General features: G+C 71.1%; 91 protein-coding genes, 1 tRNA gene and 2 pseudogenes (1 of these 94 running past the window's edge). 41 read left to right on the top strand and 53 right to left on the bottom strand.

Features of this window, described 5'->3' with window-relative positions:
* From ABT324_RS10840 to ABT324_RS10805, 8 genes and pseudogenes are all read left to right on the top strand, one after another.
* Positions 1–15478 carry the 3' portion of a DnaJ domain-containing protein gene (locus tag ABT324_RS10840; protein WP_351174867.1) on the top strand. It extends 7823 nt beyond the left edge of the window, so only the last 15478 of its 23301 coding nucleotides appear in the window; its start codon lies off the left edge, out of view; it ends in the stop codon at positions 15476–15478.
* Positions 15436–15807, top strand: a pseudogene (locus tag ABT324_RS10835) (hypothetical protein); the annotation flags it as partial. The gene ABT324_RS10840 and the pseudogene ABT324_RS10835, both read left to right, overlap by 43 nt.
* 226 nt (positions 15808–16033) lie before the next feature.
* Positions 16034–16786, top strand: coding sequence for a hypothetical protein (locus tag ABT324_RS10830; RefSeq protein WP_351174865.1), 753 nt, complete (start codon positions 16034–16036; stop codon positions 16784–16786).
* Between the two features lie 29 nt (positions 16787–16815).
* Entirely contained in the window at positions 16816–17184 is a 369-nt protein-coding gene (locus tag ABT324_RS10825) for a toxin-antitoxin system YwqK family antitoxin (protein ID WP_351174895.1), read from the top strand.
* A gap of 288 nt (positions 17185–17472) precedes the next feature.
* Positions 17473–18765: a YrhB domain-containing protein gene (locus tag ABT324_RS10820; RefSeq protein WP_351174863.1), complete on the top strand. Its 1293-nt coding sequence runs from the start codon at positions 17473–17475 to the stop codon at positions 18763–18765.
* Positions 18766–19109: 344 nt separating this feature from the next.
* A complete protein-coding gene (locus ABT324_RS10815) occupies positions 19110–20237 on the top strand; it encodes a sensor histidine kinase (protein ID WP_351174861.1) in 1128 nt (375 codons plus the stop codon).
* A gap of 130 nt (positions 20238–20367) precedes the next feature.
* Entirely contained in the window at positions 20368–21582 is a 1215-nt protein-coding gene (locus ABT324_RS10810) for a PLL family lectin (protein WP_351174859.1), read from the top strand.
* Positions 21583–22324: 742 nt separating this feature from the next.
* Entirely contained in the window at positions 22325–23662 is a 1338-nt protein-coding gene (locus tag ABT324_RS10805; RefSeq protein ID WP_351174893.1) for an amino acid permease, read from the top strand.
* 53 nt (positions 23663–23715) lie between these two features.
* Here ABT324_RS10805 and ABT324_RS10800 read toward each other — a convergent pair whose 3' ends face one another.
* Together ABT324_RS10800 and ABT324_RS10795 are read right to left on the bottom strand one after the other, a co-directional pair.
* Complete coding sequence (locus ABT324_RS10800; RefSeq protein ID WP_351174857.1) at positions 23716–23949, bottom strand: hypothetical protein; 234 nt, start codon at positions 23947–23949, stop codon at positions 23716–23718.
* 89 nt (positions 23950–24038) lie between these two features.
* On the bottom strand, positions 24039–24509 hold the full coding sequence (locus ABT324_RS10795; RefSeq protein ID WP_351174855.1) for a DUF421 domain-containing protein: 471 nt from the start codon (positions 24507–24509) through the stop codon (positions 24039–24041).
* Positions 24510–24673: 164 nt separating this feature from the next.
* On the opposite strand from ABT324_RS10795, the gene ABT324_RS10790 reads away from it, so the two are divergent.
* Together ABT324_RS10790 and ABT324_RS10785 are read left to right on the top strand one after the other, a co-directional pair.
* Positions 24674–25180, top strand: coding sequence for a hypothetical protein (locus ABT324_RS10790; protein WP_351174853.1), 507 nt, complete (start codon positions 24674–24676; stop codon positions 25178–25180).
* A gap of 519 nt (positions 25181–25699) precedes the next feature.
* Positions 25700–27604, top strand: a complete 1905-nt coding sequence (locus tag ABT324_RS10785) for an N-acetylmuramoyl-L-alanine amidase (RefSeq protein WP_351174851.1) — start codon at positions 25700–25702, stop codon at positions 27602–27604.
* A gap of 58 nt (positions 27605–27662) precedes the next feature.
* Here ABT324_RS10785 and ABT324_RS10780 read toward each other — a convergent pair whose 3' ends face one another.
* Positions 27663–28256 carry a TetR/AcrR family transcriptional regulator gene (locus tag ABT324_RS10780; protein WP_351174849.1) on the bottom strand — a complete coding sequence of 198 codons (594 nt, stop codon included), beginning with the start codon at positions 28254–28256 and terminating at the stop codon, positions 27663–27665.
* A 69-nt stretch (positions 28257–28325) separates the two neighbouring features.
* Between ABT324_RS10780 and ABT324_RS10775 the strand changes: the two genes are divergently transcribed.
* A complete protein-coding gene (locus ABT324_RS10775; protein ID WP_351174847.1) occupies positions 28326–29219 on the top strand; it encodes an NADP-dependent oxidoreductase in 894 nt (297 codons plus the stop codon).
* Between the two features lie 78 nt (positions 29220–29297).
* Here the strand turns inward: ABT324_RS10775 and ABT324_RS10770 are convergent, their stop codons facing one another.
* Complete coding sequence (locus ABT324_RS10770; protein WP_351174845.1) at positions 29298–30434, bottom strand: glycosyltransferase 87 family protein; 1137 nt, start codon at positions 30432–30434, stop codon at positions 29298–29300.
* A 792-nt stretch (positions 30435–31226) separates the two neighbouring features.
* Between ABT324_RS10770 and ABT324_RS10765 the strand changes: the two genes are divergently transcribed.
* A complete protein-coding gene (locus ABT324_RS10765; RefSeq protein WP_351174843.1) occupies positions 31227–31433 on the top strand; it encodes a heavy-metal-associated domain-containing protein in 207 nt (68 codons plus the stop codon).
* A gap of 5 nt (positions 31434–31438) precedes the next feature.
* Positions 31439–31681, top strand: coding sequence for a CDGSH iron-sulfur domain-containing protein (locus tag ABT324_RS10760; RefSeq protein WP_351174841.1), 243 nt, complete (start codon positions 31439–31441; stop codon positions 31679–31681).
* A gap of 56 nt (positions 31682–31737) precedes the next feature.
* On the opposite strand, the gene ABT324_RS10755 is transcribed toward ABT324_RS10760, so the two are convergent.
* The 6 genes from ABT324_RS10755 to ABT324_RS10730 all read right to left on the bottom strand — a co-directional run bounded on the left by ABT324_RS10755 (position 31738) and on the right by ABT324_RS10730 (position 37818).
* The gene (locus ABT324_RS10755) at positions 31738–31878 is read right to left on the bottom strand and encodes a hypothetical protein (RefSeq protein ID WP_351174839.1); all 141 of its coding nucleotides are present in this window, start codon (positions 31876–31878) and stop codon (positions 31738–31740) included.
* 156 nt (positions 31879–32034) lie between these two features.
* A complete protein-coding gene (locus ABT324_RS10750) occupies positions 32035–34347 on the bottom strand; it encodes a heavy metal translocating P-type ATPase (protein ID WP_351174837.1) in 2313 nt (770 codons plus the stop codon).
* Entirely contained in the window at positions 34344–34724 is a 381-nt protein-coding gene (locus ABT324_RS10745; RefSeq protein WP_351174835.1) for a hypothetical protein, read from the bottom strand. Before ABT324_RS10745 ends, ABT324_RS10750 begins: the two co-directional genes overlap by 4 nt.
* A 48-nt stretch (positions 34725–34772) precedes the next feature.
* Positions 34773–34979, bottom strand: a complete 207-nt coding sequence (locus ABT324_RS10740; protein WP_351174833.1) for a heavy-metal-associated domain-containing protein — start codon at positions 34977–34979, stop codon at positions 34773–34775.
* Between the two features lie 371 nt (positions 34980–35350).
* Positions 35351–36481 carry a hemolysin family protein gene (locus tag ABT324_RS10735; RefSeq protein ID WP_351174831.1) on the bottom strand — a complete coding sequence of 377 codons (1131 nt, stop codon included), beginning with the start codon at positions 36479–36481 and terminating at the stop codon, positions 35351–35353.
* Positions 36478–37818 (bottom strand): hemolysin family protein, encoded by a 1341-nt coding sequence (locus ABT324_RS10730; protein ID WP_351174829.1) that lies wholly within the window; start codon positions 37816–37818, stop codon positions 36478–36480. The genes ABT324_RS10735 and ABT324_RS10730 overlap by 4 nt, the downstream gene beginning before the upstream one ends.
* A gap of 773 nt (positions 37819–38591) precedes the next feature.
* On the opposite strand from ABT324_RS10730, the gene ABT324_RS10725 reads away from it, so the two are divergent.
* On the top strand, positions 38592–39560 hold the full coding sequence (locus ABT324_RS10725; protein ID WP_351174827.1) for a sporulation protein: 969 nt from the start codon (positions 38592–38594) through the stop codon (positions 39558–39560).
* A 441-nt stretch (positions 39561–40001) separates the two neighbouring features.
* Here the strand turns inward: ABT324_RS10725 and ABT324_RS10720 are convergent, their stop codons facing one another.
* The 3 genes from ABT324_RS10720 to ABT324_RS10710 form a co-directional block, all read right to left on the bottom strand.
* The gene (locus ABT324_RS10720; protein ID WP_351174825.1) at positions 40002–40532 is read right to left on the bottom strand and encodes a hypothetical protein; all 531 of its coding nucleotides are present in this window, start codon (positions 40530–40532) and stop codon (positions 40002–40004) included.
* Positions 40533–41171: 639 nt separating this feature from the next.
* Positions 41172–41244, bottom strand: a tRNA-Leu gene (locus tag ABT324_RS10715).
* Positions 41245–41377: 133 nt separating this feature from the next.
* Entirely contained in the window at positions 41378–42601 is a 1224-nt protein-coding gene (locus ABT324_RS10710; RefSeq protein ID WP_351174823.1) for an MFS transporter, read from the bottom strand.
* 86 nt (positions 42602–42687) lie between these two features.
* Here ABT324_RS10710 and ABT324_RS10705 point away from each other — a divergent pair, with 86 nt between their 5' ends.
* Entirely contained in the window at positions 42688–43599 is a 912-nt protein-coding gene (locus tag ABT324_RS10705; protein WP_351174821.1) for a LysR family transcriptional regulator, read from the top strand.
* Positions 43600–43609: 10 nt separating this feature from the next.
* Here the strand turns inward: ABT324_RS10705 and ABT324_RS10700 are convergent, their stop codons facing one another.
* Entirely contained in the window at positions 43610–44068 is a 459-nt protein-coding gene (locus ABT324_RS10700; RefSeq protein ID WP_351174819.1) for a CAP domain-containing protein, read from the bottom strand.
* Between the two features lie 207 nt (positions 44069–44275).
* Between ABT324_RS10700 and ABT324_RS10695 the strand changes: the two genes are divergently transcribed.
* The gene (locus ABT324_RS10695) at positions 44276–45652 is read left to right on the top strand and encodes an amino acid permease (RefSeq protein WP_351174817.1); all 1377 of its coding nucleotides are present in this window, start codon (positions 44276–44278) and stop codon (positions 45650–45652) included.
* 108 nt (positions 45653–45760) lie between these two features.
* Positions 45761–46372, top strand: a complete 612-nt coding sequence (locus tag ABT324_RS10690; RefSeq protein WP_150068983.1) for an ANTAR domain-containing response regulator — start codon at positions 45761–45763, stop codon at positions 46370–46372.
* A 139-nt stretch (positions 46373–46511) separates the two neighbouring features.
* Here ABT324_RS10690 and ABT324_RS10685 read toward each other — a convergent pair whose 3' ends face one another.
* Positions 46512–46904, bottom strand: coding sequence for a hotdog fold thioesterase (locus ABT324_RS10685; protein WP_351174891.1), 393 nt, complete (start codon positions 46902–46904; stop codon positions 46512–46514).
* A gap of 119 nt (positions 46905–47023) precedes the next feature.
* Between ABT324_RS10685 and polA the strand changes: the two genes are divergently transcribed.
* The 4 genes from polA to ABT324_RS10665 all read left to right on the top strand — a co-directional run bounded on the left by polA (position 47024) and on the right by ABT324_RS10665 (position 52157).
* On the top strand, positions 47024–49717 hold the full coding sequence (gene polA / locus ABT324_RS10680) for a DNA polymerase I (protein ID WP_351174815.1): 2694 nt from the start codon (positions 47024–47026) through the stop codon (positions 49715–49717).
* Between the two features lie 206 nt (positions 49718–49923).
* Complete coding sequence (locus ABT324_RS10675; protein WP_351174813.1) at positions 49924–50319, top strand: VOC family protein; 396 nt, start codon at positions 49924–49926, stop codon at positions 50317–50319.
* Between the two features lie 131 nt (positions 50320–50450).
* Entirely contained in the window at positions 50451–50579 is a 129-nt protein-coding gene (locus ABT324_RS10670; protein ID WP_351174811.1) for a hypothetical protein, read from the top strand.
* Positions 50580–50735: 156 nt separating this feature from the next.
* On the top strand, positions 50736–52157 hold the full coding sequence (locus ABT324_RS10665) for a hypothetical protein (RefSeq protein WP_351174809.1): 1422 nt from the start codon (positions 50736–50738) through the stop codon (positions 52155–52157).
* Between the two features lie 9 nt (positions 52158–52166).
* Here ABT324_RS10665 and ABT324_RS10660 read toward each other — a convergent pair whose 3' ends face one another.
* From ABT324_RS10660 to ABT324_RS10645, 4 genes are all read right to left on the bottom strand, one after another.
* On the bottom strand, positions 52167–54188 hold the full coding sequence (locus tag ABT324_RS10660) for a YhgE/Pip family protein (RefSeq protein WP_351174807.1): 2022 nt from the start codon (positions 54186–54188) through the stop codon (positions 52167–52169).
* On the bottom strand, positions 54181–54834 hold the full coding sequence (locus ABT324_RS10655) for a P-loop NTPase family protein (RefSeq protein WP_351174805.1): 654 nt from the start codon (positions 54832–54834) through the stop codon (positions 54181–54183). Before ABT324_RS10655 ends, ABT324_RS10660 begins: the two co-directional genes overlap by 8 nt.
* A 35-nt stretch (positions 54835–54869) precedes the next feature.
* On the bottom strand, positions 54870–55802 hold the full coding sequence (locus ABT324_RS10650; protein WP_351174802.1) for a GNAT family N-acetyltransferase: 933 nt from the start codon (positions 55800–55802) through the stop codon (positions 54870–54872).
* 132 nt (positions 55803–55934) lie between these two features.
* Complete coding sequence (locus ABT324_RS10645) at positions 55935–56795, bottom strand: class I SAM-dependent methyltransferase (RefSeq protein ID WP_351174800.1); 861 nt, start codon at positions 56793–56795, stop codon at positions 55935–55937.
* A 301-nt stretch (positions 56796–57096) separates the two neighbouring features.
* Between ABT324_RS10645 and rpsA the strand changes: the two genes are divergently transcribed.
* On the top strand, positions 57097–58596 hold the full coding sequence (gene rpsA / locus ABT324_RS10640) for a 30S ribosomal protein S1 (RefSeq protein ID WP_351174798.1): 1500 nt from the start codon (positions 57097–57099) through the stop codon (positions 58594–58596).
* Positions 58597–58689: 93 nt separating this feature from the next.
* Positions 58690–59886 carry a dephospho-CoA kinase gene (gene coaE / locus ABT324_RS10635; RefSeq protein WP_351174796.1) on the top strand — a complete coding sequence of 399 codons (1197 nt, stop codon included), beginning with the start codon at positions 58690–58692 and terminating at the stop codon, positions 59884–59886.
* A 44-nt stretch (positions 59887–59930) separates the two neighbouring features.
* Here the strand turns inward: coaE and ABT324_RS10630 are convergent, their stop codons facing one another.
* On the bottom strand, positions 59931–60467 hold the full coding sequence (locus ABT324_RS10630; protein WP_351174794.1) for a GlcG/HbpS family heme-binding protein: 537 nt from the start codon (positions 60465–60467) through the stop codon (positions 59931–59933).
* 178 nt (positions 60468–60645) lie between these two features.
* Between ABT324_RS10630 and ABT324_RS10625 the strand changes: the two genes are divergently transcribed.
* Entirely contained in the window at positions 60646–61785 is a 1140-nt protein-coding gene (locus tag ABT324_RS10625) for a sensor histidine kinase (RefSeq protein WP_351174792.1), read from the top strand.
* Positions 61782–62420, top strand: a complete 639-nt coding sequence (locus ABT324_RS10620) for a response regulator (RefSeq protein ID WP_351174790.1) — start codon at positions 61782–61784, stop codon at positions 62418–62420. Before ABT324_RS10625 ends, ABT324_RS10620 begins: the two co-directional genes overlap by 4 nt.
* Positions 62421–62430: 10 nt before the next feature.
* Here ABT324_RS10620 and ABT324_RS10615 read toward each other — a convergent pair whose 3' ends face one another.
* The 3 genes from ABT324_RS10615 to ABT324_RS10605 form a co-directional block, all read right to left on the bottom strand.
* Positions 62431–62814, bottom strand: coding sequence for a DUF402 domain-containing protein (locus ABT324_RS10615; protein ID WP_351174788.1), 384 nt, complete (start codon positions 62812–62814; stop codon positions 62431–62433).
* Between the two features lie 229 nt (positions 62815–63043).
* Positions 63044–63640: a ribonuclease FAU-1 family protein gene (locus ABT324_RS10610; protein ID WP_351174786.1), complete on the bottom strand. Its 597-nt coding sequence runs from the start codon at positions 63638–63640 to the stop codon at positions 63044–63046.
* A gap of 93 nt (positions 63641–63733) precedes the next feature.
* Positions 63734–64165, bottom strand: coding sequence for an SPW repeat protein (locus ABT324_RS10605; RefSeq protein ID WP_351174784.1), 432 nt, complete (start codon positions 64163–64165; stop codon positions 63734–63736).
* A 110-nt stretch (positions 64166–64275) separates the two neighbouring features.
* Between ABT324_RS10605 and uvrB the strand changes: the two genes are divergently transcribed.
* Positions 64276–66432 (top strand): excinuclease ABC subunit UvrB, encoded by a 2157-nt coding sequence (gene uvrB, locus ABT324_RS10600; RefSeq protein WP_351174782.1) that lies wholly within the window; start codon positions 64276–64278, stop codon positions 66430–66432.
* 57 nt (positions 66433–66489) lie between these two features.
* On the opposite strand, the gene ABT324_RS10595 is transcribed toward uvrB, so the two are convergent.
* The 12 genes from ABT324_RS10595 to ABT324_RS10540 all read right to left on the bottom strand — a co-directional run bounded on the left by ABT324_RS10595 (position 66490) and on the right by ABT324_RS10540 (position 79974).
* Positions 66490–67674, bottom strand: a complete 1185-nt coding sequence (locus ABT324_RS10595) for an acyl-CoA dehydrogenase family protein (protein ID WP_351174780.1) — start codon at positions 67672–67674, stop codon at positions 66490–66492.
* Positions 67675–67772: 98 nt separating this feature from the next.
* Positions 67773–68717, bottom strand: coding sequence for a 3-hydroxyacyl-CoA dehydrogenase NAD-binding domain-containing protein (locus tag ABT324_RS10590; protein ID WP_351174778.1), 945 nt, complete (start codon positions 68715–68717; stop codon positions 67773–67775).
* A 13-nt stretch (positions 68718–68730) separates the two neighbouring features.
* On the bottom strand, positions 68731–69450 hold the full coding sequence (locus tag ABT324_RS10585) for an acetoacetate decarboxylase (RefSeq protein ID WP_351174776.1): 720 nt from the start codon (positions 69448–69450) through the stop codon (positions 68731–68733).
* On the bottom strand, positions 69447–70220 hold the full coding sequence (locus ABT324_RS10580; protein WP_351174774.1) for a crotonase/enoyl-CoA hydratase family protein: 774 nt from the start codon (positions 70218–70220) through the stop codon (positions 69447–69449). Before ABT324_RS10580 ends, ABT324_RS10585 begins: the two co-directional genes overlap by 4 nt.
* On the bottom strand, positions 70217–71389 hold the full coding sequence (locus tag ABT324_RS10575) for a CaiB/BaiF CoA transferase family protein (protein ID WP_351174772.1): 1173 nt from the start codon (positions 71387–71389) through the stop codon (positions 70217–70219). Before ABT324_RS10575 ends, ABT324_RS10580 begins: the two co-directional genes overlap by 4 nt.
* A 124-nt stretch (positions 71390–71513) precedes the next feature.
* On the bottom strand, positions 71514–72422 hold the full coding sequence (locus ABT324_RS10570; protein WP_351174770.1) for a LysR family transcriptional regulator: 909 nt from the start codon (positions 72420–72422) through the stop codon (positions 71514–71516).
* Positions 72423–72593: 171 nt separating this feature from the next.
* Entirely contained in the window at positions 72594–73166 is a 573-nt protein-coding gene (locus ABT324_RS10565) for a GTP-binding protein (protein WP_351174768.1), read from the bottom strand.
* Positions 73147–73506, bottom strand: coding sequence for a DUF742 domain-containing protein (locus ABT324_RS10560; RefSeq protein ID WP_351174889.1), 360 nt, complete (start codon positions 73504–73506; stop codon positions 73147–73149). Before ABT324_RS10560 ends, ABT324_RS10565 begins: the two co-directional genes overlap by 20 nt.
* A gap of 2 nt (positions 73507–73508) precedes the next feature.
* Positions 73509–73946, bottom strand: coding sequence for a roadblock/LC7 domain-containing protein (locus ABT324_RS10555; protein WP_351174766.1), 438 nt, complete (start codon positions 73944–73946; stop codon positions 73509–73511).
* A 44-nt stretch (positions 73947–73990) separates the two neighbouring features.
* A complete protein-coding gene (locus ABT324_RS10550; RefSeq protein WP_351174764.1) occupies positions 73991–75850 on the bottom strand; it encodes a sensor histidine kinase in 1860 nt (619 codons plus the stop codon).
* Between the two features lie 381 nt (positions 75851–76231).
* Complete coding sequence (locus tag ABT324_RS10545) at positions 76232–77122, bottom strand: ABC transporter permease (RefSeq protein WP_351174887.1); 891 nt, start codon at positions 77120–77122, stop codon at positions 76232–76234.
* 41 nt (positions 77123–77163) lie between these two features.
* Positions 77164–79974 (bottom strand): alpha/beta fold hydrolase, encoded by a 2811-nt coding sequence (locus ABT324_RS10540; RefSeq protein ID WP_502949723.1) that lies wholly within the window; start codon positions 79972–79974, stop codon positions 77164–77166.
* A 515-nt stretch (positions 79975–80489) separates the two neighbouring features.
* Here ABT324_RS10540 and ABT324_RS10535 point away from each other — a divergent pair.
* Positions 80490–81524 carry a TerC family protein gene (locus tag ABT324_RS10535; protein WP_351174762.1) on the top strand — a complete coding sequence of 345 codons (1035 nt, stop codon included), beginning with the start codon at positions 80490–80492 and terminating at the stop codon, positions 81522–81524.
* A gap of 190 nt (positions 81525–81714) precedes the next feature.
* On the opposite strand, the gene ABT324_RS10530 is transcribed toward ABT324_RS10535, so the two are convergent.
* From ABT324_RS10530 to ABT324_RS10520, 3 genes are all read right to left on the bottom strand, one after another.
* A complete protein-coding gene (locus tag ABT324_RS10530) occupies positions 81715–82371 on the bottom strand; it encodes an RES family NAD+ phosphorylase (RefSeq protein ID WP_195141481.1) in 657 nt (218 codons plus the stop codon).
* A 40-nt stretch (positions 82372–82411) separates the two neighbouring features.
* Entirely contained in the window at positions 82412–82996 is a 585-nt protein-coding gene (locus ABT324_RS10525) for a DNA-binding protein (protein ID WP_351174760.1), read from the bottom strand.
* Between the two features lie 169 nt (positions 82997–83165).
* Positions 83166–84143, bottom strand: coding sequence for a chitinase (locus tag ABT324_RS10520; protein WP_351174758.1), 978 nt, complete (start codon positions 84141–84143; stop codon positions 83166–83168).
* A 169-nt stretch (positions 84144–84312) separates the two neighbouring features.
* On the opposite strand from ABT324_RS10520, the gene ABT324_RS10515 reads away from it, so the two are divergent.
* The 5 genes from ABT324_RS10515 (at position 84313) to ABT324_RS10495 (ending at position 90028) form a co-directional block, all read left to right on the top strand.
* Positions 84313–85983 carry a class I adenylate-forming enzyme family protein gene (locus ABT324_RS10515; protein ID WP_502949724.1) on the top strand — a complete coding sequence of 557 codons (1671 nt, stop codon included), beginning with the start codon at positions 84313–84315 and terminating at the stop codon, positions 85981–85983.
* A gap of 69 nt (positions 85984–86052) precedes the next feature.
* Positions 86053–86808 carry an SDR family oxidoreductase gene (locus tag ABT324_RS10510; RefSeq protein ID WP_351174754.1) on the top strand — a complete coding sequence of 252 codons (756 nt, stop codon included), beginning with the start codon at positions 86053–86055 and terminating at the stop codon, positions 86806–86808.
* Positions 86801–87574, top strand: coding sequence for an SDR family oxidoreductase (locus tag ABT324_RS10505; protein WP_351174752.1), 774 nt, complete (start codon positions 86801–86803; stop codon positions 87572–87574). The genes ABT324_RS10510 and ABT324_RS10505 overlap by 8 nt, the downstream gene beginning before the upstream one ends.
* 78 nt (positions 87575–87652) lie before the next feature.
* The gene (locus tag ABT324_RS10500) at positions 87653–88273 is read left to right on the top strand and encodes a TetR/AcrR family transcriptional regulator (RefSeq protein WP_351174750.1); all 621 of its coding nucleotides are present in this window, start codon (positions 87653–87655) and stop codon (positions 88271–88273) included.
* Between the two features lie 108 nt (positions 88274–88381).
* Positions 88382–90028 carry an AMP-binding protein gene (locus tag ABT324_RS10495; RefSeq protein ID WP_351174748.1) on the top strand — a complete coding sequence of 549 codons (1647 nt, stop codon included), beginning with the start codon at positions 88382–88384 and terminating at the stop codon, positions 90026–90028.
* 54 nt (positions 90029–90082) lie between these two features.
* Here ABT324_RS10495 and ABT324_RS10490 read toward each other — a convergent pair whose 3' ends face one another.
* Positions 90083–90487 (bottom strand): SSI family serine proteinase inhibitor, encoded by a 405-nt coding sequence (locus tag ABT324_RS10490; protein WP_351174746.1) that lies wholly within the window; start codon positions 90485–90487, stop codon positions 90083–90085.
* A 519-nt stretch (positions 90488–91006) separates the two neighbouring features.
* Between ABT324_RS10490 and ABT324_RS10485 the strand changes: the two genes are divergently transcribed.
* The gene (locus tag ABT324_RS10485) at positions 91007–92557 is read left to right on the top strand and encodes an AbgT family transporter (protein ID WP_351174744.1); all 1551 of its coding nucleotides are present in this window, start codon (positions 91007–91009) and stop codon (positions 92555–92557) included.
* Positions 92558–92598: 41 nt separating this feature from the next.
* Here ABT324_RS10485 and ABT324_RS10480 read toward each other — a convergent pair whose 3' ends face one another.
* The 8 genes from ABT324_RS10480 to ABT324_RS10445 all read right to left on the bottom strand — a co-directional run bounded on the left by ABT324_RS10480 (position 92599) and on the right by ABT324_RS10445 (position 100228).
* Positions 92599–93051 carry a MaoC family dehydratase gene (locus ABT324_RS10480; protein WP_351174742.1) on the bottom strand — a complete coding sequence of 151 codons (453 nt, stop codon included), beginning with the start codon at positions 93049–93051 and terminating at the stop codon, positions 92599–92601.
* A gap of 132 nt (positions 93052–93183) precedes the next feature.
* A complete protein-coding gene (locus ABT324_RS10475; protein ID WP_351174740.1) occupies positions 93184–94287 on the bottom strand; it encodes an acyl-CoA dehydrogenase family protein in 1104 nt (367 codons plus the stop codon).
* Positions 94284–95468, bottom strand: coding sequence for an acyl-CoA dehydrogenase family protein (locus ABT324_RS10470; RefSeq protein WP_351174737.1), 1185 nt, complete (start codon positions 95466–95468; stop codon positions 94284–94286). The genes ABT324_RS10475 and ABT324_RS10470 overlap by 4 nt, the downstream gene beginning before the upstream one ends.
* Positions 95465–96220 (bottom strand): 3-oxoacyl-ACP reductase FabG, encoded by a 756-nt coding sequence (gene fabG / locus ABT324_RS10465; protein ID WP_351174735.1) that lies wholly within the window; start codon positions 96218–96220, stop codon positions 95465–95467. Before fabG ends, ABT324_RS10470 begins: the two co-directional genes overlap by 4 nt.
* A gap of 52 nt (positions 96221–96272) precedes the next feature.
* On the bottom strand, positions 96273–97484 hold the full coding sequence (locus tag ABT324_RS10460; protein WP_351174733.1) for an acyl-CoA dehydrogenase family protein: 1212 nt from the start codon (positions 97482–97484) through the stop codon (positions 96273–96275).
* A 41-nt stretch (positions 97485–97525) separates the two neighbouring features.
* Positions 97526–98560, bottom strand: a complete 1035-nt coding sequence (locus tag ABT324_RS10455; protein ID WP_351174731.1) for a phosphotransferase family protein — start codon at positions 98558–98560, stop codon at positions 97526–97528.
* Positions 98560–99231 carry an HAD family hydrolase gene (locus tag ABT324_RS10450; protein WP_351174729.1) on the bottom strand — a complete coding sequence of 224 codons (672 nt, stop codon included), beginning with the start codon at positions 99229–99231 and terminating at the stop codon, positions 98560–98562. The genes ABT324_RS10455 and ABT324_RS10450 overlap by 1 nt, the downstream gene beginning before the upstream one ends.
* 106 nt (positions 99232–99337) lie before the next feature.
* A complete protein-coding gene (locus ABT324_RS10445) occupies positions 99338–100228 on the bottom strand; it encodes a TIGR03619 family F420-dependent LLM class oxidoreductase (RefSeq protein ID WP_351174727.1) in 891 nt (296 codons plus the stop codon).
* 377 nt (positions 100229–100605) lie between these two features.
* On the opposite strand from ABT324_RS10445, the gene ABT324_RS10440 reads away from it, so the two are divergent.
* Positions 100606–101241, top strand: a complete 636-nt coding sequence (locus ABT324_RS10440) for a cyclase (protein ID WP_351174725.1) — start codon at positions 100606–100608, stop codon at positions 101239–101241.
* Between the two features lie 11 nt (positions 101242–101252).
* Here ABT324_RS10440 and ABT324_RS10435 read toward each other — a convergent pair whose 3' ends face one another.
* The gene (locus ABT324_RS10435) at positions 101253–102458 is read right to left on the bottom strand and encodes a benzoate/H(+) symporter BenE family transporter (RefSeq protein WP_351174723.1); all 1206 of its coding nucleotides are present in this window, start codon (positions 102456–102458) and stop codon (positions 101253–101255) included.
* Positions 102459–102507: 49 nt separating this feature from the next.
* On the opposite strand from ABT324_RS10435, the gene ABT324_RS10430 reads away from it, so the two are divergent.
* From ABT324_RS10430 to ABT324_RS10420, 3 genes are all read left to right on the top strand, one after another.
* On the top strand, positions 102508–103065 hold the full coding sequence (locus ABT324_RS10430) for a helix-turn-helix domain-containing protein (protein WP_351174721.1): 558 nt from the start codon (positions 102508–102510) through the stop codon (positions 103063–103065).
* A gap of 115 nt (positions 103066–103180) precedes the next feature.
* A complete protein-coding gene (locus ABT324_RS10425; RefSeq protein WP_351174720.1) occupies positions 103181–103795 on the top strand; it encodes a TetR/AcrR family transcriptional regulator in 615 nt (204 codons plus the stop codon).
* Positions 103792–104166, top strand: a complete 375-nt coding sequence (locus ABT324_RS10420) for a VOC family protein (RefSeq protein WP_351174718.1) — start codon at positions 103792–103794, stop codon at positions 104164–104166. Before ABT324_RS10425 ends, ABT324_RS10420 begins: the two co-directional genes overlap by 4 nt.
* Before the next feature lie 267 nt (positions 104167–104433).
* Here the strand turns inward: ABT324_RS10420 and ABT324_RS10415 are convergent, their stop codons facing one another.
* The 3 genes from ABT324_RS10415 to ABT324_RS10405 all read right to left on the bottom strand — a co-directional run bounded on the left by ABT324_RS10415 (position 104434) and on the right by ABT324_RS10405 (position 109208).
* Complete coding sequence (locus ABT324_RS10415; RefSeq protein WP_351174716.1) at positions 104434–105981, bottom strand: GMC family oxidoreductase; 1548 nt, start codon at positions 105979–105981, stop codon at positions 104434–104436.
* Between the two features lie 44 nt (positions 105982–106025).
* A complete protein-coding gene (locus tag ABT324_RS10410) occupies positions 106026–107558 on the bottom strand; it encodes an APC family permease (protein WP_351174714.1) in 1533 nt (510 codons plus the stop codon).
* 156 nt (positions 107559–107714) lie between these two features.
* Positions 107715–109208: an aldehyde dehydrogenase family protein gene (locus tag ABT324_RS10405; RefSeq protein WP_351174712.1), complete on the bottom strand. Its 1494-nt coding sequence runs from the start codon at positions 109206–109208 to the stop codon at positions 107715–107717.
* Positions 109209–109693: 485 nt separating this feature from the next.
* Between ABT324_RS10405 and ABT324_RS10400 the strand changes: the two genes are divergently transcribed.
* The 3 genes from ABT324_RS10400 to ABT324_RS10390 all read left to right on the top strand — a co-directional run bounded on the left by ABT324_RS10400 (position 109694) and on the right by ABT324_RS10390 (position 113037).
* Positions 109694–110269 (top strand): TetR/AcrR family transcriptional regulator, encoded by a 576-nt coding sequence (locus ABT324_RS10400; protein ID WP_351174710.1) that lies wholly within the window; start codon positions 109694–109696, stop codon positions 110267–110269.
* 352 nt (positions 110270–110621) lie between these two features.
* Positions 110622–111488, top strand: a complete 867-nt coding sequence (locus ABT324_RS10395) for a coiled-coil domain-containing protein (protein ID WP_351174708.1) — start codon at positions 110622–110624, stop codon at positions 111486–111488.
* Between the two features lie 178 nt (positions 111489–111666).
* Complete coding sequence (locus tag ABT324_RS10390; protein WP_351174706.1) at positions 111667–113037, top strand: S28 family serine protease; 1371 nt, start codon at positions 111667–111669, stop codon at positions 113035–113037.
* Positions 113038–113057: 20 nt separating this feature from the next.
* On the opposite strand, the gene ABT324_RS10385 is transcribed toward ABT324_RS10390, so the two are convergent.
* Together ABT324_RS10385 and ABT324_RS10380 are read right to left on the bottom strand one after the other, a co-directional pair.
* Positions 113058–114173 carry an acyltransferase family protein gene (locus tag ABT324_RS10385; protein WP_351174883.1) on the bottom strand — a complete coding sequence of 372 codons (1116 nt, stop codon included), beginning with the start codon at positions 114171–114173 and terminating at the stop codon, positions 113058–113060.
* Positions 114174–114288: 115 nt separating this feature from the next.
* Positions 114289–115086 (bottom strand): SAM-dependent methyltransferase, encoded by a 798-nt coding sequence (locus tag ABT324_RS10380; RefSeq protein ID WP_351174704.1) that lies wholly within the window; start codon positions 115084–115086, stop codon positions 114289–114291.
* Between the two features lie 164 nt (positions 115087–115250).
* Between ABT324_RS10380 and ABT324_RS10375 the strand changes: the two are divergent.
* Positions 115251–115343: pseudogene (locus tag ABT324_RS10375) on the top strand (superoxide dismutase); the annotation flags it as partial.

Here is a 115343-nt window from a genome sequence, read left to right as displayed (position 1 = left end):
GTACGGCCTGCCCCCGCTGCGGAGGGCAAAGCGCGGCTACGTCGACGTGGAGTCGTTCCTGCGCGGGCGTGACGAGGACGGCCCGCGGGCGCTGGTGTACGCCTACTTCGGTGGTGGCAACGGGCACTTCTTCACCGCGCACGAGCAGGGCGGCGCGATCACCTACCCCGACGGCCAGGCGGAGTCGCTCGCGACGCTGGGCGATCCCGAGCAGGTGTGGTTCTCCCCGGTGCCCGCGGGCCAGCTCTTCGCCCGGACACCGGGGGTCGCGCGCGAGCTGACGTCGGATCAGGGCGCGCCCCCTGGCCTGGCTGGCGTGCTGCCACGTTCCCTGTACCGGGGGCGGGACCGCCAGGGGTTCCCGGTCGACTTCTTCGGCGACGAGGTGGTGGCGAGCCGGGTCGTGTTGAACAGCGCCAGCTTCCTCAACAGCGATCTGGTCAACCTGATCGGGGATCGGTACCTCTCCCAGAACGTGGTCCGGAGGCTGACGAATGGCGGCAACGACTTCCGCCTGGTTCGCACGCTCCCCGGCGAGCCGGTGACCGAGTCCTTGGAGAAGGCCCCGTCCAGGGGCTTGAGCCGCTTCCACACCAAGAACACCCGCTTGGTCGCTTTGCAGGGCGAGGGCGGCATGTTCGTGATCCCCGTGGCACTCCCCGGCCAACCCGCCACCGAGCTGCTGGTCTCCAGCGGCACCATGGCCCGGATGATCGAGGAGGTGAACACCTTCTTGGGGGCGAAGGATCGGTTCTTCCTGCTCCCCCTCGGCAACCCGGCTCCGGGGACAGCGGTGCAGGTGGCTGAGGAGATCGTCGTCGAGCAACCCTGGGTGTCCGTGGACACCACCGGCGGCGTTGCGGTGATCGCGCCGAGGCGGTTGGTGATCCCGGGGAACGAGGGATTGCTGAGGGTCAAGTCCGAGCGGGTGCCCAGGTCCAGTCCGCCGCGCTTCGTCCCGGTGCGAGTGGAAACCCGGAGAACCCGTTTCACCGATGACGAGGTGACCCGGATCAGGGAGCGCGAAGCGGGCAGGACTGGTGCCGCCGACCCTGGACCGCGTTCGAAGCCGGATGAGCGGTGGGATCCGCATGCGGTGCTGGGTGTTCCGGAGGGTGCGCCGCGGACGGCGATCGATCGTGCGCGCATGCGTGTGTTGTTGTCTGGTCCGTCGGATGAGTTGCGGGAGCGGGTGGAGCGTGCTTACGCGGAGTTGATGGCGGACTTCTCCGGTGAGCAGGAGGGCAGCGGCTCCAGGTCGGATGAGCGGTGGGATCCGCATGCGGTGCTGGGTGTTCCGGAGGGTGCGCCGCGGACGGCGATCGATCGTGCGCGCATGCGTGTGTTGTTGTCTGGTCCGTCGGATGAGTTGCGGGAGCGGGTGGAGCGTGCTTACGCGGAGTTGATGGCGGACTTCTCCGGTGAGCAGGAGGGCAGCGGCTCCAGGTCGGATGAGCGGTGGGACCCGCATGCGGTGCTGGGTGTTCCGCGGGACGCCACGCCGTCGCAGATCGAGCGGGCGCACATGGCGCGGCTGATGTCGGGCTTGGCGGAGCAGGAACGTGCGGATGTCGAACGCGCCTACGCGGAGTTGACCGGCAAGCCGTCTGCCGAGCCGGAGGCAACCGCGGCTGAGAGCTCGGAGGAACGCGCGACCGAGGAACCGGAGGAGGAGACTGCCGAAGCGCCGGAGTCGGAATCCGAGTCGAGCGCGGACGAGGGCCCGTCCGACAAGCCGAACCACTACCAGGTGTTGGGTGTGGCGGAAGATGCCTCCACCGCCGACGTCACCAAGGCGTTCCGGAAGCTGGCGCTGAAGTTCCACCCGGACAAGGCCAAGCTGAACGGGTTGTCGAGCAAGACGGCCAACCGAAAGTTCCAGGAGATCAGCGCCGCGCACGAAGTCCTGTCCGATGCGAAGAAGCGCGCGACGTACGACAGGATGCGCACCGCACCACCGATGCCGGAGCGACCCGGCCCGGGGGGTTACTGGACGCGGGAGCCGCGTTCGAGTTGGTACCACCCGGACCCCGGTTCGCAGTGGGGGCCGTGGGGATCCGGTCGTCCGCGTGGTTGGGGTGGGGCTGCTCCGTCGGTGTCCTCCAGCGCCGGTGCGCGGTCGGATGTCGTGTCCGCGGAGACCTTCGCCGGTGATCCGGCGGGGATGGCCGAGTTCGTGCGCAGGCGCGCGTCGTTCGTGGCGGGCGTGAACCCGAGCGGGGCCCGGAACAACTGCTACCAGACCACGATTCAGACCCTGAACCGGGCCGCGCACCGGGCGCGGGCGGCGGAGTTCGTGGCCGCCCCGGTTGGCCCGGTGGACCCGGGGCGCGCCTGGGAATCCGGTCTGCCGCCGCTCCAACGGGCGCGGAACGGCTACGACGACGTCGTGTCCTACCTGGGCCGCGAGGACAGGGAGAGCCCGCACGTCGCGGTGTACATCCACCTCGGTGGCGACGATGGCCACTTCTTCAGCTTGCACGACCTCGACGGCCTGACGATCGCGCTCGACGGGCAGCTCGAGTCGCTGGCGTCCCTGGGCAGCCCGGAGCAGGTCTGGTTCGCGCCGATGCCGGAAGGCGCCGTGCTCACACCGCTGCTCTCCGACCCGCCGCCCAGCTTGCTGGACGTCGATGGGCCACCCGGCTCCGCCGGTGTGCGCGAGGAGATAACGCGCACCCGTGAGCTGTTGGAGCAGATCCAGCGCGAGCAGGACGCGCTGCGGAGGCAGCTGGAAGCGAGCCAGCGGCGGGAAGAGGCGGACCGCCTCGAGTGGGAGCGCGCCGAGGCGGCCCGCAGGCAGCGGGATGCCGAGCGCCAGCAGCGCACAGCAGCGCGTCGACAGCAGGACGAAGCGCACCGGCGGTGGCAGCAGGCCGAACGTGAGCGCCTCGCCCGGGAAGCCGAGGAGGACGCGCGCCGCACCCAGGAGGAGTGGGACCAGGCTCAGGAACGGGCCCGTCGCGATTGGGAGGACCAGAACGCGCGGGATCGGGAGCGGGCTCGGGCGCGGCAGCGGGAGTGGGACGACGACCGTGAGCGTCGACCGCGCACCGCGGTCCCGCGTGATCACTACGCGGTGTTGGGGCTGCGCCGGGACGCGCGCCCGGGCGAGATCACGGCGGCGTACCGGCGGCTGGCGCTGCGGCACCACCCGGACCGGGTGGACTCGGCGGGCCGGGCGGCGGCGACCGCGAGGTTCCAGGCGATCAACGAGGCGCACGAGGTCCTGTCCGACCCGCGGCGGCGGCGGATCTACGACGCGACCAGACCCCCTGGTTTCGGTGGGGCCGCTTCGGCGGTGTCTCCCAGCAGCGCACCGCAGCGGTCGGACGTCGTCACCGCGGAGTCCTTCGAGGACGACCAAACGCGGGAGTCGTTCGTGCGGCGCCACTCCTCGCGTCCGCTGGGCGTGAACAACGCCGCCACCGGAGGCCGGACCAACAGCGTCGCGGCCGCCATCCAGGTGCTCAACGACGACGCGCGCCGCACCCTGGCCACCGGTCCGAATGTCGACGGGCAGACCGGGGGCCTGGCGCAGTCCGGCGACCCGGTGCGCACCCCCTCCAGGGAGGTCGCCGAGCTCGCCCGGGACGAGCAGTGGCAGCTCGACGGCCCGATCGACGGTGCCGTGCTGCGGGCGCGGATCAAGGAGCTCGCCGAGGCCGATGAGGCGCTGGCGGAGTCCGTCGACCTCGCCTTCGCCGACGAGAACCTGGCGAACGGCTGGCCGCAGCTGCTGGAGGGCCTGTTCACCAAGAACCTCGGCGAGCGCGCGAATCGCGGGCACGAGGTGACCCTCGCGGTGACCGAGCTGTCCCTCCCGGACGACCCGCGCACCGCCTCGACGGGCACTTCGGTCGACGCGGCGAAGCCCTCGGTGCGGACGGTGACGTCCAGCAGCCGGGCCAGCACGATCGCCACCCCCTTCCAGTTCCGGGTGCCGACGCCCTACGTCGTGGTCCACGGTCGGGTCGATGGACTGTCCGCCCACGCGCGGGGCTCCGGGCTCAGCTCGGCCACCGAGCACCGGGGCACCACGAAGATCACCGAGGTGGTCTCGCCGGGGCGCAGCGGTCGGCACCGGGCGACCATCGAGATCACCGTCCGGAAACCGGCGAACCGGGTGGGCGGCGAGGCCACCACCTCGCGCGGCGAGGTCACGGTCGACGTCCCGCTGAAGTCGGTGCCGACCGAGCCGCGCGCGGCGACGCCGGAGTCCCCCGAGACCGTCGAGCTGGCCAAGTTCTCCGGCACGGGCGGGATCTACCAGGCGGTGCAGGACGAGCTCGGCAACCCCTTCGTGGTGAACGACCCCGAAGCCCGCCGTTTCCGCGAGTGGCTCGCCGGGCTGGACGGCGAGTCCGGCCCGCTGCTGGGCGGCCGACTGGTCCGGGACTCGTTCTCCTTCAAGGGGGTCGGCTCCCCGGTGGAGGTCGCCGTCGGAGTGGGCCGGGTGCGCGAGGTGCACCGGCTGCCCGCGGTCGGCGGAACGGTCGAGCGCACCGACGAGGTGGTCGGCGAGACCACTGTGGACGACTCGCTCACCCGCAAGACCGGTGGCGCGCTGTTCGTGGGGGGTGGCGACATCACCGGGGCCAGCGGTGTCGTACTGGGGCCGGTCCGCGAGCGGGCGAACAGCAGCAAGGTCAGCGGGGCCACCAAGGAGAGCTACGGCAGCAAGCAGACCACGAAGTACACCGGCCCCCTCGACAAGCAGCGCGGACGCCTGGACTACGTGGTGCTCGTGGAACGCCACGACGGCGAGCAGTCCGACGGGCCGGAGGAGGCGCGGGACGGCTCGCGCGGGGCGGTCGAGGTGCCGGGCGCGGTGACGCTGTGGTCCGCACCGCGCGACGCCCGCTGGGTCTCCGGCGTCGTTCCGAGCGGGCGAACGCCCGCCGCCGAGCAGCGGCGGCAGGCCCCGGACCGGGTCGGCGCGCGCTACCACCTGCCGGAGGCCACCGTCGACGTGCTGGTCGGCCCGGCCCTGTCCAAGCTGGCCTCCGACGGGCAGGTCCCGGTGCGCGACCTGCCGGAGATCGCCGCGAAGTTCCGGGCGTTCGTGCGCGACCACGGCCGGGAGATCGTCCGCGGCAGCGGCGCGAGGTTCCCGCTCAGCTCGTTGGTGCGCGGAGCGCCCGACGTGTTCCTCAAGGGCACCATGCGCGACTCCGAGGGCAAGGACCTCGACCGTGGTCGCCGGCGGAGCGGGGGCGCCGAACTCACCGCTGGGCACGAGCGCGAGTCTGGGGCGGTCGAGTCGCGGAGCACCGTCACGGGCCTCGCCGGGATCGGGCTCGACGGCATCGTCTGGACCAACCTCAAGGGCTTGACCAGGAACAAGAGCAGCCAGTCCAGTCGGGCGCTCAAGCAGAAGGCCAGCCACCAGCCGCTGGTGACCACCGACCAGCCGCTGCACGAGTACGAGTACCCGGTGGACTTCGAGGTCCGCGTCGGGGGCACCTGGTCGTCACCGGGCGAGCAGGTGGGCCTGTCCGAAAGTGGCGGGACCGACCTGGTCGGTGCCGTCCACGTGGCGGCGCCCGAAGTGCCCGGGCAGGCACTCCGGCAGGTCGGTGCGGAGCCGGGCACGGCCACCGGCTGGCAGGGCGGACGGCCACCGACCCCGGAGCGGGCGGGGCACCTGACCGCCGACTCCGAGCTGGACCTCTACCAGCCAGCTCCGGACCTGCTGCCGACCGCGGCGGACATGCTGCGTCCCCGGCGGTCCCGTCGCGGGTGGGAATGGTTGAAGCTGCCGTTCATCGGACGTCGGCCGGCGGATTTCGACGAGCACCGCGACCGAATGCTGCGCAGCAGGCCCGGCGCGGCGAGCGAGCGCAACCCGGCGCTCGGCGCGCTGGAGAACTTCACGAGCCTGGGCAACCAGACGGCCCGGTTCGGCCGCGCCTCGGTGCACCGGGAGTCGGCGACGCTCAAGACCCACAACCACGGCAGCCTGGCGGGCAACCGGGAGCTGTTCGGGCGGATCGACCGGGAGGTCCGGCTGGGCAACCCGGTCATCGTGCGCCGCGACGACGACCACGTGTTCACCCGGAGCGCGGACCGCTCCACGGAGACCTCGGTGGGCGACAAGAAGTCGTCCGGCGGGCGGCTGGCGGGCGGGATCACGCTCTTCTTCCCGGCCCGGAAGCTGATGGCGGTGGGCGTCGACTTCAGCGGCGAGTACAACCGCACGCGCGGCAAGTCGGCCAGCGAGGCGGACGAGACCGGGACGGGCACCGGGAGCACCCGCCGCGAGCGGGGCTACCTGGTCCGCTACGAGGCGACCCACGAGTTGCGGACCTCCGTGCGGCGGCGGTGGCAGGACCTCCTCCACGCGGTCCGCGACGGCCACGCCAAGGACGACGCGAAGTGGTCCCGCAGCACGGTCGAGATGTGGGTCCCGGCCAGCGAGGTCGACCAGGTCGGTGAGCTGTCCCCCGAGGACGTCGACCTGCTGGCTCCGGAGGACGCGGAGCGGTACCGCGCCACCCACCCGGGTGCCGACCAGCAGGCCGGGCCGGTCGAGGTGCCCGACGTGCGACCACCGGCCAACGTCGGCCGGGGCAGCGGTGACGTGGCCCTGCACCGGCCGGAGGCGGGGCGCGAGTTGGCGCAGGTGATCACCGCGCAGTTGGACGGGGTGGCCCGCGAGCAGCAGGACCAGCGCGCGCAGCGGTTCCAACCCCCGTCGCAGGAGCGGGTCGACCGGGTGCGGGCGGCGCTGCGCGAGTTCGTGGACCGGGTGCTCGGTCCACCGGACCCCCGCCACTTCGCCGTCATGAACGACTCGCTGCTGCACAGCGAGCTGGCCCCGGTGTTCAGCTCCCCGGACGCCGCCCTGGCGGTGGAGGAGATCATCAACGGCGGGCTGCCGCTGGTGACCACGGCCGACACCCCGTACGGCCAGGTCGAGCAGCTCGTCATCGTGCGCGGCAGGCTCGGCGGTGGCCGGTACCACGGCACCACCCACGAGCGGCGCACCCACCGGCAAGGGGGCACCCAGCAGCACGCGGCGGGCCAGGAGCTCACCAACTCGGGCAACTTCACCCTCTCGGGGGTGCTCTACCCGCTGACCAATCACAACGCGAACCTGATCGCGATCGGCGCCTACGGGGCGTACAGCAGCACCGAGGGGAACCGGTCCGGGCGGAGGAACACTGACGCGGTCACCGAGGAGGAGACCGGCGCGCACCACCAGTTCGTGCACGACCTGGTCATCGACCAGCTCGACGTCTACCCGCACGCGAGCACCGGGACCTACCGGAAGATCCTGGCCGGGTGGGCTTCGGTCCCGGCGACGTTCGGCGAACCGCAGCGCGTCGAGCCGTTCACCGTCGCCAACGCCGTGCGCACGACCGTGCCGGAGGCGGAGGTGCTGCGCTCCGGGGAACCGGCGCGGACCCCCCTCGCCGAGCAGCGGGGGTCGCTGCGGATCTGGCACGTCTCCCAGCGCCGGTCGCCGGGTTTCGCACCGGACTCGATCGTGCAAGTGCGGCCGTTCGAGGCACCGAAGCTCCGCGCGCAGCTGAGGCAGCTCATCGACGGCGACGGCGACCGGCCAGCACTGGGCTCGAAGGCGGCGGGACTGGTCGCGGAGACCACCGGCAGCAAGTTGCGCGCCCACCTGCCGTCCGCCATGACCACGTCCGGTCACGCGGTCAAGGTGGGCGTCGGGAACATGTCCAAGGTGGACATCACCGTCGACCTCAGGAAGCGGAAGGTGCTGCGGGCGGTCAAGGTCCGCTCGTTCAGCCGCGAGCGGGAGACCGAGCGCAGCGTCCTGTCCACGACGCAGCGCAGCTTCGGGGCAGGACCTTCCGTCACCATCGACACCCGCGAGGCGTCGATCGAGGGCGCGAACTACCGGCCCTTCCAGCAGCTGGTCGAAACCGCGCCCATGAGCGTCGACCACGACACCTCACACGAGCTCGGCTTGTCCGCCACCACCAGGACCAGTTCGACCGCGGAGGTGATGTACAAGGTCTCGGCGGTGCCGCACTGGCACGTCTACCCCAGGTACGGCGACAGCATCGTCCCGAAGCGGTGGCGGCGCCGGCTGAGCACCGGGCCCGACGAGCCGATCGAGATGTGGGTGGACCGCAAGGGTCTCGCCGACCTCGGGTTCGACCCCGACGACGTGCTGGTGACCGAGGACTTCACCCGGGATGACGAGCGCCCGAGGCGCTTGAGCACCATCGTGGAGGAGCTGGAGCCCGACGAGGACCCACCCACCGCGGAGTTCCGGGCGCGGTACCCGCAGCTGTGGGGGGTGAACGCGGAGAAGTACGCGCAGGGCGCCGAGGACCACACGCAGAACTGCGGTCAGGCGCTGATCGCTGCGGAGCAGACCCTGACCGGCGGCACGACGATCCCGGCGGCCGCGGGCGGCCCGATGACTGTCGGCGCGCTGAGCGAGCACTTCGCCCGTGCCGTGCAGGCGGACCACGCCGAGGTCCTCGCGCACATGGGCGCCCAGGACACCGGGGCCTGGGGCGCGGTCTTCCTCGGCAACGGCAACGGTGTCGCGCACGTGGTCATGGCGGAGAAGGGGCAGGACGGCCAGGTCCGGTTCATCGACCAGCAGCAGGGGGTGGTGGTCGGCCCAGACCCGCGTGAGGTCATCGGTTTCATGCCCTTGACCAGGACCGGGACCACCTCGCTCGGCGGCCGGGGCTTGGCCCCGGACCTCCTGGTCGGGATGCCAGCCCGCAGCGGCGCGGGCGGTCGACCACAGCTGCGCCGGACAGCGGCCAGCAGTCGGGTGCCCACGTTGGCGCGCAGCGACGGCCAGGCCGACCTCGCCGCGCTGGCCGCCCAGCAGGTGCGGTTCACCGGGACGGACTCGCGGGGCAGGCCGGTCACCTTCACCGCCGCCAACGTCACCTGCTCGCGCGAGCTCGACGCGCGCGGTGTGGAGAAGGTGTTCAACTTCAGGCGAGGTGGCTCCGAGTCCGTGCGGATCTGGGCGGCCAGGCTCGACCGGGTGCCCACCGTGGTGCGGACGCTGCCCGGCGAGCGGGTGGTGGACCTGCGCGAGGCCAGGTTCCGCGCCGGTGGCCACGCCGACGCACCGTGGCGCAACCCGGCCTGGGTCGTCGCCGAGACCGACGGCAGCCACTTCGTGCTGGAAGTCGAGCACGGCGGTCGGGACATCGAGGTTCGGGTCACGGGGGAGGAGCTCCGGCGCATCGCGGAGGAGAAGGGCTGCTTCGACGAGAACCCCCACCGCGAGGTCGTCCTGCTCGGCCAGGGCAGTGATCGGCTCGACGCCGCGCTCGACTTCGCCCGCGACGATGCCGACGTCTTCGTCCCCCGGGCCAGGCCGCAGCTCATCCCCGGTGGGTCGAGCGCTGGCGGGCCTTCCGCGATCGCCGTCGCCGACAACCAGGGGTGGCAGACCCTCCGGTCTGGCCGGATCGACCGGGTCCTTACCGGCACCCAGTACACCGACGACGAGGTGCGCCGGGTCCGCGAGGCGGAGGCCGCGCTCGCCGGGGGTAATCCGGGTGCCGAACCCCTGGCCGCGGTCGACGCGGAAACCGGTGCGCGGTTCGAGTTCTCCGCGCCGGATGTTCGGGCCAGTGTGTCGCTCAACGCGCGGCGGCAGGCGAACCTGCTGAACTTCGGTCCGAGCGAGACCACCGACGAGCTCGCCGCGTGGGACGCCACCTTCGAGTCGGTCGAGCTGGTGGCCCGCACCACGCCCACCGAGCAGCGCCCCGATCCCGGGATGTCCAGCGCCACCGACACCCGGCTCGCCCCGGCCCCCTGGGCCGCCCGCCCGATCTGGGTGAAGGTCGACGTCGTGGGCGGCAAGTTCCGCATCCAGCTGCGCAGCGACGGCGCGGTGCGCACGGCCCTGGTCTCCCCGGAGACCTTCCACCGGCTGCTCAACGACGTCGCCCAGTTCCGCAGGCTCCGCGCCCACAACCCGGACTCCGACCTGGTCCTGCTCACCAACGGCACCGGACCGGCCGAGTCGCGGCCGGAGACCGCGTTCGCCCGCGCGGCGCGCGCCACCGGCGACCCGATCACCGTCCACTTCGGAGCGCGGCCGGTGCACCTCGCGCGCACGGACGAACGGCGGTCCCTGCGCTGGCCCACCGTCGAGCACAACGGCGGTTGGTTGAGCGTCGACGCGGACGGTGCCGTCCAGGTCAGTCGCGAGACGCAGTACACCGACGAGGAAGTCGACGACATCGTCCAGCGGCACAACGACGAGCTCGGCCCGCTCCCGCTGTACTCGCCACCGCCGCCGCTGCCGCAGTACGAGGACGTCGTCCGAGGTGACCAGCCAGCGGTCCTGCCCGCGTACGACGAGGCCGCCGCGTCGGACTCGGTGATCACCGCGGAGAGCTTCGGCGGGGACGACGCCCTGGCGGCGAGGTTCTTCCGGGAGCGGTTCCCCGATCTCGCGGGGGTGAACGCGCAGCAGTACGCGCACCGCGTCGAAGGACGCACCAGGAACTGCGCGGAGGCGCTGATCGCGGCCGAGCAGACGCTGCACCCCGCGTCGGGTGATCTGGTGGTGGAAGCCCTCGCCGGTGGGCCGGTGCCGCTCGGGGAGCTGGCGGAGCGACTCGATGTGCAGGGGCACGTGGTGCAGGCGCAGTTCGGCGATGTCGTCGCGCACCTGCGCGGGCACGGAGTCGGCACGTGGGCGGGTGTGCTGGTGCGCGGGGCGGACGGCATGGCGCACGCCGTCCTCGCGCAGCGGGACTCCAGCGGTCGCATCGTCTTCGCCGACCCGCACCGGGGGACCACCCCTCCGGTCGGGCCGCACAACGTGCTCGGGTACCTGCCGCTTCCCAGCCTCGGCTCCACGCCGATGCCGGGCGAGCAGTTGGACGCAGCACTGCCGGTCGGCGCACCGGCCGGGGAGGGGTCGCTGCGCAAGCGCCTGGGACGTCGCGTGTTCGGCCGCGGTGACCGGGGCCAGGCCGAGGCCATGCGGGACGCGCTCGACGACCACTTCGCGGGCCGGACCTCGGACGCGTACTTCGAAGCGCACCTGGCGGTGGAGCTGCACCTGGACAGCGGCCGGGTGCCGGACGTCGCTGCGCTGGCCCGCCGCTTCGGTGAGCGGGTGGCCCGGCAGGCGGTCGCCTCGATGGCGGTCCAACGGGTCCGGGCCCGGGGACCGATCACTCCCGAAGCCCTCGGCAGAGCGCTCGGCGTCGACGAGGCGCAGGCCCGGGTGCTGATCGAGGCCGCCGCCGTGGTGGAGGTGCAGGCGCGGGCGGACGAAGGCTCGCCGATGACGGCCGGTGAGCTGGTCGAGCGCTTCGGCGTCGCTGCGGCCGACGCCCCGCGGCTGATCACCGAAGCCATGGCCCGCACCGCCACCAACTTCACGCAGCACTACCCGGACCTGGGCCGCACCCCGCACGCCATTCCCGAGGAGCTGGCGGACTGGTTCGGCGTGCCGCACCGGGAGGCAGCCGAGCGGATCGCGGCGTTCGTGGATGCCGAGGTGCGCGCGGCCGCGAACAACGGTCGCCCGCTCACCGCGGAGAGCCTCGCCAAGAAGTTCGGCCCTTCCAAGCGCTGGGCCGCCGACCGCATCACAGCGGCGGTGCGCGCCGAAGCGCAGGAGTCGGTGGGCCGGTGGAACCACCGCACCGCAGGGGAGCTCGCGGCCAAGTACGGCATCAGCGCTGAGCTGGCGCAGCGGCAGGTGGTGGGTGCTGCCTTCGCCGCGGTGTCCACCTCCCGGGGGAGCGTTGGCTCCGAGGTGGGCGAGTTGCTGACGAGGGGCGGGGTCGACCCAGCGACGATCGGCAGGCACGTCGATGCCCTCGCCGGCGAAGACGTCCGCGCGGGTGCGGACGTGCTCCGGCGCGTGACCGCTGGTGGGCTGGCTGCCCGGTACGGGCGGAGCACCGAGTGGGCGGCGGGACGCATCGAGGCAACTGCGCTCGACCACGTCCTCGACGTCGCGGACATCAGCATGGTCGCCCCCCTGCCCGAGCTGTTCGACCTCGACCCCAACCGCGGACGCGTTGCGGGGTTGCTGGGCGACGTGGTGCGCAGGGCAGCTGACCTCGGTCGGCCGCTGCACCCCGGCCACGCCCTGTTCACCAGCAGTCGGATGTCGGAAGCGGCGAGCCGCCGCCTGATCCAGCAGGTCGCGCTCGCCGATGTGCTGGGAGCTGCGAGGAACCGTCGTGCGTGGACGTTCGCTGCCATGGCGGGCAAATACGGCCTCAACGCCACGGACTTCCGCAAGTTCGTCAACGACTCCGCGCTCGCCGATGTGACGAGCGCTGCCGCCGTGGGGAGGCCGTTCAGCGCGGCGCAACTGGCCGCGAGGTACGGCATACCCGGTGGGTGGGCGCCCGGTCGGCTCGCGGCCGCGGCAGGCCGCGCGGTGCGGGATGCGGTGCGGGATCGCCGACCGCTCCCACCGGAGGTGCTCGCCAAGCGGTACCGGATCAGCCCCGAGGCGGCCAGGTCCGAGATCCGGGCTGCGGCGCCTGCCATCGCGCGTCAGCTCCGCCAGACCGGCGCGGACGATCGGGAAGCCGCCGCCAATCTCCAGGCCCTGTTCGACATGGGCAGCGACGAAGCCCGGCGCCAGGTGCGTGATGCGCGCAATGTGCTGGACGATTCCGACGGCGAATCCGTCCTCGGTGGATGGGTGCCCGTCAACCCGCCTGCGGCACCGCCCGCCGGGACGGCGTTCTACGCGCTGCCGAACCCCAGCGCGTCCACTGTGGGCAGTGAAACGGACTCGGAGCTCTGGGATCCGATCACGCCCGTGAACCCCAGCACGGGTGAGGCCCTTGCCCGGATGGACTTCCGCACCCGGTTCCCGGAGCTGTCGGGGGTGAACGCGGAGAAGTACTCGCAGCGCCGAGAAGGGCACACGCAGAACTGCGGCCAGTCGATCGTCGCGGCGGAGCGGACGCTGGCCACCGGTGAGCTGGTGACGGCCGACGCCGGTGATCCGATGCCGATCGAGGATTTGGAGCGCCGCCTCGGCGCGCGGCCGGGACAGGCCGTGCGCGCGTCGCGCGATGACGTGGTGGCGCACATGCGCGGTCAGCGTGCGGACGCGGGTGCGCTCCTGTCCGGTGAGAACGGACTGGTGCATGCCGTTCTCGTTCGCCGGGAACCCGGTGGAAACGTCGTCTTCGCCGACCCGCAGCGCGGAGTCCTCCCCGAGGTCGGACCGCAGGACGTGGTCGGGTACGTGCCCCTCCCGAGGCTCGGTTCGACGCCGATGCAGGGCGAACCCCTTGCTCGCGGCACCCGCGTCGGCGCACCGCCCCGGAGTGGTGCGAGCAGGCTGGGGCGCTTGGTCGGTCGACCCAGCAGCGCTGAAGCGGCCTTCGTCAACAGGTTGCGCTCGTACGGGGTCCAGCCGCCCAGCGGACCGCTCCGGTTCACGGCCGATCAGCTGGCGTTGGAGGCCGAGCAGTTCGGGGTGAACCGCGAGCGGGCCTTGGCCGCGGTCAACGCGGCGGCCCGCGCCGAAGTGCGTGCGGCGCTGGAGCGCGGCCACCCGCTGGGCGGGGAAGAACTGGCGAAGATGTTCTTCCTGCCCGACCGCTGGGGCTTCGACCGGATCACCGACGTGGTGCGGGAAGACCTGCGCGGCAGCAGTGGCACGGTCCACGACCTGGCCAGCAAGTACCGCCTCGACCCCCCGCTGGTCGCGCGCGCGGTCGTGGCGGAGGAGAGCGCGAAGCTGCGGGCGAGGACCGGCCGGATCGTGCTGCCGGACCTGGTGAAGCGCACCCAGCGGCACGGGATGAGCGAACTGTTGGTGCGGGATCGGCTCGTCGCGGCCGCCGAGGCCGACGTGCGCGAGGCCGCGGACCGGATGGAGCCGCGGACTCCCGCGGAGCTGGCGCAGGAGTACGGGTTTTCGCCCTACGACGCGGTGGACGTCGTCCGCAGGGCGGCGAACCACCACGTCGCCGAGGCGTCGGACGCGGGTCTCCGGGTGACGCGACAGGACCTCGTGCGGAAGTTCGGCCAGGAGGTCGGCAGGTTCACCGACGAACACCTCGGCCTGCACCGCCAGCGCACGGGAGCGGTGGTGGAGCCGGAGAACGAGGCGCCGCCAGGGTACGACGCCCTGGTGGCACCCGGTCCTCAGTACAGCGAGCACGTCACGGAACCGTCCGAGCTCTCCATCACCGTGGCGAGCTTCGGCGGTGACGAGGTCGTCGCCGCGGCGTACTTCCGCTCCCGCTTCCCGCAGCTGGCGGCGGTGAACGCCCACCGGTACGCGCAGCGCGAGCCGGGGCACGTGGTGAACTGCGTGCCGTCGGTGATCGCGGCGGAACGGACGCTGGCGACGGGCACGACCGTGGCGGCGGGCGCGGGCGATCTGACCGCAGTCCGGTCGATCGCCGGTGGCCCCAAGGTGCGGGCAGGCTACGACAGGGTCGTCGCGCACATGGCGGGCCAGCCCCCGGGTGCTCTCGGCCGGGTGTTCCTGAGCCGCCCGGGCGCGCCCCGGGTGTTGCACGCGGCGCTGGTCGAGAAAGGAGCGGACGGCAAGGTCCGGTTCGTGGACCCGCAGCGGGGAACCATCCCTGACGTGGGTCGGCACAACGTGATCGGCTTCCAACCGTCACCGCAGCACGGCGCGGAGCCGATGCAGGGTGTCCCGCTCGACCCCGACCTCCTGGTCGGCAGCCCCGACCCGGCGGGGGAACCCCCGACGCAGAGCACGAACAGCTTGTTCACCAACGCCGGGGACGACAGCCCGCCGACCAGCCACTCGGCCAACAGCGACAAGTCGCCGTCGGTGGTGTCCGGCTGGAAGGCTGCTCTGGGGAGTCCGGACGCGAGCTATTCGGCAGGGGTGGACAAGAACGGCAAGCTGGTCTACTTCAAGCGGGACCGGGTGCAGGCCACCGCCTTGAAGGACTGGAACGACAGACCGATCGGTGTGACGTTCCAGACGAAGCCGGAGGAACTGGCCAACCTGCAGTCCTTCGCGAAGACGGGCAACGAGGTCACCCGCCAGTACACGCGGTTGTACCCGCCGGGGACGACGGTCCCCACCCCCAACGGGGCCGCGCCCCAGAACGCGAAGATGGAGTGGGCGAAGAAGTTCGAGGATGAACCGTTCTACCTCAACGCCCACGCCAAGCCGGATTCGTTCGAGATCACCACGGACAGCGGCGAGGTCCTGTCCGTCGAGGGGAAGACCTTCGCCAAGGTCATCAACGACTCCGCGGTGTTCCAGTCCGCGGTCGCTGAGAACGAGCGGTTGTCGGGCAAGCCGGTCAGCTCTTACCACCTGATGGCGTGCTCCGCGGGCAAGATCGACGGCCCGGGCGGCGCGGCGCACGACTTCCAGCGGACGGAGTCCGAGCGGTTCGGGCGTCCGCAGCCGGTCTACGCATCGACCGAAACGGACGTCACCCACCGCCTCGGCCACCACGGTGTGCTGAACGGCGGCACGTGGCGCAAGTTCAGCGGTGGGCCCAGCACACCGGGCGTGTAGAACTCCCGCTCAGCACTGCGGTTCTCCCGGCCCGAGGAGTGTTGCCACCCGGGGTGAGTAGGCGTGGTCGAGCACCAGTGAGGCCGCGCCCACCGCTGTGGCGTCCTCACCGATCAGGGTTGGGCTCACCTGGACCGGGCGGACCTCGGGGGCCCAGACCTGTTGGGCCCAAGGTGCGGGCTGGCTACGACCGGGTCGTCGCGCACATGACGGCCCAGCGCCCAGGCGCGTCGGGCCGGGTGTTCCTGAGCCGCCCCGGCTCGCCCCGGGTGCTGCACGCGGCGCTGGTCGAGCGGGGGGCGGACGGCAAGGTCCGGTTTTTGGACCCGCAGCGGGGAACCATCCCCGACGTCGGGCGGCACAACGTGATCGGCTTCCAGCCCTCACCGCACGGCGCGGAGCCGATGCGGGGCGTCGCGCTCGACCCCGACCTCCTGGTCGGGGCCAGAGGGCGGCAACCCCGACGCGTCGGGGAGTCCCCCGGAGCGGGAGCACTACAAGCCCCCGGCCGCCGACCAGCCGTCGGAGACGCCGCTAGACCTCTCCGCCACGCCGGTGCACGACCCCGGGAGGCCGCCGGAGCACGTTCCGGACGGGCCCCCGGCGGACCGCAGGCGCGGCGCGCACCTGGAGACGTTGCCGGAGGAACGGGTCACGCGGAACGCGAAGGGGCTCATCACCCACGTCAAGAACGCGGGGGGCAAGTACGTCCCGGTCAAGGAGTACGTGCAGGAGCTCTCGGCGCGGCGAGCGCAGGTGATCGCCACTGGCACTGGGAAGAAGGACGGACCGTGCTCGGCGGCGGCGATCGACCTGCGCACCGGGACGATCACCGAAGGCGTCAACGGGCGCCCCAACGACCTCGTGAAGCCGGAGGACGTCCACCCGGTCCTGCGGAAGAACCTCGAGGACCTCGGGCACTGGCAGTACCCGGTGAAGGAGTCCGAGACCACCCTGTACCAGTGGCAGGGCGCCGACCTCGTCCAGGACGGGCGGGCGCACCACGACGATCCGCTGCGCCACGCCGAGGTCAAGGCCACCAAAGAGTTGCTCTGGGAGCGTGAGCGCCTCGCGCGCGAGGCGGGCGGGGCGCCGCCGACCGGGGAAGCCCTTGCGGAGATGCGAATCGATCCGCGCTGGATCGGGAAGGGCTCCGCCCTGGGCGTCGGTGGGCCAGCGGCAGCCTGCGCGAACTGCGACACCGTGCTGCGCGGCGTGCCCAGCTACTCGGGGCGCTTCTCCTACAGCCCGAGGGACTACCGATACCCTGACAACAAGCACTCCTTCGAGACCGACGCCGGCCTGTGAGAGCGACGACGAGGGCACTGGTGAACGAGATGCGCGTCAACCGGGCGGACACCTCCATGGACGACCGGATGATCACGTCCTTCCGGGGAGTCCCCTTCACCGGCGAGGTCGTCGACCACGCGGCCGACGGGACCGTGGTCGAGCTGTCCAGCTACCAGGACGGCATCGAGCACGGGCCGCAGTTCGAGTGGTACCCCGACGGGACCAAGCAGTCCGAAGGGCAGTGCGACCACGGCCGAGCAGTCGGGGAGTGGCGCGAGTGGTACCCCTCCGGGCAGCTCGCGCGGTACGACCAGTTCAACGAGTTCGGGGACGTGCTCCGGACCCAGCGGTGGGACGAGGCGGGCGAGCTCGTCGAGGACTACACGGCGGCGCCGCCCCGGCGGACCCAGGCCTAGGCCGACTCACCGGTGCTCGTCCCGCGGAGCGGAGCCACGAGCCCGGGACGACGGTGACCCGCCCACCTCGTCGAGTGGTGTGCCATCAGCCGCAGCGGAGCTCGACGACTCGCTGGCGAGCCCCGCCCTGGAACCGGAGCCGCACGACTCGTCGCGGCCGGTGGTGGGGGTTTCCCCGCGAGGCGGTCCGCGCGGGTACCGGCATGGCGGCGGTGGGCCAACGATGGTCGTGCCGACCGCGGTTCGCGGAGGCCAGCGAGCCAATGCACGAGAGTGACCGAGGTGACGATGAGCAACGACCTCGCCCGCCGGGGCGCGGAGTGGCTGGACCGCACGTACGGGGGTCTGGTCACCCTCACCGACGACCAACCGCTGGTCGACGGTGCGCTGACCCAGTTGTTCGGGTGCCACTACGCGGACGGTTCCGCCGGGCCGCTGCTGGCGGCCACCATCGCGGTGCCCAAGGACGGCGGGGAACCGTTCCCGGTCGCCAACGCCGATCCGCTGGACGAGGAGCTCAACGCGGCGCGTTCCCCCGGAGCGGGCGGCGTCGAGCCTTGGCGCTGGCGCGTCAACGCGCGCGGGTGCCTGATCGCCACGGACGCCGCGGTGGACCACCAGGCGGCCACGGCACTGCCGTGGGCGCCGCTGGACGAGGCACCGGGCTGGTGGGACCGGATGGTCGCCGCGCACTTCCCGGGCGCCGACGTCTACACCTGCTCGACCTGGGACGACGTGGCGTCCACGCTGGTGGAGGGCGGCCCGGGCACGCGCACCGCGGTGTGGCTGCGGCGGCAGGTCGGCGGCGTCGAGCTCACCGGCCACCTGCTGTACGGGTTCCACGACGAGGGGCGCGCGGTCTTCCTCGACGGGCAGCGGGGAGCGCTGGCCCGGCTGGACGACGACGAGATCGACCAGCTCGTGGTCGCCCGCTTCCACCGCCCGATCGTCGCCGAGCCGTCGAACCTCCGGCTGCCCTGGGAGCTGGCGGCCCCGGACCTGCCCGCAGCGCTGGAGAAGGCGAACAGCTGGTTGGCGCACACCTACCAGGAGCCGGTCGTCGTGGTGGACCCCGGCGAGGCGGACGAGACCGAGCGCGGCTGGCTGTTCGCCTGCACCACGCAGCGCTTCCAGGAGACCGGCGACTGGCACGACCAGATGCTCGACGCGGCTCTGGTGGTGCCCAAGGACGAGGGCGAGGCGCCGTTCGGGCTGCCGAACAACGACCCGTGGTCCTACCTGGCCGACTGGAACGCGCGCCGCGACGGGTTGTCCGCGCCGCCGTCACCCGCGGCCGCCGCGTGGTACGAACCGACGATCCGGGAGCTGGGCGAGCCGCTGAGCTCCACCGAGCACCGCAACTGGGCCGCCGTCTTCACGGAGGTCTCCGACGGGCCGTCGGAGACCCGGGCCCTGGTGTGGGTGCGCCGCCGAGACGCCCGGGGCCGGGAGACGGTGGGCAACCTGTTGGTCGCGGTCAACGAGGGCGGCGGGGTGCGGCTCATCGACTCGCTCGCCGAGGACGGCTACCCCACCTTCGACCAGGACCCGATGGCGCTGCACGTGATCCGCTACCGGTGAGGACGGCACTCCACCGCGTGACCGCCGGTGACCCGGTGTGGTCCCGCCCGGCGGGGAGGGCGAGGCCCGCGGTGCCCGGAGCGGTGCGCGTCCAAGACGGAGCCCGCCGGACGTCGTGCGAGGTCAGGGCCGATCTCGTCGCCGAGCGGCGGGGTTGCTGAGCGCAGCCGCCTGCACTCGTCCCGATGATTCCCATTAGTGTGAGGGCAGATCATCGGTGAGGAGCGGGTTCGAAGCATGGCACAGGCTGACCGGGGCACGGATCGCCAAGCGCGCGCGACCGGGCCGCGGCCACTGGTCGTCGCGGGCCACCACCGGTCCGCCGGGGCAGGTGGTGAGGACTGATGAGTCCGCTGCTGGTGGTGCTGATCGCGGTGTGCGAGTCGGTCGGCGTGGGCCTGCTCGGCCTCGTGGTGCTGCGGCTGCTCCGCCACTACCCGGTGGGGTACTCGCTGGTGGCGGTGATCGTGATCACCGTCTGCGCGATCAACACCAGCACGGTCACCGTGATGCTGGTGGCGCGGTCGGCGCAGCTGCCAGCCGGGGTGGACCTGGTGGTCAACCTCGTCGCCGGGGCGGTGGCCGTCGTGGTCGGCCTGCTGCTCGGCCGCGCGGTGATGCGCGGCAGCCGGCAGCTGGCCGAGGCGACCCGGTCGTTCGGGCAGCAGCGGCGCTTCCAGCAGCCGGAGGACCTGCCGAGCGCCGAGTTCGCCGACCTCGCCTGGGAGCTGCAGCGCACCAGCGACAAGCTGGCCGAGTCGCGGCGGCGGGAGCAGGCCCTCGACGCGTCCCGGCGGCGGCTGGTCGCGTGGATCTCGCACGACCTGCGCAGCCCGCTGGCCCGGCTGCGCGCCGTGGTGGAGTCCATCGAGGACGGCGTGGTGGACGACCTGGCCGACTACTGCCGGAAGATCCGCTCCGACACCCAGGTCCTGTCGGAGATGGTGGACGACCTGTTCGAGCTGTCCCGGATCCAGTCCGGGACCCTGCGGCTGTCCCCGCGCGAGGTGGTGCTGGACGACCTGGTGAGCGACGAGGTCGCCGCGCTCGACGTGCTGGCGGCCAGCCGCGGCATCACGCTGCGGGCCCGCACCATCCAGCCCGTCGTGGCCACAGTGGACGACCGCGCGGCCACCCGGGTGTTCAACAACCTGCTGGCCAACGCGATCCGCTACGCCCCGGAGGGCTCGACGGTGACGGTCGACGTGCACGCCACCCCGGGGTGGGCCGTGGTGTCGGTCACCGACGAGTGCGGCGGCATCCCGGTCGCCGACCTCGGTTCGGTGTTCGACATGGGCTGGCGCGGCGACCAGCCGAGCACCAGGTCGACGCGCGGCGGTGGCCTGGGCCTGTCCATCGTGCAGGGGCTCGTGCAGGCCCACGGCGGACGGGTGTCGGTGCACAACGTCCCGGGAGGGTGCTGCTTCGAGGCCCGCTTCCCGATCCGCGCGGCAGGTGCCACTGGTCCCTGAGAGGTCGACGTTCTTCGGCAGCTGGGGCACTGACACGGCACGGGGGTGCGCATTGCGTCCGTTCTCGAAGGGTGATCAACCACGGGGCGCCGTCAGCGGCGGCGTCCCGCCCAGGCCCGGTGGGACACCGGTGCGCGTGGACGACGAGTACCCGACCACGCCGATGCGGAGGATTCCGCAGCGCCGCGACGACCAGCGCTCCTCGCTGGTGGCGGGAGTCCTCGGCCTGGTGCTGATCGCGACGCCGCTGATCGTGTTCAGCCAGGTCCCGGGCACCGGTGACGCCCCACCGGAGGGCAGCTCGACGCTGCAGCAGGCGCAGGTCTCCGCGCAGCCCGCCGCAGCGGTGCAGCTGACCGGTGACCGCGACGTGGTCCTGTTCGCCAGGGCCCAGGACGGCTCGGTGCTGCGCCACCTCCACAGCTCCTCGCCGATCGAACCCGACCACGGCTGGGTCAACCTCGGTGGGAGCGCCGCCGGGGACCCGGTGGCGGTGACCGACGCCTTCGGCCGCCTGGCGGCGTTCTTCGTCGGCACCGACGGCGCGCTGTGGATGTCGCCTGACGTCAGCCCGACGGCTGCGGCAGCGCCGTGGCGCGAGCTGGGCGGGCCGGACCTCACGGGCAGGCCCGCCGCGGTCCAGGACGCGCGAGGCCGCCTTGCGGTCGTCGCCCGGTCCGCCGACGGCACCCTGTGGGAGAGCCACCAGACCGAGCCCGCGGGCGAGACCTGGAGCGACTGGCGCGACCTGGCCGCCCACTCATCGACCGACCCGGCGATCCACCGCGACCCCCGGGGCGTGCTCCGCGTCTTCGCGGTCGGCGCGGACGGCCGGATGGCGGTGCTGTCGCAGACCGGGCTTGGCACCTGGAGCGAGCCCACGGACCTGGGTGGCAGCCTGACCACGTCCCCGTCGGTCGTCGTCGACCGCGACGGGCGGCTGCAGGTCTTCGCCCGAGGGGCGGACGGATCGCTGCAGCACAACGCGGAGACGAACCCGGGAGCCGGTTGGGCGGGCTGGCACAGCGCCGGTGGCGACGTGGCGGGACCACCGCTGGCAGTCCTGGACGCCAGGGGCACGGTGGTGGTCTTCGCCGCCACGCCCCGGGGCGCGGTGGAGCACACCTGGGGTGTGGAGGCGCTCAGGCACGGCCTGAACAAGTGGGTCTCCATCGGCGGCAACACCGCTGAGCTGACGGCGGTGACCAAGGACGCGCTGGATGAGTTGGTCGTCTTCGCGATCGGCAAGCGCGGCGGCATGGAGGAGGCCCACCAGGAGAACCCGGCCGCAGGCCCGTGGAGCACCTGGTCAACGGAACCCGGCGGGGTGTTCATCCCGGACTGAGCGATTCCACTGAGCTGATCGCAGTGAAATCAGCCCGGCGCACCAACGGCATGTCGGGCACCCGACACGCCGGAACTCCGCAGTTCCAATGGAAACTGTGACCGTCCCCCACTCGCCCGACGACGCGTCGCCACTCACCCGACGTTACAGTTTCAGTTGAAACTGTAACGTCGGGTGAGTGGCCGGAAGCGGGTTCTGGTGAGGTCCCAGTGGGGATCAGACGCCCACTTCTACTGAAATCTTCCCGAGTTCCTCCGCGATCAGCGCGTGACGGCTGATGCCGTTGTCAAGATGTCGTTCTCCGGTCTGGACAGCTCCGAGGGCACGACACCACCGCCGTCCGATGTGGCTCGAGTGCGCTCATCGGTGCGGGATCTGCACAGCGATGTCGTTGCCAGGTCGGCATGTCCTGCGGTTCTCCGCTGCGAGCAACGCTCATCCGAGCGGTCGCGCTGTCCCTGGTGCCTCACCGCGTCGCGGAATCTGCCCTTAGATCCCAACATCGTTCGCGGTGCCTTGACCGGTGTGGGCCCAGGTCGAACCATGACTCGTCGTCCGCCGTCGGGCGGCACCCCTCCACGGGATCTCCCGCGCGCGATCTGGCGCGAACTTGGCACGGGAACGAGAGAAGATACTTGTGACTGACGGAACCATCCAGGGTGAGCGCGCAGCGGCCCCGCCGCAGCACGTCGACGCCGGCGACGCCGGGTACAGCAAGGCCCTGAAAGCACGGCACATCAACATGATCGCGATCGGCGGCGCGATCGGCACCGGCCTGTTCCTGGGCGCCGGTGGGCGGCTGGCGCAGGCCGGTCCGGCGTTGGCGATCGCCTACGGCGTCTGCGGCGTGTTCGCGTTCTTCGTGGTGCGGGCGCTGGGCGAGCTCATCCTGCACCGGCCCTCCTCCGGAGCGTTCGTGTCCTACGCCCGCGAGTTCCTGGGCGAGAAGGGCGCTTTCGTCGCTGGGTGGATGTACTTCCTGAACTGGGCCACCACCGGGATCGCCGACATCACCGCCATCGCCCTGTACGCGCACTACTGGAGCCTGTTCACCGCCGTCCCGCAGTGGGTGCTGGCCTTGGTGGCGCTGGTGGTGGTGCTGGCGCTGAACCTGGTGTCGGTGAAGCTGTTCGGCGAGATGGAGTTCTGGTTCGCCATCATCAAGGTCGGTGCGCTGGTCACCTTCATGTTGGTGGGCATCGGGTTGCTGGTCATGGGGACCCCGATCGGCGGCTCGACGCCCAGCCCGGCGCTGCTGCTCGACAACGGCGGCATCCTGCCCAACGGCCTGGTACCGCTGGTGCTGGTGATCCAGGGCGTGGTCTTCGCCTACGCAGCGGTCGAGCTCGTCGGCGTCGCGGCGGGGGAGACCGAGGAGCCCGCCAAGGTGATGCCGAAGGCGATCAACTCGATCATGTGGCGGATCGGCATCTTCTACGTCGGTTCGGTGGTCCTGCTGTCCATGCTGCTGCCGTGGAACCAGTACCAGGAGGGGCAGAGCCCGTTCGTCACGGTCCTGTCCCAGCTGGGCGTCCCGGCGGCGGGCGACGTGATGAACCTGGTGGTGCTCACCGCCGCGATGTCCAGCCTCAACTCGGGGCTGTACTCCACCGGTCGCATCCTGCGGTCGATGGCGGCCGCTGGTTCGGCGCCGAAGTTCACCGGCCTGATGAACCGGAACCAGGTGCCCTACGGCGGGATTCTGCTCACCGCGGCGGTCTGCGTGCTCGGGGTGGGGCTGAACTACGTGGTGCCCGCCGCCGCGTTCGAGATCGTGCTGAACTTCGCCGCGGTCGCGATCATCACCACCTGGAGCATGATCATGCTCTGCCACCTGGTGTTCGTGCGCAAGGCGCAGGCCGGTGAGGTCGCCCGGCCGCTCTACCGCCTGCCCGGCTCACCGGTGACCCAGTTCGTCACCATCGCGTTCCTGCTGGCGGTGGTGGTCCTGATGTGGTTCGACGTCCCGGCGGGCCGGGTGACGCTGCTGTGCGTCCCGCTGCTGGCCGCAGCCCTGGTGGTCGGCTGGTTCTGCGTCCGCAAGCGGGTGGACACCGTCCGGGCCCTCGGGGACCGGTAGCACCGGTTCGGGCAGCCACGGCGACCACCGTGGCTGCCCGCCGGAGCCCAGGATCAGCTGGAGCTCAACCCCCGGCCGCTGCCGGTGAGGTTGGCCAGCAGCTCGTGGCAGCGCTGGGCCCGCCAGGCGTCCTGCTTGGCGACTTCGGCGAAGAACTCCCGCACGTCGTCGTGGTCGTGGGCGTCCTTCTGGAACCGGTCGTTGTTCTCCGCGCCCTGCAACGCGTGGTACTGCACGCTGACCAGGTCGTAAACGATGTCATCCGCTGGGGTGTGCTCAGTAGCCATCGCTGTGCTCCCGTCCTGGCTGGTTGACTCCACGAGGAATTGCCCGCCCCCGGCCCCGCGAAACCCCGCGCGCCCCAGCGGCGTGGACCTCACCCCGGGCGCTCCCGCTGGTCGGGTTCCCGGGCGGGGATGATGCTGATGCCGCCGGAGCGTTCGAGCACCGCGAAGTCGATCTGCTCCATCCGCAGCAGGCCCTGGTCCTTGCGCGCGCTCGCGAGGATGTCGTCGGTGCTGATCTGCTCCTTGCGCAACCGGTCGTGCAGCGGCTCGCCGTGCTCGACCAGGACCAGCGGCAGCCCTTCGGTCAGCCGCGAAACGGTCTTGTACCGGAACTTGAGCACGTCGAAGGCCCGGTCGAGGAGGACGAGCGTGGTGATCACGACCGCCGCGTTGGTCACCGAGTAGTCGTCGCCCAGCAGCGCCTGCTGGGTGGCCTCGCTGATGATCAGCAGCAGCACGAGGTCCATCGTGGTGACCTGGGCGAGGGTCCGCTTCCCGGTGATGCGGAAGAGCACGAGCACGACCAGGTACACCACAGCTGCCCGCAGAACGCTGTCCAAGGTGATCCACTCCTGCGCTCGTCGAAGGTGACGCCTGGCAACGGGATTCCCAGGGCGGTCACCGCTCACGCCCGCCGAAGATCCGCGCTGCTGTCGAACGCCTGGTTGTGACCCGGCGCGCGCGGGAACCCGGTGGGCAGCGGGTACCGGCCAGGGAGGTGGGAGTGAGCGAGCGGTCCGAGGCGGTGCGCACGATCGGCGAGGACCCGCGCCACCAGCGGTGGAAGTGGCACGCGGCGCTAGCGGGTTGGTCGCTGCTGGTCGCGGTCGTGGCCACAGCCCTGCTGGGCCTGCTCGGCAACGGCGTGCTGAGCGAGTCCGAGGCGGTCAGCGCCGACGGCCGCCTCGCCGTGTCCTACGACCGTTTCGTGCGCAACCAGGGGCAGTCCGAGCTCGTGATCGCCGTGCCAGCCCCAGACCCGGAGCAACGACAGGTCGAAGTGCGCATCACCCAGTCCTACCTCGCCGCCAACCAGGTGCAGGCGACGACTCCCGAACCGGCCTCGGTCCGCTCCAGTGGTGCCGACCTCGTCTACGAGTTCCCCACCGACCGAACTGGGCTTCTGCTCCGCTTCGACCTGAAACCCAGCGGCGGGATGGGCACCCGGACAGCGACCATCACCGCCGCCAACACCACTCCCGTCACCCTCCACCAGTTCGTCCTCCCCTGAAGGTTCGCCCCGACCCATATCCAGCCGCCCGGCGTCCCCGGCGAACCGCTCACGGCACCCGCGCGGGGGTCAGCGCAGGCCGGCGCCTGCGCACCCGCAGCACCGCGATGATCGCGAAGCACGACCGAGCTGACCAACCAGACCGGGCCGGCGAGCAGCATGGCGGGCGCGGACCCCGTTGGCGTGTGATCGGGTCGTCCGGCGCGCACCACTCCCACACCCGGGACGGTGCGGACCGCGTGGGCCGATCTCGCTGCAGGCGGTGGGAAGCGGGCGTGGTGCCCAGGTTCGTCGAGGAGTGCCGGGAACCAGGATTTCCGAGCGGGGAACCATGGTCCAGGCATGCCCGGCGAACCCCGGCACGGTGCGGACTCCGGCGGGGTGGGCGTTCACGAGGGATCTCCCCACCCGGCGTTCCGGCCGCCGCTCGGCGGGCCAGCTCCTGGCAGATTCCGGTCAGCTGCGCAGGCGCGCAGGAGCTCGCGAAGACCGTCCAACGCCGTTGCGAGGTGCCAAAACGTGAATGCCAGGAAGCCCCACTGGGTGCGGGCTGCCGTGGTCGTGGTCGCCGCCACGGGGCTGCTGACCGGCGCAGCCCAGCCCTCCTCCAGTGCCCCGGGAGATCCCGGCACTTCCGAGCAACAGGCCTTCGAGTCGGCCGCCGCCGAGTTCGGCGTCCCGGCGCCCCTGCTGCTGGCCACCTCCTACCAGCTCACCAGGTGGGAGGACCACCGCGGCGAGCAGAGCAAGGCGGGCGGCTACGGCCCGATGCACCTCACCGAGGTCGACTTCGAGGCGCTGCGCCGCGAGAACCCGAGGCTGCGCAAGCTCGCCGACCACCCCACCCTGCACACGCTGGTGGAGGCCGCTGAACTCGTGGACCTGCCGCCGGAGCAGCTCAAGCGCGACCCGCAGCAGAACATCCGGGCCGGTGCCGCGCTGCTGGCCGAGCGCGCCAAGCACCTCAACGGCGGTGAGCTGCCGAACACGCTCGGCGGCTGGTACCCCGCCATCGCCGAGCTCAGCGGCAGCCCGCAGGCCAGCGGCGCGCGGTCCTTCGCCGACTCCGTCTACGAGGTGCTCGACCGCGGTCGCAGCCGCACCACCTCGGCCGGGCAGCAGGTCGGCTTCGCCGAGATCCCGGAGGTGGTGCCGGACCGCGACCTGTCCCGCACCAACCTGGCCGACGTCGCCGCGCGGAGCGGGCCCGAACCGGAGTGCCCGGCCGAGCTGGACTGCCGCTACATCCCGGCCGCCTACGCACCCACCGACCCGGAGGACCCCACCGGCGGCTACGGCAACTACGACACGGCGAACCGCCCGGCGGACGTCCGGATCAGCTCGATCGTCCTCCACGACACCGAAACCTCGTACCAGTCGACGATCTCGACGTTCCAGAACCCGGCGCACGGGGCGGCCTCGCACTACGTGATCCGCTCCTCCGACGGCCAGGTCACGCAGATGGTGCCCACCAAGGACATGGCGTGGCACGCGGGCAGCTGGGACCGCAACATCCGCTCCATCGGCATCGAGCACGAGGGCTGGGCCGCCGAGGGCGGCACCTGGTACACCGAGCAGATGTACCGCTCCTCGGCCGAACTGGTGAAGTACCTCGCGGACAAGTACGACATCCCGCTGGACCGCGAGCACGTCGTGGGCCACGACGAGGTCAGCGCCGACAAGCCGGAGCAGGCGGGCGGCGAGCACTACGACCCGGGCCCGTACTGGAACTGGGCGCACTACATGAACCTGCTCGGCGCCCCGCTGGACGGTGACCGCGGCGGCGACGACGTGGTGACCATCTTCCCCCGGTTCGAGACCAACCGGCCGGTGGTGACCGAGTGCCCACCGGAGGAGGAGTGCCGCGAACTGCCGTCGCAGCCAGCGAACTTCCGCTACCTGCGCACCGCACCGCGCGACGACGCCCCGCTGATCAGCTCGCCCTCGGTGCACCCGGACGGCACGCCCGGCACCACCAGGATCGAGGACTGGTCGGCGAAGGCCGCCGTCGGGCGCCAGTACGCGGTGGCGGAGCGCCGGGACGACTGGCTGGCGCTCTGGTTCGACGGCAAGAAGGCGTGGATGCGGGACCCGGACGGCGTGAACACCGCCCCGGCCGACGACGCCGAGCTGGTGACCCCGGTCCGCGACGGGGTCCCGACCTACGGCATGGCGCTGCCAGCCGCCGGCGACTACCCGGACGGCCTGGAACCGCGGGTGATCAAGCCGCTGCCGTACGTGCTCCCGGCGGGGCAGGTGTACGTCGCGGGCCGGGCGAGCCGGGCCATCGACTACCACGTCGGCTACGACGGGGTGAACGACCCGAACAACCACCAGGTGGTCATCGGCGGCGAGACCTACGTCCAGATCTCCTACAACCACCGCTGGGTCTACGTGAAGGAGTCCGACCTGGAGTCGGCCTGACGGACGATTCCCGCGGCAGCGCCCCAACCATCGGTCGGCTGGGGCGCCGCCGCGCGTCCTATTCGGAGGATTCGCTTGCTGAGGTGGCGACCTCCCAGGCCGCCTCGATCATCCGGAAGATCTCGGCCACCGCGGCCTCCGGATCGGCCTCCTCGCGGGCCAGCGAGTAGGCGTCGATGGCGAACCTCGCGATGGTCCGGGAGGCGGTCGCGGTGAGGGGCAGGTCGGGAGCGGCGGCGATGGCGGTCGCCAACGCCTCCGCGTGGCGCAGCCGCATCGACTCCTCGTACTTCCGCAGCGCGGGTGTTCCGTCGATCAGGTGCCAGATCGGCGCGGCCTCGTCCGCGGTGCAGTGCCGCACCAGGGCCAGGACCTCGCGGCGCAGTGCGGGGATGAGCGGTTCGTCCGGCGCCCGGCCGGTGACCGCCTGCGTGAGGCGCTGCTCGAAGTCCTCGTCCTGCTCGAACACCAGGGCTTCCTTGCCGGCGAAGTGGGAGAAGAGCGTGGTGACGGCCACGTCGGCCTCGGCGGCCACTTCACGGATGCCCACCGCGTCGTACCCGCGTTCCAGGAAGAGCCGCAGAGCGGTGTCAGCGATCTTCTTGCGGGTCGCGGCCTTCTTGCGCTCGCGGCGCCCGGACTGCACGACCATGCGCTGACCCTACCAGGTTCAAAGGTGCACTCGTTTCAAAAGGCTAACCGTTAGTGCTACGGTGGCCGGGTGAAGAAGGTGAGCTTCGCCGAGTTCGGCGGTCCAGACGTCCTGCAACTCATCGATGCCGAGGAGCCCCACGCGGGCCCCGGCCAGGTGCGCATCGCCGTGCGGGCGGCGGGCGTGAACCCCGCCGACTGGCGGGTCCGCGAGGGTCAAGTGCTGAAGGCGCACCCGACCGAGCTGCCCTCCGGGGTCGGCCTGGACGCTGCTGGGGTGGTGGACGAGGTCGGCGAGGGTGTCGAAGGCGTCGCGGTGGGCGACCACGTGTTCGGCGAGGGCTCCAGCACCTACGCCGAGCACGCCGTGCTGTGGGCCTGGGCCCGCATGCCCGAGGGCCTGACATTCGTAGAAGCCGCCGGATACCCCTCCGTGGTGGAAACCGCGCTGCGCACCATCCGCGAGGTCGGCGTGCAGCCCGGGCAGACACTGCTGGTCAGCGGCGCGGCCGGGGGAGTGGGGTCGGCGGTCCTGCAGGTCGCCCGCGACCGCGGCATCAAGGTGATCGGCACGGCCGGGGCCGCGAACCAGGACTACCTGCGCAGCCTGGGCGCGCTCGCCACGACGTACGGCGAGGGCTGGGTCGAGCGGGTGCGCCAGCTCGGCCAGGTCGACGCGGCCCTCGACCTGGCGGGCTCAGGGGTGATCCGCGAACTGGTCGAGCTGACCGGCGACCCGGGCAAGGTGATCTCCATCGCCGACCTCTCCGCCCCGGACCACGGCGTCCGCTTCTCCGGCGTCGCCGGAAGCGTGCCGGACGCCCTCGTCGAAGCGGCCAGGCTGATCTCGCTCGGCAAGCTGCACATCCCGGTCGCGAAGTCCTATCCCCTCGCCGAAGCCGCCCAAGCCCACGTCGACAGCCAAGCAGGCCACACCCGCGGCCGCCGAGTCCTGGTCGTCTGACCTCCGGAACCCGGAGCAGAACCGGCCTCCCACCCCTGCTGTAGGTGGGAGGCCGGTTCCGTCGTGGGCTGCGTGAGCCTAGCTCCCCGGCTCGGGCAGGTCCTGCGTCGTGGCCGGTTCGCGCATCCGGTGACCAGCCACCAAGGCACCGGCGAAGACGAGCAGGTAGGCGTTGCCGCAGAGGACCTCGACCCCGTGCCACGGTGGTACGGCGGTGATGCCGAGCACCGGGAAGTGGATGTCGAGCCCGAACAGGATGTGCACCGGCCAGGCGAAGGTGAGCGCGACCAGACCGGTGATCACGGCGAGGGGTGCGTGCCGGATCGCGAGCAGGGCCAGTGGAGCGGTCCAGACCCAGTGGTGGCTCCAGGAGAACGGGGAGACGGCGGTGGCGGTCAGGCCGCAGAGGGTCAGCCCGAACAACTCGTGACCCATCGCGAGGACCACCCAGATCAGGCGCTGGGTGTCGTCGACGCCGATGAGCCGGATGAGCAGGCCGTTGATCGACAGGTTCCCCGAACCGTCGGGCTGCGAGAACCTGGTGTTGTCGAGGAAGGTTCCGCCCCAGTAGCGCGCTGAGTCCGACGGGGCGGCGAGGAATCCGGCGCCGGTGGTGGCTGCTGTCGTGATCGCCGCCGTGGCTGCGGCCCGGAAGCGTCGCGTGCACAGCAAGTAGACGATGAACAGGCCAGGCGTGAGCTTGGTACCGGCTGCGATGCCGACGCCCACTCCGGCCCACTTGCCACGAGCGGTGAGGTCGAAGAGCACGATCGCGAGCAGCAGCAGGTTGATCTGCCCGAGCCACATGGTCCACGTGACCGGTTCCAGCACGAACAGCACAGCGGTGATCGCAGCTGCTGCTCGGCGCAGCTCCCGGCTCGCCGGGTGCCCGGTGCGGCGCAGGCACCGCCACACCACGGCGGCGAGCAGCGCGAGGTGCGAGGGGATCACCACTGCTTGGCACAGCCACGCAGGAACCAGGGCCAGTGGTGTGAACAGTACGGCTGCGAACGGCGTGTAGGTGAAGGGGAAGCTGCCAACAGGGACGGGTAGGTCGGCTTCGTACAGCGGATCCCCGTGCAGCAGGGCGGCACCACCGGCCCGGTAGACGGTGATGTCGAGGAAGTCGCCGACGACGAGCCGTCCAGTCAGTGCCCAGTGCAGCAACGGTGGAACGACGAACACCGCCGCGGCGAGTGCGACAACGACGACCACGTGCTGGGACAACCACCGCAATCGCGGCGGAAGCTCCCCAACTGGAACCGAAACCTGCACACCCGTCCTTCAGCCCTGGTGGACGGCCTCGACTGACCACGAGGCCGGTGCGCCACGCCCCCCTGCGTCCCGCTCAGCGCCACCGCTGATTGCTTCGTCCCGAGAACGCGACTTCCTCTCCGTGTTCTTTGAATTCTCAAGGCTTGAACGCGTTCCCCAGGGATTCTCGAGCGACGCCGAGACTACGGTCGCTGGAGGGTGGCGAGTACCGGCCAAGAGTGGGAAATGCGCATCACACGTCGAGCAGGTCAGGACGTGGCACCAGGCGCAGGTTGAGCTGTGCCGCCTCTCGTGGCGCGCGGTCCGGCTCGCCGATCTTCCCCGCTTGCGACGCTACGAGGGTGACTCGGGGCGGTCGGGCCGTTGATCTTCCAGCGGTAGGGCTCGGACATGTCCATGCCCCGGACACACCTCTCCGCTCCTCGCGTCACGCAGGTCTCCGCGGTGACGAGGGCGCTCGGCGACGCAGTGCTTGAGGTGTTCGTCCAGGAGCCCGATCGACACCGAGTGCCGAGGCGGTGGCGGAGGGCGGTGAGAACGCCGACGCGAAGGTCAAGGAGGCCAGTGACGCGATCGCTCGCCTCGTCCGCTCGTGAGGCGGTACGTGCACCTGCAGGCTTCGGAAAGACGTGGTTCCCGCCGGGGCCTGCTCGTTGTTCGTTTGTGCTCCTCGTCGATCTCTAGGTACCCTACGGGGGTAACGTTCAACCGTTCCGCGGTGGAGGAGTGCTCATGAGTGAAACCACTCACGTCGTCAAGGGAATGACCTGCTCCGGGTGCATGAGCAAGGTGACGGCGGCGGTCACCGGTGTCGACGGCGTCACCGACGTCGACGTGGACATCAGCAACGGCGAACTCACGGTCGTCAGCGACGCGCCGGTCGACCCGGCGGCGATCCGCAAGGCGGTCGGCGACGCCGGTTACGAGATGGCGAGCTGAGTGCGGTGGGTGAGTCGAACCCGGCGGACCCGCCGGTGGTGGTCAAGGTCGTGGACAACGGGCCTTACCAGGTGAAGGGCCCGGTTCGGATCGTCGACCACGAGAACAACGCCTACGAGCTCGGTCCGGGCCGCACCCGCCTGCTGTGCCGGTGCGGCCTCTCGGCGAAGAAGCCGTTCTGCGACGGCTCGCACGCCAGGGAGGGTTTCGCCGCGGCGGACCGCGCAACTCCCGCCGAAACCCAGTAGACGCGGACGAAGAACACCGGTGGGGCGCTCGAGAGGGCGCCCCACCGGTGTTCTCGTCACTTCTGAGGTCGGCGGCAGGCGGCCAGCGCGGTCGCGGCGAAGTCGGCGACCGCTCCTCGGTGGCGGAACTGCGCCTTGACCGAGGGGAGGAGCCGGTGGCAGCAGAGGTGCACCGCGGCCCCCAGGCTGACGTGCACCTTCCCCCACTGCCGCGTGCCACGCAGGCTGCTCCCTACTCGTGAGCGGCAACGGTCGTAACAACGACCATCCCCACTCACGACCCAACGGTGATAGCGACGTGGCCTCCCGCGCTGGTGCGGGAGGCCACGTCTCCTTGGCCAACTCCAACCGCGCTAGGCGGCGGTCAGAGCGGCACCCTTCCTTTCGGTGCTGGGCTGCGGTTCAGCGGTGGTGGTGCTGCGGAACCGGCGCAGCCGCAGGCTGTTGCCGACCACGAACACCGAGCTGAACGCCATCGCCGCTCCGGCGATCATCGGGTTGAGCAGCCCGGCAGCGGCCAGCGGCAGGGCGAGCACGTTGTAGGCGAAGGCCCAGAACAGGTTGCCCTTGATGGTGCGCAGCGTGCGCCGGGAAAGGCGGATGGCGTCGACGGCGGCCCGCAGGTCGCCGCGGACCAACGTGAGGTCGCTGGCTTCGATCGCCACGTCGGTGCCGGTGCCCATGGCGAGTCCGAGGTCGGCTTGGGCCAGGGCGGCGGCGTCGTTGACGCCGTCCCCGGCCATGGCCACCACCTTGCCCTCGGCCTGCAGCCGCTTGACGACATCGACCTTGTCCTGCGGCAGGACTTCGGCGATGACCTCGGTGATGCCGACTTCGGCGGCCACGGTGCGGGCGACGGTGTCGTTGTCACCGGTGAGCAGAACGGGAGTGAGCCCGAGCTCACGCAGCCCAGCGATCGCCTCGGCGGAGGTGGGCTTGACGGTGTCGGCCACCTCCAGCACCGCGCGCGGGGCACCGTCCCAGGCCACGGCGACCGCGGTGCGGCCCTGGGCCTCGGCGGCCTGCTGCGCCGCCAGGAGTTCCTGGGTCAGCGGCTGGCTCCACTGCTCCAGCAGGGCAGGCCGCCCGACGAGCACGGCGTGCCCACCAACAACGCCCTGCACGCCCAGCCCCTCGATGTTGGTGAAGCCCTCAACAGCGGGCAGCTCACCCACCCGGTCCGCAGCGCCCTGCGCGATGGCCTTGGCGATGGGGTGTTCCGAGGCGTTCTCGGCGGCACCAGCCAGGCGCAGCGCTTCCTGCTCGCCGACGCCGTCAGCGGTGTGCACGGCGATCAGCGACATCTGCCCGGTGGTGACGGTTCCGGTCTTGTCCAGCACGATGGTGTCGATGCGGCGGGTGGACTCCAGCACCTCCGGGCCCTTGATCAGGATGCCCATCTGGGCCCCGCGGCCGGTGCCGACCAGCAGCGCGGTCGGCGTGGCCAGTCCGAGTGCGCAGGGGCAGGCGACGATGAGCACGGCGACCGCGGCGGTGAAGGCGGCGGCGATGCCGGAGCCGGTGCCCAGCCAGAACCCGAGCGAGGCCACCGCCAGTGCGATCACGATGGGGACGAAGACGGCGGAGATCCGGTCGGCCAGCCGTTGCACGGCGGCCTTGCCGTTCTGGGCGTCCTCGACGAGCTTGGCCATCTGCGCCAGCTGGGTGTCGGACCCGACGCGGGTGGCGCGGACGAGGAGGCGTCCACCGGCGTTGACGGTCGCGCCGACCACGGTGTCCCCGGGGCGGACTTCGACGGGCACGGACTCGCCGGTGAGCATGCTGGCGTCGACCGCGGAGTTGCCGTCCTCGATGGTGCCGTCGGTGGCGATCTTCTCACCGGGCCGCACCACGAACACGTCACCGACGGTGAGCTGCTCGGTGGGGATCCGCACCTCCTGGCCCTCGCGCAGCACCGCGACTTCCTTGGCGCCGAGTTCCAGCAGTGCCCGGAGCGCGGCTCCGGCACGGCGCTTGGAGCGGGCTTCGAAGTAGCGCCCGGCGAGGATGAACATCGTGACCCCGGCGGCGACTTCGAGGTAGATGTTGCCGTCCCCGCTGACCCGTTGGATGGTCAGTTCGAACGGGTGGGTCATGCCGGGCACACCGGCGGTGCCGAACAGCAGCGCGTACAGCGACCACAGGAGAGCGGCGCCGGTGCCCATGGAGATCAGGGTGTCCATGGTGGCGGTGCCGTGCCGCAGGTTCGCCCAGGCCGCCTTGTGGAACGGCAGCGCGCCCCACACCACGACCGGGGCCGCCAGCGTCAGCGAGATCCACTGCCAGTAGGTGAACTGCAGCGCCGGGACCATCGCCAACACGATGACCGGGACCGCCAGCACGGTCGAGACGATCAACCGGTTCCGCAACGACCGCACCGGGTCATCGGCGGTGTCACTGGTGTCCCCGCTGTCCCCGGCGGGTTGGGCGGTTCGGGGCAGGTCGGCGGTGTATCCGGCGTCCTGGACCTGCTGGACGAGTTCCTGCGGGTCCAGCCCGCTCGGGTAGGTGATCCTGGCCTTCTCGGTGGCGTAGTTGACCGACGCGGTGACCCCGTCGAGCTTGCCGAGCCGCTTCTCCACCCGGGCCGCGCAGGAAGCGCAGGTCATCCCGCCGATGGCCAGTTCGATCTGGGCGGTGGTGCCGCCTGGTGCCGCAGTGCTCATCGGAGGTCTCCTGTTCCGCCCGCGCCGAAGGGGGCCGGGTTCTGCTGGTCGACCGCGTCGACCGTGGAGTGCGCCGCACCCCGGTGCTCGATGTCGAACCGGGTTGCCGCGCTGCCCGGAGTGATCAGCGTCGAGGTGGGCGAGGGGATGTGCTCGCCCCCGGTCGACGCCAGCCCTGTCGGGATGGTCCGCGTGACTCCCGCGACGGCGCCGCTGTGGATGCCCGCCCCCGCGGCGTTCCCATCGCCGGGGTGCTCGACGTGCGCCTCAGCACCGTCGAGCGCGAGCGGACCGACAGCGGTTCCGATGACCCACGCCCCGCCGAAGGCGAGCGCGAGCACCGCACCGTAGGCGGAGAGCTTCGCTGCTGCGTTCATTGCGATCCTTTCGCGCACCCGAACCCCGCCGCAGCGGGTCCGGCCTGGTCAGGAAGCGAGTTCGTAACCGGCTTCCGCGACGGCTTCCCGCACGTCGTCCTCGGCCAGCGCGGCGGAGCTGCGCACGCTCACCGCACCGCTGGCCAGGTCCACCGACACCTCCGACACGGTGTCGATCCTGGTGATCTCCTCGGTGACCGACCGCACGCAGTGCTCGCAGGTCATCCCCACCACGGTGTAGTTCGCCTCAACCATCTCGCTGCCCCTTGCAGGTCCAGTCGCCCGTCCTCGCCGGGCGATCTGCTGCCTTGTTTATACCCTAGGGGGGTATCGTCGTCAACGGGCGTCCTGCGTCGGGCCTTGATGTGTTCACCGTGGGCAAGTTGTTGCATCCGGGTTCGCGGCCAGGCCTGTGCGCATACGGGGGTAGGGTTGCCGATGAGAGGATCGTCCTGGCGGCGAAGCGGTGGGCGGTCGCTTCGGGCGGCGCGATTCCACTGGAACCGGCTGCGCGCGGCCTTGGCGGAGCGTGCGGTGGTGGGCTGCCCGTGACAGGTGGCGCCGCGGACATCACGCACGAGAACCCCGCCCCTCGGATGGGGCGGGGTTCGGTGGGTGCGAGGTGGTCAGCCGACGGTTCGGTGGGCCCCGGTGTGGTGGCCGTCGCCCTTGGTCGAGCGGACGCCGACGAGCTGCAGCTGGATTGCTCGGGAGGGGCAGTCGACGTGGGTGGCGTCGCGGACGGTGCCGACGTACTCCTCGACGAGGTCCTCCATCGCGACCACGCCGACCGGGCTGCCGCTGGTGTCGACCGCGACGGCGAGGTGGCTGCCGGTTCGGCGCAGTGCGGTGAGCGCGTCGTCGAGCCGGGTGCTGGTCGGCACGGTGGGCAGCCGTCGCACCTTGGCGGGGGCGATCAGCGTGGACTGGTCGTGCCCGATCTGGTCGAGGACGTCCTTGATGTGCAGGTAGCCCCGCAAGGCGCCGTCGCCGCCCCGCACGGGGAACCGCGAGAAGCCCGTTCCGGCCACCACCCGCTCCACGTCGCCCAGCGTCGGCTCCTGCGGCAGCGTCGTCAGGTCCGCCAGCGGAACGAGCACATCACCCACGGTGCGCTCCACTGAGGACAACGTCTGGGCGAGCCTGCGGTGCTCGGACTGGTCCAGCAGGCCCTCCCGGCGGGACTCCAGCAGCAGCTCGGCCAGTTCCGACGAGGTGTAGGCGGTGTCCAGCTCGTCCTTGGGCTCGACGCGCAGCAGCCGCAGCACCACGTTGGCCACCATGTTGAACACCGCGATCAGCGGCCGGGCCAGCTTGACGAACCCGACCAGTGGCGGAACCAGCCACAGCGCGACCTTCTCCGGTTCGGCGATGGCCAGGTTCTTCGGCACCATCTCGCCGATCAGCACGTGCAGCACCACGACGATGGCCAGGGCGATCGCGAAGGCGACCACGTGCGTCACCGTCTCCGGGATGCCGAGCGCGGCGAAGGGGACTTCGAGCTGGTGGGCCACCGCGGGCTCACCGAGGCGGCCGAGCCCGAGCGAGCACAGGGTGATGCCGAGCTGGGCGCTGGTGAGCATCAGCGAGCCATCCTGGCTGGCCCCGATCACGATCCTCGCGCGGGTCCTGCCCTGTGCGAGCAGGGCTTCCAGTCGATCGCGGCGCGAGGACAGCAGGGAGAACTCCGCGCCCACGAAGAACGCGTTGAGCAGGAGCAGCGCGACGCCGAGCAGGATGGCGGAACCGTCGCTCATCGGGTGCCCTCCGCATCGTCGGCAGCGTTCTGGGGCTGGCTGGTGAGGCGGAGCTCCGCGATGCGGTGGCCGTCCATCCGGGTCACGATCAGCACCGCGCCGTCCGATGTCACGCGGTCGCCGACTTCCGGGATGCGGCTGAGCTCCGCCAGCACGTAGCCGGCGACGGTCTCGTAGTCGCCCTCGGGCAGCGGGACACCGGTCGCCTCGACGAACTCATCAGGGCGCAGCAGCCCGGAGATGACCCACGTGCCGTCGCCGACCGCGCGCACTGCGGCGACTTCGCGGCGGTCGTGCTCGTCGCGGACATCGCCGATGATCTCCTCGACCACGTCCTCCAGGGTCACGATGCCCGCAGTGCCGCCGTACTCGTCCACCACGATCGCCAGCTGCAGCCCGGAACTGCGCAGCTTCTCCAGCAGCGCGTCCCCGTCCAGGGTTTCCGGGACCTTGGGGACGGGCTGGGTGAGCGATCCGACGAGGGTGCGTTCGCGTTCCTCGGCAGGCAGCCCGAACGCCTGTTTGACGTGGACGATCCCGTGCACTTCGTCGAGATCGCCGTTGTGGACCGGGAACCGGGAGATCCCGGTCCGGCGGGCGAGGGCGAGCAGGGTTGCGACGGTGTCCTCCGTCGACAGTGCTTCCACCCGGACGCGCGGGGTCATCAACTCGTCCGCGGTGCGGTCGACGAACCGCAGCGAGCGGTCCAGCAACCGCGCGGTCGCGGTGTCCAGGGTCCCGTGCTCGGCGCTGGAGCGCACGATCGACCCCAGTTCCTCGGGGGACCGGGCGGAGCGCAGCTCTTCCTGGGGCTCGATGCCGAAGCGGCGCACGATCCAGTTGGCGCTGTTGTTCATCGCATCGATCAGCCAGCGGAAGACCTGCGAGAACCTCGAGTGGTAGCCCGAGACGGCCCGGGCGGTCGGCAGCGGCCGGGCGATGGCCAGGTTCTTGGGCACCATCTCGCCGAAGACCATCGACAACGTGGTTGCCAGCATGATCGCCAGCGCCAGCGACACCGGTCCGGTCGCGCCGTCGGGCAGGCCGACCGCGGTGAGCACCGGCTGGATCAGGTCGCCGATCAGCGGCTCGGCCACGTAACCGGTGATCAGGGTGGTCAGCGTGATGGCGACCTGGGCCCCGGAGAGCTGGAAGGACAGCGTCCGGTGCGCCTTGGCCACTGCCTTGGCCCGGCGGTCACCGACCTGGCGGACGTGGGCGTCGACGGTGCTGCGTTCCAGCGATGTCAGCGAGAACTCCGCGGCGACCGCGAGACCGGTGCCGAGCGTGAGCACTCCGACGAAGACCAGGCCGAGCACGGCCAGCAGGACCTCCATCACCGGTCACCTCGCCGCGCGGTGGTCCCCGCCCTGAGTTGCGGAAAGCCGGGACCAGGTCCCGGCTCGGTACTACCCTCTGTGGATTGTGCCTCGGGCACTGAAGTTGTCACTCCTCGTCAACAATGGGAGGAAAGGGGCACGTACCACGTCCCGGACGGGACGTCAGGTGTTGGTGCCGCCTCCGCTCCAGGTTGGTGTCCGAATGCTAGGGCCATCCGCGTGACTGGGCGATGTCGCGTTGATCACGCCAGTTGCGGCGTTTGTCCGGAACCAGCCGGTGCGGTGCTCCGTTGCTATGTGCGTGGACGATGATCCTGGAAGTAGCTGCCGCACCTCTCTCGACCGGGGAGACGCGGACCTCGCGGCTACGCCGGCACCGCGCGCCAGCGCGACCTCCATTTGGGGTGAGTTGAGTCCGCACGACGACGTCCCCACACCGGCGAGCGCGCGTGCACTCCTCCTCCAGCGCATCCACCCTCCTCGCCACTGGCGACTTCTCGCGTCCGCACCGCGCGATGACCATTCACACAACAGACACCTATGCGCAACCGAGGTTCCTCGCTCGTCCCAGCCGACGGCCCCGGTGAACGCCCCGTCGTCCGCACGACTCGTCCACACCGTCTGCCCGCACGCGAGGTCAGAGGTTCGCGGTCTGCCTCGACCGCGCTGACATCCCCACCCAGCACGGAGTCGCGTCACGCGCAACCCGCCAGCAACTACTCAAAGCACTCGCCCGATGACACGCGGAGATGAAGAGAAGGGACAGGAAGATGGTTTTCAAGAAACTGCTGGGCGCACTGGGGATCGGCGGCCCGTCGGTGGACACCGTGTTGCACCACCCGCACGTCCGCCCCGGTGAGAACCTCGTCGGTGAGGTCCGCCTCACTGGTGGCAGCCAGGACGTCGACGTCGAGCACGTCGCGCTCGGGTTCGTCACCAGCATGGGAACCGACCACGACGAGCACGCCGGGGTGGAGTTCCACCGCGCCGTGGTCGCCGGGCGCTTCCAGCTGCGCGAGGGCGAGCACAAGACCATCCCGTTCGAGCTCCCGGTGCCGTGGGAGACGCCGATATCCAGCGTCCACGGGCAGCCCCTGCACGGCATGGCGCTCGGCGTGCGCACCGAACTGGCCGTGGCCAAGGTCGCCGACAAGGGTGACCTCGACACCTTCGCCGTGGAACCGCTGCCCGCCCAGGCGAAAGTGATCGAGGCCTTCTCCCAGCTCGGCTTCCACGTCAAGGGCGTCGGCCTGGAGCACGGCCACCTGCCCGGCCTCCACCAGGAGCTGCCGTTCTCCCAGGAGATCGAGTTCTACCCGGCACCGCAGTACACCGGGCGGATCGAGGACGTCGAGCTGACCTTCATCACCGGCCCGCACGGTATGGACGTCGTGCTGGAGGCCGACAAGCGCGGCGGCTTGTTCACCCCGGGGCAGGAAGCCTTCGGCCGCATCCACGTCACCCACGACGAAGCGCTCACCACCGACTGGGCCAGGCACATCACCAGCTGGCTGGAACAGGTCATCGAGCACCGAGGTGCCCACGGCGGCGGGTTCGCCCACCACCCGGAGCACGGCCACCAGGGCTACGGCCACCACGAAGACGACCAGCACCGCGGCTCCGGAATGGGCGGCATGATCGCCGGAGCGGCACTGGGCGCAGGCGCCGGGCTCGTCGGAGGCATGGTCGTCGGTGAGGTCGTGGAGGAGATCTTCGAAGGGGACGACGAAGAGTTCTGACGCCGTCGCGCAGCGGGCGCCGCCACCGTCGCCCGCTGCGCGCTACGACCGCGAAAGCACACACCACGTTGATCAGCCCCGGGTTGATCAACGCATGTTGGGGACGAGGTATCTCGCCCTGCACGGTGCACGGCCGGAGCAACTACGCTCGGCCCGGCAGCTGTTGCTGTTCGCAGATCCTCGGGGTGCGCTGCTGGCAAACCGGTAGGGCTCTGAAATTCAAAAGGGCTACTGGCACATGGGTTGTTGTGGCATGGATTTACCATGCAGTCAGCTCGTGACGTCGACACTGCGATTTGTCGGACGCCGTAGTGCGACCGTAGCCTCAGGCTGGCATCGACACCTCGACCCGTGCACGCGGGTATCACCGGCGGTGCAGTAATTGGTGGAGGGTGGCGCTGGTCTTGGGCTCTGTTGGATACATGTCGAATCCTGTTGATCTCATGGCTTAAGGAGGAGGTCGGCGAGCTCTCCTGCCAGGGGGCCAATGTTCGCACAGGACGGATCGTTGTTCCTCGTGAGGTTGAGTTCGAAATAGCGACCTGCTCGGTCGTCGAATGCTGCTGTGCAGTACAGATCCGAGTTGCTGATGTAGATCTGCTGGCCGCCCGGAGAGGCTGCGATGTTGTCGGGGCCAGTGGTTTCCAGATACTTGTCCATTGCAGACATTCCATGCCGCAGGTACAGCTCGTCGTCCGGACCGGCCCCCCAGATGCATCCTGCAGGTCCATTCGGGTGCCCGGGCGCGTCACCCATGATCGAGCGGACTCCGGAGGTCGGAGGGGCTTGGGTGCACATGGCTCGGGACCGTTCGGCAAGGTCGTTCTCGGCGTCGCGAGCTGCGCGCTCATCTGCACCGAAGATGGCTTGGTAGAGCCAGAAGAGCAAGGCCAGGATGCCGAGGGCGATGGTGATGTAGACGGGGGTGATGGAGCGTTTCGGAAGCCAGCTGGGGTGGTTGTTGGTGGTCACCATGCGTCTCCGTCCACCAGTGGGCTTTCGTTGAACTCGGCGAAGGCTTCTTCGTCCTCCCAGTACTGCCAGTCCTGGTCACGCGGCCGCGACTCTTCGGCGGGCGGCGTGGCGGGGGCGAGGCTGCGTTGGTAGCCGTCCTCGATCGCGTGCCGGACCTGGTCGACTTGCTCAGGGCTGGCCTGTTGGATGGTCCGGGAGCTTTCCGCGACTAGGTTGGCCAGGTTCCGTTCGAAGTCCTGGCCGCTGGCTTCGCCGATGACCCGGCGCAGGTCAAAGCACTGCGCGGCACCTACAACGAGCTGGAAACCCAGAAGGCGGCCATGCTGGCAAGCGTCGCTGAACTCGACAACGCCGCCAGCTCCGAACCGAGCAAACCCAGCAGCGACGACGTCGCCCTGCTCGACACGCTCCCTATCTGACGCTCAACCTCGCCCACGCCCCCGAACAGCTCCTACGACGACTGTTCGAGATCACCCAGCTCACCGTCCACCTGCGCGGCGACAGCAACCAAGCCACCATCACGATCAGGCTCCCCGCCGACGACCTACACCAGATCACACACGCGGCGGAACGGATCCACGAAACCAAAGGAACGCCTGCTCGGCGAGCAGGCGCGGCTTGTGTAGATGCTGTACGTGCCCCCGGTGCGATTCGAACGCACACTGGACGGATTTTGAGTCCGCTGCCTCTGCCGTTGGGCTACGGGGGCCTTCTGGGGTCATGGTACGTGATCTGTGATCACGTCGGTTCGGCGGGTGGGGAGCAGTGGCCTGGTGGGCTTCTTCCGGGGCTCCTCGGCGGAGCGGTCCCGGAAGAAGCCCGGTGCGGTTGGTGTTGGGCCGTCAGGGGGTGGGGGAGGTGGCCTGCTCCGGGGCCGGGGCGGGCTCGCGGGTGGTCTTGGGGCCTGGGCTGAGGAGGCCTGTGGTGAGGGCGATGAGGGCTAGTGCGGCTGCTGTCCACAGGAGTGGGGTCATGCCCGCGAGTTCGATGACCGTGCCGCCGAGGAAGGCTCCGAGGGCGATGGAGGCGGTGAAGACCCCGACGTAGAGGCCCGTCGCGTTCTCCTCGTTGCCCGCTGCTGCGCGGGTCATCCAGATCTGCCCGGCCACCGAGACCCCGCCGTAGGCGAGGCCCCAGAGGACGATCGCCGCGACCGCGACGGTGGCCAGCTCGCTGAGCAGGGCGAGGGCGGTGATGGCCGTGAGGATGCCGAGGGCGAGCAGCAGGACGGTGGCGCGGGGGCGCTTGGCGGCGAGGGATCCGGCGGCGAAGTTGCCGACCAGGCCGAAGACACCGTAGGTGAGCAGGACCGCTGCGACCGCTGCCGCGCTGGTGCCGGTGCTGGTCTCCAGCAGCGGACGGATGAAGGTGTAGGCCGCGAAGTGGGCGGTGACCAAAAAGACGATGACGATCAAGCCAACGACGACCGCTGGGGTGCGCAGCAGGGGTTGACCGCCAGCCCGGGTGGTGGCCGGGGCGGGCTTCGGGAGCTTTGGCAGGGCGACCAGGAGGGCAGCCGCGAGCAGCAGCGCGCTGGCGGTCAGCGTGCCGAACGCAGTGCGCCAGCCGAACGCCTCGCCCACGAACGTCCCGAGGGGGACGCCGATGACCGAAGCCGCGGCCACGCCGCCCATCGTGAGCGACACCGCAAGGGCTGCTCGGCGCGCGGAGACGAGGCGGGGCGCGATCGCCGGGGCCAGCGACCAGACCACACCCATGCCGATGCCGAGGACCGTTCGGGACACCGCTAGCAGCGTGAAGCCCTGCGCGAGCACGGTCAGCACGTTGCCCGCGGCGAGCAGCACCATCGCCACCGCCACGACCGCGCGGCGGTCGAAGTCGCCGAGCAGGCGGGGGGCAACCGGGGCGGTGGCGGCCGCGACCAGGCCGGTGATCGTGAGGCTGTAGCCCGCCGTGCCCGGCGTGGTGCCGAGCCCCTCGGCCATCGGGGTCAGCACCCCGACCGGCAGCATCTCCGAGGTGACCACGACGAACGTGCACAGCGACAGGACCGCGACGGCCAGCCACTGCCGGGCGGGTGCGAGTTGAGCGGGGAAGGCGTTCACAACTCGATTCGAACAACGGCCACCGGTCGGAACAACGACGATTCGCTGCACGATCGATGAGCTAGGCTCATCGATGAGGGGGTGCGATGGATCAGCTTCCGGCGCGGGAGATCGAATGCCTGCTCGTGCTGGCCGGGGAACTGCACTTCGGGCGCACCGCCGCTCGGCTCGGGTGCTCGCAGAGCCGCGTCAGCCAGCTCGTCGCCGCGCTGGAGCGGCGCATCGGCGCCAAGCTCGTGGAGCGGACCAGCCGCCGCGTCGAGCTGACCCGGTTCGGGGCGGAGTTCGTCGGCGAGGTCGGGCCCGCCTACCAGCGGCTGGTCGGGGTCGTCGGGCAGGCCCGCGAGCGGGCCAGGCGCGGTGGGCTGGCCGAAGTGCGCATCGGGTTCCAGGGCACCGCCTACGAGGAGGTCATCGAGGCGCTGCGCCGGTTCAAGCTGCACTGCCAGACCAGCGTCGTGGTCACCGAGGTCCCGTACGGGTCGCCGTTCTCCGCCGTCCTGGACGGCGTCGTCGACTGCGCCGTGGTGGAGCTGCCGGTCCGGGACGAGCGGTTGACCGTCGGGTTCAGCTTCCCGCCGCAGGACCGGCTGCTCGCGGTGGGCGCGGAGCACCCCTTCGCGCGGCGGGAGCGCGTCGACATCGAGGAGCTGGCCTCGGTGGACCTCATCGCCTCCACCGGCGAGGCACCCGGCTACTGGCTGGCGGCCCAGGTGCCGCCCGCGACCCCGGCCGGCAGCGAGATCCGTTCCACCGCGGGCGTTGCCACCCTGCAGGAGGGGTTGACGCTCGTGGCCGGGAGCGAGCACGCGTTGTTGCTGTGCCGCCCGTTCGTCGAGCGCAGCCGCCGCGGCGACGTGCGCTACGTGCCGGTGTCCGGGATGGAGGCGTCCTCGCAGCTCGGGTTGGTCTGGCGCACCGACCGCACCACCGCGCAGCTGGAGTACCTGGCGCGGTTGCTGGCCGAGGAGTCCGCGCGGGCGAGCTCCACCGGCTGAGCGAGCCGGGTCAGCGGCCGAAGTCCTGGGTCCAGTAGTCGCCGTTGACCGCCACGCCCATGGTCTTCATCGAGCAGTTCAGGATGTTGGCCTTGTGGCCCTCGGACTTCAGCCAGCCGTCCATCACCTGGTCCGCGGTCTGGTAGCCCTGCGCGATGTTCTCCGCGCCCGGGGAGGGGTGCCCGGCCTTCTTGATGCGCTGGTTGAAGGTCACGCCGTCGGGGTTGGTGTGGTCGAGGTAGGAGCGGGCCGCCATGTCCGCGCTGTGGTTGCTGGCCGCCTTGGTGAGTCGGGGGTCCACCTTGACGGCGCCGCAGCCCGCGTCGGCCCGCGCCTTGTTCACCAGGGCCGCGACCTCGTCCTCGACCGAGGAGGACGCCATCGCCGCGGGGGCCCAGGCGGCGGAGCCGATGCCGATCAGCAGCGCAGTAGCCGTGATTACGGAGCGTCGAAGAGTCGGGGTCTTCATGCTCGTTCAAGCTACCTATTCGGGTGAGATCAAACCGTTATATATGGACTACCTCACGCTGAGTAATGCCCTCCGTGGTGGTTCGACCACGCTCCGGTCCACCCGTTGTGCCCGGACGGTCCGCTTCCTCCAGGTTCGGGACCCTGGTGGGAGTGATCATCGCGAGTTAGGTTCACAGCCCAACCGAGGGTCACCACGGGGGCTGCGATGGTCGAAGAAGTCGGGATCGAGCGCGACGACGCCGGGCTGCGGCGAAGCCTGAAGAACCGGCACCTGCAGATGATCGCGCTCGGCGGCATCATCGGCGCCAGCCTGTTCATCGGCAGCGGTGCGGTGATCTCCACCGTCGGCCCCGCGGCCGTGCTGTCCTACGCGCTCGGCGGGCTGATCGTCGTGCTGGTGATGCGGATGCTCGGCGAGATGGCCACCGCCGCGCCGACGCTCGGGTCCTTCATGGAGTACGCCCGGATTTCGCTCGGCGACTGGGCGGGGTTCACCATCGGCTGGCTGTACTGGTACTACTGGGTCGGCGTGGTGGCCTTCGAGGCCGTCGTCGGGGCCGAGCTGCTCAACCCGCTGGTGCCGGTGCTGCCGCAGTGGGTGCTCTCCCTGGTGCTGATGCTGGCGCTGACCGCGACGAACCTGGTGTCGGTGCGCTCCTTCGGCGAGACCGAGTTCTGGCTGGCCTCCATCAAGGTCATCACCATCGTCATCTTCCTGCTGTGCGGCACGATCTTCGTGCTCGGGCTGTGGCCGGGCGCGGAGCTGTCGGTGGGCAACATCGCGCGCGACGGGTTCGCCGCCAACGGCTGGTTCGCGGTGCTGCACGGCGTGGTGATCGTGATCTTCTCCTACTTCGGCACCGAGATCGTCACCATCGTCTCCGCCGAGTCCGACGAGCCGGTGCGCTCGGTGGCCACGGCGACCAAGGCCGTGGTGTGGCGGGTGCTGCTGTTCTACGTGGGTTCGGTGGCGCTGCTGGTGATGATCACCCCGTGGCAGGACATCCCCACCGACGGCAGCCCCTACGCCGCGGCGTTCACCCGCTTCGGCCTGCCCGGCGCGGAGGTGGTGGTGAACGTGGTGGTGTTCACCGCGGTGATCTCGGTGCTCAACTCCGGGCTCTACACCGCCTCCCGGATGCTCTTCGCCCTGCAGCGCCGCGGATTCGCACCGGGCTGGGTGCGCGACGTCAACCGGCGCGGCGTGCCGTGGAAGGCGATCGTGCTCTCCACCCTGGTCGGCTACGTCGCGGTCGCCGCCAGCTACGTCTCCCCGGACGCGATCTTCTACTTCATCATCAACTCCGCCGGGGCGGTCGCGCTGTTCATCTACGCGATCATCGCCGCCTCCCAGCTGCGGATGCGGCGGCGGTTGGAGCAGGAGGCACCCGAGCGGCTGAAGCTGAAGATGTGGCTCTTCCCCTACCTGACGTGGGCCACGCTGGTGGTCATCGCCGCTGTGATCGTCACCATGGCGACCATCGAGGAGGTCCGCTCGCAGCTCACCCTGAGCCTGGTCAGCCTGGCCGCGATCCTGCTGGTCCACCTGCTGTTCGTGCGCCCGCGGCGGAGATCGGCCTGATGTCGCAATGGTCACGTCGCGTGTTTACCTCGGCGTGAAGTCACGACCGGTATTCTGCGGTTTCCGGTGCAGATCGCACCGGCCACCCGAGCTCTATGGAGGACCCCGGTGACGACGCCGGCTACCGAGGACACACGCGAGGCCAAGCCCGTCGAACGTCGCGTACTCGTGGCCGAGGACGAGGCGTTGATCAGGCTCGACCTGGTGGAGATGCTCCGCGAGGAGGGCTACCAGGTGGTCGGCGAGGCCGGGGACGGGCAGGAAGCCGTTCGCCTCGCCGAGGAGCTGCGTCCCGATCTGGTGATCCTGGACGTGAAGATGCCGAAGATGGACGGCATCGAGGCCGCCTCGAACATCGCCGGTGAGCGGATCGCGCCGGTGGTCATCCTGACCGCCTTCAGCCAGCGCGACCTGGTGGAGCGGGCGCGGGACGCCGGGGCGATGGCCTACCTGGTCAAGCCGTTCGCCAAGCGCGACCTGGTGCCCGCCATCGAGCTGGCGGTCTCCCGGTTCACCGAGGTGCAGGCCCTGGAGGCCGAGGTCGCCGACCTCAACGAGCGCCTCGAGGCGCGCAAGACCATCGAGCGGGCCAAGGGCCTGCTGATGAGCAAGCACAACCTCTCCGAGCCGGAGTCCTTCCGCTGGCTCCAGCGCACCGCGATGGACCGCCGCACCACCATGAAGGCCGTCGCGGAAGCCGTGCTGGAGAACCTCTCCTAAGGGGTTCCAGACCGAGCCCTGCGCGGCGGTGCGAGCGGCGGAACCCCAGCGCCTGCCTGGACCGCGCGTGCCCGCACCGCTCTTCCCCCGGGCACCTCCACCGACTTGATCGGCGAGAGGTGCCCTTCACCAGCTCCGGTCAGCGGCCTGGGGGCTGGTCGCGCAGGACGCAGGTCAGGCGGGCCGTGCAGGTCCGGCGGTCCTCGGCGTCGGTGATGGTGATCTCGTAGGTCGCGGTGGAGCGGCCCCGGTGCACCGGCGTCGCCACCCCGGTGACCACGCCCTCGGTGGCCGCGCGGTGGTGGGTGCAGGACAGCTCCAGGCCGACCGCGATGCGCCCCGGTCCGGCGTTGAGCGCGGCGGCGATGGACCCCAGCGTCTCGGCCAGCGCCGCGTTCGCCCCGCCGTGCAGCAGCCCGTAGGGCTGCCGGTTGCCCGCAACCGGCATGGTCGCCACCACACGATCGGGTTGCAGCGTGGCGTACTCGATCCCGAGCTTGGCGGCCAGCTGCTCCTCGGCGGCCGTCAGCATCTCGATCGACAGGCCGTTCTCGCTGGTCACCGACCCACCGCTGGTCGCTTCTGCCACCTCTGGTGCCTCCCGTCGCCTCCGGTCACGTGCTGTCGGGGCCTCAGCCTAGACTCGCCGCCGTGACGCATTCCGAGGACCGACGCCTGCTGCTCATCGACGGCCACTCGATGGCCTACCGCGCCTTCTACGCCCTGCCGAAGGAGAACTTCCAGACCGGCACCGGCCAGCACACCAACGCGGTCTACGGCTTCACCTCGATGCTGATCAACCTGCTCCGCGACGAGCAGCCCACCCACCTGGCGGTGGCCTTCGACGTCTCGCGCAAGACCTTCCGCAGCGAGGCCTTCACCGACTACAAGGCCAACCGCAGCAGCACCCCCGACGAGTTCCGCGGCCAGGTCAGCCTGATCCAGGACGTGCTCGGCGCGCTGAGCATCCCGGTGCTGAGCAAGGAGAACTTCGAGGCCGACGACGTCATCGCGACGCTGACCACCCAGGCCACCGGCGCGGGCTTCAAGGTCTCCATCTGCACCGGCGACCGCGACGCGCTGCAGCTGGTCACCGACGACGTCACCGTGCTGTACCCGACGAAGGGCGTCTCCGAGCTGACCCGCTTCACCCCGCAGGCGGTGGAGGACAAGTACGGCCTGACCCCGCAGCAGTACCCGGACTTCGCGGCGCTGCGCGGCGACCCGTCGGACAACCTGCCGAAGATCCCCGGTGTGGGGGAGAAGACGGTCACCAAGTGGATCCAGCAGTTCGGCTCGCTGGCCGAGCTGGTGGACCGCGCGGACGAGGTCAAGGGCAAGGCCGGTCAGGCGCTGCGCGACCACCTGTCGTCGGTGCTGCTCAACCGGCAGCTGACCGAGCTGGTCCGCGACGTGGAGCTGGAGGCCGGGCCGGACGACCTCGCGGTGCGGGCCTGGGACCGCGACGCCGTGCACCGGCTCTTCGACGACCTGGAGTTCCGCGTGCTGCGGGACCGGTTGTTCGCGACGCTGTCCAGCGCCGAACCCGAGGTCGAGGAGGGATTCGAGATCTCCGGCGGCGTGGTGCAGCCCGGGCAGCTGCCCGCCTGGCTGGACGAGCACGCCCGCAACGGCAACCGCGTCGGCCTGGCGTTCACCGGGCAGTGGGCGCGGGGCCACGGCGACCTGACCGGCCTGGCGCTGGCCACCGCAGACGGCTCGGCCGCCTACGTCGACGTCAGCGCGCTGACCGCCGAGGACGAGCAGGCGCTGGTCGGCTGGCTGGCCGACCCGGCGGCCACCAAGGCGGCGCACGACGTCAAGGGCCCGCTGCACGGCATCCGCGACCGCGGCTGGACGCTGGCCGGGCTGACCAGCGACACCGCGCTGGCCGCCTACCTGGTGCGCCCGGGCCAGCGCTCCTTCGAGCTGCCCGACCTGGTGGTCCGCTACCTGCAGCGCGAGCTGCGCGCCGAGACCGGCGAGGAGGACGGCCAGCTGTCGCTGCTGGAGGACGAGTCGGAGGTCCAGGAGAAGGCCGCGGCGGCGGAGCTGGTCAAGGCGCGGGCGGTGGCCGAGCTGGCCGACGCGCTGGACACCGAGCTGGACCGCATCGACAGCCGCAGCCTGCTCACCGACCTCGAGCTGCCGCTGCTGGTGGTGCTCAGCGAGCTGGAGGGCGCGGGCATCGCGGTCGACGCCGAGCAGCTCGCCGAGCTCGGGGCGCACTTCGCCGCGCGTGTCAAGCAGGCCGCGCAGGAGGCCTACGGGGTGATCGGCAAGGAGATCAACCTCGGGTCGCCGAAGCAGCTGCAGGTGGTGCTGTTCGACGAGCTGGGCATGCCGAAGACCAAGCGCACCAAGACCGGTTACACCACCGACGCCGAGGCGCTGCAGACGCTGTTCGAGAAGACCGAGCACCCGTTCCTGCAACACCTGCTGGAGCACCGCGACGCCACCCGGCTCAAGACCACTGTGGACGGCCTGGTGAAGTCCATCTCGGACGACGGCCGGATCCACACCACGCTGAACCAGACCATCGCGGCCACCGGTCGGCTGTCCTCCACCGACCCGAACCTGCAGAACATCCCGATCCGCACCGAGGAGGGGCGGCGGATCCGCGAGGTGTTCGTGGTCGGCGAGGTCTACGCGGAGCTGATGACCGCCGACTACAGCCAGATCGAGATGCGCATCATGGCGCACCTGTCCGGTGACGAGGGGCTCATCGAGGCGTTCCGCACCGGTGAGGACCTGCACAACTACGTGGCCTCGCGGGCGTTCGGGGTGCCGATCGAGGAGGTCGACCAGGAGCTGCGCCGCCGGGTCAAGGCGATGTCCTACGGCTTGGCCTACGGGCTGTCGGCCTTCGGCCTGGCGCAGCAGCTGCGCATCTCGGCCGAGGAGGCGAAGGCGCAGATGGACGCCTACTTCGCCCGCTTCGGCCGGGTCCGCGACTACCTGCGGGAGGTCGTCGACCAGGCGCGTAAGGACGGCTACACCTCGACGATCCTCGGTCGCCGCCGCTACCTGCCGGACCTGACCAGCGACAACCGGCAGCGCCGGGAGATGGCCGAGCGGATGGCGCTCAACGCGCCGATCCAGGGCAGCGCGGCCGACATCATCAAGGTCGCGATGCTGGGTGTGCACCGCGCGTTGCGGGAGAACGGCCTGCGCTCGCGGATGCTGCTGCAGGTGCACGACGAACTGATCGTCGAGGTGGCCGAGGGCGAGCACGCCGAGGTGGAGAAGCTGCTGCGCGACCAGATGGGGTCGGCCTACGAGCTGTCGGTGCCGCTGGAGGTCTCGGTCGGCGCGGGCCGCTCCTGGGACGCCGCCGCCCACTGAGGACCGGCGCGCGGAGCAGGTTGCGGGTCAGTCACGAAGTCGCTGTTGCGCGGGTGCGGGGGCTCCTGGACCGCTTTGAATGGCGGACATCACCGTCGGTGCCCCCGCCCTCCCCCGCGGTCGAATGGTGCGGATAGCCTGCCGTACGCGTGACCGGGCGCGGCGGGGCACCTAAAGCCGCCACCACGCCGACCTCGAGGAGGAGCATGATCAACATCGACAGAGTGGACCACCTGGTCCTCACCGTCGCCGATGTCGATCGGGCAGTGCAGTTCTACGAGCAGATCCTCGGCATGACGCCGGTGACGTTCCCCGGTGACCGGCGGGCGGTGAGCTTCGGCGGGCAGACCCTCAAGCTGCACGCGGCCAGCGAGCTGGTGGAGCCGACCGCGACGCACCCGGTGCCCGGCTCGGCGAACCTGTGCTTCGTGACCACCAACGCGATCAGCGAGGTGCAGGAGCACCTGCGTGCCAACGAGGTGTGGATCGAGGAGGGTCCGGTCAGCCGCATCGGCTCGCAGGGGCCGATCACCTCGCTGTACCTGCGCGACCCGGACGGCAACCTGATCGAGATCGCCCGCTACGACGAGCCCGAGGAGTAGCGGAGCGGACTCGTCCCCTGGGGCGAGGTCCGGGCTCAGCACCGCGGAACCCGCCCAGTTGATCGGTTTGAGCGCGAATGCGTTCCGGGTCCATCACAGGCAGGGGCTGCTGCGGCCGGCCGATGTGGACCGTGGTCGCCCTACCGCCGCTGCTCGGCGACCAGCTCGACTCTGTGATCCGCCTGGCGGCGCTGCGCGCCGCGGACATCGGCCTGGCCGAGGCGCAACGCGCGCTGGGCGGCGCGCTCCCGCTGGCCTGAGCGGTCGACAGTGGATTTGGCATATACCACGGGTGGCGCTGCCTCGCCCGGTGGAATGCGGCCAAACGGGTGGTAATCGCCCGATCGTGTCGCGGGGTGCACCGATAGCGTTCTGCGGTCGGAGCACGTGCATCCACCTTGTCGGGGGCAAAGAACGTGGGTTTCGCCGCCACGGAGTTCACCCGTGACACGGCAGGCTTCCTCTCCCTGGAAGGACAGCTCGTCGAGGCCTTCGAGGACCCGGTCGACGTGGGGGACGAACGGCAGTGGCTGGGGTGGCTGGCCGCGGAGTCGGCCGGCAACGGGCGCGGCCGGGAGCAGCTGGCCGCCGCGCTGGCCGCGCACTGCCGGGACAAGGGCCTCCAGGTCCCCGGGCCCGAACAGGCCCGCTGCGTGGCGGTCCACGCCCTGCGGGACTTCGAGCTGCTGCTCTGCCACCGCGTCGCGGACCAGCTCGGCGACGCGGCCGAGCAGTTGGACGAGCTGCTGGCGGAGTCCGCGGCGGGTCGCGGCTGGCTGCTGGAGGAGCTGTGCTCCGAGGTCGCCCCGATCGACCTGCGCTCGGTGGTCCGCGAGCTGGACGACATCATGTCGTTGCAGTCGCTGGGGCTGCCGACCGATCTCGCGGCGGACTCGGAGCACTGCTCGCTGCGGGTCCTGCTCACGGAGGCGGAGAAGCTGACCGCGGTGCGCGCGCTGGGCCTGCCCTCTGACGTCCTCGCGGACTTCCCGGCCGAGCTGGTGGCCGCGTGGGGCGCGCGGGCAGCCGCTGCGCAGGCGGGCGAGCTGCAGGCGCTGGCCCGCCCGGTGCGGGTCACACTGCTGACCGCGCTGTGCGCGGTGCGCCGGGTGGAGATCACCGACCTGCTCGGGCACGCGCTGATCGGGTTGCTGCACCAGATCAGGGCCCGCGCGGAGCTCCGGCTCGGCGCCGAAGCCGACGACGTGCCGCTGCCCAGCCCGATGCGCGACGTGCTGTTGCTCAAGCTCGTCGAAGCCGCCGTCGAGCACCCCGACGACACCGTGCGCGCGGCGCTGTTCCCGGTCGCCGGTGAGCAGCTGCTCCGGCAGCTGATGCTGGACAGCGAGGCCCGCGCCGCCGAGCGCACCCGGCGCAAGCGAGCCGTGCTGCGGGCGACGTACTCGGCCTGCCACCAGCAGTTGTTCCGGTTGGTGCTGGCGAGCCTGGAGTTCCGCACCCGCGACGTCGACAGCTGGCCGATCCTGGCCGCGCTGGGGGAGCTGACCGGCGACTACACCGCCTGCTGGGGGAGGGGCCGGTTCTACGAGCCCGGTCACGGTGCCCCGCTGGAGGGCGTCGTGCCGCCCGAGTGGGAGGCCGCGGTGGTCGACCGGGAAGGGCGCGTCGAGCGCATCGCCTACGAGTTCTGCGTGCTGCTGTCACTGCGGGACCGGCTCTGCGCCCGCCAGGTCCACCTCGCGGAGGCCCGCCGCTGGGGCGGGCCCCCACCAGATCCCGACTGGCCTGCGAAGGACGGGGGACGGGCCGGTGTGGCCCGTCCCCACGACACCCCTCCCGCCGGCGAGCGGGCTGTCAACCAGCACCGCGGCGCCTGAGGCCCCGCATCAGAGGGCCAGTTCCGGCTTGAGGCGGGACGGGGTCCACACGCGCTGGCGCCAGGCGGCGATCGTGCTCAGCAGCAGGGCTGCCACGAGGTAGCTCGCCAGCACCGCCACCGAAGTGCCCACCGTGCCCATGTCCCCGCCGTAGAGCAGGTGGCGCAGGCCGCTGACCACGTAGCCCAGCGGCAGCACCTGGTGCAGCGGGTGCAGCGGCTCCGGGATGGTCTGCCACGGGAACGTGCCGCCCGCGGTGACCAGCTGCAGCACCAGCACGACCAGTGCGATGAACTTGCCCTTCGGGCCGAAGGCGGCGTTGAGCGAGTGCACGACCGCGGTGAACGCGAACGAGGTCAGCACCAGGAAGCCCACCGTCCGCCAGGTGTGCGCTGGCTGCACGCCCACGGCGTACACCACGACCACGTACAGCAGCACCGCCTGCACCAGGCCGACGAGCGCGGCGGGCAGCCAACCGCCGAGCGCGACGCGCCACGGCGCCACCCCGGCCGCCAACGCACGGCTGGACAGCGGCCGCATCAGCAGGAACAGCACGAACCCGCCGACCCACAGCGCCAGGCCCATGAAGTACGGGGCCAGCCCGGCGCCGTAGGTGTCGGCCTTGACCTGGGCCATGGTGTCGATGGCCACCGGGTCGCCGATGGTGTCCGCGGTGGCGTCGCGGGTCGGCTCGTCGGGGTTGGGGATGTCGTCCACCCCGTTGCCCAGCTCGGTGGCCAGGGTGGTGGACCCGTCCTTGAGCTGACCGGACCCGTCGCGCAGCTGGTGGGCGCCGCCGACCAGCTGGTCGGCGCCGTCGGTGAGCTGCTTGGTGCCGGTGAGCGCCTCCTGCTCGCCGGCGCGCAGCTGCTTGGCGCCGTCGTCGACCTGGACCGATCCGGCGGTGAGCTGATCGATGGCACCGGTCAGGGCGGGCATCTCGCCGGCCAGCTGGCGGTTGTAGGTGGCGACGTCGCGGGCGCCGTTGGCCAGCTGGCGCAGCTGCCCGACCTGGCTCTGCACCTTCTCGTTGGCCTCGGTGATCGGGCTGTGCAGATCGTCGAGACCGGCGATGAACTTCTCGATGGTCTGCTCGTCGACCCCGAGCTTGCGGAGATTGTCGGCGAGCCGCTCCTTGTGGCCGTCGAGGCCGTCCACGACACCCTGCGCCGCGCTGCTCAGCGTCTCGGCCTTGGACGCGAGCAGCTCGTTGCCCGCGGCGACTTGCTCGGCACCGTCGGCCAGCTGCGAGGTCTTCTCCGGCAGCTGCGCGGTCTTCTGCTGCAACTGCGACAACCCGCCGCGCAGCTGACCGGTCCCGTCGGCGAGCTGGGTCGCACCGTCGGCGAGCTGGCGCTGCCCGTCGAGCAGCTGGTGGGCGCCGTCGGCCAGCTGGGTCGAGCCGTCCTCGGCCTGGCCGATGCCGTCGTAGAGCTCCCCGGCGCCGTCGGCGAGCTGCCCGGCACCGTCGGCGGCTTCCCGCGTCTTGTCGTGCACCGTGGAGAAGCCGAGCAGGAACTGCTTGGCCGCTTCGGAGCCCGCGCTCTCGGCAACGCCCTTGCGCACCTCGGAGGCCACCTTGTCGGCGATGGTGCCGACCAGGTAGTTGTTGGCGTCGTTGGTGATCAGCCGCAGCTTGGCCTGGCGCGGTTCGAAGTCGCTGGGGGACAGCAGCGCCGCGGAGAAGTCCCGCGGCACCACCAGCGCGAAGGTGTACTCGCCGCTGGCCACGCCCTGCTGGGCGCTGCGCTCGTCGGTGCGGTTCCAGGCGAACGAGTCGGAGTCGAGGAGCTCCTGGTACACGTCCTGCCCGGCGTCCAGCCGGGTGCCGTCCTCGCGGTCCGCGCCGGTGTCGTCGATCACCACGGCGGCGGGCACCGAGTCGAGCTTCCCGTAGGGATCCCAGTTCGCGTAGATGTACATGGCGCCGTACAGCAGCGGCACCAGGGTGACCGCGAGCAGCGCCAGCTTGGGCAGCTTGCCGGAGGTGAGCCGGCGCAGCTCGGTGGCGGCGAGCCGGAGACTAGTCATCGCAGGCCTTCGTGAAGTCCGAGGTGGGCAGTTCGGGGTTGTCGGCGCCGATCCGGGCGGGCGTGACGCCCAGCTGGTCGGCGGAGTGCGGGGAGCACAGGGCGATCACCGCCAGGCCGCGCTCGGCCTGCCGCACGGCCAGCGAGTACCAGCCGGTCGGGTCGCCGCTGTGGCGGTCCGGGCGGTCCAGGACCAGTGCTCGGGTGGTGCTGGATTCGCAGGCGAGCTCGATTAACAGCTTGGTGCGCTCGAACGCGGCGAGGTTCTCGAAGCGCTCGTCGGGGTTGTGCTCGCGCGTGGACAGCCAGGCCTTGACCTTGCGCCGGGTGGACCAGCGACCGGCCAGGGTGAGGCCCTCGGCGACGACGTCGCGCACCGAGATCGACCCGTCGGGTTCGGTGATCTCCGGCGCGTCGACCACCGCGACGTTCTTGCGCAGGGCTCCGGCGTCGAGCGCGCCGTCCAGGCGGACGGTGCCGCCGCCGGGGCGCAGCCGACCGGACAGCACCAGCGCGAGCGCGGTGTGCCCGGCGTTGGGGTCACCGGTGACCAGCAGCGCCTGCCCGCTGCGCACGCGCAGCGAGGTGGGTGCCAGCAGCGGTCCGTGCGCTCCGTTCACCTCGACGCCGGTGGCGACGATTTCCAAGCCGACTCCTCGACTCCGTCGGTCCGGTGCACCGGTCAGCGCAGCGCGGTGGCCGGGCGCACCTCCCACGCGGTCCACAGCGGTCGATAGCCCTGCCGGGGCCAGAACACCGAGGACAGCGGGTTGGGCGGGTTGTAGTACAGGAAGCTGCCGACAACTCCGGCGCGCGCGAACTCCTCGTGCACCGAGGTCATCAGCTGCTGGCCGACACCGGTTCCGCGGTCGTGCTCGCGCACCGACACGCAGTTGACGTAAGCCCAGGTGCCGGGGCGCAGCCGGTGGCCGGCGGGCGGACGGTCAGCGTCGACCCAGCCGCACTCGGCCACCGCGACCGGAGTGCCGCCCCGCTCCGCCAGCCAGACCGGATCGCTGGAGTGCAGTCGCACGTGGGCAGCGGTCCGCTTCAGCTGCGGGGCACCGGGGCGGTACGTCGAAGCGCCGACGAGGGCGGCGTACTCGAGCTCCAGGAGGGTGAGCTCGACGACGGCGTCCAGGTCGGCCGGTCCGGCGCGACGTACAGTTACGGTACCAGATAGTTCCGTAAATGTGCACGGCGGAGTGGGAGGGCGCACAGCCAGACAGGACAAAGGGGTGAAACCGCCGTCCAGCAAGGCTTTCGCCGCCTGTACGTCCCGGCTCGGCCAGGTCACCAGGCACGTCGAATCCCGCTCCGGAGCGCCTTGCCCGCGCAGCCATCCCCGCCACGCCCCGAGCAGCGCGGCCATGCCCTCGCGCGGGTGGTCGCCGATCAGCGGGAAGAGCTCGAAGGCGGTGCTGGGCTGCCAGAGGCCCTGCGGGGAGCCGGGCGGGTTCTCGGTCCGCGCCACGATCCCGGCCACCGCGTGGCCGCTGGCGGTCCGCGCCACCAGCGGTTCGCCAGGCGGCACCGGGTAGCTGTCGGGCAGCAGCGGGTCCACCGCGGCGAACCGCGCGCACTGCGCCGCCAGCAGCTCCTGCGCAGTCGCCACGGCTGCTCCTGGGACGAAGGGATGGTTCGCGGCACATCGAACCAGGACTCGCGCGCGGCTTCAGCGCGAAGCCAGGCCCGGGCAGCCGAGATCACCGGGCCGGTTCCGCGAGGTGTCCGTTCCCGGCGAGGTTCAGCCGTCGAGGGAGCAGGCGAAGATCGCCGTGCCGGGGAAGTAGCGGCCGCGCAGCGGGCCCCACTGGCCCCAGGTGTCGGTGTGCCCCTCGGGCCACTCCGGCTCGACCAGGTCGTCCAGGCGCCACCCGGCCTCGGCCAGCGCCCGGACGTAGTCGCCGAGTGTGCGGTGGTGCTCCACGTAGGTCGCGCGGCCGGTGCCGTCGATCTCCACGTACGGCGAGCGGTCGAAGTAGGACTGGGTCACGGTCAGCCCGGTCGGGCCCGGGTCGTCCGGGAAGATCCAGCGCATCGGGTGCGTCACCGCGAACACCCACCGGCCGCCCGGCCGCACCACCCGCGCGACCTCCCGGAACGCCGCGCCGACGTCGGCCACGAACGGGATCCCGCCGAACGCCGAGCAGGCCAGGTCGAAGGAGTCGGCGGCGAAGGGCAGGCAGTCCGCGCTGGCCTGCACCAGCGGCACCACCGTCCCGCTGCGCCGCCCGCCCTCGGCGGCGTGCCGCAGCATCCCGGTGGAGATGTCCAGGCCGACCGGCCACGCGCCCTGGTCGGCCAACCAGCGCGCGCACGCCGCCGCGCCGCAGCCCACCTCCAGCACCCGCCTGCCGCGCACGTCGCCGAGCAGCCCGGCCTGCTCCTCGCGCAACCGCTCGGGGCACCAGACGAAATCGCTGACGCCGAGGAACGAGCCGTGCTCGGCCTGGTAGTCGTCGGCGTCGGCGTCCCACCACAGGCGGTTCGCGGACCGCGATTCGACCGTCCCGACGGTGCGCTTGCTCACACCCACCGTGCCCAGCACATGCTCCGCGGAGCTACGCTGGAGCTCGGCGCCTTCCGGGTCGTCGGCTCGTGTCAAGGGTTCTCCCCGCCGGTAGTGGGTACTGCTCGGTCGTGAAGCATTGTGGCCGTGCGGTGCAGACTCCTCGTCGGGCCCCACCGCGGTTTGCCCGGCGATCGAGAAAGCGCGTACGATACCGCCCGCGCCGTGGGTCTTCCGCCGTCCTCTCCGCCGCACCGGGTCGAACCCGGTTGAGCGGGGCGGTCGAGGGACCGGACCTCCTGGTCCAACCGTCCGGTTGGGCCTGGTCTGGACGCCCCCAGCGCGGTAAGAACGTAGAACCAGCGACCAAACTATCCGTACCGGAGCAACCCACCTGATGTCCACCGACACCACCACCGTCCCGACTGCAGCCGCCACCAAGCCGCAGGTCGCAGTGAACGACGTCGGGACGGAGGAGGACTTCCTCGCCGCCGTCGACCAGACCATCAAGTACTTCAACGATGGCGACATTGTTGAGGGCACCATCGTCAAGGTCGACCGTGACGAGGTGCTGCTTGACATCGGCTACAAGACCGAGGGCGTCATCCCGTCCCGCGAGCTGTCGATCAAGCACGACGTCGATCCCGCCGAGGTCGTCACCGTTGGCGACTTCGTCGAGGCCCTCGTCCTCCAGAAGGAGGACAAGGAAGGCCGGCTGATCCTCTCCAAGAAGCGTGCGCAGTACGAGCGCGCCTGGGGCACCATCGAGGAGCTCAAGGAGAAGGACGAGCCCGTGCGCGGCACCGTCATCGAGGTCGTCAAGGGCGGCCTCATCCTCGACATCGGGCTGCGCGGCTTCCTGCCGGCGTCCCTGGTCGAGATGCGCCGCGTCCGCGACCTGCAGCCCTACGTGGGCCGCGAGCTCGAGGCCAAGATCATCGAGCTGGACAAGAACCGCAACAACGTGGTCCTGTCCCGCCGCGCCTGGCTGGAGCAGACCCAGTCCGAGGTCCGCAGCGAGTTCCTCAACCAGCTGCAGAAGGGCCAGGTCCGCAAGGGCGTCGTGTCCTCCATCGTCAACTTCGGTGCGTTCGTGGACCTGGGCGGCGTCGACGGCCTGGTGCACGTCTCGGAGCTGTCCTGGAAGCACATCGACCACCCGTCCGAGGTCGTCGAGGTCGGCCAGGAGGTCACCGTCGAGGTCCTCGACGTGGACATGGACCGCGAGCGCGTCTCGCTGTCGCTCAAGGCCACCCAGGAAGACCCGTGGCGCCAGTTCGCCCGCACCCACGCGATCGGCCAGATCGTGCCGGGCAAGGTCACCAAGCTGGTTCCGTTCGGTGCGTTCGTCCGCGTCGACGAGGGCATCGAGGGCCTGGTCCACATCTCCGAGCTGGCCGAGCGCCACGTGGAGATCCCGGAGCAGGTCGTCCAGGTCGGCGACGAGGTCATGATCAAGGTCATCGACATCGACCTGGAGCGTCGTCGCATCTCGCTGTCGCTGAAGCAGGCCAACGAGGGCTTCAGCCCCGACTCGGAGTTCGACCCCACCCAGTACGGGATGGCCGCCGAGTACGACAACGAGGGCAACTACATCTACCCCGAGGGCTTCGACCCGGAGACCCAGGAGTGGCAGGAAGGCTACGAGAAGCAGCGCGAGGAGTGGGAGCGCCAGTACGCCGAGGCGCACACCCGCTACGAGAAGCACATCGCGCAGATCACCAAGGCCCGCCAGGCCGACGCGGAGGCCGCCGCGGCCGCCGCGACCGGTGGTGGCGAGGAGTCGACCGGTGGCAACTACTCGTCTGCCTCCAGCGACGACCAGGACAGCAGCGGTTCGCTGGCCAGCGACGCGCAGCTGGCCGCGCTGCGGGAGAAGCTCTCCGGCGGCGCGTGAGCCCTGACGCCTGACGGCTGAAGCGCAGCGGCCCCGCACCTCCCGAGGTGCGGGGCCGCTGTCGTTCCCGGTGCGCCTGGCAAGATGGGCCGCGTGTTGCGCGTGGGACTGAGCGGTGGGATCGGGTCGGGCAAGTCGACGGTGGCCCGGCGGTTGGTGGAGCTGGGCGCGGTGCTCATCGACGCCGACGCGCTGGCGCGCGAGGTCGTGCAGCCGGGCACGGCGGGGTTGGCGGAGATCGTCGAGCGGTTCGGCGCGGACGTGCTGGACGCCGACGGTGCGCTGAACCGCCCCGCGCTGGCGGCCAAGGCCTTCGCCGACGAGCAGGCCCGCGCGGACCTCAACGCCATCACGCACCCCAGGATCCGCGACCTGACCGCCGAGCGGATGGCGCAGGCGTCCGCCGACGCGGTCGTGGTGCACGACGTCCCACTGCTGGTCGAGGTGGGGTACGCGCCGAACTACCACCTCGTGGTCATCGTCGACGCGCCGGAGGACGACCGGGTGCGGCGGCTGGTCGACCGGGGCCTGACCGAGGCGGACGCGCGGGCCCGCATCGCCGCGCAGGCCACCACCGAGCAGCGCCGCGAGGTCGCCGACGTGTGGCTGGACAACAGCGGTTCGGTCGAGGAGGTCCACGCCCAGGTCGACGCGCTCTGGCGGGACCGGTTGGTGCCGTTCGAGGAGAACGTGCGGCTGCGGCGCCCGGCGCCGGACTCGGCGCCCGAACTGGCCGGTCCGGACCCGGAGTGGCCGCGGCAGGCGCGGCGGCTGATCGCCAGGATCGAGCGCGCGGCGGGGGACAAGGCGGTGCGGGTCGACCACGTCGGCTCCACCTCGGTGCCGGGGCTGCCCGCGAAGGACGTCATCGACCTGCAGCTGACCGTCCGGTCGCTGGCCGACGCCGACGCGCTCGCCGAACCGCTGGGGGAAGCCGGGTTCCCGGTGCACCCGCACATCAGGCACGACAACCCGCACGACTTCGCGCCGGACCCGCAGCTGTGGCAGAAGCGGTACCACAAGTCGGCCGACCCGGGCCGACGCGTGCACCTGCACCTCCGCGTCGACGGCTCCCCGGGGCAGCGCACCGCGCTGATCTTCCCAGCCTGGCTGCGCGCCGACCCCGGGACCCGCGACGCCTACCTCGACCTGAAGCGCGAGCTGGTGGCGGAGCACGCCGCCGACCCGGACCACGGCCGCTACGCCGAGGCGAAGGAGGCCTGGCTCGCCGAGGCCATTCCCGCGGCTTGGCGCTGGGCGGAGCGAACCGGCTGGTCCCCCGACGAGTGATCCACGCGGTCCCGGTCCCGGGGGCGGGGACCGGGACGTGGGGGCTACCGCGGTTCGGCCTGGATGGCGTTGAGCCCAGCGCGGGCGAACTCCTCGTCCAGCTCACCGCTGGGGGCTCCGGCGACGCCGACACCCGCGATCGGTGAGCCCGCGGTCACCGGGACGCCACCGCCGAGGAACAGCGTGCCGGGGATGTCGCGGAGGCTGGCGCCGTTGCCGCCGACCTGCTTGCCCAGCTCGGAGGTGGCCCGGCCCCACGCGACCGCGGTGAAGGCCTTGCGCCTGGCGGACTCGCCGCTCTGCGGGCCCGCGCCGTCGCCGGTCAGGCGCACCCGCTCGGTGCCCGCGCGGTCCACGATGGACACGGTGACGCGCTGGCCCTTGGCCTCGGCGGCGTCCAGCGCGGCCTGCGCGGCCTTGGTCGCCGCGTCGATGCTGAGCACCGGCTGCTGGATGACCGCCGCTGGTGGCTGCTGCTGCGCCGGGTCGGCCTGCGCGGCGGTCAGGCCGGTGACGCCGCCGAGGATGCCGAGGCCGACCAGGGTGCCGACGACTGCGCGGTGGCGGGTGGTGGATCGCATCGGTGGTGACTCCTTCACTTCCGGTTGGTGCCCCCAGCCTCGGCGGCGCGGCGGCGCCGGGCGTCGTCGGAACGGACCTCCTGCGGCGCTGGTCGGTGGAGCCGGGATCAACCGATGTGTTGAGGTGACCGGCCCGGGATCGGCATACAGTGCGCCCGGACCTGTCTGGAGGACCGCGGTGACCGAACGACCTGGCGGCTGGCTGTACCGGGCGATGCACGTGGGCTTCTTCGTGCTGCTCGCGTCCTCGGCGTCGCGCTACGTCGCCGGGCACGGGTGGCAGGGAGTGACGCCGTTGCTGCTGGGCCTGTCGGCGGCGCTGGTGCTGATCTACGTCGCCGGCGTGGTGTGGTGGGAGCGCGCCGGTCAGCTGTGGCTGGCCGCGGTCGTGGGGGTCTGGTGCGCGCTGGTCCTGGTGGCGCCGAGCTTCAGCTGGTGCGCGGTACCGCTGTTCTTCGTGTGCCTGCGGATGCTGCGGCCGGGACCGCTGCTGGCCGCGGTCGTGCTGCTCACCGCCACGGTGGTCTTCGCGCAGCTGCGGCTGGCACCCCGCTTCGAGGTCGTCGACGCGCTGGTGCCGCTGGCGGTGGCGGCGATGGCCACGGCGGTGTTCCTGCAGCTGCGGCACGAGGGCGAGCGGCGCCAGCAGCTGATCGACCAGCTGGTCCGCACGCGCGGCGAGCTGGCCGAGGCGCAGCGGGAGGCCGGGATCAGCTGGGAGCACGAGCGGCTGGCGCGGGAGATCCACGACACCATCGCCCAGGGCCTGTCGAGCATCCGCATGCTGCTGCAGGCGGCGGAGCGGGAGGGTGACCGCGGTGAGCACGTCCGGCGGGCTGGCGAGGTCGCCGAGGACAGCCTCGCGGAGGCGCGGCGGTTCGTGCGGGGGCTCGCGCCCGCGGCGCTGACGCGGCAGTCGCTGGCCGGTGCGCTGCGCGAGCTGGCGGCGCGGACGGCGGAGGAGTCGGGCATCGAGGTCCGCTTCGAGGTGGTGGGCGAGCCGCTGGACACCTCGGAGGACGTCGACGCGGCGCTGCTGCGGGTGGCGCAGGGCGCGTTGGCCAACGTGCGCGAGCACAGCTCGGCGGGCAAGGCGGGGGTCACCCTGTCCTACGTGGCCGGTTCGGTGGCGTTGGACGTGCGCGACGACGGGACGGGCTTCGACCCGGCCGCTCCGCGCTCGGGTGCCGATCGCGGCTACGGGCTGGGCGGGATGCGGGCGCGGGTCGCGCAGCTCGGTGGCGAGCTGGTGGTGGAGAGCAGCCCCGGGGAGGGCACGGCGATCGCGGCGACCTTGCCGGAGGGAGGGGTTTCATGACGGTGCGGGTGCTGGTGGTCGACGACCACCCCGTGGTGCGCGCGGGGATCCGGGCGCTGCTGGACGGGGCGGCGGACATCGAGGTCGTCGGCGAGGCCTCGACGGCTGCCGAGGCCGTGCGGCGCTCCGGTGCCTTCCGGCCGGACGTGGTGCTCATGGACCTCCAGCTCGGCGACGGCGTCGGTGGGGTGGCCGCGACCCGGCAGCTGCTGGAGCTGCCCGAACCGCCGCACGTGCTGGTGCTGACCACCTACGACGCCGACACCGACATCAACCGCGCCATCGACGCGGGCGCCACCGGCTACCTGCTCAAGGCCGGGCCGCCGGAGGAGCTGTTCCATGCCCTCCGCGCCGCCGCGCAGGGCCGGACCGCGCTGTCCCCGGAGATCGCCACCCGCCTGCTGCGGCGCCGCCGCACCCCGGAGGAGGCGTTGAGCGGGCGCGAGGTGGAGATCCTGGAGCTGCTGGCGCGCGGCCTGGGCAACCGGGACCTGGCGCGGGAGCTGTTCATCAGCGAGGCGACGGTGAAGACCCACCTGGTGCACATCTACTCGAAGCTGGGCGTGGACAACCGGGTGGCGGCGGTGCGCGAAGCCGTCCGGCAGCGGTTGATCCGCTTCGACGACGGGTCGTGAGCGGCGGAGCTCACCAGATGTCGAAGATGCCCCGGTGGGCCAGCCACTGGTTCAGGTCGCGGTGGCGGGTGATCTCGTTGAGTGTCCGGTGCACCGTGTGCAGGGCGTAGTCCGCCTCGCTGCGGCGCAGCGCGCCGGTGGCGACCGCGGTGGCGAACTCGGCGGCGTGGCTGATCCGCGCGCGGCCGCGGTCCTGCACCTCCAGACCCAGCAGCAGGTCGGTGGTCGTCCAGGAGCGGGTCTCGCGCTGGATGCGGACCGCGGTGAGGGTGCTCGGACCGGGGCGCGAATGCCTGCTGCGCGGGCGGAACCGGGTCAGCCGGAGCCCGAGGTCGGGCAGCAGCCAGGTGATCTCCGCGGCGTGGTCCGGGGCGTCCGGGGTGGGACACTCCACCGCCAGACCCCACCGCTCGACGTGGCATACCTCTAACTGGTGAACGAATCCGGAGGGATGCCTGCGTTGCGAGCTGAACACGTCGATGACTTCAACCAATTGGGGAGAAATCGCAGCCGCCACGGCTCCAGAGAGTAATGGCAAAACTGCGGGTGGAGATCGACGTCGTTCAGTTTTCACGTAACTTTTCAGTGCTCGTCGGATATCGATTCGCGCTGGCCAGCGGCCTTCACCGGGTTGGCGGTAGCGTCCGCTGCTCGGGAACGGGATCCTCGATTGGTTGCCCACGCCACGACAGCTCGATCCCGCTGTCCCGCAGCCACGCCGACAGGTCGTACCCGTGCCGCGCGAGCCCGTCGACGGCGGCGTAGGCGTGCTCCATCGCCCGCTGCGCGGTCTCCGCGTCCAGCAGCTCCGCGCGCACCGCGACCACGAACTCGTCGACGTCCAGCAGGTCGGCGGCGCGCCCGGTGCGGACCTCCACGTCCAGGTAGTGGTCGACGCTGCGCCACCGCTGCTCGCCGACCTCGACGTCCACGACGTCCAGGTAGTAGTCCAGGTCCCGCTCGTGGCCGGGGCGCCAGTGCCAGCGGGTCACCCGCAGGCCGAGCGCGGGCAGCAGCCAGGACTCCAGGGCGGCCAGCCGCACGTGGCCGGGCATCGCGCGGGTGAGGTAGAGGCCGAAGGGTTCGCGGTGGAAGAGCTGCACGGGGCGCACGTGGCCCTTGGGGTCGGTGTTGGTCCCGGCCGCCAGGTCGAACACCTCGACCTTCGGCGGGTGGACGGGCAGTCCGAGCTGTTCGGCGATCTCGCGCTGCGTGGTCACGCTGCCACCATATGCGGCGGGCGCGACGTCCGAAGGTCGTCGCGCCCGCTATCTCTTCACCACTTCTGCCCTGTCACCTCCCATCGGTCGGTTTCAGGTCGAGGCGCGGGTGGCGTAGGCCGGGGCCATCGTGCCGACACCCGCGAGGACGAGGACCGCGCCGCCGATGACGTTGCACAGCACGGTGCTGGTCGTCATGACGGACCCGCTCATCACGAACACGGCCAGGATCGTCCACACGCCCAGCACCGGTGACGTCCAGGCGATGCCGTGCGTGCGGTGGTAAGCAGCCGCGAACGAGATTCCGAGCACCGTGGCGGCCAGGCCGACGACCAGGTTGTTCAGCGCCAACGCGGGAGTCGTGGCGGCGAACCCGGTGATCCACGGCGACAACGCGACGAACAGGCCTCCCAGCACGGTGAAGCCGTCCGCCACCTGAGCGGTTGGTGTTTCGGATGCCCGCTCGTAGCGCATGCGCATCTCGGTGAGATCAGGGTGCCCAGCGATGGGTGCGCTGCTCGACATGACACCACCTCCAGCGACTGGGGTGACGCACCCCATTATTCGCCTCCGCAGCGGTTCGGGCATCCCGGTGGCGCGACATGATGTCGGGGTGGGCTCGTACGCTGGGTTCCGTGGCATTCGCGACTGAGCACCCCGTACTGGCGCACTCCGAGTTCCGGCCGGTCAGCGACATCCCGCGGGCCGACGGCCGGTTCCGCGTGGTCAGCGACTACCAGCCCGCCGGGGACCAGCCCCAGGCCATCCTGGACCTGGAGCGCCGGATCAACGCCGGGGAGAAGGACGTGGTGCTGCTCGGGGCCACCGGCACCGGCAAGTCGGCCACCACGGCGTGGTTGATCGAGCGCGTGCAGCGCCCCACGCTGGTGCTGGAGCCGAACAAGACGCTGGCCGCGCAGATGGCCAACGAGCTGCGCGGGTTCTTCCCGGACAACGCCGTGGAGTACTTCGTCAGCTACTACGACTACTACCAGCCCGAGGCCTACGTCCCGCAGACCGACACCTACATCGAGAAGGACTCCTCGATCAACGAGGACGTGGAGCGGCTGCGCCACTCGGCCACCTCCAACCTGCTCAGCCGCCGAGACTGCGTGGTGGTGTCCTCGGTGTCGTGCATCTACGGCCTGGGCACGCCGCAGTCGTACCTGGACCGGTCGATCCCGCTGGAGGTCGGCGGGGAGATCGACCGGGACGTGTTCCTGCGGGCGCTGGTGGACGTGCAGTACACCCGCAACGACATCGCCTTCGCCCGCGGCACCTTCCGGGTGCGGGGCGACACCGTGGAGATCATCCCCGCCTACGAGGAGCTGGCGGTGCGGGTGGAGTTCTTCGGTGACGAGATCGACCGGCTGTACTACCTGCACCCGCTGACCGGCGAGATCGTGCGCGAGGTGCGGGACCTGCGGATCTTCCCGGCGACGCACTACGTGGCGGGCCCGGACCGGATGGAGAAGGCGATCCGGGGCATCGAGGCCGAGCTGGAGGAGCAGCTGGGCAAGCTGGAGAAGCAGAACAAGCTGCTGGAGGCCCAGCGGCTGCGGATGCGCACCCAGTACGACATCGAGATGATGCGCCAGGTCGGGTTCTGCTCCGGCATCGAGAACTACTCGCGGCACATCGACGACCGCGCGGCCGGGTCGGCACCGGCCACCCTGATCGACTACTTCCCGGACGACTTCCTGCTGATCATCGACGAGTCGCACGTGACGGTGCCGCAGATCGGCGGCATGTACGAGGGCGACGCCTCGCGGAAGCGGACCCTGGTCGAGCACGGCTTCCGGCTGCCCAGCGCGCTGGACAACCGGCCGCTGACGTTCGAGGAGTTCTCCGACCGGATCGGTCAGTCGGTGTACCTGTCGGCGACCCCGGGGCCCTACGAGATGGCGCAGGCGGGCGGCGAGTTCGTCGAGCAGGTGATCCGCCCGACCGGGCTGGTGGACCCGGAGGTGATCGTCAAGCCCACCGAGGGTCAGATCGACGACCTGGTGCACGAGATCCGGGAGCGCGCCGAGCGCGACGAGCGGGTGCTGGTCACCACGCTGACCAAGAAGATGGCCGAGGACCTCACCGACTACCTGCTGGAGCTGGGCATCCGGGTGCGCTACCTGCACTCCGAGGTCGACACGCTGCGGCGGGTGGAGCTGCTGCGGCAGCTGCGGCTGGGTGAGTACGACGTGCTGGTCGGCATCAACCTGCTGCGCGAGGGCCTGGACCTGCCGGAGGTCTCCCTGGTGTCGATCCTGGACGCGGACAAGGAGGGCTTCCTGCGCTCCGGCACCAGCCTGGTGCAGACCATCGGCCGCGCGGCCCGCAACGTCTCCGGCCAGGTGCACATGTACGCGGACCGGATCACCGACTCGATGCAGCACGCCATCGACGAGACCAACCGCCGCCGCGCCAAGCAGATCGCCTACAACGAAGAGCACGGCATCGACCCGCAGCCGCTGCGCAAGAAGATCGCCGACATCCTGGACCGCGTCTACACCGAGTCCGAGGACACCGAGGAGTCGGTGGCGGTGGGCGGCTCGGGCCGCAACGCCTCGCGCGGCAAGAAGCCCACCGGCGAGGCGGTGGCCAGCGCAGGCCTCCTCGACGACCGCGACATCAAGTCGATGCCCCGCGCGGAACTGGCGAACCTGGTCCAACAGCTCAACGACCAGATGATGAACGCGGCCCGAGAACTCCAGTTCGAACTGGCAGCCCGACTCCGGGACGAGATCCACGACCTCAAGAAGGAACTCCGGGGCATGGACGCCGCCGGAATCGAGTGATCCCCAAGTCCCGCGCCCCCAACCGCGCACAGCGGTCAGGGGCGCGAGGGGGACGCCTCAGGCGAAGGCGCTGAGCCCGGTGATGGACTTCCCGACGATCAGGGTGTTCATCTCGCGGGAGCCCTCGAAGGAGTACACCGCCTCGGCGTCGGCGAAGAACTTCGCCACCTCGTGCTCCAGCACGATCCCGTTGCCGCCGAACAGCTCCCGCGCCCAGGACACCACTTCCCGCATCTTGGTCGTGGTGAAGGCCTTGGCCAGCGCCGCCTGCTCGGCTCCGCCGCGGCCTTGGGCGACCAGCTCGTTGAGGCGCACCACGATGCCGAACATCGCGGTGATGTTGCCCAGCATCTTCACCAGCAGGTCCTGGATCATCTGGAACGCGCCGATCGGCTTGCCGAACTGCACCCGGTTCACCGCGTACTCGCGCGCCAGCTCGTAGGCACGCACCGCCACGCCCAGCGCTTGCCAGGCCACGCCGCCGCGGGTCTTGGCCAGCACCTTGGCGGTGTCGCGGAAGCTGTTGATGTTCTGCAGCCGGTTGGCCTCCGGGATGCGGACGTCCGCCAGCACGATGTCGGCGTTCTGGACCGTGCGCAGCGCGATCTTGCCCTCGATCTTGGTCGCGCTGAAGCCGGGCGTGCCCTTCTCCACCACGAAGCCCTTGACCTGGTCGTCGGCCTCGTCGCGGGCCCACACCACGACCAGGTCGGCGAAGGTGCCGTTGCCGATCCAGCGCTTGGCGCCGTTGAGCACCCACTGGTCGCCCTCGCGCCGGGCGGTGGTGCGCATGCCGCCCGCGACGTCGGAGCCGCCCTCGGGTTCGGTGAGGGCGAAGGCGCCGATCTTGGTCATGTCGACCATGTCCGGGATCCATCGGTCCCGCTGCTCCTGGTCGCCGCCGTTGTGGATGCTGCCCATGGCGAGTCCGGTGTGGACACCGGAGAACACCGCAAGGGACGGGTCGATCCGGTTCAGCTCCAGACTGAGGAACCCGGTGAACAGCGGGCTGCGCGGGGTGCCGTCGCCGTGCTCGGGGTACTGGTACCCGGCCAGCCGCAGCTTGGCGAACTTCTCGATCGCCTCGGGCGGGAACTCGGCCTTGTCCCAGGCGTCGTTCGCGAGCGGCTTGACCTCCCGCTCCAGGTACTCGCGGATCTCGGCGAGCTCGGCGCGCTCGGCCTCGCTGAGCAGGTCGGTGAACCCGAAGAAGTCGGGGTTGGTGTTGACGGGCTTGGGCATGTCTCTGTCCTCAGTGGTGCGTTCGGGTGGTGTTCGGGCCTCGGCACGCCGTCGGTTCCGCGACCTCCGCCGGAATCGCGGCGCTCCGGGGCCGCGGGTCAGGGGTTGGGGAGGTCGTGCAGGACGGCGTTGATCGCGTTCTGCCTGCGGTCGCGCAGTTCGGCGCGCTCCAGGTAGGCCTGGGGGCCCGCGCCGTAGGCCGCTTCGGTCTGGTCGGCGATGGCCGCGATGCCGTCGTCGGTCAGCTGCGGGTGGCCGAGGTCCTTCCAGCGCTCGGCCATGCCGACGCCGAGGTGGGCCATCATGTGCCGGATGCCGCCGGGGCCGCCGCCGAGGTGGAAGCTCTCGAACGGTCCGACGGTCGCGTAGCGCCCGCCCAGCGACGCCTTCACGACAGTGTCCAGCTCGTCGACGTCGACCACACCGCGCAGCACCAACGAGATCGATTCCTGCATGATCGCGCTCTGCAGGCGGTTGGCGACGAAGCCGGGGACCTCCTTGCGCAGTCGAACCGGGGTCTTGCCCAGTGCGCGGTAGAACTCCACCGCGGCCTCGACCACCGGCTCCGCGGTGCGCTCGCCCGGCACGACCTCCACCAGCGGCACCACCTGCGGCGGGTTGAACGGGTGCGCGATGAGCAGTCGCGCCGCCACGTCCGCGGGCAGTTCCTCGGCGATCGCGGTGGCGATGATGCCGGAGCTGGAGGAGGCCAGCACCGCGTCCTCCGGGGCGCGGCGGGCGATCTCGGCGAACAGCTGCTGCTTGAGCTCCAGCCGCTCCGGGCCGTTCTCCTGTACCAGGTCCACGCCCGCCACCGCTTCGGCGAGGTCGCCGGTCACCTGGATGCGGCTGCGCAGGTCGGCCAGGTCGGCGCCCGGGATGCTGGCGGCCAGCGGGGGCAGCGCCGCGTCCACCGCGTCGGCGAGGTCGTCGCGCGGGTCGGTGATGCGGACCCCGATGCCGTTCGCGGCGAACAGCGCTGCCCAGGACAGCCCGATCGTCCCGGCACCGACCACGGCGATGGTCGTCCACTTCGGACTCATGTGCCCTCCTCGTTCAGGCCAGGTAGTCGTGCACGGTCTCGATGCCGTTCAGGGTGAGGTCGGTCAGGACGTGGCTGGCCGAGACCACCTCGCGCACCGGGAGGTCCGCCAGCGGCGCGAGCACGTGCTCGAACAGCTGCAACCGCGCGGGACCGGTGTGGGCTGCCTTGACGGTGATGTCGGTGATCTGGCTGCGCACCAGCTCGCACACCCGGCCGGGCACGATCCTGAGCATGTAGGTGGGCACGGTGATCTGCGCCTCGGCCTCGGCCAGGTCCAGCGGGTGGTGCTTGTAGCCCATCGTCGCGGTGGCCACCCGCTCCAAGCCGTAGTCCAGGGTGCCCACCAGCGCGGCGTGGTCGACGCGCAGCGCCGGGGAGCCCATCACCTTGGGGTAGGCGCTGGCCTCGCGCCCGGCCGCGGTGGCCGGGAAGTTGTCGAGGTACATGGCGTGCAGGTACTCGCCGCGCTCGTCACCGAGCCGCACCGGGATCGCCTGCCCGGCCTCGACGTACGGGCCGAACGAGCTCACGTCGCCCATCTTCATGACCTCGAAGCGGACCAGCGGCTCGTCGAGCTCCAGCGGTTCGGGCACGACCGCCTGCAGCGCCTCGGCATCGGTGCGGTAGACGATGTTCAGGTACTCGCGGTCGGTGAACCGCGCAACGGCCGGGGCGTAGGCGGGGCTGGTCAGCGGTGTGGCCAGGCTCCGCCGGACCTGCTCGCGGTTCATCGTCCCCTCCACTGCGGAGCGCGCTTCTCGGCGAAGGCCCGCACCCCTTCGGCGAAGTCCGCGGATTCGCGCAGCGCCCGGGACCGCGCGTGCTGCGCGGCGAACGCTTCGGCGTCGGGCGCGCCATCGGCGAGCCGGACCACCTCCTTGACCGCGGCCAACGCCAGCGGCGCGTTGGCCGCGACCTCGGCGGCCAGCTCCAGGGCGGCGGGAAGGGCCTCGCCGTCGCCCACCACGCGGTTGACCAGCCCCAGCTCGCCCGCCCGCTCGGCGTCGATGGTGCGACCGGTGAGCAGCAGCTCCATCGCCAGGTGGTGCGGGATGCGCTTGGGCAGCCGGATCACCCCGCCGCCACCGGCGATCAGCCCGCGCTTGACCTCGGGCAGTGCGAACCGCGCCCCGGCGGCGGCCACCACCAGGTCGCAGGCCAGCGCCAGCTCGAAGCCGCCGCCCAGCGCGTAGCCCTCGACTGCGGCGATCAGCGGTTTGCCGGTCTCGGCCTCGGCGATCCCGGCGAAGCCCCGACCCGGGACCGCCGGCGCCTCGCCGCGCGCCGCGGCCTTGAGGTCCATGCCCGCGCTGAAGGTGCCCGCGGTGCCGGTGAGCACTCCCGCGCTCAGCTCCGCGTTGCCGTCGAGCTCGTCCAGGGCGGCGGCGATGCCGTGGGCCACCGCGGCATCGACGGCGTTGCGGGCCTGCGGGCGGTTGATGGTGATGACCAGGGCAGATCCGACTGCCTCGGTCCGCACTGCGGTGTTCGGCGTGCTCATTCGCCCCTCCTGAGCTCGGCGAGGACTTCCTCGGTGTGCTGGCCGGGCAGCGGCGCGTGCCGCCGGACACCGGCCGGGGTCGCGGAGAAGTCCACCGGCACGCCCACCACGCGGTAGCTGCCCTCGCTGGGGTGCTCGGCGACGTCGAGCAGGTGCCCGTCGCGCACGTAGGGGTCGTCGGCGGCCTCGTCGAGCTTGAGCACCGGGCCGACCGGGATGCTGTGCTTGCTGCACACCTCGATCCACTCGGCGGTGGTCAGGTTCGGGGTGACCGACTCGATCAGCTCGGCCAGCGCCTCGCCGTCCCGCCTGCTGTCCACGAACTCGCCGGCCAGCCGCGGGTCCTCGGCCAGGTCCGGGCGTCCGGCGGCGCAGAACAGGTCGCGGAAGTTCTGCGGGCTGTAGGGGATGATCATGGCCAGGCCGTCCTTGGTGGGCCGGGCCCGGTGGCCCTTGTTCATCGACAGCGAGAACCCGGTGGGCCCCATCGGTGGCTCGTACAGGCGGCCCTGCAGGTGCTCGACGAGGTTGAACGCCAGCAGCGTGTCGGCCATCGGCACCTCGACCAGCTGGCCCTGCCCGGTGGCGCGCTGGTGCACCAGGGCGGCCAGCGCGGAGTAGGCGATGGTCAGCGCGGCGACCTTGTCGGCGAAGATGCTCGGCAGCACCACCGGCTGCCCGATGTCGCCCGCCCGCTGGGCCAGGTCCAGCAGCCCGGACGCGGCCTGCACGGTCTCGTCGTAGGCGGCCAGATCGGCGCGGTCGGAGTCGGGGCGGAAGCCCTGCGCGTGGGCGTAGACCAGCCGGGGGTTGGTGGCGGCCAGGCTCTCGTGGTCCATGCCGAGGCGGCGCAGCGCGCCGATGCGCATGTTGGTGATCAGGATGTCGGCGGTGCCGATCAGCTCCAGCGCGCGGGCCCGGTCCTCGTCGTCCTTGAGGTTGAGCCGCACGCTGCGCTTGTTGCGGTTGACGTTCATGCTCAGCGGCGTCATGCCGGGGGTCCGGTGCAGCGTGCCGTGGCGCGCGGTGTCCTTCGGCGACTCGATCTTGATCACGTCGGCGCCGAGGTCGCCGAGGACCTGGGCCGCGTAGGGGCCCATCACCACGGTGGCCATGTCGATCACGCGCACGCCCGCAAGCGGGCCGGACGAGGAATTGGTGGGGGTCATTCGCCACTCCCGGGAACAGTTCCCGACGGATTTGTTTGCTTCGCTAACTACGTTAGTTCGGCAGGGGAGGGCGGTTCAACGGAACAGCGGAACCGTTGCGCGAACAATGGCGTGACCGCAGCGGTCACGCCGCGGGGCGGGACAGTGCCAGCTTCGCCTCGTCGATCAGTCTGCGCAGGTCGGAGTGGGTTTCGGTGCGGTCCTGCCGCCAAATCAGACCGGTCGCCAGGGCCGGGTCGAAATCCTCGAAGGGCAGCACCACGGTGTTCTCCGAGCGGTGCTTCCACATCCCGCTTTCCGGGTCCAGCATCGAAATAGAGAATGCCGCGCCATTCGCGACGAATTCGCTGGTGCTGCCGTAGTCGCCGGTGTCCAGCGTCATCCGGCGGTGGATCCCGGCCGCCCGCAGCCGCGCCGCCACCTCGTCGTAGTAGCTCGGCAGCATCCGCGCGGCCGGGCTGACGTAGGTGTGGTCGACCAGCTCGTGCAGCGACACCGAGGTCCGGGAGTCGAACTCGGCGGCGGGCAGCACCGCGCCCAGCGGTTCGCGCATCACCTCGAACACCTCGATGCCCTCGGCGTGCACCGGCAGGTGCACCAGCGCCATCGCCAGCTCGCCGCGCTGCACCCCGGCGAGCAGGTCGCTGCTGCCGCCCGGCCAGCGCTTGACGTCGCACACCGCCGCGCACTGCTGCTCGAAGGCTCGCAGCTGGTCGCGTAGCGCGGAGTGCAGGCCGGGCGGGACGCCGACGTGCACCACCGGGCGCGGCGGGCTGGCCGCCTCGCGCAACCGCCACGGGATGTCGTCGAAGCGGCCCAGCACGTCCTTGGCGATCGGCAGCAGTGCGGCACCGGCTTCGGTCAGCTGGACGTGGTGGGAGTCCCGCTCGAACAGCACCGAACCGAGGTCGCGCTCCAGGTCGCGCACCCGCTGGCTGAGCGGGGAGGTGGCCATGTGCAGCTGCCGCGCGGCCCCGGAGAACGACAGGTTCTCCGCGACGGCCACGAAGTACCGCAGGTGGAACATCTCCATGGCGTCACTCGGGCGGTCGAGGCGGTCCAGCTTGCGCCCACCAGGCTAGCACGCGCGAATCCCCTTGATCTTCAACGGTTTCCGCGCTGCCGAGGACGATGGCGACCCGCGGGGGTGACCTGTGGTGCCCAGGGGCCGGCGCGAGCACGGGCCCGCACCGGCCCCTGGGCACTACACGGGACGGGAGGTGAGGACGTGCTCGGTCAGCTGGACCAGCACGGACGCCGTCGAGCGGCGGTCCCGCGCGTCGCACATCACGACCGGGACGTGCGGCTTGATGTCCAGCGCCTCCCGAACCTCCTCCGGGCGGTAGTGGAAGCTGCCCTGGAAGTGGTTGACCGCGACGACGAAGTTGATGCCCCGCTGCTCGAAGAACTCGACGGCGGCGAAGCAGTCCTCCAACCGGCGGGTGTCGGCCAGGACCACCGCGCCGAGCGCGCCGCGCACCAGGTCCTCCCACATGAACCAGAACCGCTCCTGGCCGGGCGTGCCGAACAGGAACAGGACGATGTTCTGCGGGTTGAACGTGATGCGCCCGAAGTCCATGGCCACGGTGGTCGTGGTCTTCTCGCCGACACCCGACAGGTCGTCGGTGCCGATGCTGGCGACGGTGAGGGTCTCCTCGGTGGTGAGCGGTTCGATCTCGCTGACCGACCGGACGAAAGTGGTCTTCCCGACGCCGAATCCGCCCGCGATCAGGAACTTGAACGCGGTCGGGAACAGCTCAGAGCTGTCGGAGACCATGCAGCAACGCCTCCAGTTGTTCTCGGTCCGGCATCTCGGTGGGCACGCGCGTGGTGATCGCGCCCCAGTCGATGAGGTCGGACAGCAGTACCTTGGTGACCACGGCGGGCTGCCGCAGGTGGGCGGACACCTCGGCGACCGAGGTGGCGACCCGGCAGAGCTCCAGCATCTTGGCGTGCGTCGGTTCCACCCGGTCCGGGGCGAGGCGACCGGTCGAGCGCACCAGCGACTGCAGCGACAGCGTCGCGGAGGGCTTGGTCCGGCCGTTGGTGAGCGAGTACGGCCGCAGCAGGGGGCCAGCTTCGTTGTCCAGCCACATCTTCTCCGGTGGTCCCGCCATGGTCACCGGCCCAGTTCTCCGGAGCTCCGCGCGGCAGCGGGCTGCCGCGTCGCCGTGGTCAGGTGCGAGGGCACCCGCTTGACCAGCTGGGCGATCTCGTAGCCCAGCACCGCGGCGTCGGCCTCCGGGGTCGCGAGCACGACGAGCACCGCGCCGGGCCCGGCGGCGGAGACGAAGAAGATCACGTCGTCGAACTCCGCCACCACCTGGCGCACCCCGCCGCCAGCGCCGAAGCGCTGCCCGCCGTTGCGGGCCAGCGAGCACTGCGCGGCCGCCCAGGCGGCCAGCGCGTCGGCCTCGTCGGCCTCCAGTCCGTGGTGGTACCGGCGAAGCCCGTCCGAGGAGGCCAGCAATGCGCAGCGGGTGTGCGGGACCCGCCGCATCAGGTCGGCGAGCAACCAGCTCAGATCGGATGTCGAACCGGGCACGTCATTGGCCATCGGTAGAGAACTCCTTGGGTTCAGTGCGGGGAGGTGCGAGCGGTTCAGCCGGGGTGTTCGTCGGGGTGGCGGTCGGAGACACCGCCCTCGACGCCCTGCCGGTAGGCCGCCCACAAGCCGGGGTTGGGGCCACCCTTGGGGGTGTCATCGGCCCGTGGACCACCGGCGAGCTGCGGCGCGACGTAGCTCTTGGTGCGGTCGCGCCGGGGCAGCGGCGGGCGCTTCTCGTCACTGAGCACCTTCTCGCCCGGGAACTGCCCGGTGGGGCTCGGCTCGCTCGGGAGCTGGGCCCTGGAGAACTGCGCGGTCGCGTCCGAAGTGGACGACTGGTTGAGCGGCACGACGCCGGAGTGGCGGCCGTAGCCCCCCGCCGAGTGGCCGTTGGTGTTGCCGGAGAGGCTCTCGACGGGAGCGCGGTGCACGCCCCGGCGGATCCCGTTCTCCGGCGCCGCAACGGGTTCCGGCGGCGGTGGCCAGGCCTCGAAGGACCGCTCCGGCGCGGGCCGGGGGGCGGGCTCGGCCGCGGCGACGGGCTCCGGTTCGGCGACCGGCGGCTGGGCGACCGGCGGCTGGGGGTCCGGCGGCTGGGCCACCGGCGGCTGGGGGGCCGGTTCCGGCGCCACGATGGCGTCCACTGGGGACTTCTCGGGCTCGGGCATGTCGTCGTCCTCGCCGAGCAGCTTGTTGGGAATCACCACGTGGGCGTCCGTTCCGCCGTACATGTTGTTCTCGAGCTCGACGGCGACCTGGTGCCGCTGGCCGAGCTGGGCCACCACGTACAGGCCGATCCGGCCGTCCTTGAGCCGCTCGTCGCGGTCGACGGCACCGGGGTTGGCCAGCAGTTCGTTGATCGACGCGCGCTCGGTGACGTTCATGCCCAGGCCCCGGTCCCGGATGTCGACCGCCAGCCCGGCGGTCACCCGCTGGGTGCTCACCGTGACCTGGGTGTCGGGCTCGGAGAACGAGGTGGCGTTCTCGACGAGCTCGGCGACCAGGTGGATGACGTCGGCGACCGCGTGGCCGTGCAGCGTCCCCTCGACCGGGGGGATCACCTTGACCCGGGCGTAGTGCTCGACCTCGGCGACCGCGGAGCGCAGCACGGTGTACATCGCGACCGGCTGGCTCCACTGGCGCCGCGGCATCGAACCGCCCAGCACCGCGAGGCTCTCCGCCTGGCGGCGGACCCCGGTGACCAGGTGGTCGACGGCGAACAGGCCCTTGAGCAGGTCCGGGTCCTCGACCCGCTGCTCCAGGTCGTCGAGCCGCTGGATGGCGCGGTGCGCCAGGGACTGCACGCGGCGGGCGATGTTGGCGAACACCGCCACGCTCGGGTCGACGGCGCCGCCGCTCTCGGCGAACTGCTGCTGCATGCGGACCAGGGCGAACTCGGCCGCGGCCTGCGCCTGCCGGATCTCGTAGGACAGCTGCTCGAACGGGTCGTCGGAGGCGCCGGGTTCGCCGGTGGGCCACTTCGGCGCGGGCTGCTCACCGGCCTGGACCCGTTCCACCAGCTGGGGCAGCTCCTCCCGGCCCTGGGCGAGCTCGCGGCGCAGCGCGGTGACCCACTGCCGCTCGCGGCGCGCGGTGTCCTCGAGGGACCGCTGCACGTCCCGGGAGGAGTCCTCGGTGCGTTCGTTGAGCTCGGTGGCCGTCGCGGTGGCCTTGCGGTGGGCCAGCACGAGCAGTGCTATGCAGCCGAGCCCGCCGACGCCGAGCACTGCGTACTTCGCCTCGACCGGCGTGTCGAGGAACAGCACGACCGCCGCGGCGACCGCCAGCACGGCCAGCACGGCCAGCGGGAGCATGACCAGTCGCTGCAGCTCGGGCCGCAGGTCTTCGTCCGCGCCGGGCGATGACGCGGGTAACCGCTCGGGCTCCGATGCGGCTTGGGAGAACTCAGACATCAGCGTCCTTGGTCGGGGGAGACGGCGACGGGCACGGGGTGCCGGGGGTCGGGGGCGTCACCGCGGGACTACTGGTGTTTCACTTGTTGATCAACACATCACCGGGGTGATCCTAGCGACCCTAGTGGAGATTCAGTAGCGAGGGTGTTGACCTTCGGAAACGCTTCGATGACGCCAGGACCGGGGCGAATCGATCACCGAGCGGGTGAAACCCCAGCGTGTGATGGCGTGGTGCCCGGGAGGGGGAGGCCGGGCCGATCCGCGCTCGGACCGCTGCGGGGAGCGGGGGCCGGGCACCGGCCTGCCCAGTTGACCTGTGCGAACGGACCTCCCATAGCATCCGAACGCGATCTTGAACTCATCCATTCGGGTGGTTTCGCATCAGCTGGTGATGTCCTTGCGGTGGAAGCGCCAGATCGCCAGCACGGCGAACAGCGTCGCGTAGGCCAGCGCGGAGAAGGCGCCGTGCGCGACCTCCGTCCAGTCGGCCTCCGCGCCCAGCAGGTCGGCGTAGGCCGTCGAGTGGTGCGTCGGCAGGTAGGTGCGCAGGCTCCCCAGCGCGGTGATCTGGTCCAGGATCTCCGACAGGATCGACACCACGACGGCACCGCCGACCGCCCCGAGCGGGGCATCGGTGCTCACGCTCAACCACAGCGCGAGGCCCGCGATCCAGGACAGGTGCACGGCCAGGTACGCGGTGGCCGCCACCAGGCTCACCAGCCCGGCCGGGAACGGCACCGCCTCCCCGGTGATCGTCAGCAGGTTCCCCGCGCCGTACCAGAGCACGCCCACGCCCAGCGAGACCGCGGTCAGCAGCGCCAGCCCGAACAGCGAGAGCACCCCGGCGACGATCGCCTTCTGCCGCAGCAACCGGACGCGCGGCACCGGTGCCGCCAGCAGGTACTTCAGGCTCGACCAGGACGCCTCGCTGGCCACCGTGTCACCGAAGAACAGCGCCACCACCACGACCAGCAGGAAGCCGGTCGAGACGAACAGGGTGAACACGGAGAAGTTCAGCCCGCTCGCGGTGGCCATGTCGGCGAAGGTCCGGCCGCGGCCGCCCGCGTCGCCGATCTCGAACGACAGCAGCAGCAACACCGGCAGCACCAGCAGGAAGCCCAGCGTCAACCGGGTCCGGCGGCGGCGCAGCTGGCGGGCCAGCTCCACCCGCACCGGCAGCGTCCGCTTCGCCTGGTAGCCCTCGACGCCGCCGTCCGGTTGCGAGGGGTAGCTGCGCCCCGAGAGCACCACCGCGGTCTCGGCGGTGTCCAGCTGCCCGACCTTCGCGGGCTCGTCGAGCTGCGGCTCGTCGGTCACCGGTTCTCCTCTCCGACCAGCTGCAGGAACGCGTCCTCCAGCCTCCTGCGCGGCCCAACCTGGTGCACCGAGACCCCGGAGTCCACCAGCACGTTGACCGCGATGGCGGCCTTGTGCCCGGCCAGGTCGGCGTGCACCAGGTCGCCGTCGACCTCCACCTGGCCCAGGCCCTCGATGGTGCGCAGCGCGTCGGCGGCCTGCTGCGGTTCGTCGACCCGGAAGGTGGCCGAGCCGTCGACGGACACGATGTCGGCCACGCTGCCGGTGGTCACCAGCCGACCGTTGTGCATCACCACCACGTGGGTGCAGGTCTGCTCGACCTCGGCGAGCAGGTGGCTGGACACCAGCACGGAGCGCCCGGTGGCCGCGTAGCGGCGCAGGATCTCGCGCATCTGGTGGATCTGCGGCGGGTCCAGCCCGTTGGTCGGTTCGTCCAGCACCAGCAGCTCGGGCAGGCCGAGCATGGCCTGTGCGATCGCCAGCCGCTGCTTCATGCCCTGGCTGTAGGCGCGGACGCGGCGGTGCGCGGCGCTGCCCAGCCCGGCGATCTGCAGGACCTCGTCGAAGCGGGCCTGCAGCATCGGCCGCCCGGTCGCCGCCCAGTAGTACCGCAGGTTGTCCACACCGGACAGGTGCGGCAGGAAGCCCGGCGCCTCCACCAGCGCGCCCACCCGGGACAGCACCGGCGCCCCGGCCACCAGCCGGTGGCCGAAGACCCGGACCTGCCCGGAGCTGGGCTGCAGCAGCCCCAGCATCATCCGCAGCGTGGTGGTCTTGCCCGCGCCGTTGGGGCCGAGCAGCCCGACGATCTGGCCGCGCTCCACCCGGATCGACAGGTCCTGCACGGCGGCTGGCTTGTCCGGGTACGACTTGGTCAGCCCGGAGATCACCAGTGGCGTGTCGGCCAGCAGTGGGTCGAGGTCGTCGCTGCTCTTGCGGCGGATCCGCGAGATCACCCAGGCCACCAGCACCAGCCCGGCCAGCAGCCCGGTGCCCACCAGCGGACCGGTCGGCACGGCGTTGGCGCTGCTGGTGGTGCCGCGCACGGACGGGACCGACACCGCGCCGTCCCCGGCCAGCCCGACCAGGTGCACGGCCGGTTCCTTCGGCAACGAGTAGGCCTGGTCGGTGGTGGTCACCGCCAGCTCAAGGCGGTGGCCGACCTCCAGGGGGTGCACCACACCGGGCAGTGCCACGTCGACCTCGACCGGGGTGCCGTCCGGCGGCAGGCCGGTCACGTGCAGCGGGGAGACCGCGTTGCCGATCAGGGTGCGCTTCTGCTCCGGGTCGACGTCGTAGAGCTTGGCGAACAGCACCGCGCTGCCGGTGCTGGGCTGGCCGGGCACCGAGGCCACCGACAGTCGGGTCCGCGGGGTGCCGGAGACCAGCAGCTGGCTCTCCAGCGGTTCGGTGCGGAACACCGCCGTCTGACCGGGCAGGTCGCGCGCGATCGACTGGCCGAGGCTGCCCGCCGCGTCGAGCACCTGCCCGGCGCCGGGCAGCGAGCTGGTCGTGGCCGGGTTGCCGCCGGGCGGGTTGACCACCTCGGTGGCCGGGCCGCGCAGCGCCAGCGAGAAGCGCGGCGCGCGGTCGGCGCCCTGCACGCCGGGGTAGGCCTCGGCGGTGACGGTGCGGACCGGGATCTCGCCGTTGCGCTGCGGTCGCCCGGCGATGTCGAACTGGAAGCCGGTGCCGGGCGGCGGTCCGGGTTCCACCCCGCCCAGGTGGTGGGCGAACCACTCGGCGATCTGCCCGCGCTGCGCCGGGCCCGGGTCGGCGCCGTCGTGGCCACCGGCGAACCAGGTGGTCTTGACCGGCGCACCTGCCGCCGTGATCTGCCGGGCGTTGGCGTCGGCCTGGTCGAGGCCGAACAGGGTGTCCCGCTCGCCCTGCACCAGCAGCGTGGGCACCTTGATCCGGCTGGTGACCGACTTCGGCGAGACCCGGTCCAGCAGGGCCAGCGTCTCCGCCCCGGCCCGCCCGGTCTGCGCCACCTCGCTGTAGGCCCTGCACACGGCCTCGGTGAAGTTCCCGCAGGTCAGCGGCGGCACCGTCGAGCCGGTCGAGGCGTTCGCGGCACCGCCGCCCGCTTCGGTGTGGTCGATGGGCCGCGGCGCGGTCCCGGCGGCGAACAACAGCCCGGCCCACGCCTGCTTGAACACGCCCTGGTCGTTGAACGACCCGGCGGCCGGGGTCGGGCTGGCGCTGGAGGTGCGGGCCGCGTTGTTGGGCAGCAGCGCCTGGCCGAGGTCGTTGTAGGTCATCACCGGGGCGATGGCGTCGACCCGCGGGTCCTGACCGGCCAGCAGCAGGCTCAGCGCCCCGCCGTAGGAGACACCGGTGACGCCGATCCGCGGATCGCCGTCGCCGTCGCGGGACACCTCGGGTTGGCGGGCCAGCCAGTCCAGCAGCTGCTGGGCGTCCTTGACCTCGTAGTCGGGGTCGTTGAGCGCGATCTCCCCGGTGCTGCGGCCGAAACCGCGGGAGGAGTAGGTGAGGACCGTGAACCCGCGATCCGCGAGTTCCCGCGCCTGCCCGGCGGTGTCCGCCTTGCTGCCGCCGAAGCCGTGCGCGAGCAGGATCGTCGGCGCCGGGGTCTCGATCGGGGCGTAGAGGGTGACGTCGAGCTGGATCCGCTGGTCGTCCTCCGGGCCGTCGACCACGTCGACCATCGCCTCCCGCGGAGGTTCTGGTGCGGCTGGGCGCGGTGGCTCGCCGGTCCACAGGATTGCGGTGAGCACCACCACGGCGAGGCAGGACAGCGCGGCCAGCGCGCGGCGCGTGCGGCGGCGACGGGATGCGGACACGTTTTCGACAGTAGGGGAAGACGGCAGCACCGGTTCGGATCCAGACGAGTGCGAAGACAAGAAGCTATGAACTGGAGACCAAACAGCAACCGGACACCTCGTCGTGCCCGCTGCCGGGGCCTCGCCGCATCCCCGCGTGCGGTCCCGGTCGAGACCGGGTGCCGGTGATCATAACCGCGATCGCCGGGAGATCAATGCCCCAGCGGTCGCGCGCGCGGACGGCCCCGCCACCACCGCTGCCCAGCGGCCGTCGGGGTGACGTGAGGGCGCTTCGCATTGCCGCTGGCAAGCCCGCGCCGTACCGTCCCTGCGTGATGTTCGTTGCTTGTGGCCACCCCTGCTGGTGCCGCGGAGGGCGCATAAGTGACAATCTTGGCAAGTGGAGGGGAGTATTCCTTCGCGGCGGTGCCGTCATCACGGAACTTGCTCGGACAAGCCCGGTGCCGTCGACCGGCCCCAAGCCGGTGGAAGAGACCTCCGGTCCCTTGGCGCACGCCCTGAACCGGAGGTGATTCATGGGTGCCGACGTGACGTTGCTCGCCCAGCAGGCACAACGAGCGGTCGACAAGCTCGACGTCCACTGGTGGGTCTGGGCCGCCACGCTCGGCGGTCTGGCCCTGCTGCTGCTGCTCGACCTGGTGATCGTGGACCGCAAGCCGCACGAGGTCACCACGGGTGAAGCCGCGAAGTGGGTCACCTTCTACGTCGCGTGCGCAGTGCTGTTCGGCATCGGTGTCTGGATCTTCGGCGATGCGCACTTCGCCATCCAGTACTTCACCGGTTACATCACCGAGTACTCGCTGAGCATCGACAACCTGTTCATCTTCATGGTGATCATGTCGAGCTTCGCGGTGCCCTCGATCCACCAGCACCGCGTGCTGCTGATCGGCATCCTGCTGGCGCTGGTGATGCGCGGCATCTTCATCGCCGTCGGCGCCGCGCTGATCGCCCAGTTCGTCTGGATCTTCTTCATCTTCGGCGCGTTCCTGCTCTGGACCGCGTTCAGCATGGTGCGCAAGAAGGACGAGGACGAGGAGTACAGCGAGAACGCCGTGGTCCGCTGGGTCCGCAAGGTGTTCCCGGTGACCGACGACTACCACGGCCACAAGTCGGTCGTGAAGATCGACGGCAAGAAGTTCCTGACCCCGATGTTCGTGGTGATCGTCGCGATCGGCAGCGCCGACCTGCTGTTCGCGGTCGACTCGATCCCGGCGATCTTCGGCATCACCCAGGACCCGTTCCTGGTCTTCGCGGCCAACGCCTTCGCGCTGATGGGGCTGCGGCAGCTGTACTTCCTGCTCGGTGGCCTGGTGGACAAGCTGATCTACCTGTCGGTCGGCCTGGCGGTGATCCTCGGGTTCATCGGCATCAAGCTGATCATCCACGCGCTCCACGAGTACCACCTGGTCCCGGAGTGGTTGGACATCAACAACTGGATGTCGCTGGGCTTCATCGTGGTGGTCCTGGCCATCACGACCTGGGCCAGCCTGGCCAAGGCGAAGAAGAACGACGAGTCGGCCGAGTCCTCGGAGCAGGCCGAGAAGGCCTGACCACTCGGACGTGGGGTGCCCGGGACTCCGCGGAGTCCCGGGCACTTTCGCATCGCGGAAGCGTCAGCGCCAATGCTGGTTCGACAAGCCTGTGGCGAACTGCGTCAAGTGGGGCACCCGCACTCCGAGTGGCATGGGTGGAGGGCGCTGAGGGCGTGCTCCCGCACTGCCGCGCGGAGCGGGCACGGGGTCAGTCCAGGAGCGTGTAGCTCAGCTCCTTGCACACCCGTCCCAATGGGACGTCCAGTCCCGGGTGGCTCAGGGGGAGCAGGACGTCTGGGGAATCTGGGAGTGCTGTGGCTGCTGGTGGGTCCCACAGGCACAGCGACGGGTTTCCCGCGTCCATCGAGGAGCGGTACCAGAGGCCGTCGAGTTCCGGGTAGGCCGCGCGGATGCCGCGGGCCCACGCCTGGGTGCGCAGCTTGGGGCCGGTGGCGATCGCCTGCGAGGCGCCTGCGCGGGTGGGCCACAGGCCGGTCAGGTCCAGCAGCCGCAGCGTCCGACGTGGACGGAACAGCACCAGCTGCGGGCTGCGGGTCCGGCGATCCACTGTGGAAGTCGCCTGGAAAACCTCGGCGATGCAGGTCTGCACCGACAGCGAGAAGTACAGGACGCCGTGCTCGCGGGTGACCGTCGGTCCGCCCTGCGCGTTGGGCAGGTGCGGGTCGAACCTGGCGTGCGGCAGCGGCCCGGCGTAGCGGAAGCTGTTCCACTGCTGGGGGTGGTTGCCCCCGGTGGTGAACACGCGCACCAGGCGAGTACCGGCTGGCACCGCGATCACGTCTTCGGTGCGCCGGAGCATCGCCTGCAGCACAGCGGGAGCAGGCGGCTGGGGTAGCCGTGCCATGGAGGTCCTGGGTGGGTGTCTCGAAGGGTGGGGTGGGTGCTCAGGCCGGGGTGCCGATGGTGGCGGCGAGCTCGGCCGCCCGGTGCGGGTCGCCCCCGGCCAGCAGCCACTCGCGCGGGCTCGCGGGGCGGTCCCCGATCTCGAGGTCCTCCTGCGGCGTGGTCATGAAGTTGGCCAGCACCAGCGCGGGCTGGTCCACGGGCATCACCGCGAGCACGGCGTCCAGCCCGGGCAGCACGTCGGTGTCGGTGAACTGCCAGGCGGGCAGTCGCCACCCACCGCGGTCCTTCCACCCGATCAAGCGGCGTTCGCTGATCCGGTGGCGGATCCGGCTGGTGTCCACCCCGATGCGCTCGGCGGCCTGGTTGACCGAGAGCGCCGTGTCGCGCAGCACCGCCTGCTCGGCGAGGGTGCGCGCGCGGGGGTCGACTTCGGCGTCGTCGAGCGGCGTCAGGTCCAGCCCGGCCTCGCAGAGGGCGACCCGTTCCGCGTCGGTGAAGTGCGCGGCTGGGTCTGCCTGCGGCGAGGTGAGCTTCTTGGCTGCGTCCTCGACGAGGGTCAGGAATTCGTTGGCGGTGACCTTTAAACCGGCACGGGCCAACACGGTCTCCAGCGCGGCTGACATGCCTCCAGGGTAGCGCGGGAACCGGAAAATGTGTGCGCGAACGTGCGCCCGGTGGAAAATCTCACTTTTCGTAGCATGTGGATTGCGGACCGTGATGACCGCGCGGCTCCGGTCGGGTTGCGCCCCACCGTGATCGTGGGCCGGGTGCCCGGACCGGAGCCGCGATCGATTACGGCAGCGTGTCCAAATGCGCCCGAACGGGGTCGGAGAACGCGTTGTCGCTGCTGGCATCCCAGTTGATGGACCAGGTCATCACCCCGCTGAGCTCGGGGTGCGGCTGGTCCGGGGTGTACTGCCCGCAGTCCTCGGCGGCGGTCAGGCAGTTCAGCGCGTTGCCGACCACCGACGGGTCCACGTAGCCGCTCCCGGCGGCCGACGGTGCGGCCGGCAGGCCCAGCGAGACCTGGTCCGGGCGCAGCACCTGCAGCAGTCCGCACGCCTGCGCGGTGATGAAGTCGACCGAGCCCTGGCTGTAGACTTGTCCGTCGCAGCCGTTCATCGACCCCGAGTTGTAGTACTGGGTGTGCACGACGGTGATGACGTCCTTGAGGTTGCCGATCAGCTCCAGGTAGGCGCCGCCGGGCTGCACGTCGAGGGTCTGCGGGGCCATCGTCAGCAGGAAGCCGTCGCCCACCTGTTCGCGCAGCTGCTGCACGGCCTTGGTGGTGTTGGGGACGTTGAGGCCGTGCTCCAGGTCGATGTCCAACCCGTCGATGCCGTAGTCGGTCAGGACCTGCCCCACCGAGTCGACGAAGTTGGCCACGTTGGCCTCGGAGCCCAGGTCGACGTTGCCCAGTTCGCCGCCGATGGAGAGCACGAACGATGTGCCCTCGGCCTTCTTCGCGGCGATGTCGGCCTTGAGCTGCTCGTCGGTGTACCCGCCGAGCGCTTCGGAGAGCTCGGGGTCGACGGTGAAGGTCACCGCGCCCGGTCGGGTCGGGTCGGCGTTGGCGAAGGCCAGTGCGACCAGGTCGTAGTTCGGCGAGATGTCGCTGATCTTCAGCGGCTGGGCGTTGTTGACGAAGTTCTGCCAGTAGCCGGTGAGCTGGTGCTTCGGCAGGGCCTGTGGTTCGGCGGCGGTGGCGGACGGGGCGAGTGCGAGTGCGGTCAGGGCCGCCGCGGCCAGGGTGGCCAGGCGTCTCATCATGCGGACCTCCGGGGGGATCGGTGCCGGACGCGTCTTCGAAAAATGGACTAGACCAGCTGGGCGGTCAACGGTTTGGCGAGGTTGCGAAGCGCGGGAGGGTTGACGCGGCCGGGCAGGGGGCCGTTGACTGGACGTACCGACTGGTCGGTCTCAACGTGGAGGTGGCGTGTTGGGCAGCCCGTACGACGCACGACCCTGGCTGGAGCTCTACGGCGACGAGAACCCCGAGGTGATCGAACCGCGGTGCGGCACCGTGCTCGAGCTGTTCGCCGCCGCCCGGCGCGAGCACCCGGACCGGGTCGCCGTCACCTACTTCGACGGCCGGCTCACCTTCCGCGAGCTCGACGAGCTCAGCGATGGCCTGGCGCAGCACCTCCTCGAACAGGGCGTCGAGGGCGGCGACCGGGTCGCGCTGTATCTGCAGAACGTGCCGCAGTTCCCCATCGCGCTGCTCGCCGCGTGGAAGGTCGGCGCGATCGCCGTCCCGCTCAACCCGATGTACCGCAGCCGCGAGCTGACCAGGATCCTCGCCGACGCCCGGCCCACCGCGGTGGTCTCCTCCGAGCAGGGCTGGCACGACGTGCTCGGCGAGCTCGCGGGACCGGCCGGGGTGCGCGTCGCGGTCACCACCAGCGAACTGGACCTGCAGACCCGCCACGACCCCCGGCTGTTCAGCCGCGCTGAGCGGCGCCCCGCGGCCGGGTGCGCGGACCTGCTGGCCGTCGCGCGGGCGCACACCGGGCAGCGGCCGCCCGCGGTGCAGCTGTCCAGTTCGGACATCGCGCTGCTCGTCTACACCTCCGGCACCAGCGGCGTGCCCAAGGGCGCCACCAACACCCACGGCAACGTCGTGTTCAACGCCGAGGGGATGGCCGTCCGGATCCGCGAGACTGGTGGCGGCGGGATCTTCGGGCTGGCCCCGCTGTTCCACATCACCGGCCTGGTCTGCCAGCTGGGCGGGGCGCTGGCCGCCGGTCGCCAGCTCGACCTGGCGTACCGCTTCGAACCCGGCGTGGTGCTGGACGCGCTCGCCGAGCACCGGCCCTGCTACATGGTCGGGCCGTCCACCGCGTACATGGCCCTGATGAACCACCCGGACGTCACCGCCGACCACTTCTCCTCGCTGCAGCTGGTCTACTCCGGCGGGGCACCGCTGCCCGCCGCGGTGGTCGAGGCCTTCCGGACGCGGTTCGGCCACTACATCCGCAACGGCTACGGGCTCACCGAGACCACCGCCACCGCGACCTCGGTGCCCGCGCACCTGGAGGCCCCGGTGGACGAGGCCTCCGGCACCCTCAGCGTCGGGCTGCCGACATACAACACCGTGCTGCGCATCGTCGACGACGAGGGCGCGGACCTGCCGGTGGGGGAGGTCGGCGAGATCGTCATCGAGGGCCCGATGGTGGTGCCGTCCTACTGGGAGAAGCCGGCCGAGACCGCGGCCGGGATCCGCGACGGGCGGCTGCACACCGGGGACGTCGGGTTCATGGACGCGCAGGGCTGGTTCTACGTGGTGGACCGCAAGAAGGACATGATCAACGCGTCCGGGTTCAAGGTGTGGCCGCGCGAGGTGGAGGACGTCCTCTACGGGCACCCGGCGGTGCGCGAGGTCGCCGTGGTCGGCGTGCCCGACGCCTACCGCGGTGAGACGGTCAAGGCCTACGTGAGCCTGAGCCACGGTGCCTCGGCGAAGCCCGAGGAGCTGATCGCGCACTGCAAGCAGCAGCTGGCGGCTTACAAGTACCCGCGCAGCGTCGAGATCCTCGACGAGCTGCCGAAGACCGCCACCGGCAAGATCCTGCGGCGCCAGCTGCGGGACACCGCCCGGGCGGCGGACTAGCGCGCGTGTGCCGCGCGGTTCCAGGGAGAGTTGCTCGGGTCGCGGAGTCGGCCGAGAAGGAGGAAGTGGATGAGCAAGCGTTTCGACGGGCGGGTGGCGATCGTGACCGGCGCCAGCCGGGGCATCGGCCTGGCCATCGCCGAGCGGTTGGTGGCCGAAGGCGCGAAGGTGACCGTGACGGCGCGCAAGCCCGAGCCGCTGGCCGAGGCGGTGGCCGGGCTGGGCGGCGCGGAGCACGCCCTGGGCATCGCCGGGAAGGCCGACGACGCCGAGCACCAGGCCGAGGCGGTGGCCAGGACGGTCGAGGCGTTCGGCCGGGTCGACCTGCTGGTCAACAACACCGGCATCAACCCGGCCTACGGGCCGCTGCTCGACGTGGACCCCGGCATCGCCCGGAAGTCCTTCGAGGTCAACGTGCTCGCCGCGCTGGCCTGGACCCAGCAGGTGCACCGGGCGGGGATGGGCGAGCACGGCGGGGCGGTGCTCAACGTGTCCTCCGTGGCCGGACTGCGGCCCGCACCGGGCATCGGCTTCTACGGGGCCACCAAGGCGATGCTGGCCTACATCACCAAGGACCTCGCGGTGGAGCTCGGTCCCAAGGTCCGCGTCAACGCCATCGCGCCCGCGGTGGTCAAGACGAAGTTCGCCACCGCGCTCTACGAGGGGCGTGAGGACGAGGTCGCCGCGCAGTACCCGTTGCAGCGCCTGGGAGTTCCGTCCGACATCAGCGGTGCGGCGGCGTTCCTGCTCTCCGACGAGGCCTCGTGGATCACCGGTCAGGTCCTGGTGCTCGACGGTGGCGTGACGCTGAAGGGTGGTGTGTGAGGTGCGGCTGCCCGGTTCGGTCGCGGTGATCACCGGTGCGGGCAACGGCATCGGTGCGGCGATGGCCCGCAGGTTCGCCGCTTCGGGCGCGGAGGTCGTGCTGGCCGATGTGGACGCCGGAGGCCTCCAGCGGGTGGCGGACGAGGTCGGTGGTCTGGCGGTGCCGGGTGACGCGGCGAGCGAGGACGGCGTGCGCGCGCTGGTGGATGCCGCGCTCGGCGAGCACGGGCGGATCGACCTGTTCTGCGCCAACGCCGGGATCTCCCGCGGCGGCGGCCCGGAGGCCGACGAGGTGGCGTGGGCCGACTCCTGGGAAGTCAACGTGATGGCGCACGTCCGGGCAGCCCGCGCGGTGCTGCCGCACTGGCTGGAGCGCGGGGAGGGGCACTTCCTGGCCACCGCGTCGGCCGCCGGTCTGCTGACCATGCTGGGCGCCGCGCCGTACTCGGTGACCAAGCACGCGGCGGTCGGCTTCGCCGAGTGGCTGGCGATCACCTACGCCGACCGCGGCATCACGGCCCAGGCGCTGTGCCCGCAGGGCGTGCGCACGAACATGCTCGGCAGCAGCGGTGACGCGGGCAAGACGTTGCTCGACGACGGTGCGCTGGAACCCGAGCAGGTCGCCGACGTGGTCGCCGACTCGCTGGGCAGTGGCGAGTTCCTCATCCTGCCGCACCCGGAGGTCGCCGACTACTACGCGCTGCGCGCGGGCCAGCCGCAGCGGTGGCAGGCGGGCATGCGCAAGCTCCAGCGCAAGCTGGGATGACGGGCTGGTTCCCGCCGGTCCGCGGTGCAGCGGACCGGCGGGTCGATACGCTGAGCGGGATCGACAGGGGAGGTAGACATGGCGCGGGTGGCCAACGGCCGCACCACCACCGCCACGGCGGCGGCGGGGGATGAGCCGGTCCCGCAGCGACTGCTCTCGGTCGCGACGCGGCTGTTCGCCGAGCAGGGCTACGAGCTGACCTCGGTGCAGCAGATCGTGGACGCCGCCGGGGTCACCAAGGGGGCGATGTACCACTACTTCGGGTCCAAGGACGACCTGCTCTACGAGATCTACGCGCGGGTGCTGCGAGTCCAGCACGCGCGGATGGAGAGCGCGGCGGACAGCGGAGCCCCGGTTCAGGAGCGGCTGCACGCGGTGGCCGCGGACGTGGTCGCCACCACGGCGGCCAACCTCGACGACACCAAGATCTTCTTCCGCTCCATGCACCTGCTGCACCCGGACAAGCAGGCGGAGGTGCGCGCGGAGCGCCGCCGGTACCACGAGCGGGTGTGCGCGCTGATCGAGGAGGGCCAGCGCGCCGGGGTGTTCCGGGTGGACAAGTCACCGGACCTGGTGGTGGACTTCTTCTTCGGCGCGGTGCACCACCTGGGCACCTGGTTCCGCCAGGACGGCGAGCTCACCGGGGAGGAGGTCGGTGCGCAGTTCGCCGACCTGCTGCTGGCCTCGCTGCGCCCCTGATCCGGCTGCGGGCCAACCACTTCCGCCGCCTTGACCGCTCCTGGTCGAGGTGCCAGGTTCGGGGTAGTCGCGGGAGAACACCGACCGCTTCCGGACACTGGTGGTCAGATGAGCAGTTACGCGCAACGCCCCTGGCTCGCCCACTACGGGGACCTCCCACCGGAGATCGAGGTGGAGCACGGCACCGTGCTCGACCTGTTCCGGGCCTCGGTGGCCCGCGCACCTGACGCCGACGCCGTCCGCTACTTCGACGGGCGGCTCACCCTGGCCGAGGTGGACGCGGCCTCCGACGCGCTCGCGGTCGCGTTGCAGGACAACGGTTTCCGGGCAGGTGACCGGCTCGGCGTCTACGTGCAGAACAACCCCGCGTTCGTGGTCGCGGTGGTGGCCGCGTGGAAGGCCGGGGGAGCGGCGGTGGTCATCAACCCGATGAACAAGGCCCGCGAGCTCAGCTTCCTGCTGACCGATTCCGGCGCCACCGCGCTGCTGTGCCTGGACGAGCTGCACGACTCGGTCGCGCGGGAGGTGCTCGCCTCCGGCGCCACGCAGGTGTCCACGGTCATCACGTGCTCCGCGCGGGACTGGCAGACCCGCGACGACCCCCGCGTCATGCCGCCGGCGCGTGCCGGGCAGGCCCTGGACCTGCTCGACATCGTCCACCGCAACGCCGGGCGCGAGCCGGTGGCAGAGCCGCCCGCGCCGGACGACGTCGCGGTCCTCACCTACACCTCGGGCACGACCGGCGAACCCAAGGGCGCGATGAACACCCACGCCGTGATCGCGTTCAACGCCCAGGCCTTCCGCGACTGGATGGGCCTGACCCCGGCCGACAGCGTGCTGGGGGTGGCGCCGCTGTTCCACATCACCGGGCTGGTCGGGCACTTCGCGCTGTCGCTGCTGGTGCCGTGCCCGCTGGTGCTGGCGCACCGCTTCCACCCCGAGGTGGTCCTGGACGCGATCCGGGAGCACCGCCCCACCTTCACCATCGGCGCCATCACCGCGTTCATCGCGCTGGCCGCGGCGGAGGGTGTGTCGGCGGCGGACTTCCGGTCGTTCCGGCTGGTCTACTCGGGCGGCGCGCCGGTGCCCCCGGCGGTGAACCAGCAGTTCCAGTGCGCGACGGGCCACTACATCCACAACGCCTACGGCCTGACCGAGACCACCTCGATCACCCACCTCGTCCCGCCGGGCGCGAACGCCCCGGTGGACCCGACCTCCGGGGCGCTGTCGATCGGGTTGCCGGTGTTCGGCACGGTGGTCCGGATCCTGGACGACGAGGGCGCGGAGGTGCCGGTCGGCGAGGTCGGCGAGATCGCGATCGCCGGACCGCAGGTGGTGCCCGGCTACTGGGGCAGGCCGGAGGCCACGGCGGCGGCGCTGCCGGGTGGCGAACTGCGCACCGGGGACGTCGGGTTCATGGACGCCGAGGGCTGGTTCTACGTGGTGGACCGCAAGAAGGACCTGATCAACGCCTCCGGGTACAAGGTCTGGCCCCGTGAGGTCGAGGACGTCCTCTACGAGCACCCGGCGGTCCTGGAAGCGGCGGTGGTTGGCGTGCCGGACCCCTACCGCGGCGAGACCGTCAAGGCCTTCGTCGCCCTGAAACCGGGCGCGTCGGCGACGGCGGAGGAGCTGGTCGCGCACTGCAGGGACCAGCTGGCCGCCTACAAGTACCCGCGCCAGGTCGAGCTGGTCGCCGAGCTGCCCAAGACGTCGACCGGCAAGATCCTGCGCCGCCAGCTGCGCGACCGGTAGCGGCCCGGTGGCCTGGCAGGCCGGGGGTGCGCCTGCCAGGCCGGGGACCGCCGGTCAGAAGTCGAAGACCACGCCGAGCTCGGAGCGCAGGACGCAGTCGTTGGCGAAGGTCCCCGAGTAGTCGACCGGCGTGCCGTTCCACAGGCCGGTGGCCGTCACCGCCACCGGTCGCCAGATCAGCGGACACGCCGTGCCCGGGGCCTGGGTGGGAACGTCGGCGATGCTGCCGGAGACCTGGTCGAGGACCGCGCAGGCCTCGGCCGGGGTCGGGTGCGAGCCCCCGGCCGGGGAGCAGGTGAGCGTGGTGGTGGCGGGCGTGGTCTCGCCGTGCAGGTCGTGGACGGTGAGGGTGAGCCGGGCGGCCCCGCCCTCGGCGTGCGCGGTGGCGGGCAGCAGTGCTGTGCCGAGGACCAGGGCCGCGGCCGCGGCCGAGCGGCCGATGAGCTGGATCGCAGTCATCGTTTCCTCTTCCTCCTCGTGGGTCGGGAATCGGGCCCGCGGCGGGGTGTTCGCGCGGACCCGCATATCAAGACCCCCGGGCGGAGCGCCGCGTTGTGCGGAATTCGAGCAATCACCAGAACGGTTGGCAGCCGTTGCGGTGAGCTGGTCATCACAGTGTCCAGTGGCTAATTTCCCGCCGCGCAGCAGCGATCTAGCAAGGTTGATCACCGCTGTTCGTCCACAATGGAATACGCAGGTCTGTGTTGGTCCGCGAGGTGGGCGTCGGCTGGCGACGTTATTTCCTGCCCATTTGGTGACGCATTTCATGGGTCTCCGGAAATTTGCTTCCAGAATCAATTCTTCCGCCAGGCCGCTCCTTTTCCTCTCAACACTGTTCTCGCGACTATCGCTTCAGTGCTGACCGAAACCAACCCCGGTCGGCGGCGGCCGGGAGCGCTACGCCGTCGGGGCTTGCGCTGCGTGCGGCCGGGGAGGTTCGCTACCGCTTGCCCTTCCCCTCCCAGCGCAGGAGCGAGCATGAGCGAAACCCGGGCCGCTCGGCCGTCGCGGATCGATCGGGTGCTGAACCTGGTGGAGCGGGTCGGCAACAAGCTGCCCGAGCCCTTCCTCCTGTTCGGACTGCTGTTCCTGGCCGTGGTGGTGGTCTCCACCGCGGTCGCCGCCTTCGGCACCACCGTGCGGATCCCCGGGGACGACGAGGTGACGCCGATCCGCGGCGCGCTCAGCGGCGAGGGCCTGGAGTTCCTGTTCACCGGCATGGCGGAGAACTTCATCGGGTTCCCGCCGCTGAAGACGGTGGTCACGATCATGCTCGCGGTGGGCCTCGCCGAGCGCACCGGGCTGCTCACCGCGCTGATCCGGGTCGCCTTCGGCGGGGCGCCGCGCTGGGTGCTGCCGTACGCGGTCGGACTGGTGGGCATCGCGGCCAGCGTGATGGCCGACTCGTCGATGATCATCATCCCGCCGCTGGCGGCGCTGGTGTTCAAGGCCGCCGGGCGGCACCCGGTGGCCGGGCTGCTGGGCGGGTTCGCCGCCGTCGGCGCGGGCTACTCGACCTCGCCGCTGGTGACCAGCCTGGACGCGCTGTTCGCCGGGATCAGCAACAAGGTCGCCGAGGTGCTGCCGGACCCCGGCACGGCGGTCACGCCGGTGTCCAACTACTACTTCAACCTGGCGTCCTCGATCGTGCTCGGGCTGCTCGCGGGACTGCTGATCGACAAGGTCATCGAGCCGCGCCTGGTGCGCACAGGGGTGCCTCGCGAAGCATCGGAGGAGGGGCCTGCGGTCACGGCGGCGCTGGAACCCGCGGAGCGCCGCGGCCTGGCCTGGGCGGGACTGGCGTTCCTGCTCACCGCCGCCGCGGTGCTGCTGCTGGTGGTGTGGCCGGACTCGCCGCTGCGCAACGACGCCGGTGGTTTCCTGCCCAAGTCGCCGCTGCTGGACTCGGTGACCACGCTGATCTTCCTCGGGTTCGTGGTCCCGGCGATCGCCTACGGCGCGAAGGTGGGCGTGGTGCGGCGGGCCGCGGATGTGCCGAAGCTGATGGCCGATGCGGTCCGGGAGCTGGCCGGGTTCCTGGTGCTGGCGTTCGTGCTCGGGCAGTTCATCGCGCTGTTCAACTGGACGAACCTCGGTTCGTGGGTGGCGGTCTCGGGCGCCGAACTGCTGCGCGCGATCGGCCTGGACGGCTACCCGGCGTTCCTCGGGTTCATGGTGCTGGCCTCGGTGCTGAACCTGTTCATCATCTCCGGGTCCAGCCTGTGGACGCTGATGGCCTCGGTGTTCGTGCCGATGTTCGTGCTGCTGGGCTTCGAACCGGGCTTCGCGCAGGCGGCGTTCCGGGTGGGTGACTCGGCGACCCAGATCATGACGCCGCTGAACCCGTACATGCTCATCATCCTGGGGTACCTGCGCCGCTACGAACCGGCGGCCGGCATGGGCACCCTGGTGGCCCGCATGACCCCGTTCGTGGTCCCGTTCTGGCTGGTCTGGGCGCTGATCCTGACGATCTTCTACTTCGCCGACCTGCCGCTGGGTCCGGGTATGGACATCCGCACCACGCCGTGAGCGGGGCACCCGCGATCCGGGTGCCCCAGGGGCCGGGTGGGTCAGAAGACGACCCGGGAGAGCCCTTCGGCGACGCAGGCGGGCTTCGTGCCGCCTTCGATCTCCACTGTGGACTTGATCGTCAGCTGGACGCCGCCGTCGACCTCGGTGACGTCGGCGAGCTCGGCGACGGAGCGGACGCGGGCGCCGACCGGGACCGGGCTGGGGAAGCGGACCTTGTTCAGGCCGTAGTTGATGCCCATCTTCGCGCCCTCGAACCGGTAGTTCTGCGCGTTCAGCGCGGACAGCAGGCTGAGGGTGAGGAACCCGTGCGCGATGGGCGCGCCGAACGGGCCCTGCTGGGCGCGTTCGACGTCGACGTGGATCCACTGGTGGTCCAGGGTGGCGTCGGCGAACTGGTTCACCTGCTCCTGGGTGATGGTCAGCCACTCGCTGGTGCCGAGCTGCTCGCCCTTGGCGGCGACGATCTCTTCCTTGCTCGTGAACACGCGCACTGCGCGCACCTCCTGTGCCGTGGGGTCGTGAGTGGCGATGGTGGTTAGAGGCACCATCGCCACTCACGAGGTGGTGGTGTGGGGTCGTGAGTGGCGATGGTCGTTGGAGCCACCATCGCCGCTCACGAGGTGTTACGGCTGGGGTAGGTCGGCGAGTTCGCCGATGCGCTGCCGGTGGAGCTCGGCGATGCCGAAGGCGAGCTGGGAGCTCTTGGCCCGGCCCAGGTAGAGGTGGGCCGGGTGCTCCCAGGTCATGCCGATGCCGCCGTGCAGCTGGAGGTGCTCCTCGGCGGCCAGCACGACCAGGTCCGAGCAGTAGGCCTGGGCGATGGCCACCGCGAGCTCCGGCTCGGTGTCCTGGGCCAGCGCGTCCGCGGCGTTGCGGGCCACGGCGCGGCCCGAGCTGACGCCCACCCACAGGTCGGCCAGCCGGTGCTTGACCGCCTGGAACGAGCCGATCTGGCGGCCGAACTGGTACCGGGTCCGCGCGTACTCCACCGTGGAGTCCAGGCAGAGCTGCGCGAGCCCGACCTGCTCGGAGGCCAGCAGCCCGGCGGCGGTCAGCAGCGCCTGCCGCAGGATCCGCTCCGCTTCGGCGCCGGATGCCAGCCGCCGTCCGCGCGCGCCGTCCAGGTCGAGGGTGCCGAACCGGCGGGTGAGGTCCAGCGGTGTGGTCGGGGCCCGGGTGACGCCGGAGGCGGAGGTGTCCACCAGGTACAGCGCCGCGCCGTCGGCGTCGACGGCCGGGACCACCACGTGGTCGGCGACCTCCAGGTCGACCACCGCCGACACCGCACCGGTCAGCGCCCCGCCGTCGGCCTTCACCGACTGCGGGAACGGCGCCTGCGGCGGGGTGGTCAGCCCGACCGCGACGGTGCCGGTCCGGGAGCCGTCGGCCAGCTGCGGCAGGACTTCCCGCTCCGCGCCGGACACCAGCGCCGCGGTGGCGAGCACGTTGCCCAGGAACGGCACCGGGGCGACGGCGCGGCCGACCTCCTCGGCCACCACCGCCAGCTCGCGGGCGCTGGCCCCGGCCCCGCCGAGCTCCTCGGGCACCAGCAGCGCGGCCAGGCCGAGCTCGCCGGCGAGGGTGCGCCAGAGGGCCAGGTCGTAGGGTTCGTCGGTCTCGCAGCGGGCCAGGACCGCGGTCCAGTCGCAGCGGTCGCGCAGCAGTCGCCGCACGGTGGCCCGCAGGTCCTCCTCCAGCTCGCTGTAGAGCAGGTCCGGGGCGCTCATCGTGGCAGCTCCTTCCACGGCCGGTCCTTGTCCGTGCGGACTTCCGGGGGCAGCCCCAGGACCCGCTCGGCGATGACGTTGCGCAGGATCTCGGTGGTCCCGCCCTCGATGGAGTTGCCCTTCGTCCGCAGGTAGCGGAACCCGGCGCCGCGCCGGGTAAGCGAGGTGAAGTCGGTCTGGCGGAACGCCCAGTCGTCGTAGGCCAGTCCGGCCTCGCCCAGGAACTCCAGCTCGAAGCCGGTGATCGCCTGGTTCTGCTCGGCGTAGGTGATCTTGACCGCGGAGCCCTCCGGGCCGGGTTCGCCGACGGCCATCTGCTGGCGCAGCCGGATGCTGGTCAGCCGGGTCGCCTCGGCCTCCACCCACAGCCGCAGCAGCCGGTCGTGCAGGCCGGGGGTGCGCTTGTCGGGGTGCTCGCGCCAGGCCGCGGCGGCCTCGCCGATCATGCCGCCCTCGCGTGGGGGCGTGCGCCCGCCGATGGCGACGCGCTCGTTCATCAGGGTGCCCATGGCGACCTGCCAGCCCTGCCCGACCTCGCCGAGCCGGTGGGCGTCCGGGATCCGCACGCCGGTCAGGAAGACCTCGTTGAACTCGGCCTCACCGGTGATCTGCCGCAGCGGGCGGACTTCCACGCCCGGTGCGGTCATGTCGCAGATGAAGTAGCTCAGGCCCTTGTGCTTGGGCTGGTCGGGGTCGGAGCGGGCGACCAGGATCGCCCAGCGGGCCCGGTGCGCCAGCGAGGTCCAGACCTTCTGCCCGTCGACCACCCACTCGTCGCCCTCGCGCACGGCCCGGGTGGACAGCGCGGCGAGGTCGGATCCGGCGCCGGGTTCGGAGAAGAGCTGGCACCAGGTCTCCTCTCCGGTCCACAGTGGACGCAGGAACCGCTGGCGCTGCTCGTCGGTGCCGAAGCGCAGAATGGTGGGGGCGGCCATGCCCAGGCCGATGACGTTGAGCTGCGGCTGGTTGTCGGGAGCGCCCGCCTCGGCGAACGCGGCGTCGACCACCGGCTGCAGCTCCCGCGCGGCGCCGAGGCCGCCGAGGCCGGCGGGGAAGTGCACCCAGGCCAGCCCGGCGTCGAAGCGCGCCCGCAGGAACTCCAGCCGTTCGGTCCGCTGTGGATCGTGCGCGGCGAGGAACTCCTCGACCCGGCCGCGGATGTCGGTGGCGTCCACGGTCATGCCTTCGGCCCGCCCGCCACGTAGATGACCTGGCCGGAGACGAACCCGGAGCGCTCGTCGACGAAGAAGGACACGGTGTTGGCGATGTCCTCGGGCTGGCCCACCCGGGCCACCGGGATGCTCGCCGCTGCGGCCTTGGTGAACTCCTCGAACTCCATGCCGACCCGCTCGGCGGTGGCCTTGGTCATGTCGGTGGCGATGAAGCCGGGGGCGATGGCGTTCGCGGTGACCCCGAACTTGCCCAGCTCGATGGCCAGCGTCTTGGTCAGGCCCTGCAGCCCGGCCTTGGCGGTGGAGTAGTTGGCCTGGCCGCGGTTGCCCAGCGCGGAGGTGCTGGAGAGGTTGACGATGCGGCCCCACCCGGCCTCGACCATGTGCTTCTGCACGGCGCGGCTCATCAGGAACGCGCCCCGCAGGTGCACGGACATGACCGTGTCCCAGTCGTCCTCGGACATCTTGAACAGCATGTTGTCCCGGATTACCCCGGCGTTGTTGACCAGCACGGTCGGGCCGCCGAGCTCGGTGGCGATGCGGTCCACCGCGGCCTGGACCTGCTCGGCGTCGCTGACGTCGCAGCCGACGGCCAGCGCCCGGCCACCGTCGGCTTCGATGGCCGAGACGGTGTCGGCGCAGTGCTTCTCGTCGAGGTCGATGACGGCGACGGCGAAGCCGTCCGCGGCCAGCCGCCGGGCGGTGGCCGCGCCGATCCCGCGGGCGGCGCCGGTGACGATCGCGACTCGACTGTCTGCCATGGAATCTCCTTGTGCGTCGTGGTCCTGCACCGTGCTCAACGACGGTGCGTGGTCAGCGGTACTTCTTCAGCTCGCGGCGGGCGAGGGAACGGCGGTGCACCTCGTCGGGGCCGTCGACGATGTGCAGGGTGCGGGCGTGGGCGTAGAGGTTGGCCAGGGGGAACTCCTGGCTGACGCCACCGCCGCCGTGGGCCTGGATGGCGCGGTCGATGACCCAGGTGGCCATCTCCGGCACCGCCACCTTGATCGCCTGGATCTCGGTGTGCGCGCCCTTGTTGCCCACGGTGTCCATCAGCCACGCGGTCTTGAGCACCAGCAGCCGGGCCTGCTCGATCTTGACCCGGGACTCGGCGATCCAGTGCTGGACGACGCCCTGCTCGGCCAGCGGCTTGCCGAAGGCGACGCGCTCGTTGGTGCGGCGGCACATCAGCTCCAGCGCCCGTTCGGCCATCCCGATGGCGCGCATGCAGTGGTGGATGCGGCCGGGGCCGAGCCGGGCCTGGGCGATCGCGAAGCCCTCGCCCTCGCCGGCGATGACGTTGTCCACCGGGACCCGGACGTCGTCGAAGACGATCTCGGCGTGCCCGCCGTGGTCGGCGTCGGTGTAGCCGAACACGTTCATGCTGCGCTCGATCCGCACGCCGGGGGTGTCGGTGGGCACCAGGACCTGGCTCTGCTGGCGGTGCCGCTCGGCGTCGGGGTCGGTCTTGCCCATCACGATGAGGATCTTGCAGCGCGGGTTCATCGCGCCGGAGGAGAACCACTTGCGGCCGTTGATCACGTAGTGGTCGCCGTCGCGCTTGATGCGGGTGCCGATGTTGGTGGCGTCGGAGGAGGCGACGTCGGGTTCGGTCATGCAGAACGCGGAGCGGATCTCACCGTCCAGCAGCGGCTGCAGCCACTGCTCCTTCTGCTGCGCGGTGCCGAACAGCGCCAGCACTTCCATGTTGCCGGTGTCAGGGGCGGCGCAGTTGGTGGCCTCCGGGGCCAGCCGCCCGGCGCGGCCCATGATCTCGGCCAGCGGCGCGTACTGCAGGTTGGTCAGCCCGGCACCGTGCTCACCGGGCAGGAACAGGTTCCACAGGCCGCGCTTGCGGGCTTCGGCCTTGAGCTCGGCCATGATGGGCGGGTGCGCGGCCCACGGGTCCTCGGCCTGCGCGAGCTGCTGCAGGTAGACCGGTTCTGCCGGGTAGACGTGGGAGTCCATGAAGTCGAGGAGTTGCTGGCGCAGTTCCTCGGTGCGCGCGTCGTAGCCGAAATCCATCATTCCTCCTTGGAACGCGTGAGTTCGCGGGGCGGCGCAGCTCACCGGCTGCGTGGGGCGAGGGTGGTCAGGCCTTGGGCGACGAGCGGGGCCACCAGCGCGCCGACGTGGTCGAAGCCCTCGCCGACGGTCTGGCCGTGGATGAAGCGGTAGTGGATGCCTTCCAGGATCACCGCGATCTTGAAGAAGCCGAACGCCACGTACCAGTCCAGTTCGGACAGGTCGGTGCCGCTGCGCTCGGCGTAGCGCTGCAGCAGCTGGTGGGCGGAGGGGAAGCCGTGCTCGGGGCCGATGCCCTTGGCGATGGGGTTGTGCTCGACGCCGCTGAAGCCCTCCCAGTACACCGCGAGCAGCCCGAGGTCGGTCAGTGGGTCGCCGAGGGTGGCCATCTCCCAGTCCAGCACGGCTCGGATGCGCTGGTCGTCGCCGACGATGACGTTGTCCAGCCGGTAGTCGCCGTGCACGATGCCCGCTCGCGGGGTGGTGGGGACGTGGTCGGCGAGGCGGGTGGCGAGTTCCTCGACGCCGTCGAGGTCGCGGCTGCGGGAGGCGGCCAGCTGCTTGCTCCAGCGCCGCACCTGCCGCTCCAGGAAGCCCGCCGGGCGGCCGAAGTCGCCCAGCCCCACCGGGTCCGGGTCGATGGCGTGCAGGTCGGCGAGCACGTCCACCAGCTGCCAGGACAGTTCGGCGCGTTGCTGCGGGGCGAGTTGCTCGGTCAGCTTCGGCGAGCGGTAGACGGTGCCCGGCACGTACTCCATGACGTAGAACGGGGCGCCCAGCACGCTGTCGTCCTGACAGAGCAGGTGGGTGCCCGGGACTGGCACGTCGGTCCCGGCCAGCGCGGACAGCACCCGGAACTCGCGGCCCATGTCGTGCGCGGTGGCCAGCACGTGGCCCAGCGGCGGGCGGCGCACCACCCACTGCTGCTGCCCGTCGCCTACCAGGTAGGTCAGGTTGGACCGCCCACCTTGGACGAGTTCGCCGGTCAGCGGTCCGGCCAGCAGCCCGGGGCGCTCGGCGTCGAGGTGGGCGCGCAGCCGGTCCAGGTCGAGGCCGGGCAGCGGTTCGGCGGTCATCAGGACTCCTTGCCTTGCGGGACGGCGTCCGGCACGAGTTGGGCGAGCCGGGCGCGGGTTTCGGCGGCGCCGGTGTGCAGCACCGCCCGCATGCCGAGCCGTTCGGCGGCCTCGACGTTGGGGGCGCCGTCGTCGACGAGGACCACCTGCGCGGCGGGCAGGTCGAGCCGGTCCAGCACCAGGTGGTAGATCCGCGGGTCGGGCTTGCGCAGCCGCACTTCCCCGGAGATGACCGCGACGTCGAACAGCCCGTCGAGCAGGTCCCACGGGTAGTCGTTGCCCCAGCTGTTGGACAGCAGCGCGGTGCGCACGCCGCTGGAGCGCAGGGCGCGGACCAGGTCGAGCATCGCGGGTTCGCTGTCCAGCTGGGCGAACATGCGCTGCAGCAGGCCGTCTGGTGCGACCGGGCCGTCGTCGAGGGTGCGCAGCCGGTGGGCGAGGGTGCGGTTGAACTCCTCGGCGCTGAGCTCGCCGGTTTCCAGCCGGTGGACCGGGGTGCCGGGCGGGGCGGTGCGCGAGAGCCATTCCTTGATGGCGGCGGAGAAGGTGTCCGGCCGGATGCGCTCCCGGTCCATCCAGGCGTGCAGGGCCGCGCGACTGGAGGTGGTCAGCACGCCGCCGTAGTCGAACACGACCGCCCGGACCGGGCGGGTTGCGTCACCGGAACCCATGACCCAGGACCGTACCGACTAGCCGGTATGTCGCGCTAGTGCTCGCCGCCGAATCGGTGGTGCGAACCCCCGGGGAGCGCACCCGATCCGGCGGCGAGGAGGGTGGTCAGGCGGGGACGGCGTTGCGGATGCGCGCGGCCTGCTCCAGCAGCTCAGCCGGGGTCGAGGTGCTGAACTGCAGGTCGACGAAGGCCTCGGCCACGCCCAGCTCGGCCACGGCGCGCAGGTAGTCCACGAGCTGCTCGACCGGGCCGGAGCCCGGGACCTCCGTCGCTTCCGCCTGGAGCTTGGCGTTGATCCGCAGTGCGGTGGTGATCGGGCCGCGCCCGGCCTCGCGGGCTTCGGCGTCGATCTGCGCCAGGGTTTCCCGCAGCTTCTCGGCGGGCAGTGGCACGCCCAGCCAGCCGTCCGCGCGGCGCCCGATCCGGCGGAACGCGGCGGGGGACAGGCCACCCAGGTAGATCGGCAGGTGCTGCTGCGCGGGCTTGGGCGCGAAGTGGCCGTGGCTGATGGTCCAGAACTTGCCGCTGTGCTGCACCGGGTTCGGACCCCAGAGCGTCGCGAGCACGTCCAGCGTCTCGTCCAGCCGCGCGCCGCGCTCCTTCCACGGCACGGCGACGGCGTCGTACTCGTCGCGCGACCAGCCCAGGCCGAGCCCGGCGATGATCCGGCCGCCGCTGAGCTGGTCGAGCCCGGCGAGGCTGCGGGCGAGGAGGACCGGCGGGTGCAGCGGGGCGTTGAGGGTGCTGGTGCCCAGCCGCGGGCGGGTGGTGGCTTGGGCCGCCAGCGCCAGCACCAGCAGCGGGTCGAGGCCGGTGCGGAACTGCTCTGGCATGGTCCCGCCGGGGTAGGGGGTGGTCGGGGAGGTGGCGGCGTGCACGCGCTCACCGGTCCAGAGGCTGTCGAAGCCGAGCGCTTCCGCTTCCGCGGCGATCTTCGGCACCAGGGCCGGGTCGGCGAACGGACCGAACTGGGGGAGGGTCAGACCTAGACGCATGCGACGATTTTTCCGTACGGGGGACGACATTGTGTTTAGTTCAAACGGGTGAATCCGGGAACGGCGTTCGGGTCAGTGGGCCTGGTCGGGCGCGGTCCTTGCGCCGGGTGAGCGTGCAAGTACCACCATCGGCAGCTTGTTGGTCACCCCGCGTCACCGTCGTGGGTGGCTCCCGCGTGCCGGATCCCGTTCTTCGCAGCGACGTCCACCGGAACGGCGGTTGTTCCCGGAAGGCCGGTGGCCCAGGCATCGCGCTCGGTGCCCGATGGGAATTGTGGGAACGGCGGTCGCGTTGACGCGGAGTTTACTCGTCAGTAAGTATTCGGGTCGCCGCGCGGCCCGCACCTTCCTGAAACCGATTATGCGAGGTGAGGCCAATGTCGTCCCGACTCCGCAGCAGACGCGCTGCCGCTGCTGCCGCCCTGACCGCAGCCGCGGCGCTCGCGTTCACCCCACAGGCCCTGGCGGCCGCCTTCGACGTCAACTTCGACTGCTCCGGAGCGTCGCCGGTGGGCGAGCAGCAGTTCGACTTCCAGCAGGGCGCTGACGTCACGGCTCCGGACACCGTCGCCCCCGGCGGTGCGCTGGACATCGTGATCGACCCGGCCGTGAACACCGTTCCTTCGGAGGTCAACGGCTTCACGGTCAAGCGGATCGAGGGCCTGGACCTGAAGATCCCGATCCCGGCCAACTCCACCTTCGTCTCCGCCGACCTGGCGGGCGGGTCCGGCCTCGGCCCGAACCCGCCGACGTTCACCGTCGACGGCGACGTCGCCACCCTGCACCTGGACGGTCCGCTCGAGGGTGGCGCGGAGTTCGAACTGCCCACCGTCACCGCGCACCTCACCGCCGGTGACTCCGGCACGATCGAGACGAAGCTGCACGGCACCAGCTACGACGACCCCGGGCTGACCTTCACCGCCGCGGTGTCGTCGATCATCGGTGATGTCGACGTGCCGTCGCGCTGCTTCCCCAACCCCAACCCCGTCCTGACCACCACGACGATCGGCTGACCCCTGGCCGATCAGGTGGGCGGGGCTCCGGCCGGAGCCCCGCCCACCGCCGTCGGCCGCCTGGTGACCAGGTGGGCGGCGACCCCGGCGAGCAGGCCCCAGAACACCGAGGCGATGCCGAACAGCGTCAACCCCGAGGCCGTGACCAGGAACGCGATCAGCGCCGCGGTGCGGCTGTCGGCGTCCTCGGTGGCCTTGGCCAGCGAGCCACCGATGGTGTCGAGCAGCCCGATCCCGGCCAGCGCGGTGACCAGCGCCAGCGGGAACGCCGCCAGGAGGCTGGCCAGCGTCGCACCGAAGATCCCCAGCAGGAGGTAGCAGGCGCCCGAGGCGATGCTCGCCTTGTAGCGCTGCCCCGGATCGTCGTGGGCGTCACGGCCCATGCACAGCGCGGCGGTGATCGCCGCGAGGTTGATCCCGAAGCAGCCCAGCGGCGCGAGCACCACGTTCGCCGCGCCTGTCCAGGACAGCACCGGGGACACCGGGGTCGAGTAACCGTGCGCCCGCAGCGTCACCACGCCGGGCAGGTTCTGCGAGGTCGTGGTGATGACGAACAGCGGGATGGCGACGCTGATCGCGGTGTGCAGCGACCAGCTCGGCCACACCCAGACCGGGCTGGCCAGCGCGACGTCGATGCCGCCCAGCCGCAGCGACCCCTGCGCGGCGGCCAGCACCACGCCGACCGCCAGCGCGATGAGCACCGCGTAGCGCGGCAGCAGGCGCTTGCCGAGCAGGTAGCCCGCCAGCATGGCCGCGACCAGCCAGAACTGGTCCTGCATGGTGGTGAACACGCCGATGCCGAACTGCAGCAGCACTCCGCCGAGCAGGGCGGAGGCGATCGAACCGGGGATCAGGTCCACCGCGCGCTCGAACCACCCGGTCAGCCCGACCACCACGGTCAGCGCCGCGGCCAGCAGGAAGGCGCCGACCGCTTCGGACATCGACACGCCCTGGCTGCTCGTGGCCAGCAGTGCGGCACCGGGCGTCGACCAGGCCAGCACCACGGGCGCGCGGTAGCGCAGCGACAGTGCGATCGAGGTGACGCCGATGCCCACGCCCAGCGCGAGGATCCACGAACCGATCTCGGCGGGCCCGGCGCCGAGCGCGCGGGCGGCCTGGAAGACGATGGCCGCGGAACTCACCACCCCGACCAGCGTGGTGATGCCACCGGCGACCAGGGTGGACACCGGGGCGGCGGGGAGTCGTCGGCGCAGCACAGGAACCCGTCCGTTCTGTATATGGAACGACGCGATGCTAGGAGGAGCGGTGGAGCTGGTCAAGGTGGTGGGGGCGAACCTGCGCGCGGCCCGTGCCGAGCGCGGGCTGTCGCTGTCCGAGACCGCGCGCCGCGCGGAGATCGGCAAGGGCACGCTGTCCGAGCTGGAGGCCGGGCGCCGCAACCCGACGCTGGAAACCCTCTACGCGTTGGCCGCGGTCCTCGACGTGCCACTGGGGCGGCTGCTGGTCGCCGAGCCGGAGTCGGCGGCCCCCGTGGTGGTCAACCGCGCCCGCGGCGCGGACCTGTCCGGTCAGGTGGCGGACGTCGAGCTGATGGACCGGGTGGTCGCGGGCGGCCAGCGCCTGGAGGTCTACCGCCTGCACGTGCGCGCGGGCGCCCGGTACGTCTCCGCCGCGCACCGGCCCCGCGTGGTCGAACAGCTCCTGGTGCACACCGGAACCCTGGTCACAGGGCCGGAATCGGCCCCGGAGACCCTCGGCCCCGGCGACTACATCCGCTTCGACGGCGGAGTCGACCACGTCTACCAAGCTCCGGCCGACGACGTCACCGCAACGCTGCTGATGCGCTACCCCGACCCTTCCTGAGCCGTGGTGCCACGGTCGACCACCAGTGGGAACGAGTCCCGCGGCGCACCACCGAACGGAGTGAGTGCTCACTTCGCACTGACGGAGTGAGTACTCACTCCGTACATTGGTCGGCATGGGAGAGACGACGCGGCGCAGGGCGCCGGGGATGAGTCCGGAGGAGCGGCGGGCGATGATCATCGCCTCCGCCCTGCCTCTGGTGGCCGAGTTCGGGGCGGCGGTGACGACCAAGCAGGTCGCGCGGGCCGCGGGAATTGGCGAGGGAACGATCTTCCGGGTGTTCGAGGACAAGGACGAGCTGCTGGCGGAGTGCGTGACCGAGGCGTTCCGGCCGGACCAGGTGGCGCGGGAGATCGAGTCGATCCCGCTCGACCAGCCGCTGGCGGATCGGCTGCGCACCGCGGCGGACGCGCTCGCGGCGCACCTGGAGCGGATCGGCGCGGTGGTCGGGGCGTTGCAGGCCAGCGGGCACCCAGCCGGGGCGCGCAGCCTTCGGCACAAGAAGGACCGGTCGAAACCCCCCAGGAGGCCGGACGGGCACGGGGTCCGCGACGCGGTGGCCGAGCTCTTCGAGCCGGAGCGGGACTCGCTGCGGCTGCCGTCGGACAAGCTCGCCGCGATGTTCCTGGGATTCCTGCACACGCGGGGACGGATGGGGGACTCGGCCGGGGTGGAACCCGCCGACCTCGTCGACCTGTTCCTGCACGGCGCGTTCAAGGAGGCAGCGTGACGATCACGCTCAACCACACCATCGTCCCCGCGGGGGACAACGCTGCGGCGGCCGACTTCCTGGCCGAGATCCTCGGCCTGCGCCGCCTGCCGCCGGACGGCTTCGACGGGAAGTTCGCCCCGGTCGAGGTCAACGACATGCTGACCCTGCAGTTCATGACGGTGCCCGACGCCCAACCGCACCACCTCGCGTTCGACGTGACGCCCGAGGAGTTCGACGAGGTCCTCGCCCGCCTCCGCGAGCGCGAGGTCCCCTTCGGCAGCGACCCGATGGAACCGGACAACGGGCGGGTGGACCACCCGCTGTGCCCCCGCGGTCTGTTCTTCTGCGACGACACCGGCAACCTCTACGAGGTCATGTCCCCGGCCTGACCGTCCCCCGGCGAGGGCGACGCGCCGTCCTGGGCGGACCGGGACCCGGGCGATTCCAACGGAGGCCGGACACCTGATCCGCACCGGAATCACGTCCACCCCGGCGACGGCGCGACGCAGGAAGTGGTGAAGGCCCCTCCGGGGCGGGGGACCGGAGGGGCCTTCTCAGCTACCGAACACCACACTGCTTTCGGGGAACAGCACCGGTGACGGCATCGATCGGGTGAGATCGGTGTGAAGTGCGGGGCGCGGCGGCCCCGCACTTCATCAGCGGTTGTCTTCCTTCAACATGTCCGAGCACTTCTCACCGATGGCCATGGTGGTGATGTTCGGGTTCACCGCGACCAGGAACGGCATCGCCGAGGCGTCCGCGACGCGCAGGCCCTGCACGCCCTTGACCCGCAGCCGTGCGTCCAGCGGCTTGCTCGGGTCGTCCTCGGCGCCCATCGGCACCGAGGCCGCCGGGTGGTAGACGGTGTTGTGGGTGCGCGTGATGTAGTCGGCGATCTCGTCGTCGGTGCGCACGTCCGGGCCCGGGAACAGCTCGGCACCGGCCCACTCCTGCATCGCCGGCTGCTCGATGATCTCGCGGGCCAGCTTGATGCCCTCGGTCATCACCCGCATGTCGTGCGGGTCGGTGAAGTACCGCGGGTCGACCTTCGGCTTGTCCCGGAAGTCGCGGCTGCGCAGCCGCACCGTGCCGGTGGAGCGGGCGCGGGTGACGTTCGGGGTCAGGCAGAAGCTGTTCTCCGAGGTCGGGTAGCCCTGCCGCACGGTGTGCATGTCGAAGGGCACCGAACCGTAGTGGAACATCAGGTCCGGCCGGTCCAGCCCCGGCTCGGTGGTGGTGAAGATGCCGATCTCCCACCACTGCGTCGAGTCGGTGACCATCGGCTTCTTGGCGTCCCAGCTGATCACGCCCTCCGGGTGGTCCTGGAGGCTGGAGCCCACGCCGGGGGAGTCCACCAGCACGTCGATGCCGAACTCGCGCAGGTGCTCGGCCGGGCCGATGCCGGACAGCATCAGCAGCTTCGGGGTGTCGATGGCGCCGGTGGACAGCACCACCTCGCGGCGCGCCGACACCGTGCGGGTGTGGATCAGGTCCGCGTCCAGGTACTGCACGCCGGTGGCCCGGGTGCCGTCGAAGACGACCTTCTTCGCCCACGCCTGGGTGCGGATCTCCAGGTTCGGCCGGTCCAGGTTCGGGTGCAGGTAGGACACCGACGAGGAGGAGCGGGTGCCGTCCTCGCGGGCGTTGATCTGGAACCAGTTGGCGCCGTGCACCACGGTCTTGCCGGAGTTGAACTCCGTGGTCGGGATGCCCTGCTGCTCGCAGGCCTGCAGCAGCGCGACACCGCACGGGTCGTTCGGCGGGACGCTGCGCAGCGTCACCGGGCCACTGCGGCCGTGGTGGTCGCCGGGCCCGTCGTTGGTCTCCAGCCGCTGGTAGAGCGGGAAGATGTCCTTGGCGCCCCAGCCGGTGGCGCCCATCGACTCCCACTCGTCGAGGTCCTCGGCGGGCGCCCAGAAGGCGATGCAGGAGTTGTGCGAGGAGCAGCCGCCGAGCACCCGGGCCCGCGCGTGCCGCATGAAGGAGTTGCCGTTCTCCTGCGGCTCGATCAGGTAGTCCCAGTCGTAGCCGGACTCCAGCAGTGCCATCCAGCGCTTGAGCTCCAGGATGGCCTTGTCGCCGACGTCGGAGGGCCCGGCCTCCAGCAGGCACACGGTCACGTTCGGGTCCTCCGACAACCGCGACGCGACTGCCGCACCCGCGCTACCGCCACCGACCACCACGTAGTCGAACTGATCTGTCATTGTCCGAATCTCCGTTTCTGTGCGGGAAGTTGTCCGCGCGCCGCTCAGGCGACCGGGCTGGGCTCTTCAGCGTCCGAAGTGGACGAGTGCTCGGCGAGGACACCGATCTTGTGCCGCTGGACGAACCAGTAGTACGCGAACCCGGCGACCGCGGCGACTCCGACGAACAGCACCGAGCTGTACTGCAGGTACCAGTGGTAAGGCGGTTCGGCGTTGTAGACCTCCGGGCGCGGCCAGGCCAGGTTGATCGTCATGCCCGCGCCCCACAGCACGGCCAGCACGTTGATCGGCAGCCCCAGCTTGCCCAGGCTGAACCGGCCCTCCTCCTTGACCGGCTTCCACCTGCCGCGCAGCCGCGCGACCAGCATCGGCACGGTAACCAGCAGGTAGGAGACGTAGATCAGGATGATCGCCAGGCTGGTGATGGCGGTGAAGATCTGCGGCTGGCCGATGTTGACCAGCAGCAGCGCCACCGCGACCACGCCGATGACCACCGCCGGCACGACCGGGGTCTGGAACCGCGGGCTGACCCGCGCCAGCAGCGAACCCGCGGGCAGCGCGTTGTCCCGGGCCATCGCGAACATGATGCGGATCGCGGCGGTGTGCACCGCCAGCACGCACACCGTGATCGCCACGAAGATGGCCAGCAGGAACAACCGGCCGACGAGCGGGCCCAGCGCGTCGTTGAGCACGAACTGCAGGCCGCTGGAGGCCAGTTCCGGCGCCGAGAAGTCGCGGGTGGCCATCAGGCCCAGCAGGATGATCAGGCCGCCGAGCACGAACGAGGCGACCAGCGCCCGCAGGATCGCCTTCGGCGCGTTGCGGTGCGGGTTGATGGACTCCTCGCCCAACGAGGCGGCGGTGTCGAAGCCGTACATCACGTACGAGGAGGCGATCCCGGCGACCAGGAACGCGGTGAGGTAGCTGCCGCCGTAGGCCGACTCGGTGCCGCTGGTGTCCAGCACCACGGTCGGTGGGTTCACCGCCACCAGCGCCAGCGCCACGATCAGCAGCACCGCGGCGACCAGCTCGATGAACACGCCACCGCTGTTGATCCGGGCCATCAGCTTGACGCCGAAGGCGTTGACCAGCGTGGTGAACAGGATCAGCACCAGCGCCAGCATGATGCCGTTGACCGCGGCGTCGGTGGCGTTGGCGCCGTCACCGATCACCTGGAAGCCGGACCAGATCTGCGGGAGGGTGTTCTGGTAGGCCAGCGCGGTGGCCGAGATCGACACGATCGAGGCCAGCAGCATCATCCACCCGGCCAGCCAGCCGACGTGCTGACCACCCAGCTTCTTCGCCCAGTTGTAGACGGAACCGGCGATCGGGTACCGCGATGCCAGCTCGGCGAAACTCAACGCCACGAGCAACTGCCCCAGGAACACGATCGGCCAGGACCACCAGTAGGCGGGCCCCCCGAAGGACAGGCCGAAGTAGGACAGTTGGAAGGTGCCGGTGAGCACCGAGATGTAGCTGATCCCGGCGGCGAAGGTGTGGAACCCCCCGAGACTTCTCTTCAGTTTGTTGGTGTAGCCGAACTCGTTGAGCTCGGCGTCGAAATTGGGCGCGCTCATGCCCCGAACTCCTTTCCCGGTCAACGCCCCCGCCGGGTGCGGGAGGGTTGGGCCGGGTGGTTGCTTTGCGTCGCGCGTGGTGCGATCGCGGCCGGTCAGGCCGCGCGGGTGCGCTGCGGCGGTGGATCTGGCACCGCCGCAGCTCCCGGGACTTCCTTACTGGCCGGAGAACCAGTTCTGCGGACCGGGCCGCAGGTTCTGGTGGACGTGCTTGGCCTCTTGGTACTCGCCGAGACCGGCGCGGCCGAGTTCGCGGCCGATGCCGGACTGCTTGAAGCCACCCCACTCCGCCTGCGGCAGGTAGGGGTGGAAGTCGTTGATCCAGACGGTGCCGTGCCGCAGCCGGTTGGCCACCCGCTGCGCCCTGGCCGGGTCGCTGGTGAACACCCCGCCGGCCAGGCCGTAGTGGGTGTCGTTGGCGATGCGCACCGCGTCGTCCTCGTCGGTGAACCGCTCCACTGTCAGCACCGGGCCGAAGGACTCCTCGGTCACCGCGTAGGAGCCCTGCCGCACCTCGTCGAGGACCGTCGGCAGGTAGTAGTGGCCGCCCGCGTAGCGCTCGCCCTCGGGGCGGCGGCCACCGGTGCGCAGGACCGCGCCCTCGGCGACCGACTTGGCCACGTAGTCGTCGACCTTGCGCAGGTGCTCGGCCGAGATCAGCGGGCCGGTCTCGGCGTCGGTGTCGAACGGACCGCCCAGCCGGATCAGCTCGGCGCGGCGGACGACCTCGTCCACCAGCGCGTCGTGCAGCTCGTCCTGCACGATCAGCCGCGCACCGGCCGAGCACACCTGGCCGGAGTGCAGGAACACCGCGGTCAGCGCGAAGTCCACGGCGGTGTCGAAGTCGGCGTCGGCGAAGACCACGTTGGGGTTCTTGCCGCCCAGCTCCAGGGCGACCTTCTTGACCGTCGCCGCGGCCGCGGCCGAAACCTTGCGGCCGGTGTGCAGGCCGCCGGTGAAGGAGACCAGGTCCACGTCGGGGTGCTCGGAGAGCACCGAGCCGACCTCGGCGCCGGTGCCCAGCACCAGGTTGCCGACCCCGGCGGGCAGCCCGGCCTCGGTCAGCGCGCGCATCAGCAGGATCGCGGTGCTCGGCGTCAGCTCGCTGGGCTTGAGCACGAAGGTGTCGCCCGCCGCGATGGCCGGGGCGACCTTCCAGGCCACCTGCAGCAGCGGGTAGTTCCAGGGCGTGATCATGCCGCACACGCCGACCGGCTCGTACTGGACGCGGCTGATCGAGTCCGGCGACCCGGTGTCGACCAGGTGGCCGGCGTCGGTCCCGGCGATCTTGCCGAAGTAGCGGAAGCAGGCGGCGATGTCGTCCATGTCGTACTCGCTCTCCACCAGCCGCTTGCCGGTGTCCAGCGATTCGGCGCGGGCGAACTCCGCCTTGTCGCGCACCAGGATGTCGCTGACGCGCAGCAGCAGGTCCCCGCGCTCCCACGGCGAGCTCGTCGCCCAGGAGCCCTCGTCGAAGGCCCGCCGGGCGGCGGCCACGGCGCGCTCGGCGTCGGCCCGGCCGCCCTCGGCCACGGTGGCCACCAGCTCCCCGTCGGCGGGGCAGCGGATCTCGCGGGTGCGACCGTCCTCGGCCGGCACCCATTCGCCGTCGATGAACAGCGTGGGTGCTGAATTCTCAGCTTGCGACATGCTCGTATCCCCGTGATGTCGTTCGTGCTTTTCGTGCTGGAACTGCACCACCGCGCACTTCTGGTGGCGGTGTGGTCACACGATGCCGCGAGAGCAGGCAGTTCGCCACGCGAATCTCTCGTCGCTTCCAGGCGAAATTCGCCGAATGGTGCGGTCGGCGCGCCGTACTGCGATTTCACCTCCTGGCGGTGCATTCGGTGGCGGCCGTGCGCGGTCTTCGTTCAATTCCAGCAGCAGGTCGATTCCTCGGCCTGGTGCGAATGCTCTCAGTGCCGCCGAAGACCCTAACACCGTTGGTGTACATCTGTACATCACTGGGGTTGGTCGATGTTGTCCGGCGATGAAAATTCGCGCTCCGAACAGGGCGGATGCGATTCCGGTGACGTGGACCGCATCGCGCTGGCCCCTCGGCGTGGCAGGCTGTGCAAGGTCATCCGGCCCGCCGTCGAGAAGTGGCCGGCGACACTGGAGGGACGTCCAAGCGCATGTCGACCACGCAGCCCGCGCCCGCCGCGCGCCGCAAGGACCCGGCCCGCCCCGAGCGCATCGCCCGCGCGGCGATCGCCGTCGTCGCCGAGCGCGGTGTGGACAAGCTCACCCACCGGGCGGTGGCCGCCGAGGCCGGGGTGCCGCTGGGGTCGACCACCTACTACTTCGCCTCGCTGGACGACCTGCTGGCCAGCGCCCTGCGGCAGGCCGCCGCCGACGACGTGGCGCACCTGCGGCGGTGGGCCGAGGGGTTGGCCGACAACGGCGACCTGGCCGCCGCGCTGACCGACCTGGTGCTGCACTACCTGGGCCCGGCCCGGTCGCAGACCGCGGTCGAGCACGAGCTCTACGTCGCCGCGCTGCACAAGCCCGCGCTGCGCCGGGTGAGCCAGGAGTGGGACAGCGCGATGGCCGAGCTGTTCTCCGCGCACACCGACGCGGCCACCGGCCGGGCCCTGACCGCGGTGATCTGCGGGCTGCTGATGCAGGGCATCGTCCGGGAATCGGTGCCGAGCCGAGACGAGATCGAGATGATATTCCGCCGGGTGCTGTCCGGGCCCGCGGAAAGCTGATCCCGCGGGCATTTCCCGCCTGATGTCCGATCGGTCAACATCGGATGTCCGTTGCATTGCACCGAATCCGGCACTGTTGATCTAGCCGCTGGTGCCGAGGAGAATGGCGCCAGCGATCCGTGGCACCGTCCGCGCCGCAGCGTCCGGTCTGCCGGTTTTTCAGTCCGGTGGAGCACATCGCCAGGCGTTTTTCCGGTGTACAACGGAACTTGCCGCGTCGGGGCGTGGCTCGCTCCCAGCAGGATTGATCAACTTCAGGTGGGGTGAGACCGTGGGGCAGTACGAAGACCGCGAATTGGTGCCGCTTAAGTCGGATTTCGACACGGTGTGGTACGGGTTCCGGCGATCGCAGGTGAAGTTCTACATCCAGCAGACCGAGACCGAGCTCCGGATGCTCGCCGAGGATCGGGACTCGGCGCTGAGCCAGGTCGACGACCTGAGCGCGCAGCTGGAGCAGGCGCGCGCCGAGGTCGAGGAGCTCAAGCAGCAGCTCGACGAGCAGGCCCGCAACCCGATCGACGCCGCTGCGCTCAGCGACCGCTTACGCCGCATGGTGCGCCTCGCGCACGACGAGGCCAACGAGGTGGTCGCCGCCGCCCAGGCCGCGGCCGAGCACGAGTGGGCGCGCAGCGAGCAGGCCGCGGCCGAGCTGCGCGAGCGGTACGAGAAGCTGGTCGCCGAGGCCGACGAGTGGCGGCGGCAGTCCGAGCAGCAGCGCAACGAGGTGCTCGCCCGCACCCGCCAGGAAGTCCAGGCCATGAAGCGGGAGGCCGAGGACTGCCGGCGGCGGCTGGACACCGAGGCCGAGGAGCGGCGCACCCAGGTCGAGCACGACTTCGAGGTGTCCATGGCGGCGCGCCGTGAAGAGGCGATGCGCATCATGGCCGAGCGCGAGCAGGCCAGCCGGGAGGCCGCGCAGCGGCGCGTCCGGGAGGCCACCGCGGAGGCGGAGCGGCGGATCCGGCGGGCCGACGAGTACGCCGAGACGATGCTGCGGGTGCGCCAGGATCTCGCGCAGCGGGTCCGCGCCGCGCAGCAGGTGCTGGCCACCGCGGAGCCGTTCCTGGTCGCCACCGAAGCGGGCGCGGCCAGCGAGGGGTCGGACGGCTACGTCGCCGATGTCGTCCACAATGGACATGTTCCGGTGGACGACGTCGACGTGCCGGAGCAGCGCCACGAGGAGCCGGTGCCCGAGGGGGTGGCGGCCACCCGCGCCTGACCGCGCGGACCGCTCGCCGACGGCGGGCGGTCCGCTCCGCCCTCCGCTCGACGCGCGGAATCGATCACGAACCGCCAAGATCGGAGCCGCGCAGCCGGGCGGCGAGAATGCGCCGAGACCTTCCCGGCACCGCGCGTAATCACTACGTTCGACGGGAATCGGTGCAGCGGGAGGCAGGATGAACTGGCGCGCTCTGGTCACCTTCGCCGCGGTGTGCGGCATGCTGCTGGTCGGCACACCGGCAGGTGCGGCGCCACCGGCGGATGACGTGCGCGATCGGCTGGCGGCGGTGCCCGGCCTGACCGTGGTCGGGGAGCGGCCCACCGAACCGGGCTTCCGGCTGTTCGACCTGACCTTCATTCAGCCCACCGACCACCGGCACCCGGGCGCCGGGCAGTTCGAGCAGCGCCTGACCCTGCTGCACCGCGACCTGGCGCGGCCCACCGTGCTCCACACCTCCGGCTACAACCTGCCGGCGAAGACCACCCGGACCGAGCCGACCCAGCTCGTCGACGGCAACCAGGTGAGCCTGGAGCACCGCTTCTTCACCCCGTCGCGGCCGGACCCGGCGGACTGGGGCGACCTGGACATCTGGCAGGCCGCCACCGACCAGCACCGGGTGATCACCGCGCTGCGCGCCGTCTACGACCAGCAGTGGATCACCACCGGGGCCAGCAAGGGCGGCATGACGGCGGTCTACCACCGGCGGTTCTACCCCGACGACGTCGACGGCACGGTCGCCTACGTGGCGCCCAACGACGTCGACAACGACCGGGACCGCTACGACCAGTTCCTGGCCGAGGTCGGCACCGACCCGGCCTGCCGCGCGGCGCTGACCGCGGTGCAGCGGGAAGCGCTGGTCCGGCGGGACGAGCTGCTGGCGAAGTTCCAGGCCTACGCCGACGCCGAGGGCCTGACCTTCGACCGGATCATCGGCGACATCGACCGCGGCCTGGAGATGGTCGTGATCGACACGCCCTTCGCGTTCTGGCAGTACCGCGGCCAGGACGACTGCGCCCAGGTGCCCGCCACCACGGCCAGCACCGACGAGCTCTACGCGTTCTTCGACGAGACCGTGGAGTTCCGTTTCTACACCGACCAGGGCATCGAGCCCTACGCGCCGTACTACTACCAGGCGGGCACCCAGCTGGGCTGGCCGCACGTCTCCGACGAGCCGCTGGCCGACCTGCTGCACCACCGCGAGCTCAGCCAGCCCCGGAACCTGGTGTCGCGCGACATCCCGATGCGCTTCGAACCCGGGGTGATGAGCCAGGTCGACGCGTGGGTGCGCAGCAGTGGTTCGGAGCTGATGTTCGTCAACGGCGAGCGCGACCCCTGGAGCGCCGAACCCTTCGAGCTGGGCCCCGGCACCCGCGACTCCCACAGCTACCTGGTGCCCGGCGCCAACCACGGCGCCAAGATCGAGGGCCTGCCCGCGGAGCAGCGCGCCGAGGCCGAAGCGACCGTGCGCCGCTGGGCCGAGGTCGAGGCACCGGTGATGCGTTCGGCGGTCCTCGACGCCGACACCCTCGAACGCCACCCGCGCTGAGGCCGCCCGCCGGGCTCCGGTCAGGCCGCTTTGGAGCGGGCCGAGCGGCGTGCGGCGAGGCTGTCGTAGGCGTTCATCAGGAACTTGTGCGACGGGCGCTCCACCACGCGGGTCAGGGCCCAGCCCAGGACCGTGCCGGTGACCAGCATCGCGGCGGTCTGCAGCAGCGGATCCGCCCCGAGGTCGTCGAGCTCGCGCATCACGATGTAGCCAATCGTCTGGTGCACCAGGAACACGCCGTAGGAGATGCCCGCGAACCAGGTGATCCGCCCGGCCAGCCAGTTCGGGACCACCCGGTTCCAGTCCGGGCCGTAGGCGGTCAGCGCGACCACGACCATGCCCAGGCACACCGCGGTGGTGGAGCCCCAGTCGGCCACCAGGCCCTCCGGGGTCTCGGCGTAGTTGTGCAGCGCCTGCCCAGCCATGCAGGCCACCAGCAGCCCGGCGAAGTGCGGCAGCGAGATCCGGCGCGTCGACCACAACCAGATCGCGACCCCGACCACGAACAGGTGCCAGCGGTGCACCCCGATGCCGTCCACGACCGTCCGGTAGAACTCCGACGGGTCGCTCACCCGCAGCGGCCACTGCACGATCGGCAGCAGCACCGCCAGCCACAGCACCACGATGATCCGCCGCCCGTGCCCCCACCTGGTGGCGAACAGCGCCGCGGCGGCGGTGAAACCCATCAACTGCAGCGGGACCGTCCAGTGCGAACCGTCGATGAACCAGTACTCGGCGGGTTTCCAGTTCCACAGCATCAGCAGGTTGGACACCAGGTCGCTGAACGTGGGGTAGAACCAGCCTTCCACCGCCGCCCAGCGCATCACCAGGAACACCACCACGACGGCGCCGATGAACGGCGGGACGAGCCGGGCCATCCGCCCCCACCAGTAGCGCAGCAGCGTGCCGCGGCCGATGGTCACGCACGCGAAGTACGCCGAGATCACCAGCAGCAGGCTGGCCCCGACCTGGTACGGGAAGACCACCGAGCGCGGCGTCATCTCCGGGTGCAGGTAGGTGCTGAGGAAGGTGGAGTGGTAGAGCATCACCAGCAGGACGCAGGCGGTGCGCACCACGTCCCAGCTGATCTTGCGCTTGCTCCGGCCCGAGCTCCGCTGGGTGGCAGTGGACGTCATCTCGGGCACGCGGGTCACGGTACCAGGGCTGTTTGTCTGAATACCGAAGGATCATCGCGTTCTGCGCTGGGCAGATCGCCCAACGGGGTGGGCCGCGCGGACCATGTCGAGTTGGTCACGGTTTTCGCGCCACCGCCGCGTAGCTCAGCGGTTCCGGGACGCGCAGGTCCGAGTCACCGGGCTCCGGCCGCCAATCCGCGGTCGGCACCACCCCGGGGTCCAGCAGGTCCAGGCCCGCCAGCAGCTCGGTCAGCTCGGCGCGGCTGCGCGCGACACCCGGGTGCTGGCTCTCGTCCAACAGGTCGCTGATCGCGCGCAGGGTCTGCGGCGCGTGGTCGGCGGTGAGGTGGGTCAGGCAGAGCAGCGAACCCGGGGCGAAGGCGTCCAGGTAGCGGCCGACCACCTCCGCCGGGGGCTCGGTGAGGAAGTGCAGCACCGAGAACATCAGCACCGCCACCGGTTCGGCCGGGTCCAGCAACCGGCGGGTGTGCTCCGCGGTGAGCACCCGGTCGACGTCGCGCAGGTCGGCCTGCACGATGGCCGCGTCCGGGTTGCCCTCCAGCAGCAGCTCGCCCTGGCTGACGGCCAGCGGCTCGTTGTCGACGTAGACCACCCGGGCGTCCGGGACCAGCTGCTGCGCGATCTCGTGCGCGGTGCCGACGTTCGGGATGCCGCAACCGAGGTCCAGGAACTGCCGCACCCCCAGGTCCAGGCAGGCGCGCACCACGCGGTGCAGGCAGGCGCGGTTGGCCAGCGCGTCCAGGCGGATGTCCGGGGCCACCGCGAGCACCCGGCGGGCCAGGTCGCGGTCCGAGGAGAAGTTGCTGCCGCCGCCGAGCAGGTAGTCGTGCACCCGCGCCCCGCTGGGCCGGTCCAAATCCAGGTCGTGCGGGCTCTGGGAGCGTTCGGACATTGTTCCTCCGGGTGACCGTGGTGGGCGCAGACTAGTTCGCCGACCGGGTCCGGCACAGGGCGGGGAGTGATCGAGCACACCAACGGAGGGTCATTGACCTGGAGCGCGCTCGAGGTTCGAGACTTCCGGTGAACGGCGAAGATCCGGTCGAAGGGATGAGGACGATGGCGCAGTACGTGTTGCCGGAGTTGGATTACGACTACGCGGCGTTGGAGCCGGCGATCGCTGGTGAGATCAACGAGTTGCACCACAGCAAG

This window comes from Saccharopolyspora sp. NPDC000359 (assembly GCF_040300525.1).
Taxonomy (GTDB): Bacteria; Actinomycetota; Actinomycetes; order Mycobacteriales; family Pseudonocardiaceae; genus Saccharopolyspora.
Note: the sequence above shows the minus strand (reverse complement) of the source record. Positions and strands in the feature narration are given on the sequence as shown.

Excerpts from the sequence above, each read along its gene's own strand:
- ABT324_RS10825 (WP_351174895.1), top strand. The coding sequence starts at position 16,816 with ATGCGCGTCAACCGGGCGGACACCTCCATGGACGACCGGATGATCACG.
- ABT324_RS10820 (WP_351174863.1), top strand. The coding sequence starts at position 17,473 with ATGAGCAACGACCTCGCCCGCCGGGGCGCGGAGTGGCTGGACCGCACG.
- ABT324_RS10815 (WP_351174861.1), top strand. The coding sequence starts at position 19,110 with ATGAGTCCGCTGCTGGTGGTGCTGATCGCGGTGTGCGAGTCGGTCGGC.
- ABT324_RS10805 (WP_351174893.1), top strand. The coding sequence starts at position 22,325 with ATGATCGCGATCGGCGGCGCGATCGGCACCGGCCTGTTCCTGGGCGCC.
- ABT324_RS10800 (WP_351174857.1), bottom strand. The coding sequence starts at position 23,949 with ATGGCTACTGAGCACACCCCAGCGGATGACATCGTTTACGACCTGGTC.
- ABT324_RS10780 (WP_351174849.1), bottom strand. The coding sequence starts at position 28,256 with ATGGTCGTGCAGTCCGGGCGCCGCGAGCGCAAGAAGGCCGCGACCCGC.
- ABT324_RS10765 (WP_351174843.1), top strand. The coding sequence starts at position 31,227 with ATGAGTGAAACCACTCACGTCGTCAAGGGAATGACCTGCTCCGGGTGC.
- ABT324_RS10750 (WP_351174837.1), bottom strand. The coding sequence starts at position 34,347 with ATGAGCACTGCGGCACCAGGCGGCACCACCGCCCAGATCGAACTGGCC.
- ABT324_RS10745 (WP_351174835.1), bottom strand. The coding sequence starts at position 34,724 with ATGAACGCAGCAGCGAAGCTCTCCGCCTACGGTGCGGTGCTCGCGCTC.
- ABT324_RS10740 (WP_351174833.1), bottom strand. The coding sequence starts at position 34,979 with ATGGTTGAGGCGAACTACACCGTGGTGGGGATGACCTGCGAGCACTGC.
- ABT324_RS10735 (WP_351174831.1), bottom strand. The coding sequence starts at position 36,481 with ATGAGCGACGGTTCCGCCATCCTGCTCGGCGTCGCGCTGCTCCTGCTC.
- ABT324_RS10730 (WP_351174829.1), bottom strand. The coding sequence starts at position 37,818 with ATGGAGGTCCTGCTGGCCGTGCTCGGCCTGGTCTTCGTCGGAGTGCTC.
- ABT324_RS10725 (WP_351174827.1), top strand. The coding sequence starts at position 38,592 with ATGGTTTTCAAGAAACTGCTGGGCGCACTGGGGATCGGCGGCCCGTCG.
- ABT324_RS10705 (WP_351174821.1), top strand. The coding sequence starts at position 42,688 with ATGGATCAGCTTCCGGCGCGGGAGATCGAATGCCTGCTCGTGCTGGCC.
- ABT324_RS10700 (WP_351174819.1), bottom strand. The coding sequence starts at position 44,068 with ATGAAGACCCCGACTCTTCGACGCTCCGTAATCACGGCTACTGCGCTG.
- ABT324_RS10695 (WP_351174817.1), top strand. The coding sequence starts at position 44,276 with ATGGTCGAAGAAGTCGGGATCGAGCGCGACGACGCCGGGCTGCGGCGA.
- ABT324_RS10685 (WP_351174891.1), bottom strand. The coding sequence starts at position 46,904 with ATGCTGACGGCCGCCGAGGAGCAGCTGGCCGCCAAGCTCGGGATCGAG.
- ABT324_RS10675 (WP_351174813.1), top strand. The coding sequence starts at position 49,924 with ATGATCAACATCGACAGAGTGGACCACCTGGTCCTCACCGTCGCCGAT.
- ABT324_RS10660 (WP_351174807.1), bottom strand. The coding sequence starts at position 54,188 with ATGACTAGTCTCCGGCTCGCCGCCACCGAGCTGCGCCGGCTCACCTCC.
- rpsA (WP_351174798.1), top strand. The coding sequence starts at position 57,097 with ATGTCCACCGACACCACCACCGTCCCGACTGCAGCCGCCACCAAGCCG.
- ABT324_RS10630 (WP_351174794.1), bottom strand. The coding sequence starts at position 60,467 with ATGCGATCCACCACCCGCCACCGCGCAGTCGTCGGCACCCTGGTCGGC.
- ABT324_RS10620 (WP_351174790.1), top strand. The coding sequence starts at position 61,782 with ATGACGGTGCGGGTGCTGGTGGTCGACGACCACCCCGTGGTGCGCGCG.
- ABT324_RS10605 (WP_351174784.1), bottom strand. The coding sequence starts at position 64,165 with ATGTCGAGCAGCGCACCCATCGCTGGGCACCCTGATCTCACCGAGATG.
- ABT324_RS10595 (WP_351174780.1), bottom strand. The coding sequence starts at position 67,674 with ATGCCCAAGCCCGTCAACACCAACCCCGACTTCTTCGGGTTCACCGAC.
- ABT324_RS10590 (WP_351174778.1), bottom strand. The coding sequence starts at position 68,717 with ATGAGTCCGAAGTGGACGACCATCGCCGTGGTCGGTGCCGGGACGATC.
- ABT324_RS10585 (WP_351174776.1), bottom strand. The coding sequence starts at position 69,450 with ATGAACCGCGAGCAGGTCCGGCGGAGCCTGGCCACACCGCTGACCAGC.
- ABT324_RS10580 (WP_351174774.1), bottom strand. The coding sequence starts at position 70,220 with ATGAGCACGCCGAACACCGCAGTGCGGACCGAGGCAGTCGGATCTGCC.
- ABT324_RS10575 (WP_351174772.1), bottom strand. The coding sequence starts at position 71,389 with ATGACCCCCACCAATTCCTCGTCCGGCCCGCTTGCGGGCGTGCGCGTG.
- ABT324_RS10570 (WP_351174770.1), bottom strand. The coding sequence starts at position 72,422 with ATGGAGATGTTCCACCTGCGGTACTTCGTGGCCGTCGCGGAGAACCTG.
- ABT324_RS10565 (WP_351174768.1), bottom strand. The coding sequence starts at position 73,166 with ATGGTCTCCGACAGCTCTGAGCTGTTCCCGACCGCGTTCAAGTTCCTG.
- ABT324_RS10560 (WP_351174889.1), bottom strand. The coding sequence starts at position 73,506 with ATGGCGGGACCACCGGAGAAGATGTGGCTGGACAACGAAGCTGGCCCC.
- ABT324_RS10555 (WP_351174766.1), bottom strand. The coding sequence starts at position 73,946 with ATGGCCAATGACGTGCCCGGTTCGACATCCGATCTGAGCTGGTTGCTC.
- ABT324_RS10550 (WP_351174764.1), bottom strand. The coding sequence starts at position 75,850 with ATGTCTGAGTTCTCCCAAGCCGCATCGGAGCCCGAGCGGTTACCCGCG.
- ABT324_RS10535 (WP_351174762.1), top strand. The coding sequence starts at position 80,490 with ATGGGTGCCGACGTGACGTTGCTCGCCCAGCAGGCACAACGAGCGGTC.
- ABT324_RS10530 (WP_195141481.1), bottom strand. The coding sequence starts at position 82,371 with ATGGCACGGCTACCCCAGCCGCCTGCTCCCGCTGTGCTGCAGGCGATG.
- ABT324_RS10525 (WP_351174760.1), bottom strand. The coding sequence starts at position 82,996 with ATGTCAGCCGCGCTGGAGACCGTGTTGGCCCGTGCCGGTTTAAAGGTC.
- ABT324_RS10520 (WP_351174758.1), bottom strand. The coding sequence starts at position 84,143 with ATGATGAGACGCCTGGCCACCCTGGCCGCGGCGGCCCTGACCGCACTC.
- ABT324_RS10510 (WP_351174754.1), top strand. The coding sequence starts at position 86,053 with ATGAGCAAGCGTTTCGACGGGCGGGTGGCGATCGTGACCGGCGCCAGC.
- ABT324_RS10500 (WP_351174750.1), top strand. The coding sequence starts at position 87,653 with ATGGCGCGGGTGGCCAACGGCCGCACCACCACCGCCACGGCGGCGGCG.
- ABT324_RS10495 (WP_351174748.1), top strand. The coding sequence starts at position 88,382 with ATGAGCAGTTACGCGCAACGCCCCTGGCTCGCCCACTACGGGGACCTC.
- ABT324_RS10490 (WP_351174746.1), bottom strand. The coding sequence starts at position 90,487 with ATGACTGCGATCCAGCTCATCGGCCGCTCGGCCGCGGCCGCGGCCCTG.
- ABT324_RS10485 (WP_351174744.1), top strand. The coding sequence starts at position 91,007 with ATGAGCGAAACCCGGGCCGCTCGGCCGTCGCGGATCGATCGGGTGCTG.
- ABT324_RS10475 (WP_351174740.1), bottom strand. The coding sequence starts at position 94,287 with ATGAGCGCCCCGGACCTGCTCTACAGCGAGCTGGAGGAGGACCTGCGG.
- ABT324_RS10470 (WP_351174737.1), bottom strand. The coding sequence starts at position 95,468 with ATGACCGTGGACGCCACCGACATCCGCGGCCGGGTCGAGGAGTTCCTC.
- fabG (WP_351174735.1), bottom strand. The coding sequence starts at position 96,220 with ATGGCAGACAGTCGAGTCGCGATCGTCACCGGCGCCGCCCGCGGGATC.
- ABT324_RS10460 (WP_351174733.1), bottom strand. The coding sequence starts at position 97,484 with ATGGATTTCGGCTACGACGCGCGCACCGAGGAACTGCGCCAGCAACTC.
- ABT324_RS10455 (WP_351174731.1), bottom strand. The coding sequence starts at position 98,560 with ATGACCGCCGAACCGCTGCCCGGCCTCGACCTGGACCGGCTGCGCGCC.
- ABT324_RS10450 (WP_351174729.1), bottom strand. The coding sequence starts at position 99,231 with ATGGGTTCCGGTGACGCAACCCGCCCGGTCCGGGCGGTCGTGTTCGAC.
- ABT324_RS10445 (WP_351174727.1), bottom strand. The coding sequence starts at position 100,228 with ATGCGTCTAGGTCTGACCCTCCCCCAGTTCGGTCCGTTCGCCGACCCG.
- ABT324_RS10440 (WP_351174725.1), top strand. The coding sequence starts at position 100,606 with ATGTCGTCCCGACTCCGCAGCAGACGCGCTGCCGCTGCTGCCGCCCTG.
- ABT324_RS10425 (WP_351174720.1), top strand. The coding sequence starts at position 103,181 with ATGGGAGAGACGACGCGGCGCAGGGCGCCGGGGATGAGTCCGGAGGAG.
- ABT324_RS10415 (WP_351174716.1), bottom strand. The coding sequence starts at position 105,981 with ATGACAGATCAGTTCGACTACGTGGTGGTCGGTGGCGGTAGCGCGGGT.
- ABT324_RS10410 (WP_351174714.1), bottom strand. The coding sequence starts at position 107,558 with ATGAGCGCGCCCAATTTCGACGCCGAGCTCAACGAGTTCGGCTACACC.
- ABT324_RS10405 (WP_351174712.1), bottom strand. The coding sequence starts at position 109,208 with ATGTCGCAAGCTGAGAATTCAGCACCCACGCTGTTCATCGACGGCGAA.
- ABT324_RS10400 (WP_351174710.1), top strand. The coding sequence starts at position 109,694 with ATGTCGACCACGCAGCCCGCGCCCGCCGCGCGCCGCAAGGACCCGGCC.
- ABT324_RS10390 (WP_351174706.1), top strand. The coding sequence starts at position 111,667 with ATGAACTGGCGCGCTCTGGTCACCTTCGCCGCGGTGTGCGGCATGCTG.
- ABT324_RS10385 (WP_351174883.1), bottom strand. The coding sequence starts at position 114,173 with ATGACGTCCACTGCCACCCAGCGGAGCTCGGGCCGGAGCAAGCGCAAG.
- ABT324_RS10380 (WP_351174704.1), bottom strand. The coding sequence starts at position 115,086 with ATGTCCGAACGCTCCCAGAGCCCGCACGACCTGGATTTGGACCGGCCC.